66 protein-coding genes, 2 tRNA genes, 1 pseudogene and 1 riboswitch are annotated in these 86,303 nt (G+C 38.5%); of the genes and pseudogenes, 30 read left to right on the top strand and 39 right to left on the bottom strand.

Annotated elements, in window-relative coordinates; all coding sequences use genetic code 11:
- Positions 1-35 precede the first annotated feature (35 nt).
- From IQ215_RS07645 to IQ215_RS07630, 4 genes are all read right to left on the bottom strand, one after another.
- The gene (locus IQ215_RS07645) at positions 36-983 is read right to left on the bottom strand and encodes an ABC transporter substrate-binding protein (protein WP_193800721.1); all 948 of its coding nucleotides are present in this window, start codon (positions 981-983) and stop codon (positions 36-38) included.
- Between the two features lie 303 nt (positions 984-1,286).
- Positions 1,287-3,836 (bottom strand): TonB-dependent receptor domain-containing protein, encoded by a 2,550-nt coding sequence (locus IQ215_RS07640; RefSeq protein ID WP_193800720.1) that lies wholly within the window; start codon positions 3,834-3,836, stop codon positions 1,287-1,289.
- 256 nt (positions 3,837-4,092) lie between these two features.
- Positions 4,093-4,497: an ExbD/TolR family protein gene (locus IQ215_RS07635; protein ID WP_193800719.1), complete on the bottom strand. Its 405-nt coding sequence runs from the start codon at positions 4,495-4,497 to the stop codon at positions 4,093-4,095.
- Entirely contained in the window at positions 4,484-5,131 is a 648-nt protein-coding gene (locus IQ215_RS07630; RefSeq protein ID WP_193800718.1) for a MotA/TolQ/ExbB proton channel family protein, read from the bottom strand. Before IQ215_RS07630 ends, IQ215_RS07635 begins: the two co-directional genes overlap by 14 nt.
- Before the next feature lie 143 nt (positions 5,132-5,274).
- Positions 5,275-5,416: riboswitch (cobalamin riboswitch) on the top strand.
- Between the two features lie 26 nt (positions 5,417-5,442).
- On the opposite strand from IQ215_RS07630, the gene IQ215_RS14480 reads away from it, so the two are divergent.
- From IQ215_RS14480 to IQ215_RS07600, 6 genes are all read left to right on the top strand, one after another.
- Positions 5,443-7,533 (top strand): TonB-dependent receptor plug domain-containing protein, encoded by a 2,091-nt coding sequence (locus IQ215_RS14480; protein ID WP_277815526.1) that lies wholly within the window; start codon positions 5,443-5,445, stop codon positions 7,531-7,533.
- Between the two features lie 9 nt (positions 7,534-7,542).
- Complete coding sequence (locus IQ215_RS07620; protein ID WP_193800717.1) at positions 7,543-8,418, top strand: (2Fe-2S) ferredoxin domain-containing protein; 876 nt, start codon at positions 7,543-7,545, stop codon at positions 8,416-8,418.
- A 44-nt stretch (positions 8,419-8,462) separates the two neighbouring features.
- Positions 8,463-9,059, top strand: a complete 597-nt coding sequence (locus IQ215_RS07615) for a hypothetical protein (RefSeq protein WP_193800716.1) — start codon at positions 8,463-8,465, stop codon at positions 9,057-9,059.
- 504 nt (positions 9,060-9,563) lie between these two features.
- A complete protein-coding gene (locus IQ215_RS07610; protein WP_193800715.1) occupies positions 9,564-11,153 on the top strand; it encodes an energy transducer TonB family protein in 1,590 nt (529 codons plus the stop codon).
- 172 nt (positions 11,154-11,325) lie between these two features.
- Entirely contained in the window at positions 11,326-12,378 is a 1,053-nt protein-coding gene (locus IQ215_RS07605) for an MORN repeat-containing protein (RefSeq protein WP_193800714.1), read from the top strand.
- A 59-nt stretch (positions 12,379-12,437) separates the two neighbouring features.
- Complete coding sequence (locus IQ215_RS07600; protein ID WP_193800713.1) at positions 12,438-13,091, top strand: SDR family oxidoreductase; 654 nt, start codon at positions 12,438-12,440, stop codon at positions 13,089-13,091.
- On the opposite strand, the gene IQ215_RS07595 is transcribed toward IQ215_RS07600, so the two are convergent.
- Positions 13,057-14,517, bottom strand: a complete 1,461-nt coding sequence (locus IQ215_RS07595) for a GTP-binding protein (RefSeq protein ID WP_193800712.1) — start codon at positions 14,515-14,517, stop codon at positions 13,057-13,059. The genes IQ215_RS07600 and IQ215_RS07595 overlap by 35 nt on opposite strands.
- 219 nt (positions 14,518-14,736) lie before the next feature.
- Positions 14,737-17,106 (bottom strand): transglutaminase TgpA family protein, encoded by a 2,370-nt coding sequence (locus tag IQ215_RS07590; protein WP_193800711.1) that lies wholly within the window; start codon positions 17,104-17,106, stop codon positions 14,737-14,739.
- Positions 17,107-17,287: 181 nt separating this feature from the next.
- Here IQ215_RS07590 and IQ215_RS07585 point away from each other — a divergent pair, with 181 nt between their 5' ends.
- Positions 17,288-18,586, top strand: coding sequence for a tetratricopeptide repeat protein (locus tag IQ215_RS07585; protein ID WP_193800710.1), 1,299 nt, complete (start codon positions 17,288-17,290; stop codon positions 18,584-18,586).
- A 406-nt stretch (positions 18,587-18,992) separates the two neighbouring features.
- Entirely contained in the window at positions 18,993-21,692 is a 2,700-nt protein-coding gene (locus IQ215_RS07580) for a bifunctional acetate--CoA ligase family protein/GNAT family N-acetyltransferase (RefSeq protein ID WP_193800709.1), read from the top strand.
- 30 nt (positions 21,693-21,722) lie between these two features.
- Here IQ215_RS07580 and IQ215_RS07575 read toward each other — a convergent pair whose 3' ends face one another.
- The 3 genes from IQ215_RS07575 to IQ215_RS07565 form a co-directional block, all read right to left on the bottom strand.
- Complete coding sequence (locus IQ215_RS07575; protein ID WP_193800708.1) at positions 21,723-22,949, bottom strand: aminotransferase class I/II-fold pyridoxal phosphate-dependent enzyme; 1,227 nt, start codon at positions 22,947-22,949, stop codon at positions 21,723-21,725.
- Between the two features lie 136 nt (positions 22,950-23,085).
- A complete protein-coding gene (locus tag IQ215_RS07570; protein WP_193800707.1) occupies positions 23,086-25,173 on the bottom strand; it encodes a flotillin family protein in 2,088 nt (695 codons plus the stop codon).
- 97 nt (positions 25,174-25,270) lie between these two features.
- A complete protein-coding gene (locus IQ215_RS07565; RefSeq protein ID WP_431355525.1) occupies positions 25,271-26,026 on the bottom strand; it encodes a DUF1449 domain-containing protein in 756 nt (251 codons plus the stop codon).
- Positions 26,027-26,377: 351 nt separating this feature from the next.
- On the opposite strand from IQ215_RS07565, the gene IQ215_RS07560 reads away from it, so the two are divergent.
- Positions 26,378-27,928: a ferredoxin--nitrite reductase gene (locus IQ215_RS07560; protein ID WP_193800705.1), complete on the top strand. Its 1,551-nt coding sequence runs from the start codon at positions 26,378-26,380 to the stop codon at positions 27,926-27,928.
- A gap of 81 nt (positions 27,929-28,009) precedes the next feature.
- Here IQ215_RS07560 and IQ215_RS07555 read toward each other — a convergent pair whose 3' ends face one another.
- A complete protein-coding gene (locus tag IQ215_RS07555; RefSeq protein ID WP_193800704.1) occupies positions 28,010-28,348 on the bottom strand; it encodes a DUF1830 domain-containing protein in 339 nt (112 codons plus the stop codon).
- 433 nt (positions 28,349-28,781) lie between these two features.
- On the opposite strand from IQ215_RS07555, the gene IQ215_RS07550 reads away from it, so the two are divergent.
- Positions 28,782-29,009: a ferredoxin-thioredoxin reductase variable chain gene (locus tag IQ215_RS07550; protein WP_193800703.1), complete on the top strand. Its 228-nt coding sequence runs from the start codon at positions 28,782-28,784 to the stop codon at positions 29,007-29,009.
- A gap of 39 nt (positions 29,010-29,048) precedes the next feature.
- Here the strand turns inward: IQ215_RS07550 and IQ215_RS07545 are convergent, their stop codons facing one another.
- A complete protein-coding gene (locus tag IQ215_RS07545; protein ID WP_193800702.1) occupies positions 29,049-30,194 on the bottom strand; it encodes an aminotransferase class V-fold PLP-dependent enzyme in 1,146 nt (381 codons plus the stop codon).
- 81 nt (positions 30,195-30,275) lie between these two features.
- Positions 30,276-30,518 carry a DUF4327 family protein gene (locus tag IQ215_RS07540; protein ID WP_193800701.1) on the bottom strand — a complete coding sequence of 81 codons (243 nt, stop codon included), beginning with the start codon at positions 30,516-30,518 and terminating at the stop codon, positions 30,276-30,278.
- 172 nt (positions 30,519-30,690) lie between these two features.
- Here IQ215_RS07540 and IQ215_RS07535 point away from each other — a divergent pair, with 172 nt between their 5' ends.
- Together IQ215_RS07535 and IQ215_RS07530 are read left to right on the top strand one after the other, a co-directional pair.
- Positions 30,691-31,566 (top strand): energy-coupling factor transporter transmembrane component T family protein, encoded by an 876-nt coding sequence (locus tag IQ215_RS07535; protein WP_193800700.1) that lies wholly within the window; start codon positions 30,691-30,693, stop codon positions 31,564-31,566.
- 462 nt (positions 31,567-32,028) lie between these two features.
- On the top strand, positions 32,029-33,567 hold the full coding sequence (locus tag IQ215_RS07530) for a sensor domain-containing diguanylate cyclase (protein ID WP_347239022.1): 1,539 nt from the start codon (positions 32,029-32,031) through the stop codon (positions 33,565-33,567).
- 21 nt (positions 33,568-33,588) lie between these two features.
- Here IQ215_RS07530 and IQ215_RS07525 read toward each other — a convergent pair whose 3' ends face one another.
- A complete protein-coding gene (locus IQ215_RS07525) occupies positions 33,589-33,867 on the bottom strand; it encodes a DUF2470 domain-containing protein (protein WP_193800699.1) in 279 nt (92 codons plus the stop codon).
- A 114-nt stretch (positions 33,868-33,981) separates the two neighbouring features.
- Between IQ215_RS07525 and IQ215_RS07520 the strand changes: the two genes are divergently transcribed.
- The 3 genes from IQ215_RS07520 (at position 33,982) to IQ215_RS07510 (ending at position 35,671) form a co-directional block, all read left to right on the top strand.
- Positions 33,982-34,479 (top strand): HNH endonuclease, encoded by a 498-nt coding sequence (locus tag IQ215_RS07520; RefSeq protein WP_193800726.1) that lies wholly within the window; start codon positions 33,982-33,984, stop codon positions 34,477-34,479.
- Positions 34,480-34,982: 503 nt separating this feature from the next.
- The gene (locus tag IQ215_RS07515; protein ID WP_193800698.1) at positions 34,983-35,534 is read left to right on the top strand and encodes an NYN domain-containing protein; all 552 of its coding nucleotides are present in this window, start codon (positions 34,983-34,985) and stop codon (positions 35,532-35,534) included.
- 56 nt (positions 35,535-35,590) lie between these two features.
- Positions 35,591-35,671, top strand: a tRNA-Leu gene (locus tag IQ215_RS07510).
- 333 nt (positions 35,672-36,004) lie between these two features.
- On the opposite strand, the gene IQ215_RS07505 is transcribed toward IQ215_RS07510, so the two are convergent.
- The 6 genes from IQ215_RS07505 to IQ215_RS07480 all read right to left on the bottom strand — a co-directional run bounded on the left by IQ215_RS07505 (position 36,005) and on the right by IQ215_RS07480 (position 41,157).
- Positions 36,005-36,086 (bottom strand) — tRNA-Leu (locus tag IQ215_RS07505).
- The gene (locus IQ215_RS07500; RefSeq protein WP_193800697.1) at positions 36,065-36,931 is read right to left on the bottom strand and encodes a M48 family metallopeptidase; all 867 of its coding nucleotides are present in this window, start codon (positions 36,929-36,931) and stop codon (positions 36,065-36,067) included. Before IQ215_RS07500 ends, IQ215_RS07505 begins: the two co-directional genes overlap by 22 nt.
- A 60-nt stretch (positions 36,932-36,991) precedes the next feature.
- On the bottom strand, positions 36,992-38,530 hold the full coding sequence (locus IQ215_RS07495; protein ID WP_193800696.1) for a mercuric reductase: 1,539 nt from the start codon (positions 38,528-38,530) through the stop codon (positions 36,992-36,994).
- A 13-nt stretch (positions 38,531-38,543) separates the two neighbouring features.
- Positions 38,544-39,314 (bottom strand): TVP38/TMEM64 family protein, encoded by a 771-nt coding sequence (locus IQ215_RS07490; RefSeq protein ID WP_206688539.1) that lies wholly within the window; start codon positions 39,312-39,314, stop codon positions 38,544-38,546.
- Positions 39,289-40,071, bottom strand: a complete 783-nt coding sequence (locus tag IQ215_RS07485) for a TVP38/TMEM64 family protein (protein ID WP_241735278.1) — start codon at positions 40,069-40,071, stop codon at positions 39,289-39,291. Before IQ215_RS07485 ends, IQ215_RS07490 begins: the two co-directional genes overlap by 26 nt.
- Before the next feature lie 225 nt (positions 40,072-40,296).
- Positions 40,297-41,157 carry a sulfite exporter TauE/SafE family protein gene (locus tag IQ215_RS07480; protein ID WP_193800694.1) on the bottom strand — a complete coding sequence of 287 codons (861 nt, stop codon included), beginning with the start codon at positions 41,155-41,157 and terminating at the stop codon, positions 40,297-40,299.
- A 236-nt stretch (positions 41,158-41,393) separates the two neighbouring features.
- On the opposite strand from IQ215_RS07480, the gene IQ215_RS07475 reads away from it, so the two are divergent.
- Both IQ215_RS07475 and IQ215_RS07470 read left to right on the top strand, forming a co-directional pair.
- Entirely contained in the window at positions 41,394-41,948 is a 555-nt protein-coding gene (locus tag IQ215_RS07475) for a sigma-70 family RNA polymerase sigma factor (RefSeq protein ID WP_193800693.1), read from the top strand.
- Between the two features lie 2 nt (positions 41,949-41,950).
- Entirely contained in the window at positions 41,951-42,694 is a 744-nt protein-coding gene (locus IQ215_RS07470; RefSeq protein WP_193800692.1) for an anti-sigma factor, read from the top strand.
- 477 nt (positions 42,695-43,171) lie between these two features.
- Here IQ215_RS07470 and IQ215_RS07465 read toward each other — a convergent pair whose 3' ends face one another.
- The 8 genes from IQ215_RS07465 to arsM form a co-directional block, all read right to left on the bottom strand.
- Positions 43,172-43,990, bottom strand: coding sequence for a class I SAM-dependent methyltransferase (locus IQ215_RS07465; RefSeq protein ID WP_193800691.1), 819 nt, complete (start codon positions 43,988-43,990; stop codon positions 43,172-43,174).
- A gap of 63 nt (positions 43,991-44,053) precedes the next feature.
- Positions 44,054-44,440: a DUF4253 domain-containing protein gene (locus IQ215_RS07460; RefSeq protein ID WP_193800690.1), complete on the bottom strand. Its 387-nt coding sequence runs from the start codon at positions 44,438-44,440 to the stop codon at positions 44,054-44,056.
- A gap of 163 nt (positions 44,441-44,603) precedes the next feature.
- A complete protein-coding gene (locus IQ215_RS07455; RefSeq protein ID WP_193800689.1) occupies positions 44,604-45,398 on the bottom strand; it encodes a phosphate ABC transporter ATP-binding protein in 795 nt (264 codons plus the stop codon).
- Complete coding sequence (gene pstA / locus IQ215_RS07450) at positions 45,391-46,242, bottom strand: phosphate ABC transporter permease PstA (RefSeq protein WP_193800688.1); 852 nt, start codon at positions 46,240-46,242, stop codon at positions 45,391-45,393. Before pstA ends, IQ215_RS07455 begins: the two co-directional genes overlap by 8 nt.
- On the bottom strand, positions 46,229-47,083 hold the full coding sequence (gene pstC / locus IQ215_RS07445; RefSeq protein ID WP_241735277.1) for a phosphate ABC transporter permease subunit PstC: 855 nt from the start codon (positions 47,081-47,083) through the stop codon (positions 46,229-46,231). Before pstC ends, pstA begins: the two co-directional genes overlap by 14 nt.
- Positions 47,064-47,918: a phosphate ABC transporter substrate-binding protein gene (locus tag IQ215_RS07440; protein WP_193800686.1), complete on the bottom strand. Its 855-nt coding sequence runs from the start codon at positions 47,916-47,918 to the stop codon at positions 47,064-47,066. Before IQ215_RS07440 ends, pstC begins: the two co-directional genes overlap by 20 nt.
- Before the next feature lie 30 nt (positions 47,919-47,948).
- Positions 47,949-48,944: an arsenosugar biosynthesis radical SAM (seleno)protein ArsS gene (gene arsS, locus IQ215_RS07435; RefSeq protein WP_193800685.1), complete on the bottom strand. Its 996-nt coding sequence runs from the start codon at positions 48,942-48,944 to the stop codon at positions 47,949-47,951.
- Positions 48,945-49,165: 221 nt separating this feature from the next.
- The gene (arsM, locus tag IQ215_RS07430; protein WP_193800684.1) at positions 49,166-50,128 is read right to left on the bottom strand and encodes an arsenosugar biosynthesis arsenite methyltransferase ArsM; all 963 of its coding nucleotides are present in this window, start codon (positions 50,126-50,128) and stop codon (positions 49,166-49,168) included.
- A 209-nt stretch (positions 50,129-50,337) separates the two neighbouring features.
- On the opposite strand from arsM, the gene ctpB reads away from it, so the two are divergent.
- Positions 50,338-51,636 (top strand): carboxyl-terminal processing protease CtpB, encoded by a 1,299-nt coding sequence (ctpB, locus tag IQ215_RS07425; RefSeq protein WP_193800724.1) that lies wholly within the window; start codon positions 50,338-50,340, stop codon positions 51,634-51,636.
- On the opposite strand, the gene IQ215_RS07420 is transcribed toward ctpB, so the two are convergent.
- Positions 51,633-54,011 carry a glycosyltransferase family 2 protein gene (locus IQ215_RS07420; protein WP_193800683.1) on the bottom strand — a complete coding sequence of 793 codons (2,379 nt, stop codon included), beginning with the start codon at positions 54,009-54,011 and terminating at the stop codon, positions 51,633-51,635. The two genes, ctpB and IQ215_RS07420, sit on opposite strands and share 4 nt — an antisense overlap.
- A 220-nt stretch (positions 54,012-54,231) precedes the next feature.
- Positions 54,232-56,862 (bottom strand): DUF3131 domain-containing protein, encoded by a 2,631-nt coding sequence (locus IQ215_RS07415; protein WP_241735276.1) that lies wholly within the window; start codon positions 56,860-56,862, stop codon positions 54,232-54,234.
- A gap of 261 nt (positions 56,863-57,123) precedes the next feature.
- On the opposite strand from IQ215_RS07415, the gene IQ215_RS07410 reads away from it, so the two are divergent.
- On the top strand, positions 57,124-58,380 hold the full coding sequence (locus IQ215_RS07410) for a cellulose synthase subunit BcsC-related outer membrane protein (RefSeq protein ID WP_193800682.1): 1,257 nt from the start codon (positions 57,124-57,126) through the stop codon (positions 58,378-58,380).
- Positions 58,381-58,570: 190 nt separating this feature from the next.
- Here the strand turns inward: IQ215_RS07410 and purE are convergent, their stop codons facing one another.
- The 3 genes from purE to IQ215_RS07395 form a co-directional block, all read right to left on the bottom strand.
- On the bottom strand, positions 58,571-59,101 hold the full coding sequence (gene purE / locus IQ215_RS07405; protein WP_193800681.1) for a 5-(carboxyamino)imidazole ribonucleotide mutase: 531 nt from the start codon (positions 59,099-59,101) through the stop codon (positions 58,571-58,573).
- A 12-nt stretch (positions 59,102-59,113) separates the two neighbouring features.
- Positions 59,114-60,259 carry a CO2 hydration protein gene (locus IQ215_RS07400; RefSeq protein ID WP_193800680.1) on the bottom strand — a complete coding sequence of 382 codons (1,146 nt, stop codon included), beginning with the start codon at positions 60,257-60,259 and terminating at the stop codon, positions 59,114-59,116.
- Between the two features lie 78 nt (positions 60,260-60,337).
- Positions 60,338-60,814, bottom strand: a complete 477-nt coding sequence (locus IQ215_RS07395; RefSeq protein WP_193800679.1) for a peptidase S1 — start codon at positions 60,812-60,814, stop codon at positions 60,338-60,340.
- 757 nt (positions 60,815-61,571) lie between these two features.
- On the opposite strand from IQ215_RS07395, the gene IQ215_RS07390 reads away from it, so the two are divergent.
- The 7 genes from IQ215_RS07390 (at position 61,572) to IQ215_RS07360 (ending at position 69,911) form a co-directional block, all read left to right on the top strand.
- Positions 61,572-62,369 carry a hypothetical protein gene (locus IQ215_RS07390; RefSeq protein ID WP_193800678.1) on the top strand — a complete coding sequence of 266 codons (798 nt, stop codon included), beginning with the start codon at positions 61,572-61,574 and terminating at the stop codon, positions 62,367-62,369.
- A gap of 207 nt (positions 62,370-62,576) precedes the next feature.
- The gene (glcD, locus tag IQ215_RS07385; protein ID WP_193800677.1) at positions 62,577-64,043 is read left to right on the top strand and encodes a glycolate oxidase subunit GlcD; all 1,467 of its coding nucleotides are present in this window, start codon (positions 62,577-62,579) and stop codon (positions 64,041-64,043) included.
- 462 nt (positions 64,044-64,505) lie between these two features.
- Positions 64,506-64,967, top strand: coding sequence for a CBS domain-containing protein (locus tag IQ215_RS07380; RefSeq protein WP_193800676.1), 462 nt, complete (start codon positions 64,506-64,508; stop codon positions 64,965-64,967).
- A gap of 189 nt (positions 64,968-65,156) precedes the next feature.
- On the top strand, positions 65,157-65,825 hold the full coding sequence (nblB, locus tag IQ215_RS07375; RefSeq protein WP_193800675.1) for a phycobilisome degradation protein NblB: 669 nt from the start codon (positions 65,157-65,159) through the stop codon (positions 65,823-65,825).
- A 133-nt stretch (positions 65,826-65,958) separates the two neighbouring features.
- A complete protein-coding gene (locus IQ215_RS07370) occupies positions 65,959-67,053 on the top strand; it encodes a tetratricopeptide repeat protein (RefSeq protein ID WP_193800674.1) in 1,095 nt (364 codons plus the stop codon).
- Between the two features lie 96 nt (positions 67,054-67,149).
- A complete protein-coding gene (locus IQ215_RS07365; RefSeq protein WP_193800673.1) occupies positions 67,150-68,100 on the top strand; it encodes an undecaprenyl-diphosphate phosphatase in 951 nt (316 codons plus the stop codon).
- A gap of 614 nt (positions 68,101-68,714) precedes the next feature.
- Positions 68,715-69,911 (top strand): DNA double-strand break repair nuclease NurA, encoded by a 1,197-nt coding sequence (locus IQ215_RS07360; protein ID WP_193800672.1) that lies wholly within the window; start codon positions 68,715-68,717, stop codon positions 69,909-69,911.
- On the opposite strand, the gene trpC is transcribed toward IQ215_RS07360, so the two are convergent.
- Positions 69,908-70,789, bottom strand: coding sequence for an indole-3-glycerol phosphate synthase TrpC (trpC, locus tag IQ215_RS07355; RefSeq protein ID WP_193800671.1), 882 nt, complete (start codon positions 70,787-70,789; stop codon positions 69,908-69,910). The two genes, IQ215_RS07360 and trpC, sit on opposite strands and share 4 nt — an antisense overlap.
- An 86-nt stretch (positions 70,790-70,875) precedes the next feature.
- The gene (locus IQ215_RS07350; protein WP_193800670.1) at positions 70,876-72,072 is read right to left on the bottom strand and encodes a tetratricopeptide repeat protein; all 1,197 of its coding nucleotides are present in this window, start codon (positions 72,070-72,072) and stop codon (positions 70,876-70,878) included.
- A 173-nt stretch (positions 72,073-72,245) separates the two neighbouring features.
- Here IQ215_RS07350 and pstB point away from each other — a divergent pair, with 173 nt between their 5' ends.
- Entirely contained in the window at positions 72,246-73,055 is an 810-nt protein-coding gene (gene pstB, locus IQ215_RS07345) for a phosphate ABC transporter ATP-binding protein PstB (protein WP_193800669.1), read from the top strand.
- A gap of 317 nt (positions 73,056-73,372) precedes the next feature.
- Here the strand turns inward: pstB and IQ215_RS07340 are convergent, their stop codons facing one another.
- Both IQ215_RS07340 and IQ215_RS07335 read right to left on the bottom strand, forming a co-directional pair.
- Positions 73,373-74,815 carry a folate/biopterin family MFS transporter gene (locus IQ215_RS07340; protein WP_193800668.1) on the bottom strand — a complete coding sequence of 481 codons (1,443 nt, stop codon included), beginning with the start codon at positions 74,813-74,815 and terminating at the stop codon, positions 73,373-73,375.
- Between the two features lie 116 nt (positions 74,816-74,931).
- The gene (locus IQ215_RS07335; RefSeq protein WP_206688537.1) at positions 74,932-76,725 is read right to left on the bottom strand and encodes an N-acetylmuramoyl-L-alanine amidase; all 1,794 of its coding nucleotides are present in this window, start codon (positions 76,723-76,725) and stop codon (positions 74,932-74,934) included.
- 485 nt (positions 76,726-77,210) lie between these two features.
- Between IQ215_RS07335 and hpf the strand changes: the two genes are divergently transcribed.
- Positions 77,211-77,789, top strand: coding sequence for a ribosome hibernation-promoting factor, HPF/YfiA family (gene hpf / locus IQ215_RS07330; RefSeq protein ID WP_193800667.1), 579 nt, complete (start codon positions 77,211-77,213; stop codon positions 77,787-77,789).
- A gap of 124 nt (positions 77,790-77,913) precedes the next feature.
- Complete coding sequence (locus IQ215_RS07325; RefSeq protein WP_193800666.1) at positions 77,914-81,435, top strand: PAS domain S-box protein; 3,522 nt, start codon at positions 77,914-77,916, stop codon at positions 81,433-81,435.
- 345 nt (positions 81,436-81,780) lie between these two features.
- On the opposite strand, the gene crtB is transcribed toward IQ215_RS07325, so the two are convergent.
- Positions 81,781-82,710: a 15-cis-phytoene synthase CrtB gene (crtB, locus tag IQ215_RS07320; RefSeq protein ID WP_193800665.1), complete on the bottom strand. Its 930-nt coding sequence runs from the start codon at positions 82,708-82,710 to the stop codon at positions 81,781-81,783.
- A gap of 169 nt (positions 82,711-82,879) precedes the next feature.
- Complete coding sequence (gene pds, locus IQ215_RS07315; RefSeq protein ID WP_193800664.1) at positions 82,880-84,298, bottom strand: 15-cis-phytoene desaturase; 1,419 nt, start codon at positions 84,296-84,298, stop codon at positions 82,880-82,882.
- 224 nt (positions 84,299-84,522) lie between these two features.
- Here pds and IQ215_RS07310 point away from each other — a divergent pair, with 224 nt between their 5' ends.
- A complete protein-coding gene (locus tag IQ215_RS07310) occupies positions 84,523-85,824 on the top strand; it encodes a CapA family protein (protein ID WP_193800663.1) in 1,302 nt (433 codons plus the stop codon).
- Positions 85,825-85,863: 39 nt separating this feature from the next.
- Here IQ215_RS07310 and IQ215_RS07305 read toward each other — a convergent pair.
- Positions 85,864-86,303, bottom strand: a pseudogene (locus IQ215_RS07305) (vitamin K epoxide reductase family protein); the annotation flags it as partial.

Here is an 86,303-nt window from a genome sequence, read left to right as displayed (position 1 = left end):
CCCCTACTCCCCATATGATAAATCTAGGACTGAAGTTAATATAGGGTGCGCTCTAAGTCATCTAAAATTTTATGGGCGGCGAGAATACCACTAGAAGTTGTCCAATGAACATCACTCACTTGATAGGTGCGATCGTTTTTTGCCACATCCAATGTTTGCCAGAGGGGATGAGATAGCCACCGTTGTTTGACAGCTTCGCCATTTTCTCCCTCCACATCATAGGTAAAATAAAATAAATAATCTGCATCTAATAATTCGATGTTTTCAATGGCAATTTGATCTGCAAAATCATCCTTTTGTTGCTCAGGGGGACGTTTTAAACCCACTTCCTCCACTATCTGCCCAGGGAAAGAATTGCGATAATAAAGACGGGTATTATCTGCCAAAAAACGTACTAAGGAAACTGTAGGGGCATTGTCTCCCAATCTATTTTTAAATTCCGTTACCCTTTGATCCCAATCAGTTAGCAATTCCTCCGCTTTTTCCTGACGATTTAGGGCGATCGCATATAGTTCCAAATTTTCACGCCAAGAAACCCCGATAGTTTCTGAAAAAACCGTAGGGGCGATCGCACTTAATTGAGAATATAACTGCTCCTGTCGTACTTTACTACCAATAATCAAATCAGGTTGTAAAGAAACTATTAACTCCAAACTCGGCTGAAACTCATCCCCAATCACCTCAACCCCAGTCATTTCTCCCTCAATATAATCATAAAAAGGATCACCCTGCCACGACTTCACCGCCCCCACCGGTTGCACCCCCAAAGCCAATAAAATATCCGTACCCTCATTGGTCAAAATCACCACCCTTTCAGGAGTTCCATTTATTTGCGTTTCCCCCATGGCATGGCTAATTAATCGCCCATTTTCTCCATCAGTCAAAGAACTTTCCTGCCTTGACTCCGATACCGAAGGATTATCACAACCAACCACCCCCACCGAAAAAAACAAAACACTAAAAATGATCGACAAATATCGCATTTTCTCACCCTTAAAAATAAATTACGATTAAGAACTAATATCAAATTCGCTTAACTGCTTACAAATTAGCAATATCAATTAGTTCAATAAATTGAACGAACTACCGTTAGCCGTGGAATTCATTACACGGTGGGGCAACGGAGAAGATACAATCCATTTATAACTAATTTTCCGAACTTGACATAAGAAGTAGTTAAAAAGGTTTAGATGATCAACTTATAACCATGAACCATTGAAAACTATTGCCCATTCCCTGCCTTAACCAGAAAATTTTAAAATAGATCACCCCTGAGGATTTATTAACTACCAGTCGAAACTATAGCCAATCTTAAAACTGATACCCTTAGCAGCACTTCTGGAACGACCACCATAGATTTGAGAAATATTAGGATAATAAAAACTATTAAATAAATTCTCAATACCAATATTTAATTCCCCATCACCCAGTTTTACACTACTAATAAAATCCGCAGTCAGATAACTATCCACAGGGCCTAAATCAAATCCTGTACCTTGGGGATCTCTTCCGCCAGAGTACAATAATTGTAAGCGATTACGCCAATTAGGAGTTGTTTGATTTTCCACATAGGCAGTGAGCTTCACAGGGGCAATAATCGTATTGGGTAAATCTGCATCAAAATTGCCGTCATTATTAGGATCTCGAGAACCATCGGTCCAAGTGAAAGTTCCTCCCACAGCCCAATTATCGTCAATATCGTAGTTAATATCCCCTTCAATACCATAAATACGTTGAGGATCTCTTACAATACCAAAGTTAGAATCAAAAGTAGTACCTAAATCAGAAAAGCTGTAAAAATAGGCCAAAGAAGCCTGAACATTATCCCAATTTCCTCTAACGCCGATTTCGTAGGTATCAACTTTTTGAGCTTCGGGTTTTAAATCAGTCACCCTCGAACCATCAGGGGAGGTGCGTAAAGCCCTTGCCACGTCAGCGACGGAAAAACCTTGAGCAAAATTCGCATAAATACCCACATTATCGTTTAAGGAATAAATTCCCCCGATGTTGAATAAGGTTGCAGAATAATCCAATTTTCCGCCCTGTACTTGATTTCCCCCTAGGGTGGTAAAGTCACCGACATTTACGCCCACAAATTCTTGACGAATACCGCCATTAATAGTTAAAGATTCAAGGGGTTTCCAACGGGTTTGGGCAAATAAACCGAGGTTATTTTGGCTTGTGGGGGGGGAAAGGAAGCCTTCTCCAATTTTTTGGAAGATTAATCCATCACTGTTGGCAAAAATATCGTTATCAAAAATATCTGCAGGTTGGGAAGAGTCTTCATTGAAATAATCTAAACCCCAAGTAAGGTTCAATTTATCTTCGGGTAGTAAGGGGGTGTCAATATCTACCCTCGTACCGAATTTTTGCGATCGCACCTCAGATTGTAATACAGCATTACCAAAAGCGGGGCTAGTACGTAAATCAAAAGGGAAAAACCTTGTGGAATAATCTCGATAATAAATTTGGGAAGATAAACTACTATTACCCAAAGCGCTATTTTGATAACGAAGATTTAAAACTAAATTTTCTGTGTTGGGTTGATTAGGTAATTGTAATCCTCGTCTTGCCTCCGCCTTTTCACCCGAAGGGGTAGGATCTAAAGTAAAGTCGCTATTTTGTTGATCATCAAAATAATTGATACTAAATTCGATATTCTGATTTTCATTAATATCATAACCCACCTTACCCAATAAATTTAAGGTTTGTAAATCTGCTAAACCTCCTTGCCCTTGTGGATCAGGGGGAATGCGATCGCCCTCACTATCAAAAAATCCCCCCGTAGCACCATAGGAAGCATTAAAAAAGTAATTCCAACCCCGGGAAGTACCCCCAAAAGACTGTTCCAAATTATAACCAAAACTGTCTCCCACATCGGTCAAAATACTATTCAAACTCACATTAGTAGTAGCCTGAAAAGGAGTATCCCCAGCACCACGGGTGATAATATTAATCAAGCCCCCAGTAGCCCCATCCCCATAAATAGCACTAGGGCCGCGTAACACCTCAATTCTTTCAATGGAACTAGGATCAATATTTCTCAAATCTCTTTGAGCATTACGATTTGTACTTTGGGGTACTCCATCAATCAATACCCCAACATTTCTTCCCCGTAAGGGTTGCCCAAAAATACTACTGGTTTGGGTAGAAGGAGCAATCCCAGGCACCAATTTAGGCAAAATTTCCCCTAAATCTCGACTAATTCTGGTTTGTTCCTCAATTTGCTCCCGATTAATAACCGTTACAGACCGTGGCACTTCATTTATATCCTCCTGCGCCCGATTAGCTGTTACCACCAATTCAATGGTTTGTTCATCTTCCCTAGCCATCATCCCATCAGTATCAATACCCAATACCAAATTTTCTTGGGAAGGAATAATCTGGGCGGTGGGAGCTTGTTCTACCCCTGTAACGGTAATAGTTACACCACCATTATCATTGTTTACCGCTTCAATTCTACTGATGTCTTCATTAACATCGGTGGTGACGAAACTATCTCCAGAGGATAGATTTAACTCAGTATTCGTAAATTCAATAATTAGATTATTTTCTAAGGGAAAAATTAATGGTTGTAAGGGGGTATTATCATCATTTTCGATGATTAGATTTAGTCCAGATTCTCCTTCACTAATGGTGATATTGGTAATATTACTCACTGAACTGGTTTGATTTTGTACCAGCCATTGAGCCTTGGTTTTTACTTCTGCCAAATCATCAACTCTTGCCAAAGATGGGGCTTTTTCTGGGTTAACATTTTGGGCATTAGCGGAAAAAGTTGATAATAAAAGTGTTACAAATAAGAGCGAACTATTAGTTAATAATTGATTTTTCATTTTTATAAAAATATACTTCCACGAATAAAATTTGACTGTTTTGAAATTAGTATTTTTTGTTAATTAAAATAAACTTGAATTTTCTTACGCCTTTAAATATCGGCTTTTTTTTTGCTTTCTTAGGAAAAATATGCACGACAAATATAATAATTATTACTAAAATTTAAAGAGATTTTTAAAAATTAGTTAATAAAATATTGATGTTTTTTTATTGTTTAAAAACTTTTATTTTCCCAAGAAAATTTACTTTAACAAGCTATTCGGGAGACTCAGTGGCGATCGCCAGGGTTGCCCCTTCTACCTGTCTAAGTTGGTCCATAACTGATACGACAATGCCATGGGAGACACTTTCATCGGCATTGATAATGACCATCGCCTGTTGATTTTCAGGAATTAAACTCCTAACTTGGGTGGCAATGGTTTCTACTTGAATTGGTTGTTGATCCAGAAAAACACTACCATTATCTTGGATGGTGATATTGATTTCTTCCCGTTCGTTGGCTTGGGAAGTTTCGGCCGAAGGCAGATTGACGGGTAATCCTTGAGAACGAATCAGGGTTAAGCTAGAGATGATAAAAAACGCCAAAATGGAGAAAATAGCGTCAATCATCGGTACAATGTTAATTTCTCCTTGTACTTCGTTTTCTTCAGGTATTCGCATAGGGTTTTTCTCCTCTTTCGTATAAACGACGATATAAAAGCTCTAATTGTCCGCCATATTCTTGGATCAAGGCGATTTGACGTAGGTAAAATGAACGAAACACATTGGCAAAGATTAACGTTGCGATCGCCACTACCAACCCCATTACCGTGGACACTAGGGCTTCACTAATGCCCCCCGTTACCCCTGCGGTGTTTGTCCCCCCCGCATTACCCAAATCAAGGGATGCAAAGGATTCGATTAATCCCAAAATAGTACCTAATAAACCCAACAAAGGGGCAATGGTGATGACCGTTTGAAAGAAAGTATTAAACCTTTTCAATAAAGGTAATTCCGCTTGGGTTGCCGTTTCTAGGGCTAAACGAAATTCTGTGGCATTTGCGCCCTCTAATTCCAAAGCCTCCAAAAATATTCTCGCCATGGGCAAATCGATATTTTTACGTAAACGGGCGATCGCCGTTACACAATCAGAACGATAAATTTTTAAAACTTCCTGAATCAACGACCTTTCCCTTGACTTAATTCTAGTCCAAAACCAGAACCGCTCCACGATTAAAGCCACCGTTATCAAAGAAAAAACCAGTAGGGGTATGGTTACAACCCCCCCTATATTCAAAATATTATCAGGAAACATTTTATTACCGCTCTAATTGCAAATAGTTACTAATTAACTCCAAAAATATAATATAGCAAAAGAGTGAAATTATGTACAACATTTAGCAATAAACTTTTTAAAAAGGGAATTTGACAAAAACACCTCCATGGGATAGATTAATTAGTTGCTATATAAATTTTGGTTCTAATGGGGGTCAGCCATTAGAGGAAACGGGGAAAGACTGGTGAAAATCCAGCGCTGTCCCGCAACTGTAATAAGACAAAGTCTTTGAGTCAGGATGCCCGCCAAAAAAACGTAAATAACATAAAAATATCATCTGCGAGGTATGGATGAAGAATAAATATTGGTGGCTTTTGCCTAGCAAAAGTCTTGTTTGGGCATTGCCTTTATTATCGGTCAATGTCCCGTTTAGCTTTTTTGCGCCCCTGTCAGCTCAAACCCAACAAGAGTCCGACATGGAAAATAATTTCACAGAAGAAGAAAAACCAGAAACAGAAAATAATCTAACCCCCGAAGAAGAACAGGAAATTTTTATCATTATCACCGATAAAATTCTCAATCAACCCGTTTTTGCCCCTTTTAGAAGGGAAGCTACCGTCAGGGATTCTAGTCGCCCCGTATATGTTATTGACAGGCAACAGATAGAAGCTCAGGGAGCTAGAACAGTGCAAGAAGCCCTCAAATATCTGCCTGGGGTTCTCAGTGATGGCACCACAGGAGGACAATTAGGGGGGCAAAGTACCCAAATTATTAGGGGTGCTAGTACCTCCCAAGTTTTGATTTTACTGGATGGGCGACCCATAAATGATATTGGTGGGTTTGGGGGTTTTGATTTATCGAGCTTCACCACCGATAACATTGAAAGGATTGAACTTCTACCGGGGGGGGGTTCTACCCTTTATGGCTCTGATGCCCTTGGGGGGGTAATTAACATCGTTACCCGTAGCGGTGCGGGGGAAACTCCTCAAGTAACCGTCAGGGCAAATGTGGGTAGTTTTGGTTTAAATGAACAAGCCATCCAGAGTCGTGGAGAAACTAATGGTGTTAGTTGGGCGGTGGGATACACTAGAACCCAAGCTGATAATAACTTTCCCTTCCGTATCGATCGCATCGGGCTTGAATCCCAAAGAGAAAACGCTGATGTATTATATAATAACTTCAATTTGAAATTGGCAGGGGATCTGGGCGATCGCAACAAACTCACCTTCAGCGCTCTTTACCTCAACAAAGACTTTGGCATCGCAGGGGGCATCCCCATTCCCAATACCAGCGGTGCATTTAATAACCTCACTCCCCGAGCCAGACAAACAACCAACAAATTACTGATGGATTTAACCCTAGAGTCAAAACTAGGAGAAGGAGAAGACTCCCTCCTTACCACCAGAATTTATGGCGATTTTCTCAACTACGAATTTGAAAACCCCGATGGTTTTTCCGCGGGGAGAGATGACGTTAACCGCCGAGCATTAGGGTTACAGGTTCAACACAACTGGCAACTAACCCCAAACCAAAACATTACCTATGGGTATGATTTTCGTAACACCGAAGCCGATAACAACACCTTCAGCAGTAACAGTGGCACAACCACCCTCAACTATGACGGTAGCATTAGCCAACAAGCCCTCTTTGCCAGTTACAGTGTCGATTTTAGCCCCCAATTTAACCTTAATCTAGGACTCCGACAAGACTTTAATAGCCTTGTAAATGGCTCTTTTACCTCCCCTAGCATCGGGGCAAGATACCACATTACCCCCACCACCACCATCAGGGGAAACTATGGTAGAAGTTTTAGATCTCCCCAAATTGTTAACCTAGAAGGTTTAGGAGCATTTAATATTGTCGGTAATCCTGAACTAAAACCCGAAAGGGGCAACAGTTTTGATATTGGTATCGATCAACAATTGGGAGACATCGGGCTATTACGACTAACCTTTTTTAGTAATCGCATTGATAACCTAATTAACTTCGAGTTTGGCAACCCTAGCACCTACACCAACATCGGCGAAATCAAAAGCACAGGCATAGAAGCCGACTTAAATGTTCAAGTAGCCCCCAACTTTTTTGCCTTTGCCAACTACACTTTAAATGATCCTCGTATCATAGAAGATGTTAACTCCGCCATCGAAGGAAATGAGCTAGGCTTCAGGGGGGCAAATAGTTTTAACCTTGGTATTGCCTATGAAAAAGACATTTATCTGGCTCTGATTCTCAAAAGTTTGGGCGGTTACTTTGTTAATAACACCAATACTGATTCCCTACCAGGATACACCACCGTAGATTTTAAAACCCGCATTCCTTTCTCTGCTAATGTTACCTTAACAGGGGGAATAGATAATATATTTGATCAACAATATGAACAATTCCCCGGTTTTCCCGCCGTCGGTAGAAATTTCCGAGTCGGGGTAAGTGCAACATTTTAGGAGTCAATTATGGGCGAATTTAATCCTTGGGTTAAACCTCTGAATAAGTTAACTACAGAAAATCTCGTTACGGGGGGCTTGATGGAATATGAAGATATTCCCTGTGATGTGGATACCCTCGGTTGTTTACTACATACCTTGTTTCAAGAACATTGGCAAAAAACCCAAGTTGGTCATGTGGTTGAAGGTAGCGTTTTAGAATTAGAGTTAACTAAACCCCCCAAGGTATGTGTTATCTATGACGGTTATCTGACTGTGGTGACGGATACTTGGCATTTACATCTTTGTTTAGAGGAGCATGGGGGAGGCCCGGATGAGAAAACGCCTTTATCGTTACGACAACAAAGGGTTGTTAGTAGAGCTTCTTTTTATCGTCGTTTTAATGAAAAGAATCAGCCCCGCAGTTGGGGTATTCAGTTTTGGAATGGGGCGGGGGAAAAAATGATGAATATTTTTCTACCTAATCCTTTTGTGGATGAGGATAATAATTTGTTGCCTGAGCATAAGCCAGATTTGGCAAGACTTAGTTTATATGAGGAGTTGCGGAATATTTATGTTTTGGGAGAAAAACCTATCCCCTATGATCGTAATCCTTTGAAAACCCCTTATTTGTCGGTGTGTCGTTCGGGGCGCTGTTATCCTTGTCAGGATTGGCAACCTATTTTTGATGCGCTGCAAGAGGAGGTAGTAAAAACAGGACTTGATATTAAGGTAAAAACTTCGGGTTGTTTGGAGGTGTGCAAAATGGGGCCAGTGGTTTTTTATTCGGGGGACAAAACTTGGTACACAAGGGTTTCTCCTGAGGTGGCAAGGGATATTGTTAATAAGCACGTTATGGGAGGTGAAAAAATTGCTGATCATCTTTATCCCCCTATTCCACATTAGGGATTTTCGTTTTTTACACAAATTTTATTTATGAGGTATTGATTATGACTCTTTCAGTTTCAAGATTTCCCAATGATTCAGACAAAATTAATTGGGCTAGTTGTCAATGGACGGTGAATAATAGCCGTGGTTGGTTTTTTGCTCTCCTTGCGTTGGGGAGTTTTAGTAATGTGGTTTTTACCTGTGCTTTACCTTTGGTGGGCTTCGGTGCGATCGCCTCTACTAACCTTTCTAAATCTAAGGCTATCACCACCATATTATTAATGTGGTTAGTCAACCAAGTAATCGGTTTTACCATGAGAGATTATCCCCTCGATTTTAGTACCATTGCTTGGGGTGTTGTGATTCTCTTAGGTGGATTATTGGCCACTGTGTTTGGTTTATTTCAATTTGACAGACAAAGTAAAAATTTCCGTCAATATCTTTCCTCCATTGGCTTAACCCTTGTCATTGGTTTTATCGCCTATCAAGCCATGATTTGGCTCGGTGGGGTTGTGTTGGGAGATTTACACGGCTTTAACGTTTCTGTACTTTGGCAAGTATTCTATGTTAATGCTTTATGGACTTTAGGATTAATGGCATTACATAACCTTTTCATCGTTCAAAAACTCAAATTTAGCCCTAAGGGAAAAATTCAATAATCTTCTTTTAATATTGAGTCCGAGTCATCAGTTATAAAAAGGCTCGGCTTTTTTCCCCTAAATCCCCCATTATTGGGGGACTTTCTATTATCGTCATCTATCCGAACTTGCTATGACATAACAATTTTAGATGTAGTTTAGCTTGTTATTTAATTCGGAATAAAATTTTCTCTAAATCCGTGAATCAAAATATACCTTAGTTCAATTTATTGAACGATAAACTGTTAGCCTTGTAATTCATTGCAAGGGGAGTGATGATATATTTTTTAAATCAGATTTGGTATTAGTATCGAGATATTAGAATATTATCACCGTTCCTCACGGTTGATGAGGGTAGTAGAATCATTCCCTAATTCATAAGCAATCATATCTCCAATCAACAACGCCATTTATGACTTATCTTCTCAATAATTCTGTTGCAAAAGATTACTAATTAATTTAAGATCTTGAGTATGGCGAAAAATTCTTTCAACTGCAATTAATTTGCAAAAATATTCTACTACCATGACCTACTCATCTCCCTCCATAGAGCAAAGACAAAAAGAAGCAGAAAAAACAAAAAAAATAGTTACCTTTGGAATATTTAGCTCCATAGCCCTTCATGGAGTATTGTTGATTATGGTAGCGAATCAGCCCAATCCCATCACCAAGGAAGAACAAAAACCCATCGAATTAATTTTAGTTCAAGAAGATCCTCAACCCCAAACCCAACCAGAAGAACAACCCCAAGAATCTCCACAGCAGGTTACGCCAACTCCTCCTCAAACGGTTACTCCTCCAACCCCCCAAAACCCCCAGAGTAATGCTCCTACCCCACCGCCCCAGCCTGTGCAACCCGAAATTACCCCTAATCCTCCCACGGTAGTGGAAAATAATACGACTCCAGAAACTCCACCCCAAGAAACCAGTCAAGAAGTGGTGGAAACTCCTACCCCAGAGGTAACTAATCCTACTCCTGTGTCTCCTGAGTCTAGCAACGTTAGACCTAGATTTAATACCCCTAACCGTCAGATTAATTCTCAGAATAATAATTCTGTACCATCACGACCTAGCCAACCAACAGTTAATAATAATACCCTTGCGAGGAATAATTCTCCGAGCGCCCTTCAACCCCTAGAAAATTATAGTGATAATACCAGTAATTTAAGAAATTCTGTGCGCACTCCCTCAAGACAAATCAATAATAATAATAATAATGTTTCCAGATCCGTTGATCATAACCAAGAAATAAGCAGCGGTAGAATAAACCGTAACAATACCCGAACCCCAAGCACCGCCAACAATTCCCAAAATGGAGAAAATCTTAATAACCTCAGAAACAGCCTCAACAATAATCAAAACCGCAACAATAACGGCTCAAACTCCCCCACCGCATCTCGTCCCCAAGATATTACCCCCCCTAGCCAAAATAGACCACAAGCCCCCCAACCCAAGCCCAATCCAACCCCTGCCAGTATTCAATGTTTGAGTAACTGTCAACCCTCCTATCCATCAGCCTTAGAAGGGGTAGAAGGTCAAGCCACCGTGAGGGTTAATCTTAATAGTAATGGTGGTGTTAGGGGCGCTAGTATCGTTAGTGGACATAGTAACGGAGAAGTAAACAGACAAGCCCTATTGGCCGCCCAAAGAATGACCTTTACAGCCCCGGGGAATAACACCGCCTCCGTGCAGGTTAGAATTAATTTCACCGTAGCAGGTTCAGAATTTGATCGCCTTGCCCGTCAGAAAAAAGAAGAACAGGAAAGACAAGCTCGTATGGAAGAGCAACGAAGGAGGGAAGAACGTCAGGCTCAATTGGAACAAGAAAGGCTTGAAAGACAACAGCAGTTAGAAAGAGAGCGTCAGGAAAGAGAGGCTCAACTTCAGAGAGAACAAGAAAATCAACAACAATTGCAACAAGAACAACAGGAGGCGGAAGCCCAAGCCGAACGGGAAAGGCAACAACGGGAGGCTGAAGCCCAAGCCGAACGGGAAAGGCAACAACGGGAAGCCGAAGCCCAAGCCGAACGGGAAAGGCAACAACGGGAAGCTGAAGCCCAAGCCGAACGGGAAAGGCAACAACAACAGTCCACGGAAAATGAGAATTCAGAATAGATATATTTATTTGATTAGGATTTGATTATTTTTTTAGGTATTTATTGATTATGTTTTATCCTAAATAAAATATTGATTAAAAATATATCTTGTTCAAAATAAATGAAACTTTTATTAAAGTTTTATTGCCTTATTATTAAACTATTTCGTACTTTTAGAAAAAATAAAAATCATGAATAAACAATCTTCTAAATATTTATTAACCGCTTTTTTAGGCTTAACTTTAACCAATGGATTATTATTTATTAATCCTGTTTTAGCCAATACCATTAACCTAGCGGATGGGAGTAAATGTGAAGGACAATTGAAAGAAGGAAATCTTCATGGTCAAGGAAAATGTACCTTTAGTAATGGGGATATTTATGAAGGAAATTTTGTTGATGGAGAAAAGCAAGGACAGGGAAAATATACCTTTGCCAATGGTGATGTTTACGAAGGGGAATTTACCGATGATCAAATTGAGGGGGTAGGTAAAAGAATTTATCAAGAAGGAGATATTTACGAAGGGGAATTTAAACAAGGGCAACCCCACGGACAAGGGGTTTATACTTCCACCGACGGGAGTAAATATGAAGGGCAATTTGTTAATGGTGAACCCCAAGGGGAGGGTAAGTTTATTTATAGTAATGGGGATAGTTGCCAAGGTACTATCCGAGATGGTCAAATTCAGGGAGAAGGTGTCTGTGATTATGATAATGGCGATCGCTACCAGGGACAATTAGTCAATAATCAACCTGAAGGACAAGGATTTTATGTCTTTGCTGATGGTGGTAGTTATCGAGGTACTTTTACCGAAGGTGCAATTACGGGAAGGGGTGAAAGAAGATACCCCAGCGATGACACCTACCAAGGGGAAATGAAAAATGGTGTACCCCATGGGCAAGGAAAATTTACTTTCTCTGACGGAGGAGTTTACGAAGGAAACTTTGAAGACGGACAACAATCTGGCAATGGCTCTTATACATTTCCCAATGGTAATCGTTATCAAGGAGAGTTTGTCAATGGAAAATTTGCAGGGCAGGGGGTTTTTACTTTCGCCAATGGTGATGTCTGTCAGGGAGAATTCCAAAATAATCAACTTCATGGACAGGTAGTCTGTGATTATAGTAATGGTGATACTTATAAAGGGGAATTTGCCAACGGTAAGAAGAATGGTAGCGGGGTATATACTTTCAGTGATGGTACGGTGATTGATGGTAATTGGCGCGATGATCAACCTATTTAGTTTAAACAAATTGATACCATGGAATCATCGTAATTATCATCAAAAAAATAGTAAATTTTATGAAAATTTTAGTAGCAGGGGCAACGGGGCAAACAGGAAGAAGAATTGTTCAAGAGTTGGTAGAAAAAGGGATGGACGTTAGGGCTTTAGTGAGGGATGAAGCCAAGGCAAAGGAGATTTTACCCCCATCGGTGGAGGTTGTTATGGGGGATGTTTTAAAACCTACAACTTTAGACAATGCTTTAAAAGATTGTGAAGTGGTAATTTGTGCTACGGGGGCAGCCCCTAGTTGGGATATTACGGCGTTTTATAAGGTGGATTTTGAGGGGAGTAAAAATTTAATTAATTGTGCCAAAAAAGCAGATATAGATAAATTTATTTTTGTTACTTCCCTTTGTGTATCGAAGTTTTTCCATCCTCTTAATTTATTTGGCTTGGTGTTGTTTTGGAAAAAACAGGCAGAAAAGTATTTGATCAATAGTGGCTTAAATTATACTATCGTCAGGCCTGGGGGGTTAAAAAATGAGGACAATTTATATCCGTTGGTGGTAAAGGGCGCTGATACCCTAGAGGAAGGCTCTATTCCCCGTAGAAAGGTGGCTCAGGTATGTGTTGAGGTGATTTCTCGCCCCCAAACCGATGGCAAAATTTTGGAAATTGTCGCCCAGGAGGATGCCCCTAGCCAAGATTGGGATCAATTATTGGCGGTTTAGGGGCTTTGAGTTTGGCTTTTAATTCCCATTTGATGCGGTTTAAGATGGAGGTTTCATCAAGGGAATTGATGATGTTTTCCACCACTGCTAGGGGGCCATTTTCGCCCCATGAAGCGCCGTTAGCCAGATAAACTTTTGTTACTTGCCCAATGGTATAGGTGGAAACTCCTGCCACTCCTGCTTGGGTAATGGCGATGGAGAGATAGGGGGCAAGGCTTAATCCTCCTGTGATGGGGGTAGTTAAACCTAATACTCCTTTGAGGGAACTTAAACCAAATGTAACAAGGATGTCACTGGCGGTAATACCTCCCATGCTGAAGGCTATTTTTTTTAGTAATCCTAATGCCCCTTTTTGGGTCATGGGGATGTTATAAAGGTGGGAAAGGCTCAAAATCATCGCCACGTCAATGAGCGCCCCTGTGAACAAATCTAGGGCGGTTACGGGGTTAAGGGCGATCGCACTGGCTTTAGTCATCACGGCTTTTTGGATAATTTTTTCGGCGTTATCATCCCTAACTGATAATTTTCTTTGTACCAATCGTTCGTTAATATTACCTGTAAATAACATGGTATTGAGGGCAACGAGGGATTTTCCCTCTCGATGGAGAATTTCGAGAATTTTTAATTGTAAATCTTCAATGTCAGGTTTTCCCCGACGACGGGTAACTTTTAATTTACCTTCCTTATCCCTAATGGCTTCAGAAACTAGAGGAGAAGCAGCCACCATGACGATTTCATCGGGGGATAATAACTCTTTTACCCTCTTATCCCTAATTGTCTCATAAATTTCGGTGCGATCGGCATCAGGATACTGGTCAATTTTATTAAACACCAAAATCATCGGTTTACCCACTTCCCGCAACTGAGAAAGCGCTTGATACTCCACCCTTGTAATATCTCCCGACACCACAAATAAAATTAAATCCACCTGACTAGCCAAATCATGGGCTAAAGCCTCCCTCGTTTCCCCATCAATCTCATCAATGCCGGGAGTATCAATCAATTGAATTTGAGCATTAGCACTAGAATTAATCAACCGTTGCACATTACCCAATCCATTACCAATACTCTCTTGGTTAAGTTGCCAATTAGTTTGGCTTATATCCTGTGTAACCCCATGTAAAGGCCCTGTTATAAATATTTCTTCTCCTACCAAGGCATTTAAAACGCTAGATTTTCCCCTGCCTACCATGCCAAAGGCAGCAATTTGGATGACGGAGTTTTCTAGTTTTTCTAACATGGTTGTTAGTTGATTAATATCGGTTTCTAAACCTATTTTTTCTTCTTCTTTGAGGTCAAGATTATTGAGTAAATTTTGTAATGATTTTTGGGCTTGTTTATAGTTAATTTCTCCCTGTAAATTGGCAAAATCTAGGATAGTATTTTCCCATTCTTCTTGACTCCATTGGTTAAATTTTTCTACCATAACTATGTTTTATTTTTAATATAAATTTCTCTTAAATAGGACTATGGATTACCCATTTTTATTTATTTTTATAAATTTATAGATATTTTGATCATTATCTTTTATCTATTCCCTGTGATTGATAAGTCAAGGTTCATCATGGTTATCGAGGGAAGTCGAGATGACCTTTTTTCACCCTAATTAGTGGGTGGTAATAACAATAATCTATTTATTGAGAAATTAATCATGATTCATTGTTAATTGTTTACTGTTTTTTGATTTAAAACTACCTTTTAGTAAGTTAAATTGAGTTTGTAAATAATCAATATTATATTTTTGGTTTCCATAACGCCAAGCGACAAAGCTAGTGGAAATTAAATCGATAATTTCTAGTTGTTCAATGGTTAAAAATTCCCTTAATCTTTGGGCGTATTCTTTTGGTGTTTGGGCTTTATGTTTGGGATAACCTTTTTCACTCAAAAAGTCGATCATTTCCCGATATAGTTTTTCGATGGGATCTAGTTTAGCTAAACGACGACGATATAATTGTTTTTGTAGCCAGTTAAATGCTAACCAACTGATAAAGCCTAGGAAAATAAGTACCATTGCCCCTACTAAAATTCCCATAAAACTGCCTGTAAAAAATCGCCAAAGACGGAATAACCATGGTGAGGAAAGAAAATCGGAGATAGCATCGATAATGTCGTTAAAAAGAATGGTTACAAAATCGACAATGGGGGAAGGCAACCAACTAGCAACCCAATCCCATAGTTGTCCTAAAACTCCAAAGGTGTTGTCGTCATCCACGGATGGGGGGATGATTTCGTTACCCGGGAGGGGATCAAAATAAAACCAGCCGTAGTCGGGGAAATAGACTTCTGTGAGGGCGTAGGCGTCTGTATTACGTACTACATAATATCCTGTGAAGGGGTTGAAGTTACCTGGGGCAAAGCCTACCACTAAACGGGCGGGGATATTGAGCGATCGCAACATAAGGGTATATACGGTGGCAAAATGATCAGGATAACCCCCTTGATAGGTTTCCAAAAAGGCTTGGGTTAAGTCTTCCCCTTCTTCTAGGGGTGGAATATCGGGATCGATGCGGTAATTTTGTTTAATAGCCTGAGCTAGATATAAGGCTTTGGCGTAATTGGAGGTTAACTCATTGGGAGATTTTGCCAACAACTCCTCGGCTTTTTCCCTCACCAAATCCCGAATATTTTGGGGTACATCCAAATAATAATCAGAGATAGATTCAGGATAATTATTCCCCGCTTGGGATAACTGAGTTTGATTGCGGTTTCTTACTTTTGATACTGCCGTGTAGGTTAAACCCTCAATCAAGCCTGTGGGCGATCGCAAACTACCCTCTGTATCAATGGCTATTTGTTCGGTGGGAAAATAAAGGCGATCGGGAGAAGATAAAAGAGGAATAATATTAGGTAAATCAGAAACCACCGTAAAAGTCTGGATAACCCTTTCGGTTTCCCCCTGCACATTAGGCACGGCAAAATTAAATTGGAAATTCCAACGATTACGATCAACATCCATGGTTTGATCATCCCTTGAAATATCCCAACCTTGCCCAGTATAATGATCAAAAGCTAAAGCCCTCCAAAATCCGGGTGATTGCGATCGCACCCTTAAAACCACCTTCGGATTAGTAATATTACCCCGTAAATTTTGGTCAATGGTAGTGTTAAAACCATAATAAAAAGTATCATCCACCTGTCCACTACCTGCACCCTCTCCCCCATTAATGCCACCACCCCCAGCACCGCTACCATCAGGATTATAACCAGGACTAACAATGCCCCGATCAGTTTGAGAAAAATCAAGATCTTCCAACCCCTCAGGCGCACTCACAGGAAAAGTCTGTAACTGATACCCCGGATAACGAGGCATAATGGTAAAAATCAATAACCCCACCACAAGAGTGACAGTCAAAAAAGAGGTAATTTTTTTCGGAGAAAGGGGCGAATTTTTTAACCATTGGTTATTTTTTTCCGATTGTCTTCTATTTTTGTTGCCCCTATTTGCCTTCCACTCGCTCTCATAAGTTGCCAAACCCATGCGAGAGCGATAATCTAAAATCATGGTTGGAATAGCAATCATTAGAAATAACAATAACCAAGGGGCAAAAGCCACCGTTTGTGAAAGAGTACCAGCCACCCCAATTAAAATAAAACCAATTACCATGGAGTAACCCAAATCCTTACGGCGAGGTAAATCAAAACTATGTAAAACTTGCAGTTGTACCAAAAATTCCGCCAAAACCAAACGATTATCAAACAAACTGCGTATTAAATTACCCAAAAAAATAAACAACGTAGCCACCATAGCAATGGCAAGGATAAATTTTAAAGTAATATTCTTTTTCTTACGACGACGCCAACTAACCACCCCTCCCAAAATACTCAGAGGAATAGCCCAAACACTCATCGGAAACTGACTTACCGCCGCCACATCTGTCGCCACGATACCAACAATTACCATTAGTTGCACTAGGATTCTGAATAAAATCGACTCCTCAGTTTTGAGGGGAGGGAGGGATTCTATCTGTTGAATAATTTGTTTGAAGGTTGGAAAATGCTTTAGTTGCTCAATCATCGATTATTTTGGAATTTTGGCAGTAAATTTATTCTAACAATGAACTTTGAAAATGCCGTAGTATCTTAGATGAAATAAAATATTTATCATCAACACTAAAGATTTTAGAGCTTATTTACAGAATTATTGGAGAATTTAAACCATAGAATAGAATTTAAAAACAAACTATCTAATTAAATTCATGACTAATATAAACAAAGTTGATTTATTTCAAGCTAAAATAACGGGTAACTTTACACAACTAGAAAATCAATTAACACAATATTTAAGTAATTATAGTAATTTAGATTTTAGCAATTCCCATACTAAAAATAATCTTCACACTTTAACAAAAGTATATTTATATCAAAGAAAATATGATGAAGCAAAACAACTTATTAACTCAATAATAGAAACAAAAATACAGCATTCAGGAGAGGAAAATTATGAAGTAGTTTATATTTTAGAAAATTTAGCTTTCATCAGTTATTTAGAAACTTATTATCCTTTTTTTCAAGACACCACAGAAGCAAAAAATATATTTCTTAAATTACTAGCACTTCAAAGAGAATTATATGGTCAACATAGCTTTAAAATCATTCAAACTTTAATAGTGATAGGGGTTATTAGTAGTCAACAAGAAGCCCCTGAATATCTGAAACAAGCCCTTGATCTCTGTGATAGTAATTTCAACAATAATGAAATTGAATTAGCTTATTATTTATGGCAAATAGGATCAACTTTATTGGATAAATGCTATTTTTTTGGAGAGCAATCTTCCGAGTTAGAATATGTAGAAGTAGTTTTAACAGAATGTTTAGAAGTTTGTCAAAAAAAATTGCCTGAATCTCATCCTTTATGTCTTTCTTGTATGGTTAATTTAGCTCAAACAAAACACCATTTAACCCATTATCAATCTGCTGAAAAATTACTGAGAAAAAGTCTTTCTGAATATGAAAAAAGGTTTTATCCTTTTCATCCACAAGTATTTAACCTACGCCACCATTTAATCGTCAATTTACAAATGCAGAGTAAATATGAAGAATTGGCAGAATTTAAAAAAATACAGGATAGTTATCGAGAATATCATCAAAGAAGAGTAAAAGGAATTGTATTTAATGATCCCGATATTGATACTACTTTATATCCTGTTGACGAAATTTTAACAGGAGAAGATGAAACTGAGGAATTTGATTTTGCCACTGAATACCCAAAAATGATTGAAAAACAACGAGAATATTTATCTCAGGATAACTTTTACGTTGCTAATTCTTTAGAAAATTCAGCTTATGAATATTTAAGAAAATCTGAGTTATTTCTATTAACTGAAGTAGAAACTTTATTGTTAAGATCTTTGCAAATTAAGAGTAAAATTTTAGGTCAGAATCACGAAGAAATTTTAGATATATTGTCAACCTTAGCTTATGTTTATGAATTGCAACAAAAGCAAGATTATTGTAATTTGTGTATCCAAGAAATAACTAAACTAAAAAGTAATTAATTTTTATTGAAAAATAACCGATTTCTGTGTATTCAAATTTATATTTAAACTGAGTTTCTGTAAATTAACTTACTAAGTAACTATATATTGTTATTATGTTTTCAATGTATGACGATTCTTTAGTCTTTCTAATATAATAATACTGTTTTTTTATATTGTGGTTGATTAATATATGATCAAGTGTAATATTAATTTGTCTTTAATTATATATTTTATGGTAATTATTCTAAGATAATTAATTGTGTAATTTTAAATACTTTAGCTAGTAGAAACAATATTTCATATTTAAAAACAACGATAATGTATTAGTTTTTTAAAAAAAATTAAAAATATTTAAAGTTTAAGTTATTAGCAAAAAAAGTAAGATAAAATCAAGCTGTAAAACCAACGATGATTAAAGATTTTCATGAGAACCGATAAAGCCCATGACATCATGCGCACCTACCATAACCCCCTCAAATTCATGTTTGAACCCAAATCAGTGGCACTCATTGGGGCAACGGAAAAAGAAAATAGTGTCGGGCGCACCTTACTTTGGAATTTAATTAGTCATCCCTTTGGGGGGACGGTTTTTCCAGTCAACCCGAAGCGTAAAAGTATTTTGGGTATTAGGGCTTACCCCAGTCTTAAGGATTTACCCGAATCAGTAGATTTGGCAATCATTGCCACCCCTGCACCCACCATACCTGATTTGATTCGTCAATGTGTGGAAACAGGGGTAAAGGGAGCGATTATTATTTCCGCAGGTTTTAAGGAAATTGGGGCAGAGGGAGTTAAATTAGAGCAGGAAATCTTAAAAGAAGCCAAAAAAGGTAATTTACGAATTATTGGGCCTAATTGCTTGGGTTTGATTTGTCCTACTTCGGGATTAAATGCTAGTTTTGCTAGTACCAGCCCTCGCCTTGGTAATGTGGGTTTTATTAGTCAGAGTGGGGCTTTTTGTACTTCAATTTTAGATTGGAGTCTGCGAGAAAATCTTGGTTTTAGTGCTTTTATTTCCATAGGCTCAATGTTGGATGTGAATTGGGGAGATTTGATTTACTATTTGGGGGATGATCCTCAAACTCAAAGTATTGTTATTTATATGGAATCTATCGGTAATGCGAGGGATTTTATCTCAGCGGCGCGGGAAGTGGCTTTAACAAAACCGATAATCGTCATCAAAGGAGGACGCACGGAGGCAGCAGCCAAGGCGGCTGCTTCCCATACAGGGGCGCTAACGAGTAGTGATGAGGTGTTGGCTTCTGCTTTTAGGCGTTGCGGGGTGTTACAGGTGGATACCATCAGCGAAATTTTTAATATGGCGGAGTTGTTGGCGAAGCAACCACGGCCGAAGGGTAAGAGGTTGACTATTTTAACCAATGCAGGGGGGCCAGGGGTTTTGGCTACGGATGCCCTAACTTGGGGTAAAGGTAAGTTGGCGGATTTGAGTGAGGAAACCATGGAAAAATTAGATGAAATTTTACCCCCCCATTGGAGTCGTAGTAATCCCATTGATATTTTGGGAGATGCTACCCCCGAAAGATATGCTCAAGCCTTGGAAATTGCTTCTAGGGATAGTAATAGTGATGGTTTATTGGTTATTTTAACTCCGCAGGACATGACTGATCCAACTCCCACGGCGGAGGCGTTGTTACGGGTTGCCCAGAATATTAAGGATAAACCTATTATCGCTAGTTGGATGGGGGGAAGTACGGTGGCGACGGGGAGGGAAATTCTTAACCGTGCGGATATTTATACCCAGAGTTATCCTGATGATGGGGCGCGGTTGTTTAATCTTATGTGGCGTTATAGTAATAATTTGAATGCTCTTTATGAAACCCCTAGTTTTGCTGAATCTGAGCCGTTAATCGATCGCCCTTTAGCTTCTAAGATAATTAGTCATGCTCAGGCAACGGGGCGTAGTTTGTTAACCGAATATGAGTCGAAACAGTTACTCAAAGCCTATGGTATCCCTACGGTGGAAACTCGTATCGCCCTCAGTGCTGAGGAAGCAAGGGCGATCGCCCTTGACATAGGCTTTCCAGTGGTGCTTAAATTGCATTCTGAGACTCTTACCCATAAAACTGACGTGGGGGGTGTTCAGTTAAATTTGAGGGATAAGGAAGCTGTTATAAATGCCTTTGAGAGCATAAAAAATGGGGTCAGTGAAAATGACTTTTTGGGGGTAACGGTGCAACCCATGGTTGACCTCACGGGTTATGAATTAATCTTGGGTAGTAGTGATGATCCTCAATTTGGCTCGGTGTTATTATTTGGTGCGGGGGGCGAATTGGTGGAGGTATTTAAGGATCAAGCTCTTGGTTTACCACCGCTGAATACAACTCTGGCACGGCGTTTGATAGAACGCACTAAAATATTTAAGGCTTTACAGGGGGTAAGGGGAAGAAAACCCGTTGATATTGCCCAACTCGAGCAAATTTTGGTGTTATTTAGTCAATTAGTCATCGAACAACCTTTTATCAAGGAAATCGATATAAACCCCCTCCTTGCCACTGAAAATCAGTTAATCAGTTTAGATGCGAGGGTGTTGTTATATCCCCCTGACACAAAATTAGCTGATATTCCTCGTCCTGCCATTCGTCCTTATCCTATCCAATATATTAGTCATCATACCCTGAAAAATGGCGATCGCTTTACCATCCGCCCCATCCGCCCCGAAGATGAACCAAAGATAGTCAATTTTTGTACGGCATTATCAGAGCAATCTGTTTATTTTCGCTTCTTCCACTCCATCAGTCGTCAATCATTAATTTCCCATGAACGCTTAGCCCGTATTTGTTTCATCGATTATGATCAAGAAATTGCCCTCGTTGCCTGTGATGAGGAAGAAGGCATAAGGGCGATCGCACGGTTAAGCCGTATCCATGGGGATTTAGCATCCGCAGAAATAGGATTGTTAATCAAAGACAACTATCAACACCAAGGATTAGGCACATTATTAACCCAAAGCATGATCAACATAGCCCGTCAAGAAGGTATCAAATATCTCAGGGCAGATATGTTAATTGATAACCACGCCATGCAAAATCTCTGTCGTAAACTCGGTTTTGAATTGCATAGTCATGATCATCTCGTTCAAGCTATATTAACCATCAGTCAATAATTGACTACTCCTCATCACCTCTACCCCTCATCATCCCATAATTTCCCCTAGGGCATATTCAAGGGCGATCGCACTGTGAGTCCAATGGGTACCCCCCTGACAGAAAGCGATGTAAGGCTCTCGTAAAGGACCATCGGCAGATAATTCAGATGTACTACCATCAATAAAAGTACCCCCTGCCATAATCAAATTACTCTCATAGCCAGGCATGGGGGCAGGTACAGGATCAAGATACGAGCCCACGGGGGAATACTTCTGAATAGCACGACAAAAAGCGATGAGAGCCTCAGGATTACCAAACTTGATCGCTTGAATAATATCCCGTCGGGGGGTAAAAGGTAACGGATTCACCTCGTAACCCAACTCAGAAAACACCATGGCAATTAGATGGGTACTTTTAATGGCTTCCCCCACCATTTGCGGAGCTAAAAATAAGCCTTGGAAAAGGAGACGATTTTGGTCAAACGTTGCTCCCCCACTACTGCCAATCCCCGGAGCGGTGAGACGACAACAGGCCTTTTCCACCAAATCTTCACGGCCTGCAATATAACCCCCTGCGGTTACGATAGTACCCCCCGGATTTTTGATCAACGAACCTGCCATTAAATCTACCCCCACCGCCGTCGGTTCAAGGGTTTCGATAAATTCTCCATAACAGTTGTCCACAAAACAAACCGTATCAGGGTTTTGAGCCTTAACTATGGTTACAATCCTTTCAATGTCCGCCACCGAAAGACTTTTACGCCAAGAGTAACCACAGGAGCGCTGAATTAAGACTAATTTTGTTTCTGGTTTTACCGCCGTTTGTAAACCTTCCCAGTCAATTTCCCCAGAGGGAGTTAAATCCAATTCACGATATTTGATACCCAATTCCTTTAGGCTTCCTTGCCCTTCTCCCCGAATACCGATAACCTCCTCTAAGGTGTCGTAAGGATGTCCTGCCACCGCTAACATTTCATCTGCGGGGCGTAACACTCCATATAAGCAAGAGGCGATCGCATGGGTACCGGATACTATCTGCACTCGTACCGCACTACTACTCGCCCCCACAACCCTTGCAAAAACCTGATCTAACACCTCCCTTCCCAAGTCATCATGACCATAACCACTCACACTACTAAAATGATGTACCCCTACCTTATATTCCTGAAAAGCCTTTAATACCTTATGGAGATTATGCTTTATCTGTTGATCAACTTGGGCAAAAGTAGGGGCTAATTTTTCCGTGGCAGTGGCTATTAATTGAGATGGATTCATAGAAATAATAGATGAGTTGAAAATGGACAATGACAGTAAAGTTTACCATCACCGACTGTGTAATTGATTACATGGCTCATATTTTATCTCTATGAACATTGGTAGTGTTGAAAAGGTTTTTAGTTTTGACGTTGTTTTAGATGATGTTTTCTTCATCCTCTATCCAAGGAGAAAAGTTAATGTCTTCTTCTTCCATAGGAGACGGTTGAGCATCAACATTGTTATTTTCTTGGATTTCGGGGGCGGTGGTTTGGGCTTGTACGGATTTAGTTTCGGGGTTTAGATTGCTTGGAGTATATTCGTTGTTGTTATTTAATAAACCTTTGATTTGCCCTAGGATAGTGCCTAATTTTCCTTCATCCATGAGGGTATTAATTAAGGATAAACCACTGGTGGAAAATAGTAATTTATTGATGTCATTACCATTGCCTTGTCCATTACCATTACCATTAGCACCGGGAAAAGAATAGATTCGGGCATCTCCTAAAATACCAGGTTGAGGGGCGATCGCCCTTAACAATTCGGGCAATTGGGGGGCTATTTCAGGGAAAATGAATTTTATGATCTCCGCTGTGCGGTTTGCGTCACTGAGGCTATTTTCTGCATTAATAAGAGCCTTTTTACCTTCGGCTTCAGCTATTAATTTATACTTTTGAGCATCGGCTAGGGTACGAATGGATTCGGCTTCTAACTCGGCGGCCTGACGGGCAATTTCTGCTTGACGACGACGACGGAAAACATCAATTTCCACCACATTTTGATCGGTAATTCGTTTTTCTTCGGCTTCCCTTTCAGCGACAATGAGGGATAGTTGTTTTTCCCTTTCCGCATTTTCTACCTCCCGAGCGGTTTTAACTCCTTCTTCAGCCTCGGCGCGTTGGGCTTCGGCGGCAAATCTTTCTTTTTCCTTAGTAGCGATAGCAATGGAGGCTTGTTGCTGGGCGATTTGTGATTCTTGCTCGGCTTCGGCAATGGCAATTTGAGCCAGTAACCTTGTGGCTTCTACGGTGCGCTGACGTTCAATTTGAGCCACTTCCGCTTCTTGTTCTTGCAGAGTTTGAGCTACACGGAACTTTTTATTTTGCTCCTCTAGGGTAATATTAGCTTGGATTTGGCTTTGTTGCACTGCCAATTGTTGTTTAATTTTTTCCTCCTCAATGGCCTGTTGTTGTAATATTTTATTACGTTCAACTTTTGCTTGTTCTTGATCCCGTGATTCTTGAATTTCCCTTTCTCGCTGGGCTTTGAGAAACTCAATCTCCTTCATCTTGGTTAATTTGGCTTCCTCTTTCTCCTTGCCGATAGATAAACTTTGTTTTTCGGCCGCCAATTCCTGTTGCTCGATGGCTACCCTTGTATCTAATTCAATTTCGCTCTTTTCCCGACTCATTTCCAATTCCACATCCAATTTTTGCTTAATGGATTTTTGGATGGTTTCGGTACGTAACCTTACCCCTTGAGCATCAAAATAGTTATTTTCGTCGTAGGTGTCGCTTTCTTCTATTTCTGAGATGGCAATGTTATTGAGGGTTAAGCCCACCTTGCGTAAATCCTGCTGAATTAAGTTTAAAACCTCATCGGCAAAGCCTAATTTATCTGAGTCAATTTCGGCAATGCTTTTCTTTTTCGCAGCTGCTCGAATGGCATCATCTGCCCGTTTTTCGAGGGCATCTTTTATATCTACTTCGGAGATTTTGCCCTGTTTCGATAGTCGTTGGGCGGCTGTTAATACGGAATCTTTATCGGCGCTAATACAGACATAGAAAGTAACTCGCATATTTGCCCGTAAATAGTCTCGGGTGCGCACGGCTAAGTTACCTTGTCTTACCACATCAATGGAGATTTCTCGCAATGGCACTCGGGTTAATTCATGGAATCCTGGGATTACCATACAGCCACCGTTGAGGATTACTTTTTTATCCTTGGTGAAGATGCCCCCTGTGCGTACAAAGGCTTCGTTGTTGGGGGTGATGGTATAAACTTTGGTATAACCCCAAATTGCCAATAAACCTAAGATTACTAAAATGGCAATTAAACCACCAAAAAAGGTGATATTACTTACGTTTAATTGTCCCATTACGGGAGAACTATTGATGGGAATGGTGGCGCTGGTTTCGTTGAGGTTTCGCCTTGATATGGGTAGGGATTGGGTATTATCTAAGTTTAGTTGATCAACGTCAATGGTGGGCAGTTTTTGGATAAAGGTAAGCCAGAAGTTGTTCATCTTTTTTTCCTCTTTTTTTATTAAATAAAATTTTGTTAGTTAGGATAAATTTTTTGGGCTTTGTTGATTTTGTCTCTATTGCTTGTTACCTCACCCCCTAATTATTAGAATTAAGCCATTTATCTTCGTCGGAGGTGTCTTTGGCGATCGCAATGTAGCAATGTTGTTGACGATCAATTATTAAAATTTCTTGTCCTCGATGGGGAATCACTTTTGCCCAATCAGGGAGGGCTACTTCAATGGTGACAAGGTTTCGGGCATTATCTAAAACATCTGCTTGGGCTACCTTACCGTCAATGAGATAGGGTAGTTTACTAGAGGTTACATTGCCAATACAACCGACTAAACGTTCTCCATCTATTTCTTCTCCAAAATTGGCGAAAATTTTACCGATGGGGTTAGATAAAATGCGCCCTATCCAGAGGCTACAAGCTAAGGATACCAAAAAGATTATAAGGGCGATCGCCCCTTGAGGAATTTCCCCCATCACCCCACCAATCATCACATTAAGAAACCAACCAATCACCCCCCAACTGCAAAAATCAATGGCAAGAAGAATTAATAAAGGACTTTTGCCAACCCCAAACCAAGATAAAAATAATAAAAAATTTCCCTCCAAACCCTCATCAGCTTCCATATCCGCATCAAAATTACTTTCCGCATCCGCATCCATATCCGCATCCGCATCCATATCCGCATCCATATCAAAATCAGCGTCTGCATCCACATCGAAATCGGCATCGGTATCAAAATCTTGATCATCACCTCCCCCAGAAACAATGACCAATAAAAACAAAAATACGCCGATGCCCAAAAATATCCAATAGGTAAGATTATTGATGTCAAATAGCAACATTGAGCTAAATTCCTTGATATATAGCCAATCAAAAACTGATTTTTTTTGTCAGATATATAGAAAGACTATTCTTGATGAAAAGACTTCTATCATACTTATTAGCTTACCTATAATCCCCCAAAAGGTTATCAAGATTAACTTTTTTGTAATAAATGTAGCAAATAGCTTAATTTTCCTACAGAGATACTTAATCGCACCTTAAATTATTAATGCAATTAATACATCTTAATATTTTATAAACTACATATTATTCCGAAGTTTAGTAGTGAAACTGACAAAATAAAAAGAATGTGATTGATAGTCTATGGTCACAGCTAAAAAAAATATATATATTAACGGGGTTTAACCATGACGGTGACAACAGAAAAAAAAATTAAATTAAATAAAATAGAAAAAGTAAAAGCAGCTAAACATGGCTTAGATGTAAAAAAAGAAATAGAACATTTTGCCCAAATAGGTTGGGAAGCCCTTAACGAAGATGATTTAATCGTTAGATTAAAATGGTTAGGAATCTTTTTCCGCCCCGTCACCCCCGGCAAATTTATGTTACGACTAAGGATGCCTAATGGTATCTTAAATAGTCAACAATTAACCACCTTGGCACAAATTATTCAAAGATATGGGGATGATGGTAGTGCAGACATTACCACCCGTCAAAATATTCAATTAAGAGGGGTTTTACTCGAAGACATCCCCACTATTTTTAGTCAACTTGAGGCGGTGGGTTTAACCTCCATTCAATCAGGGATGGATAACGTACGCAACCTCACAGGCTCTCCCGTGGCTGGAATTGATCCCCATGAGTTGTATGATACTAGGGAGGTTAACTATAAGTTACAGGGGATGATTACCAACAATGGCGAGGGTAATTATGAATTGAGTAACCTACCTCGTAAGTTTAACATTGCGGTGGAGGGGGCAAAAGATAACTCCATTCATGCGGAAATCAATGATGTGGCTTTTATTCCTGCCTATAAAGATGAAGAATTAGGATTTAATGTTTTAATTGGGGGTTATTTGTCGGCGCAACGGTGCGCTGAAGCGATTCCCATGGATGTGTGGGTAAGGGCTGATGATGACGAGATTGTCGAACTTTGTCGGGCTATTTTAACGGTATATACCACCCATGGCTTAGAGGAAAGATTACGGGAAAATCGTGGTAAAGCCCGTTTGATGTGGTTGATTGATAAATGGACGATGAATCGTTTTCGCATTGAGGTGGAAAAAGAATTAGGTAAATCCTTGCAGTTTGCCGCCCCTGAAGATGAGATTACTATGGATAAACGGGATCATTTGGGTGTACATCCTCAAAAGCAAGAGGGGTATAGTTATATTGGAATTCATATTCCCGTAGGACGTTTGGATGCAGAAGGGATGTTTGAAATTGCCCGTTTGGCTGATGTTTATGGTAATGGGGAAATTCGGGCAACGGTGGAACAAAATTTCATTATCCCCTATGTGGCAGATGATAAAGTAGAAGCGTTTTTGAGTGAGCCTATTTTACAGCGTTATCCCCTAAATCCTACTACGTTGGTGCGCTCTTTAATTTCCTGTACGGGGGCAAGATACTGCAATTTTGCCTTGGTGGAAACAAAAGCAAGGGGCTTAAAATTGGCTCAAGAATTGGATGAGGAGTTAAATATCCCCCAAAGGGTGCGTATTCACTGGACAGGTTGCCCTAACTCCTGCGGACAAGCCCAGGCGGGAGATATTGGCTTAATGGGTACTAAGGCGAAAAAAGATGGCTCTGTGGTGGAGGGAGTTAATCTTTTCCTTGGTGGTAAGGTGGGTAAGGATGCAAAATTAGGGGAATTATCTCAAAAAAGCATTCCTTGTGATGATCTTAAACCTGTTTTAAAAGATATATTAATTAATCAGTTTGGGGCGACGATTAAATAACATTTGAGGTTTTAGGTATCGGGTGTTAGGTTTTTTATGGGAGGCTGGTTACCCAGCCTTTTTTTAATCTCTAAATTTTGTTTAAGCGGAAAGAAGTTCGAGATTTTCCGTGGGAGATTCGGAAGATGGATGGGTGTTGTTTTGATTTTCATTCCCCTCTATTTCTTCTTGAATGGATAAAGTGCCACAGGGTATGGTATCGGAAAGAATTGAACTTGCCATCATTCCTGAATGAATTTCTAGTAGGGCTTCTGGTAAGGCTTCAAATATTAATCGTTGTCCTGGAAATACTACTCTTTCAAAATACCAATTCGCTACGTTGGTAATTCTGGCTACCTGAATTTGGCTAGTGGCATTTACATAGCAACACATAATTTTATTATTATCATCGTTAGGAATTGCGTCTAATATCTGTGCCATAATAATTATGATATTTTTATATTTTGTTTATCTTTACATCATCTACGTTAACATTCCTTGATCCCGACTCGCTGTAAAGATAATTACCAATTTGATTGAATTTATGATTTTTCTTGGATATGTAAAAGATTAAAAAAACATTAACTTTTATTATTGTTAAAAAAAAGATTTTTAAAATTGAGAAAAACTAATTTATTTTCTTGCTAAATCGATAAATTCTTCATTGGAAAAAAAGATTAGTTAATTTTTGTCAATGAGATAATAAAGATGGTTTGCAGATCTCACGGATTGTGCAAAAATAATATGGTTGCCTCTTGAGAGATTGGATTTTCTTAGTCTGGTCTATGCTAGAGGTTTTTTTCTCTTAACCTGAGGCTTATTCAATCAAGGCAAACTAAAACAGTTAGTTTATTCAAATCATTATATCTAAATTATGAACGTAGGCGATCGCATTAAGGTAACAGAATCAGTAATTGTATATCATCACCCTGAGCATAAGAAGACTGCTTTTGATATTAAGGGCATGGAAGGAGAGTTAATAGAAATTGTAACAGAGTGGCAGGGAAGACCTGTAAGCGCTAATTTTCCTTATTTGGTTAAGTTTAGCAAAAAGTTTAAGGCTCATCTTCGGGAAGATGAGATTATGGCAATTGACAATTGATAATGGACAATTATGGGGTGAGCAATGCCCACCCTAATTTTAAACCATTGAGCGAATTTGTTTTATGAGACTTTCAATTTCTGATTCGAGGGTAAAATAATGGACACAAGCCCTGACGCAAGAGGGATAAGCAAGGGTGCGCAGATAGTAGCTTTTGTTTTCTAGGTTTGATACCAATTGGCTAGGGTTGTTGGTATAAAAGGAAACTAATCCCGATGGAGGAGGACTATTTTTTAGGCATTGGATACCCTCTATTTTGTTTAATTCTTCCCAGAGGTAGGCACTTAGTTGGCAGATGCGTTGATAGCGTTTCTCAGGGTTTCCCCATACTTGGTGAAGGGCGATCGCCCTTGCTAATCCTGCATATAATGGATATGCTGAAGTGGCTATTTCGTATCTACTGCCATCGGAAGCAAAAGGTAAATCAGATTTACTAAAATCAAGGCTACGCCAACCGATAAAGGTGGGATGGAGGGGAGTTGTTAAATTGTCTTTGACATACAAAAAACCGACTCCCGTGGGGCCACATAACCATTTATGCCCTGTACATCCATAAAAGTCAACTTCTGTTTCGGGCAGGTTGAGGGGTATTAATCCGGCAGATTGGGCGCCATCTACAAGAATTTGGATAGGTTTTTTACTGGGGTATTGATGACATACTTGGCTGATTTGTTTGAGGGGTAATACTTGCCCCGTATTCCACAATACATGGCTGATGACGACTAGGCGAGTGTTTGGGGTAAGGTGATTTTTAACTACTTCGACGGGGTTTCCTGGGTTGAGGGTGAGGGGAAAGGTGCAAACTTTGACACCAAATCTTCTACTAATTTCTTTGATACTAGCAATTACTCCAGGATGTTCGGCGTCACTGAGTAATATTTCATCATCGGGTTGCCATTCTATGCCCCAAAGGGCAATATTACAACTACCTGTGACATTTTCACTCAGGGTAATAGTTTCTATTTTACTGTTAGTTTCAAGGGCGATCGCACTTTTAACATTTTTGATATTGTCGTTAATCCAACTATTTATTTTTAAACCAAAAGGGCCTACTTTTTCAACATATTTATAAGTATTAATAATAGTCTCTAAGACTGAATCAGCAAGAATTCCTTGACCACCAAAATTAAAATAATGTTTATCTTCTAAACCTTTAAAACCTGTTCTTAATTCTTTAATATCCATAAAATGAGGGGTTGAAATATTTTCAACCCTTTTAAAGTTTAATTGTCAATTGTCCATTGTACATTGTCAATTTTAGAAGCCCTAGTCATTATCCCATTCTTCGGCCCCTAAAAGGTCGGAAATGCGATCGCGCAATAGAAAATCTTGCTCCTCGAGGTTTTTTTCTACCCCAACCCATTCCCGTGCAGGGATAAATTGAGCTACGCTATAAATGGGCTGATGACGACTTAGTACACCTTTTTCTACTAATGCCCTAATCTCGTCTCTAATAAACTCGAAGTTATATCCATAGGAGGATACAGCGGGAAAAATTTGAGTATTCATAATAATATGATTGCTTGTTTTCAGTTGCTACTAAAAAGTAATAACTTTTTGTTAAATTTTATACTTTTAATTTTAAAAGTCGCAACTTTTTGGCTGTTTTATTAAATTAATGGAAATACTTTAATCTGAATGTTATAATTGTCAACCATCATTTTTTTGATAATTCTTTTTTATGGATTTATTGCGATCGCTCCCCATTGGCTTATATATAGAAAAACCATTTTCTTGGCTTCATAGACTAGATCCGAGGGTAAAATTAGGATGGTTAATGAGTTTAATATTATCTCCTTTATTAGCCAATAGTTCATGGCGCATTTTTTTGGTAATCTTCTTATTATTAATTACTTGGTTATCTTTTATTCCTTGGCGAGTGCAAAAAAAACAAATAACTTGGTTGTTATTAGTAGGTATTTTGATATTTATTTTAACAGCTTTTGCTCCTGATGGATTAAGTATTAATTATCAACCTCGTTTGCCAGAAAGTGATATTAATATTAATCAACCCACTGACTATCAATATATCTTATATAGTTTTGGCAACTTTAATGTTACTAGAAGATCTTTTGATTTAGCCATTAGAGTAAGTACCTTATTTTTTACCTTAATTTATAGTAGTAATCTATTTTTATTAACCACCGCCCCCGAAGAAATTACCGCAGGAATTGAAGATTTATTATCTCCCTTAAATCGGTTTAAATTTCCCGTTACCGAAATGATTTTAACCCTCACTCTGTCCCTTCGTTTTATTCCTTTAGTATTAGAAGAAATCCAAAATTTAATTCGCTCTATTCGTACTCGGGCTATAAAATGGCGTAAATTAGGTATTAAAAAAAGTGTTCAAATATGGGTAATTGTCATGGAAAAATTGTTAGAAAATATTTTATTAAGGGCGGAACAAATTGCGATCGCTATGGAGTCTCGAGGATTTACAAACCCAAAAAACCACGAAGTTCAATGGCACGAATCCAGGATAAAAACTAATGATGTGGTCGCCCTATTTTTCTTAGTCATTTTTTGGTTATTTAGAGTGGCTATTGGACAAATGTAATAAAATAAATACTAAAGAAAATTATTAACAAAAATTATTTGTATCGAATATTTTTTAACTAATTTTAAAAATACTTATAATTAATAAATGTTGGAATAAAACGCTATCTGATGCAACAATATTCCTTTGATAATACTTTTAGAAAAGAAAATTATTTTAAACATCATTGAAGTAATTATACCGTATAAATTAATTATATTAAATACTCAGTTAAGGATATTTTAAGTATTTAAAAACATCTTATTCATGAAAAAAAAAATTTGATTATAAAAAATACAACTTACACTTATAAGAGAAATACATCATCCAGGAATAACCTTTATTAGCAATACTAAAAAAGCAGACGATAGATATTTTCTTGTAATATATAATCTTCCATAGATGATTATTAACAAATATTTTATTATTTTGATAGTATCTACTCTTTAACGTTAAGATAGACTCTCAAATAATATTTTACAGGTGGTCTTTATACAACTACACAGAGAAACAGAAAAATCAAACTTATTTTTAATCAGTATCAATGTGCTACTGGTACTACTTTATATTATTGGAATTAATGCTAGTCATCAATTTAGTACCCTTCAATCTGAAGTAGCTTCTGTGTGGTTTCCTTCCGCCATAACTTTACCCCTCGTATTAAAGTATGGTATTCAGGTTTTCCCCGGTATAAGTTTAGCGTCTATTATCGGGCTTACCCCTTCATTACAAAGAATTAGCCCTGACTTATCATTTTTTAGCTTTGCTTTTATCCAGATAAGTTGTGCTTTAGCTAACTGTTTTCAGCCCATAATTGCTACATGGATAATTAGAAGATTTGCGGTTAGTAAAGACGTTTTTATCAATACTCAGTCGGTTTGTGTCTTCATTGGGGCGGTAATTTTATCGCCGATTATTTCAGCTTTAATGGGGGTTTCTGCGTTATTGATTTTAAATATCATTACTTTGAATGAATACTCCTATTCTTTGGTTACTTGGTGGTTGGGTAGCGCATTAGCCCACTTAATTTTTTCCCCTACCATTATGTTATGGAATAAAAAAGATGTTATGTCTCCTGGCGCAACAAGGGGAGAAGTTTTAATTTTAATGGTGATTGTTTTTTGTACTTGCAGTTTAACTTTTATTTTGGGTTATCCTGTGGAATATTTAATTTTTCCGCCGATTATCTGGGCTGTTTTTAGGCTTAAAAGTTTTCATGCTAGTTTATTGGTGAGTATGATTGCTTTAATGGCGATTATTTCTACAAGTCGGGGATATGGTGCATTTGTCAAGGATTCTGTTAATTTATCTTTGATTTTATTGCAGTCATTTACTGGAGTAATTTCTATGGTAACTTTGATTTTATCGGCTATTTTGGCGGAGAAAAAAATAACTGAGAATAGGTTAAATGATACCTTAGAAAGTTTGGAAGAAAAGGTAAAAGAAAGGACGAAAGAATTAGAAATAATTCAGGCAAATTTACGTAATACTAATAGATTTTTAGAAAAAATAGCTTATGTTGATAGTCTTACTCAAATAGCTAATCGGGGATATTTTGAGGAGTTTTTACAACAACAATGGGATATGTTGATTAGGCACAAAAAGTGTTTATCTTTGCTATTGATAGATGTGGATTATTTTAAGCAATATAATGATTTTTACGGACATCTGCAGGGGGATGAGTGTTTAACGATGGTTGCTCAATGTTTACAGTCTGTGATTCGTAATTCTTCTGATATGGTGGCTCGATATGGGGGAGAAGAATTTATAATTGTGTTGCCTCATACTAATGTTGATGATGCGGTGGTGGTGGCCAAAAAAGTTCAAGGGGCGATCGCACTTTTAGAGATTCCCCACGAATCATCAGAGGTATCAAAATATCTTACCCTCAGTATAGGTATTGCCACTACCATTCCGAGTTATGAGGATAATCCCGATAATTTGATTCAAAAAGCCGATGAGGCTTTATATCTAGCGAAGCAAGAAGGTAGAAATCAATTTAAAACCTTTGTTTATCCCTAACACTTAACCGTGAATGGGAAATTATTGTTGTGCCTTAGCAGTTTTGATCATTTCCACGAGGGTTGTATGGGCATCCTTAGCATCGGCTAGGGTATGATCGAAATTAATCCTGACGGGGTTTTCAACTTCATTATTAACAGCAATATTCATGCCCTCATGGTCAATGGAAATCATGGTAGCACTTTGAACATCATTGATTTTAGCGAAGGCCTGAGCATATAACATTATAGCATCTTGATGATCATCATTCATATGTTTACAAATGCGATCGCTCACAGTTTGATCAATAATCTCACTCATTTTTAAAAAATTATTTATTGGTACAAATTAATTTTAATTGTCGTCCCCAATTCGTGCAATAAATTCGTTGTGTGTGCTAGTATCAGCAATAAATCCTTGGAAGAAAAGACGTTTATGGGTAAGGTTTTAGTCTTAAATGCCTCCTATGAACCGCTAAATATCACCAGTTGGAAAAGAGCGGTAATTCTGTTAATAAAAGGCAAGGCAGAACAATTAGAGCATCATAGCACATTTCTTTGTCACACATTCCCGTTACCCTCGGTGATTAGGTTACGGTATTATGTCAAAGTCCCTTATAAAGAAATTCCCCTAACTCGTAAAAATATTTTAGAGCGCGATCGCCACTCATGTCAATATTGTAATTATAGAGGGGAAAAACTAACACTAGATCACGTAATTCCTCGCTCTAGGGGCGGCCCCGATAGTTGGGAAAATCTAGTTACAGCCTGTGTAAGATGCAACATTAGGAAAGGAAATCGAACTCCTAAGGAAGCTCAAATGCCCTTACTGGTTCAACCCAGAAAGCCTTACAGTAGTTTACACTTTGAAATAGTTAAATGTACCAAGGATAACCTTAACCATGAATGGAGAAAATATGTCATTGGCATTTAATAAATCAGTGAATCAAAATATACCTTAGTTCAATTAATTGAACGATAAACTGTTAGCCTTGTAATTCATCGCAAGGCGAGTGATGATATATTTGCTGGGTATTGCTGATTTTAGCGATGATTTCTCATGGAGAAAGGGAACAAGCAATAGTGATACTATTGTAAAGTCTCAATCTCTGGTGTTATTTAATTATATTTCATACCATCATTAAGCAATGCCATTTTCTGAAGAGGATTTAGCATAACACCAATTCCACCCAGAGGAGTAAACATCAATCTGTATTTAGGCTTTAGTGTAATTTATTCCTCATTCATTAATCACTACCAAGGGTTTGTAGCAAAAATAGCCTTGGTTTAAATTGAGAATGGGGAATAGTTTTCCATAACTAACGGTTTTTCCTAAACTGTCAATATTCATACACCGACAATTATAAAATTTTGCTAAAATTTAACATTATGACATCAAGACAGATAAACCCATAAAATAAGGATATATGCAGGAAAATGGTTTCTACTACTTCTCAAATTATTTTGCTGGTAGATGGTTACAACATAATTGGGGCATGGAATTCCCTTAAACGCATAAGGGATAAAAACGGCTTAGAATATGCCCGACAATCTTTATTAGACACCCTCGTTAACTATACTGGTTATAAAGCGCTAGATACTAAAGTTGTTTTTGATGCCCACTATCAAAAAACCCCAGGATATAAAGAAAAATATAGCGATCGCCTTTGGATACACTACACATCATACAACGAAACAGCCGACAGCTATATCGAAAAATATTGTGCCTCCTTTAAACGCAAAAATCCCGACACTAGCACCAGAATTATAGTCGCCACCTCCGATCAAGCCCAACGTCATACCGTGGTAGGATATGGGGCAGAATGGATGTCAGCTCAACTCCTTGCCAAAGAAGTTGACACAACCCACAGAAAAGAAAAACGCAACCATCGCTCCCGTAACAAATCCCAGGGGCGTTTTTTATTCAATTCCCTTGATAGTAAAACCCAAAAAGCCCTTACCCAAATGCGCTTTGGTACTCATCAATAATTAAGACTTGATTTTTTATCTATATAATGTTAATATAGTATTCGGTCTTGTTTAAAGCGGACGTGGCGGAATTGGTAGACGCGCTAGATTTAGGTTCTAGTATCTCTGATGTGAGAGTTCGAGTCTCTCCGTCCGCATTCTAAAGGAATGTATCAAAGTTTGGTGCTATTGTACATTAACAAGTTAAATGACGTTGTAACAAATTATTTTCGTATTAATACCTTTTATGACGTGAAGAAAACAAGAGTTAATAAAAAATTTAACTTGCCATCATTAGTAGCGAAAAGCAAGAGCATTTTCCCATACTCAATTATCTTGGCTTGATATTAGTTTTCACCAAAGAAAATCTTCCTTCGGTTAAGCGATATTTTATCAACCTTCCGATTCCAAGACCCGTGTAGATTGTACCTTATGCTTTAAACAATCATTTATCTCTCACTATACAAATAGAAACTAGCAAAATGAATGTATGGGCAGAGCGAGACTCGAACTCGCATGACCGAAGTCGCCACATTTTGAGTGTGGTGCGTCTACCAATTTCGCCATCCGCCCTTGGTATGACCTTGACTATTATAACTAACTTTTTCCCTTTCTAGCAAGTCATAATATGTAGAAGAACGAGACCAACTTTCGATCGCCTTTGCCCGTAATATAGGAAGAGGATGGGTTAACTGAGCTGTTTGCATATCCTGAAGCATTTCACCGATGTCAGTATTGCTCATTTGTTGATAATCTTTCACCTGTTCCATAAAAGCATCTAAACTTAATTTAGAAGCCAAAGAAGGTGAGCCGCCCGTTAACTTCATCAGTACAGACATAACAATTTTAGGATCTTGAGCTACCAAGAGTGCCGCGCGATCGCAACTAAACTCAGCACAGCGTAACCATTGTAGCAACTGATTTTGCATCGACTGAGCCAAAAGACTACCCCAACTAGGTAACAAATTAGTAGCCAAAACAATTAAATTAGCAAGGGTAAGATATACCCCATGTTCACACTTCAAATGTCCTAACTCATGGGCTATTACCGCTTCAACCTCCTCATCCGTCAAAATTTCCAACAAAGAAGTATGAATCACCATAAAAGGTTTTTTCCCCCTAATAGCCAAAGTGTAAGCATTAGGAACAGGATTTTGTTTAAGATAAAGTTGAGGCGCATCTATATCAAGGATAGAAGAAGCATTTAACAAAAGTTGATGAAGATGGGGAAGTTGTCTTTCACTAATCAAAATACTAGAAGCAATATTATTTAAATAGAAAAAATCCTCTGCCACCGAACCCAAAATACCTCTCATGGCAATATCTAACCCCGGTAACTGTTTAAGATTAGTGGTTGCCTGTAAATCAAGAGGATGTCGAAAATCATCAGCCTTTAAACCTATTAATTGCGTTTTCATAATCTTTATCTTTCGGGGGACAAGTCATCTTATATTTTATCCTAGTCAAAATAACTTCCGTTATGACAACCTAGTCAAAATACCCAAAATCTTCTTAGAAGTAGGAGTTAACAAAGTACGCCGATAAGCATCCGCCGCCTTTTTAATCGCATCAGCTTGGGTAGGATAAGAATGAATCACCGACGATAAACCATTTAAACCCACCCCATTAACCATCGCCGCAGTTATTTCCGAAATCATTTCCCCTGCATGGGATGCCACAATGGTAGCCCCTAAAATTTTATCCGAACCCTTGGAGTGGATTATTTTTACAAAACCTTCCTCCTCCCCATCCACGATCGCCCTGTCAACCCCATTAAACAAAACTTTGATAACATTATATTCAATGCCCTTATGCTGTAAATCCCCCTCAGACATACCCACATGGGCAATTTCAGGATCAGTAAAAGTAACCCAAGGAATCACCAAATCACTAAACCTCGACTTACCCAACCCAAAAGGAGAAAACAGAGTATTCTTAATCACAATCCGTGCCATGGCATCCGCCGTATGGGTAAATTTGAACTTACTGCAAATATCCCCCGCCGCAAAAATTTTCGGGTTAGTAGTCTGTAAAAAATCATTCACCACAACCCCCCTACGGTTATCATATTCCACCCCCACCGCTTCCAGGTTCAAACCCTCCACATTAGGCGCTCTTCCTGCCCCCATCAAAATCTCATCCACTATTACCGAATCTTCCCCCCTATCCGAGCGATAATATATCTTTTTACCCTCCTCCGTATTTTCCACCCTGATGGGTTGAGCCGATAAAATTAAATTAACTTTCTCCCTAATCAAAGTATCTTCAATAATTTTCGCTGCTTCCTCATCCTCCTTATTCAAAAGATGGGGATACTTATGGATTAAGCTAACTTGTGAACCCAACCTATGAAAAGTTTGGGCTAATTCACAACCAATGGGCCCCCCTCCTATCACCGCCAACCGAGGGGGTAATGTTGTTAGAGAAAAGATGGTTTCATTGGTAAAAAAACCTACCTCCTCAATGCCTTCTATTTTGGGAGTAACCGCCCTTGCCCCTGTCGCAATCACCGCTTTTTTGTAGCTTAATGTTTGTCCATCCACTTCAATGGTACTACCACGTAAAAAACGAGCCTCCCCCAAAAAAACATCAATGCCCAAATTTTGAAACCGAGTTGCCGAGTCATGGTGACTAATTCCCGCTCTCAATTTACGCATCCTTGCCATTACTTGAGGAAAATCAACGGTAACACCATCCACATTTACCCCCAAATCAGGGGCTTTGAGCATCTCCCCAATCACCTTCGCCGAACGAATTACCGCCTTAGAAGGTACACAACCAAAGTTGAGACAGTCTCCCCCCATCAGATGCCTTTCCACGAGAGCAACCTTTAAGCCTAAATCTAATCCTGCTGCCCCTGCCGCCACCACTAACCCTGCCGTACCTGCACCGATGACCACCAGATCATACTTTTCTTGGGGGGTGGGATTTTGCCAATCTGGGGGGTGTACATGGGATATTAATTGTTGGTTATATTCATCCATGGGAGGGATGTTGATGGATTGCTGTGTATTCATGGTGAGTTTTTTTCTATTTGGTGGGTTCTAATACTTTATTGTCAAGGGCTTTTCTGGCTATTTTTGTGACATAAATAGTTACGGCCACGGTGGCAATGAAACCGATAATTCTGATTGCCCACTCTACAGTGGGGTTACTGGGGGTGTCGGTGCCGATGGTGGCGATATTTCCAGCTAATGAGCCGATATAGACATACATAATGGTGCCTGGTATCATGCCTACCGAACCGATAAAATAATCTTTGAGAGATACCCCTGTGACTCCGTAGGCGTAGTTAAGAAGATTGAAGGGGAAAACGGGTGATAAACGGGTTAACAGTACAATTTTTAAGCCTTCTCGCCCTACGGCTTCATCGATGGCTGCAAATTTTTGGTTGCCTTGTATTTTTCCAGCTACCCAGTCTCGGGCGATATATCTACCAACTAGAAAGGCAAGGGTAGCGCCGATGGTTGCCCCAACAAAGACGTATATTGAACCTAAAACCACTCCGAAGACGACTCCTCCCCCAAGGGTGAGAATGGAACCGGGTAGGAAGGCTACTGTAGCTATTATGTATAACAGGATAAAGGCGATCGCCCCTAACCCCCCTAAACTATCAATCCACTGTAAAGCATCGAGTAACCATTGTTGAGGATTAAAACCGCCCCCTGCTTCTTGGGCAAATAGAGGATTAACATGAAAAAATAGGGTCAAAATAAGGGTAGAAAAAGTTAACATAATTAACTGAGACAATTTAGATATTTTACTTGTTACTGTCTTAACACTTTTTGTTAATGGTGACATGATTTTTTTCTCCATTTTCAAGGTTATGTTTGAGGGCTTTTTTAGCTAATTTGTTAAGATATACAGTGAGTAACAGGGTAGCAATTAATCCGATTATTCTTAAAATTAAAAACATTATATGATGATCATTGTTATCTGAATAATAAGATTGATTAACACTGCTTAAATCAACTGCTAAAGAACCCAGATAAACATAGGCAAAAACTCCAGGAAATATTCCTAAAGAACCGATGAAATAGTCTCGGAATGAAATATCGGTTATTCCTAACAGGTAGTTAAGTAAATTAAAGGGAAATAGGGGAGATAAACGCATCAAAAGCACGATTTTCCAACCTTCTTGAGTTACTGCTTTCTTGATCGCCTTAATTTTTGGATATTGATCCAGCTTTCTTAGTACCCAATTACGACAAAAATAACGTCCTAATAAAAAAGCAAAAATAGCTCCTAAAATAGCGGCAATAGATACATAAATTGTTCCCCAAATTACCCCGTATAAACAACCTCCTTTCATGGTTAATAATGAACCTGGAATGAATAAAAGAGTCGCTATATTATAGATGGCAATAAAGAGGATAAAACCCCAAAAACCCATTTCCTTAATCCCCGTTAACATTTGATTCCATAGTGGGGTAGGATTAAGGTAGTGAATTGTTATCAAGGCAAGTAAACTTAATCCAAAAATTATCAGCCACTTAATTTTAGTAAACTTGTTGCTCTTAATAGAAGATTTAGAATCCATATCTTCGTGATATTCCATCAATTGATTTATCAAGAATACGAACTCAATAAGAAAATGGATTTAAAAGTTTTGAAAGTTTCAAATAAATAATGTTATGACGATGAAAGGAATTTTTATTAAAATAACCTTTAAATTATTTCCAAAAAGTATAATTCCACTTTCAATGATTTTGTAAAAGGATTTAGGGGTTATCAAATTGAAACTCAAAATGTTCTTATAAGAACATTTTTAACTTTGAAAAAACTAAGATATAACTAATTCTCCCATAATTAATAGGGTTACAAATATAAATAATATACCCATAGCCCTTTCTAGTTTTTCCTGAGATAATTTTGTGGCAACAATTGAACCAAACTGCGCACCTATTAACACTCCTGGAGCTGTAAATATAACGATATTAAACACCATTTGTAATTCCTCGCCCCCTGCTTGGGCAAATTGAATAACATGACCAATGGATGCAATTAGGGCAGTGATAGCGACGATAAATACGCTAGTGGCGATCGCAACGGGGCTTGGTACACGGCATCTTTGCAGGAGATAAAATCCGTTCAATTGACCTAAACCAGTAGATACCATCCCCAAAAATAAAGCCCCTATACTTGCCAATAAACTTCCTTCAATGCGGTTATAGATAGTATAACAGTATGTTTTGCCATTTTTGTCTGTAATACAGGTTTGAGGTTCTTTTTCTTCTTGGGTGGTTTTTATATCTTCATCCAATAATTCTAAGGTATGTTGATCGGGAGATTTCAAAAAACTGGTGGCAATGACAAATAAACCAATTGCTAAAATTCCTTTAAGGACATCGGCAGGAATAATATTACCAAACCATGTTCCCACTAAAGCCATGGGAATACTAACCAGTAAAAGCATTCTGCCCAATTTAAAGTCAATTAAGCCTTTGCGAATATAGGCAAATAAACCACTGGAAAAACCAAAAACCTCGGTAATTAAACCGATACCGATGGCTACTTCTGGGGGTAACTTTAAGGCAATGAGAAACAAAGGAGTAAAAAAAGTAGCCCCTTCTACCCCCGAAGCCATGGCAATGGTGGCGATGCCGATGGCAGTGGGAAACAAATACCAATATTCTAAATTCATTAATCGTAATACCAAGTTCGCTAACTTCGTTATAGATAGATTGTACCTTCCCCGTTGCCCCACCGTGTAATGAATTACACGGCTAACGGTAGTTCGTTCAATAAATTGAACTAAGATATTGATATTGCTAATTTGTAAGTGATCAAGCGGACTTGATATAAATCCTTTTTTGCTTGGGTTTCGTATTTTTATTAAATGAATGTATCCCTATTTTGTAAAATAATCGGTTAATTACCATGCTGTCAAATCGGACAGATGCAGAACTTTTTGAACAGTTGCGCTCAGGCAATATTTCCGTTTTGGGAATTTTCTATGAGCGTTATGGTGAAGTTGTCTATCGGGTAGCGTTGCGTATGTTGGGCAATACTCAAGAAGCGGAGGATTTAACCCAAGAGATTTTCCTTTATTTTTCTAAAAAGGGAAATTATGATGAAAGTCGAGGCTCAATGCTGGTGTTTTTGGTAACGATGACTCGCTCACGGGCGATTGATAGACACAGGCAAAAAAGTTCTTATCGTCAAAGGATTCTCAAATGGTTTAATAATTCTCCTTCTCAGGAATATAGTGGTTTGATGGATAAAGTTGCTCTAAAGGAAGTGTCACACAAGGTTAGAAAGGCGATCGCCCGTTTACCGATGCAACATCAACAGGTATTAGAAATGGCGTATTTTGACGGCTTGAGTCAATCGGAAATTGCCGAAAAATTAAATATGCCCCTCGGCACGGTGAAAACCTATAAACGCAAAGGATTATTGAAGTTGAGAGAGTTATTACAGGAGTTAGTAAATTAGTGATGAAAGATTTTAAAGAAGAAGAAATCAAGGAACTTTTGGCCAGTTATGTGTTGGGTGATTCTACCCCCGAAGAAACATCCACGGTGCATCAGTTATTGCAATCTAAACCTGAGTTACAAGAGGAAATTGAAAGCCTACAAAAAACCCTTGCCCTTTATCCCCTTGCCTTACCTGAGGTGGAGTTACCCAAGACACTGGGCGATCGCATCTTAGCCCAAGCAAAACAAGAAAATCAAATAATTCCAAAAACTACAACCATAGTTAAACATCGCCCTTTACCTCTAATTTTTAGCGCCATTAGCGCCATGTTGATAATAGTTTTAGGGGGTTATAGTTATGGTTTACAAAGACAAGTTGCCAGGATGGATAAGGAATTACAAGAATATCAAAGTGCGATCGCCCTTCTACGTCAAAAAAATAATAACCTAGTTTCTCTCCAAGGTACAGAATCCAATCCTCAATCATCAGGTAGTTTATTAGTTAATACCGACGCAGATACCATCATGGTAATAACTCAAAATTTATCCCCCATCGCTGAAAACAAAGTATATCGTCTTTGGGGTATTGTGGACGGTGAAAAAATATACTGCGGAGAATTTAAACCCGATTCCCAAGGTAATAGTTTGATAAAATTTCCCTTAGATCCAGATATGCTCAATCCTTCCCAAATAGTAATTACCCTCGAAAACTCAAAAAGTGATTTATCTCCCCAAGGACAACCTGTTATGGTTAGTAATTTGTAAAGTATATCAAATCTGACCTTCAGGATAAACATAAATAATATCAACTCCCCTTGATCACTTACAAATTAGCAATATCAATATCTTAGTTCAATTTATTGAACAATAAATTATATGAAATACTTAAATGTTTACGACAAATAAAATCTCTCAAATAAAATCCCAGCCTAATTAACCTCAATTTAGGTTAAAACCCTTTCCGATTCCTTGTATAGATTTATGGGTGCTGAATCCATTTATTTCCAAACATAAAAGTTCAATTCATTGAACGAAAAATCCGTAGCCTTGTAATTCATTACAAGGCGGGAAATACTGAAGTTAATTATATTTATAGCAATCTTTTTTATATTTCATATTATTAGCCGTATAATTCATTACACGGTGGGGCAACGGCGAAGGTACAATCTATCTATAACGAATTCCGTCAACTTGATATAACTTAACTTGAAGCCTTTGAGCTTTAGGTTATTTTTTAAATTATCAACTATCTTTTTTTTGTAAAAATGCAGTGAGATAAACTAGACTTCCATTAACAAAACCATTATAAATTTTACTATTTTTTACCCCCGCAAATTCAGAAAAAGTGTGACGCAAAATTTTAGGTACATTATTATTTATTTTTTCTTTTTTTAGTTGATCAATTAATTCTAAAGCCTTAATTACATTAGTTGTAATATCCTGTTTTTCTACTAAAACTAAACCAGACTTATTCAAACTATTTTCTAATTTTTCCAGATCATTTACAGGACGCAAATCAGCCCATGAGAATAAACCATCAGGCTTTAAAACTCTGTGAACTTCTGCTAAAAATTTATCCATAGAACCATAACAATGGGAAGATTCCACATTTAAAATTACATCAAAAGAATTATCTAAAAAAGGCAAATTCTCACTGTCACCCTCTTGATAAGATAAATTTGGTAATTTATATAGTTGTTTTGATAAAGCAATATTTTCTTGAGCAATATCAATCCCAATAATCTGCATTGGGGATAAATATTTGGCAATAAAAAAACTACCTCCACCCCTACCCGAACCAATCTCCAATACTTTTTTATGTTGTAGATTCGTAATACTAGCAACTTTTTGATAAAGTTGAATAAAATATTTATTTTGTGCTTCTTCTAAAGATAAATTGATTGGTTTTAATTGATGATCAATATCAGCAAAACCATAATTCATAAATTCCCAATCTTCTTTTTGATATGATTTAGCTAAAAAATCATACCATGAACGCCATAATCTTCTTTTTATTTTAGGAGAAATTACCGTTAAAAATATAAATAAGTTTTCCATCATATATTTCTAAACTTTCTTTATTAGCAACAGAAAACTTTATAATATCATCACTTAACCTTTAATTTAATCCCACCATAAACAAACTTTTTTCTTTACTTTTAAAACATTCTCTAAAATTTGCAAACCAAAATCTGGACTATTCATCTCAACCCCTTGTAATAAAGGCTTGAGTCGTTCATCTATTTTCTGCCCCATTGTTAATATTTCATCCATACAACCGTATCCTTGATCAATTATATCGGGGCAAAATTCATAAATTTCCTCAGCCATAATTCTTACATTATTTGGTAAATTGTGAAAATATACTGTTAATGTATCATAACTAACATTACTAATGGTTATTCCGAATTTCTGATCCCAATCCAGAAGTTTAACTATAATATCTTCGGTGGTAACATCATAATTTATACCATTAGTTTGATATATTTTTATGTTTTCTAAATTAACCATTTTAAATTTATTTTTTTAACCTAATTATTATTGGTTTTATTTGTATTCTAAGTATTAATGTAAAAACAATAATATAATAACTTTATTATATGATTAATTATATTTTTTAAGGTATTGATGTTTTTATTACAGTAAAATTATAATCTGAAAGTAGGGCATAAAATTAACCTCTAATTCCTTGAATATAAGCTCTGGTAATTTCTGATTGGGGATGGTTAAAAATTTGTTCGATAGTGCCAAATTCTGCCAAAGTGCCGATATTATTTTCAGTCCAAAATAAAGCCCCATAATCACCGATTCTCTTGGCTTGGGCGAGGTTATGGGTGACAATTACCACGGTATATTTATCTCTCAAACTGGCGATTAAATCTTCTACAACACCGCTGGAAATGGGATCAAGGGCGCTACAGGGTTCATCAAATAGTAACACTTCTGGCTCTAATATCAAGGCTCTGGCAATACATAATCTTTGTTTTTGTCCTCCTGATAAGGATAGGGCATTTTGATGCAGTCGATCTTTTATTTCTTGCCATAAACCAACATTTTTTAGGCTTTTTTCGATTAAATATTCAATTTTATTTTTATCTTTTATACCATGTTCTTTGAGGGGAAAGGCAAGGTTTTTATATATAGAAAAAGGAAAAGGATTAGGTTTTTGGAATATTGTACCTATATGACGACGAAGGTTAAGGGTATCTATTTTTTTACCTAAAATGGGTAAACCATCCAAACGAATATTACCTTCAATGTGAGTATTAGGAATCATATCCACCAAACGATTAATACAACTCAAAAAGCTACTTTTGCCACAACCAGAAGGCCCTATAAGAGCAGTTATTTTTCCTCCATGGATGGGTATATTAATTCCTTTAAAAGCAGGTTTTTTATGATAAAAAAGTGACAAATTATCTATATTTAAAGATGGTAAAACAATATTTTGTTTTGATGAATTAGACATTTTTATTATGAGCAATAGAAGTTACATTTAAAATTATTTTGGCAATAAAATTAATCAGGAAAAAAAGCATCAATAACACCAAAGCTGAACCATAAGCATTATCATCACCACCACTAACATTCATACTCAAATCAAAAATATGAATCGATAAACTGCGCCCCGAATCCATCAAAGATTCAGGCATTCTGTCCACATAACCGCTGGTAAAAATTAAGGCAGCGGTTTCGGCGATCGCCCTGCCAACCCCCAACACAAACCCGACGATGACACTCCCCACCGCAGAGGGTAAGACAATCCGCCATAAAGTTGCCCGTTGAGATATGCCCAACGCCGCCGCCCCCAAACGATAATCGAGGGGAACGTTTCTCAGTCCTTCCTCGGTGGTGCGAATGAGGATGGGTAATACCATACAAGCAAGGGTTAAACCTCCCGATAAAATGGAAAAACCTAAACCTAATTTAATAGTAAAAAAAGCATTGCCAAACAAACCAAAAACAATGGAAGGAACACCAGCCAAAATATCTAAGCTACGCCTAATTAAAACTCCTAAAAAATTATTTTGTTCTGTAAATTCTGTCAAAAAAATAGCCGTGCCAACTCCCAAAGGTAAAGCCGTTACCATGGTTACGAATAAAATCAAAAAAGTTGACACCAAAATAGGGGCAATACCGCCCTCCCTACCAGCATTTAATGGCTGAGAAAATAAAAATTGCCAAGATATTTTACCCCGACTATTGATAATAATATCTCCTAAAAACCAACTAAAAAATACCACAATAATCAGAGCCATTAACCATAATGAAATGCTAATTAATAACCCCTCCCTTTTCTTATAACTTAACATTTTGATCCCTCATAATTTCTGCTATTAATACCATAAGGGCGATCGCACCCATCAACCATAAACCACTGACAAACAAAGCCGAACGATGATTCCCAGTGGCATACGCCATTTCGAGGGCGATATTTGCCGTCAAAGTACGCACAGGGGCAAAAAAACTGTCAGGCACTTGTACCACATTGCCACATACCATCAACACCGCCATCGTCTCCCCCAATGCCCTTCCCGTCGCCAAAATAAACCCCGTCATCACCCCCGATTTTGCCACAGGTAATATTACCCCCCAAATCATCGCCCATTTTGACAAACCCAGTGCGATCGCACCCTGTCGATACTCCCAAGGTACTTCCTCAAAACTAGCCTCCGCCGTCAGGGCAACCGTTGGCAAAATCATCAAAGTAAGAATAACCATACCAGCCAATAAACTCGTACCAGGTGCCTGAAACCGATTAATCAATGGTACTAATACCACCAAACCCCAAAAACCATATACCACCGAAGGAATACCCGCCAACAACTCGATTAACTGACGATAAACATAAGCCACCCCACGAGGCGCATAATATTGAGTAAAAATAGCCGAAGCAACCCCCAAAGGAATCGCCAAAAAAACCGCCCCCACCGTCACCGACAAAGTCCCCAACAACATCGGTATCAAATTAAAAAACTGCTCTTGGGGATGCCAAGAAGGATCTAGAAAAAAAGCTCCCCATCCCACCTCCTGCAAAACCGTCGAGGCTTCAGAAAACAAAAATACCGTGATTACCACCACAATAATCCCCGTAATCATCGCAATGATAGTGAGTAACCAACGCCATAGCAAATCACCGTGAGAGGGTGACAAAATCCTGTTTTTTAATGAGATCATGAACTTCCGCCGATTGACTATAATTAATAAAAGTTTGAGTTAAAAAATCCTCCTCACCATTCGTTACCAAATTAAGAGGACGAGATAAAGGAAAGCTACCATTAGCAACATTATCCCTAGTTGCCCCAATTTCATCGAGAGGAAGCAATTTAATTGGTACATTATTATTAATACTAAATTCCGCCGTGCCGATAGATACATAACCAATAGCAAAAGAGTTTCCCTCAACGGTTTTAATACCCTGTTGATTATCCCCAATCACCACAGAAGGCTTTATCTGACTATTAGTAAGGACAAAATAATCTAAAAATAGCTCCAAAGTAGAGCGCCCCTCCGCCTTATTTACCACCGTAATGGGGGCATCCTTTCCTCCCACCTCCTGCCAGTTGCTAATTTCCCCCGTGAAAATTTGCTTAACTTGCTCATCGGATAAACTATCAATAGGGTTGTCTTGATGAATGATAATACCCACCCCATCTTGAGCGATACTATGAAACGATAAATCATCTTCCTCTGGGGTAATGCCACGGGAAACCATGCCAATATCTGCAATACCATTGCGCACATCACTAATGCCACGGGATGAGCCTCCCGTTTGTACATCGATACGCACATCAGGATTTTCCCCTTCAAACTTTTTCCCTATCTCCGACACCAAGGGAGCAACAGTGCTTGAACCTGTAATAATCAATCTCCCTGTTAGTATATCGGTATTCGCCGAATTAGTTACCGTATTTTGTTGGCATGATTGCAAAGTAAGAGGTGCAATTATCCCCAGAGAAAAAATTTGAATAGCTTTTTTTGAAATCATAATCACCTATCCTCGATTTGTTGAGATGTGCTAACTCAAAGCACCACCACAACTCGAACCACTCCCTGCCGTGCAACCATAACAATAGGGTGCAGTTTGTACCTTTTCTATGACATCCAAACTATCCATTGCCAGTAACTTAGCAACCGTCAAATCTTCACCATCATCGGTTTTAGCAGGTAAATTTTCCATCTGGTTAAAATCACAGTCATAAACATTACCTAAGTAGTCAATAGATAATTGATTACGACACATTAAATTATTAATCGTAGTGGGATTAAAATTAGACTCTAAAAAAGATAAATAATCATCAATGAAGCCCTGTTTTTCCAAGAAAACTTTAGTTCTGCCAATGGGCAAATTAGTAATGGTTAAAAGGTTATTAAAATTAATCTCAAAATGTTCTTGTAAGAACATTTTATAAGCTGTTTCCAATTTATATTGATCCGCCGTCAAAGAAAACTTTGTAGTAGTAGGTAAAGGAGGATTATAAACCAAATCTAAAATCAAATCTGGATCTGTTCCATAACCCAAATCATTGAGCCATTGAATAGCTTTAATAGATTGATCGTAAACTCCCTTACCTCGCACTTTATCTACATTATCTTCTAAATAGCAGGGTAAAGAAGCCACAATCCTAACCTTGTTTTCTCCACAATAGACAGGAATATCCTCAAAACCTTCCTCAAAATAGATAGTCAAATTTGAGCGCACAATAATCTCTTTGTTATATTGCCTTGCAGTGTCCACCAAGGGCTTAAAACCGTAATTTAATTCGGGTGCTCCTCCAGTCAAATCTACTGTTTGTATCTGAGGAAATTTAGCAATTAATTGTTGTAGTTGTTCACAAATTTTGGGGGTTAATTCCTCTGTACGTTTTGGACTTGCTTCCACATGACAATGACGACAAGCAAGGTTACATTTTTTCCCTAAATTAATTTGTAAAACGGTTATTTTATCTTTAAGTAAAGGCGTTTTTATTTTCTGATTAAAAGGAGTTATTGTAGTGATTGTATTTACAGTCATATTTATTGATTAATTTTTTATTAATTTGGTCACAGAGTATAGATAAAAGTAGGTTTTAAAGTGTATTACCATTAAATTAAAAACAAATAATACCAAATTTAATTAGTCAATTTTAGTATTATCCAACGTGTAACTATTTACGATAAATAATTATCATCTTTTGCCTGTTCCCCGTTCCCTGTTCCCTACTCTAATGATTACATCTTTTCATTAACCCCTAATTAACAACAACCTCCACCGTCATAATGCCATGTGGAATCAGTGATATAAATATCAGAAAATTCGTTTAATTTGGCGGCGGTTTTATCACATACAGAAGCCGGTACTCCTTTAGTTAAAATATGTCCTGCATTGTCATCAAAATGATCTAAATCACCATGATAAATGGCTGTTTTTCCTGTAAAAATACAAGCCCCATCATCGGCAATAGGTACTTTAAAAGATACGGTATCTAAACTTTCTAATAACAGGGGTTTTTCTAACTGATAATTATTAGTGTCTAATAAACGGTAAGGGCGACGGGTACGAATTTCTACCTGCCCAAAACCTGTATCAATTAAATGTTTGATATATTGGTTATAAGTCAGCGCCCCTGATAAGCACATGGCGCGTAAACGTTCATCCTGTCTAAGATGGGAGGGTATGGGTTGGGTGGCGATGGGATCACTCATTAACAATTTTCCCCCCGGTTTTAAGACTCGATAAACTTCCTTGAGGGCTGTGGCTAAGTCTTGGGGTTCAAAAATATTAAATAGACAATTTTGGGCTACCAAATCAACGGATTCATCTGCTACGGGTAAGTTAAAGGCATCTCCTTCTCGGATTTCTACAAATTCTTCTTGAAACCATTCATTAAGGTTGGTGGCTTGTTTTAAATTCTCCCTTGCCACATTTCTCATGGCTTCTACAGGCTCAACGGCAACAACTCCCCCTTGGTGACGGCTAAAATAGGCAAATTGCAGAGCTTCCAAACCGCCCCCTACTCCTACATATAAAACGGTGGGATTGTTGGCTAATTCGTTGGGGTGTACCGTTGTACCACAGCCGTAGTTCATTTCTTGCATTTTGCAGGGAATTTTTAATCCTGGTAGTTGTAATGAACTGCTTTGGACGCAACATAAACCCACTTCGGGGGTTTGAGCGACTTCAGAGTAAAATTGGGCTGTGGTTTCTAAATAGGTCATAGGGTTGTGTAATAAATTTCTAGCTATGGTAGATACGAACCTAATACAAAAAAGGTTTTAACTTAGATGATCATAACAATGATTTGATTATCAAAATCTTAAAAGAGTTGGGATGTTAAGAAGGTTGGCGGTGAACACCCCATCGCAAAATAAATTTGATACACTGAAAAAAGATGAGAGTTAAATATATATTCATCCACACTGATTTTATGAAAAAGCATATTACGACACAATCTCTGAATTTTAAAAAGTTTTTTCTTGCTTTTGCCACAGGTACTTTTTTGCCTTTGTTAAACCCCATCGCTACTCAGGCGGAAATGGTGGATAGTCCTAAATCGGTGGTGGATGAGGTGTGGCAAATTGTCCATCGAGAATATGTGGATGGAGATTTTAATCAGGTTGATTGGCAAAGGAAAAGAACGGAATTACTAAGTAGGGATTATCGTAATACTCGTCAAGCCTATGAGGCCATAGAAGGGGCGCTGAAGGATTTAGGTGATCCTTATACCCGTTTTTTAGCTCCCGATCAGTTTGAAACCCTTACGAATCAGACATCTGGTCGGGTATCGGGGGTTGGGATTCGTATGGCCATTGACCAAAGAACCCAAGATTTATATGTGGTGGAAGCTATTCGTAAATCTCCCGCAGCGGAAATGGGTTTGAGAAGGGGCGATCGCATCGTACGCATTGACGGTAAACCGACGGCTTTAATGGATTTAGAACAGGCATCGGAAGCGATGCAGGGAGACAATGGCACAGATGTGCGTTTACAAATAGCCCGGCAAGGGGAGTCTAGTTTTGAGGTAGTAATCACCCGTGCGGAAATTCAAATCCCTGCGGTGGACTTCGGCATGAGAGAAGAAGGAGATTTAAAAATTGGTTATATTAAATTAGAAGAATTTAGCTCCAACGCTTCTGCACAAATGGAAGAAGCGATCACCAGTTTACAGGAAAACAATGCCTCTGCTTTCGTCTTAGATTTACGAGGTAACCCCGGAGGGCTTTTATTTGCTAGTGTGGACATCGCCAGAATGTGGATGGAGGAAGGGGAAATAGTCGATGTGGTTGATCGCCGAGGGGGACATCGTCGTTTTCATGCTAACAATTCGGCCCTGACGGATCTTCCCCTGGTGGTTTTGGTGGATGGTAATTCTGCTAGCGCCAGTGAAATTTTAGCAGGGGCGCTCAAGGAAAATAATCGGGCGACGGTGGTGGGAACAAATACTTTTGGTAAAGGTACTGTACAATCAGTACACTCTTTATCTGATGGTTCTGGTTTGGCGGTGACTATTTCCCGTTATTTTCCCCCAAGCGGATTAAATATCAGTAAAAATGGCATCGCCCCCAATGTAGTCCAAAATATTAGCCGTCAACAACTATCCAATTTGAGGGATAATCCTTCTCTCATTGGCACATCTTCCGATCCTCAATATTACAGGGCTATTAGTGTTTTACGTAATCTGGCCACATCTTCCGTGGAACAAAATCCCCTCAGTAGAAATTATTAATCTTTTTCTGATGGTTGCCATGTGGCTGCCTTAATAACAATGGATAGTACACTTATATTATAAATAGACCAACCCGCATTCAATAAAAAAAGTGCGGGTTCTTTATATGTGCCGATCAAAAGTTGAATACCTGTCCAGAAGATACCTCCAACCGTCAGGACAACGATCGCAACTTGGGGAATAATTAAACGAAAATAGTTTCCCGATTGTCTTTCCTTTGGGGTTACTTTAAAGCTAAGGGGTTTACCACTAAAAACACTAATTACCGCCTGAATATATAAAGGAAAAAGGGCGATCGCATATTGCTCACTGCGCCAAAGTTCCCTTGCAGGAATACCCCAACTCGCCATCATAAAAGTAAGACGATTAAGCACAAAAGCGGGAACAAAATAAAAAGCAAAATCATTGTTAAAATCAACAACAGGCACTATCCCTGTATAAAAATAAACAATGGGACTTAACAAAAAAATAACAATCCCAAACCCAGAAAAATAACTATACATAGTTTGAAAATATTGTAACCTTTGCCCCAAGGTCAAACCCTCTTTCGTTAGGGGAGATTCCCTCAGTAACACCTGAATAGTACCCTGCGCCCATCTCAACCGTTGTTGCAAGGTAGAAATCAAATCATCAGGCGCAAGTCCGGCCGACAAAGGCTCATTGTGATAAACTGACCTCCACCCTGCACTATGTAACCTCATGGCGGTATTCATATCTTCAGTAATACTATTACTCGATACCCCCCCCACCAAATCAAATTCCTCCAAGCGAGATTGATCTTTCTGAAAATCGGCGGCAAAATTTTTTAAACCCACCATAATTAATGCTTCTCTTCTTAATACTGCGTTAGTACCCGTATAAAAAGCCGAATTCATACCATCTTTACTTTGTTGAATTAATCCATAGAAAAGATGAGCCTGATGACCGAAAGGATCTCCAGAAGGTAAATTATAAAAGGCTTGGGGGGTTTGCACAAAGGCAATCATATTTTCATAATATCGACCTGTCATCAAATTGTAGGAGAAAAAATAAGGAATTACCCTTTGTAAAAATTGAGCTTGAGGAATATGATCAGCATCTAAAGTTAAAATAAAGTCTCCTTTTGTGCTTCCAGAAAAAATAGCGTAGTTAATATTCCCTGCTTTGGCGTGGTGCGGTTTCCCTGGAGGTTTAGGACGAGCAATATAGTGACATCTTAATAGGCTACTTAGTTTTAATTCTTCTTTTTCTATGGTGTCTAATAATTCTGCTCTTTTTTTTACTAAGTACTGGTTTATGTGACTTAAACTAGGATTAAATTGTAAAACTAACTCCGTTAATCCTTTTAAATATCCTGCCATTATAGATTTTGTGGCGATTTCCTCCATGTTAGGAATGGCAGTATAGGATTTATAAAGGGTAAGACAGTTTCCTTGGTTACCCATAGAAATATAACTATAACTATCCATCACCTCAGCAATGGTTTTTAAGTGTTGTCCTTCTTCTTCATTAACGGCAGGTAGATTCGGACTTGTAAATAATTTATTGGTTTGGTAATGACGATTATTATCCCAAATTTTGATTTCAATACCATAGCTTAAAATAGTTAAATCTATTAAGGTTAAATATTTTTTCTCTATTTGTAAACTATTTTTGATAATTTGATGTTCAAATCCTTCTAATACTGCTAAATGACAGTCTTGCCACACTTCAGCTGGTACATATAAGGGCTTTTGTTTCTCAAACCAGCGTAATACTTTTTTGGTGTATTCTTTAGTAGGTTTAACTTTGATCCGAAATTTGTTGAGGATTTGTTGGGCGTTATCTAGCTCTGGGGTTAAGGTTTCTACTTGTTCTAGGTTGGCTAGTAATTGCGATCGCCTCTGGGAAATGGACTTAACCTCCTGTCTTAAACGGGGAGTTTGTAAATCTTCAATATTAAGTCTTTGACTCATGGCCCTCATTTCGGGAGAATTACCATCATCAAGGATATAAACTTTTAACTTTGATACGGGATAATCCATATTCAATGCCGCTCTTGCCGTCTTTTCGACCATTTCCACAGGTTCGTTATAACAGGTAATAAATACATCAACATTCGGAATTTGCTCCTCTGGCAAGGTTGGTTGAAGATATTTTAATGAACGTATGCGGCGCTCGAGGGGATTCCACAACCCAATAAAAAACATCACTCCCCCCACATAACAATAAATTTCCGCTAACAATAGAGGGATAGATAACCACAAGGCAGATACATTAATAGAATTAAAAATACGCCACTGTAAATACCAAGCCCCACAGATAAGGTTAATAATAATCAGAAAACGTAAAGGTCGTGTGCCTTTTTTTAAACGGGTTTCTAAGTTTCCTGAAAAACAATAATTATCTTCAACCATAATTTTTTTTTGATAATTTGATACTCTCTACCAATCAATTCAGGGGATTTGAACTTCAACCATCTAACTTACCCCCTAAAGGATTTTCTAACTAAAGGAGGTTGATATGTCCTCAATATCTCAACCAACAAACAAAATAATCAATACTCTAAGGATGCAAGAAAACTAATGTTATTTTGACTGATATTCAAAGGTACTTTATAACCTCGTCATAGCTTGACTAGATTTGGGGATTGGCAATGGTAGGTAACCCATTTCCCTGTTTTTGTTCCCTTATGGCTCTCCACCAAGGAGAATTAAGGTTAAAATTTTTAAGCAAAGTGGGTTGTTGCTCGGTAACATGATAAAGCAAGGATTGTAATATCAAACTATTAGTTTTAGCACTAAAACCTTGAACGGTTTCCCCATTCACTTCTCTGATGCCTTCCCTATAACCAAGGTTGTTATCATAGGCGTTTTTAACGGATTCCTTTAGCTGACGAGCATAATTATTGTCAGGAAAAAGGGCATTGTAGGCAAAAGCTGAACCTGTGTTGATAATTCTTTGCTCTGGGGAAAGGGATTCTTGGTTACTAAATGTGGCCCAGGGTTGATTATCTTTGCCGATAATGGTGCTATGGATAATATAAGGGGAAGTAGAAATCAGGCTCGTACCACTGGCGCTGAGTCTTCCTGTGCCTTGGTAACGTTTATTTTCTGCCTCTAGTATTCCTTCTAGGTAAGGTTTGAGGGGGGATTCTATTCCGAAGTATAAGCCGTATTGTAGTAAGGGGCTACTGAGTAGAGGATTATTTTCAGGAAGGGTTTGATTGACTAGGCTTTGAGTAGTGATGGGCAGAGAAATGCCTTCTATGGTTTGTGTCTGATATTGTCGATTTAAGTTGTTAATCTCAAAGCCCCACAGTTGAAAACCTTTTTCTGCTATTTCTTGATAGCCAATGTAGCTATTGGGATATACCCTAGTTAGATTTTGATTGTCTGTTTCAAGGGCGATCGCACTGTGAATCCTTTGATTTTGAATTACCCTTAAATAAGACCAATTAAGGACAATAGAATCAATAGACTCACCATAGCGAGGATAGCAAGATTTGAGATCATGGAGGGCTAAAAGTAATCTACCAACATCCAATCCAGACCAACCATTACCCATATCTGATAAGTTATTATTACCATAGTCCACTGGTTGCAAAGTTCGCACATTGTAACCCCGATGGGGCAATTCCCCCGCAAATAAAGGTAATTTTCCGAGCGCCCCTAAAAACATTCTCATTCTTTCTTCAAATACTTCATTGCTGATAATATCTAAAGATTCTGCGGCCTGTAATGCCATAAGATAATCCCCCATGCCCCATAAACTTGTGGCTCTTACATCGGTGCGATCGCGCACTAACCCCGTACTAGGTTCATAATGGGATTCAAAATATTTCCACGCCCTTTGGGCAATTATCCTAGTTTCCTCATCCCAACGGTTACCATTAATGCCATAGCAATTTCCCCCGAAAACTCCCCCAATGGAGGGAATAGGTTCAACCTCTATAACGCCCCTATTTTCACCAGCACAAGCCAAAGGAGAAGGATAGTTACTCATTACCTTAATCCCTTCAGGATTGCCAACCGAGCTACTCACCACAGGATTACGGATTAAAGGGCGATCGCCCCTAGCCTTATAATAAAGCATCTCCAAAATTAAACCATTAGTATTAGCCGTCAAAATAATATTCTTACTACCATCTTCCTCAAACTCCCCAGCATAAAAACCACCACCATTAGGACTAATCATCCCCGATGCAAAAGCCCTTAACCTATTGCCATACTCACTCTGAGGAAAAAGATAATGTAAACCCAAAGCCGCCTTAGTGCTAATAGTGCTCCACTGAGGATACTGCATATTATCCTCCGTAATAGTAGTCCAAGCATTACCATTAGCATAAATGGAATTATATAAAAAAGAAGGTACATTAGGATCTTTATCTTCCCTTAAAATATTATCTTCCGTCACCGCCGTTAACTGCCCCATAGCTAAATAACGTCTTTCTTGCACCTCCAAAATATTTCTCGCATACTGTTGCATCTGAGTACCCAAAAAACCAAACTCCACACCATCAAGAATATAAGACTCACTCACCACATAATTATTACCATTGGTACTCTGAAAATCACGACTATCCGCAGGAATTTCCACCCCATATATTTCTACCAAATTAAATGGCTCAAAAGAAAGAGCCAAAGGCGCTTCATAACCCCACAACTGAAACCCCCTAGCAGCATATTGTTCATAGCCCAATCGCCCCTCCTGTACTAACCTAGTCTGTCCATTTCTTGAAACCGTAGCACCATATAACTGCCCATTTTGAACAATTCGATCTAAATCCCATCCCCCCACAATAGATTGTATCCAATCCCCATACTGAGGATGACAAGTGCGCAAACTATGTAAAGAAACCAAAAGCCTACCTATATCAAGGGCAGACCAACCAATACCATTAATTACAGGATTATTTCCATAATCCACAAACTCCCTAGAAACCGTACTATAAACCTTATGGGGCAAAGAATCCTCAAATAACTTAATACTAACCAAACTTTCTAAAAACCTATTCAACCGAGCATCAAAATCCCCTTGATCAATAATATTTAACCAACGAGCCGCATTTAATGCCGTTAGATAATTCCCCATATCCCAAGCAGTAGTCGAAGTAAAATCATTAGCTGAATTAACAAAACCTGTTTCCCATTGATAATTATTCACAAAATATGACCATGCCACTCGCGCCCACTGATTTTCTTCTTCCGTTAAAGGCTTACTAATATTGGCACAGAAACTGATTTGCCCCGATTGTGCAAAGGCCATAGATGCTGTTTTGCTAAAAAAAAGTGATCGTTCCACAGTATTCAAACTAATATAATGACTAATTAAAAAACTCATTAGACACAAACTAATTATTTTTAGCCATCGGTTAATAATACTTCTTTTACGTTTTATACCCATTATTTTTATCCATTCCTAGCTCAAAATTAAAACAAAGTTTTGTAAAGGTTAATTTTTGTTATTTTTACTTTGGTACGTAATCATAGTATATGTTAATAGAAAAAAAATAATTAATCTACTAATATGCATAAAAAAAAATATAATACAAAGTTATTTATACTATTTTTATCTTTCCTTTTAGGAGACTTTTTCTTAGTAACAAGAATAATCACAGCTAATGATAACAATTACAATAATACCTCTGAAAACCTTAATCAAGACTATTTATCATCTAATAAAAAACTTAATAAACAATATTTTATTAGTCATTCTAGTTTTAAAATACCAACTAAAAGTAGTGTTATTGTTAACAACAAAATAAAATTATATAACCAAATATTTGATAAAAAAGAATATCTAATTGCTTCCCCAGAAAACTTTAACCCTTCCCTCAACGACACATTTATAAATCCTGAGTCTAGGGATTTACAAACCAATGAAATCAACAGATTTAAAATAGAAAGTATTACCCCCAGCTTCTATTTAGACAGTGACAACTTTGGGCAAGAAAATATTTATAGAGAAATACTATTAAACTTTCAAAGCCCCAATCAAAATAACTTTAATCTTCGTACAGGAATTAATAGTTTTAGAAAAACAGACATCGAAGACATTAACCATATTCCCTTAATCTTTGGTTGGCAAAAACAGCTTAATAATACTAATCTAAATCTTAATGTAGGGGTAGATTTTTTTGACCGTATCAGAAATAGCCCTAACTTGAGTGTAAGTGTAGAGCAACCACTATCCATTAACATAGAAGAAGATGGGGCATTACAATCATTGTTTGTGGCGGGGGCAACCGTTGAACATCAAGCCTATAAATTTAATGCAACAACCATTGAAAATGAAGTGACATTATGGAGATTTAGACCTCAATTTTACTGGTTAATCGCCCCTGATATAAGTTTATTTAGTTTTGCCCAATATGGTAGTTTTTCCGATGGTAACCACGAGTTTCAATCTTTCAGTCGCCTAGAAAAAACTCTGGGTGAATTTAGCTTATCTGGCAACTTATTTATCTGGAGTTTTGCCCAAAATCTTGAAAATTCCAGTGGTTATTTTTCTCCCCCAGATTTTTTGGTTTATAACCTAGAGTTGGCTTGGAAAAAACAGTTTACCGATTCTTTAATCTGTCGTTTAGCCGCAAGTTTTGGGCAACAAAGGTTAGAGGGGGAATTTTCCGACGCTTTTGTTTATGAGGGTTTATGTCAGGCTACTTTATTTCCCCGTACAGTATTAGATTTAAGTTATCGAGTTTCCAATATCTTAACGGTGGAAGGAGATGCAACTTCCTATCGTAATGAACAGTTAAAAGCACAAGTTAAGTATAGCTTTTAATGGGGAGGTGACGGATTATTGATAACCTGAGTTCGAGATAAAATTTATAGTCTTGTAAAGGCGTGAATAATTGACAATTGACAATGAATAATTGAACTATTTTACTCTTACTCCCCATCCCCCGTGCTCCTCATCTCCCATACTCCCCATCACCTTAATACTAACCATACTGAGAAATCCCGAACTAAAGTTATTGATAATATTTTTCTAAGTATTTTTGATAACCTATTTTGCTTAATTCCTCTTGTTTATGGTCAACCATTGTTTTTAAATCTTGGCTATATGCCAAAACTTTTTCTAGTAATTGGGGTTGTTGAGCGCCTAAAATTCTGATGGCTAATAAACCAGCATTTTGAGCATTGCCAATGGCAACGGTGGCTACGGGAATTCCCCTGGGCATTTGCACGATGGAATAAAGGGAGTCTAAACCGTTTAATTGTCTGGTTTGCACTGGTACGCCAATGACGGGTAAGGGGGTTAGGGAGGCTACCATGCCTGGTAAATGGGCAGCGCCCCCCGCCCCTGCTATGATTACTTTTATTCCCCTTTTGTGAGCATTTTGGGCATACTCTACCATCTTCATGGGGGTACGGTGGGCAGAAACGATTTCCACTTCACAGGCCACATTAAATTGTTCACAAAGGGCGATCGCACTTACCATGGTAGGTAAATCGGAATCGCTACCCATGATAATTCCTACTTCGGCTTTTGTTTGTTCCATATCTAAATTTAATTACAGTTTTAAAACATCATTATTAACATCTACCATACGAGCTGAAAGAAAACGACTCATCCAACCCTCTAAAAATTGACGATTAGCCATGATTTCCTCTGGGTTTTGGGTGTCCAAACCATGGGGGGCTAAACCCCTTAAGGCTGCCGTTGTCACACAATACATAGACTTTTGAAAACTAATACATATTTTTACCAGTAAATCGTCTTCTCCTCGCAGGGAATTTTGATATAAATGATGGAGATATTCAGGGATATAATGGCGCATATCGTGCATTAAGAGGGTAGGGGGTACTCCTGCACTGCCCACGGGCAAAGGATCGGCATATAAAGCCCCGTAGTTAAAATCTCCCTGCTCATGGGGTACTTGACTAGCTTGAGCGTTGTAGGATACCGTACCGAGGAAAGGAAATCCACGGAAAAACACTGCTTCTACGTAAGGGACAGCGGTTTCCATTAAAAAGGTTAACCCTGCTTCTTGGGGAATGATAGTATATATTTCCCCTTTTATGTCCACTTCAAAGGTGATGGGGCGAGAGGCATCAGCCACCAAGCCATCTAAAATATGTTGGACTACGTCGGGAATGGAGTTGATTTCCCCTGCATCGTAGCGATCTGATAAACTTAAGAACATATCGCTCATGACTCGCCAAAATTGTCCGAGTGCTGCATAATAGGCTGACATTTTAGCTTGTTCGAGGAGGAAATTAGGAAAAATTTTGTTTAATCCTAGGATGAAAGGATTATTTTTTAATTTTGCTTGTATGGCGCGATCGCAGTTAGCTTTAAATGCTTGACTATCGATATAATCATCTAATTTTCCTCCCCCATGCCAGAGCATTCCTCGCATACAATATTCTGCATATTCGTAGTTAATGCGATCGTGCCACCAATGTTTAAGTAACTTGGAAAAGGAAACATCCCCATTAAAATATTTAAAGAAAGGAAATAATACTAAAAATTGATGTTTACCAATATAATTCAGGTTATTAGAGTATTTGTCTAATACTACTCCGTAGGATTTGAGTATCCCCACCACCTCCAAAAGATTATCAGGGGTATCTTTTAAAAGGGCATCTCCCCGTTCTAGTCTATAGATATATTCTGCTAAGGGATGTTGTGATGGTTGAATAGGAGTAGTGACCATAAAGCTATTGTACGCAACTATAAACAGACTTTATTTTAACATTGGAGGTTACTGCGCGCCGATTAACTTTAAGGGAGGTTATTGACTATCTAATTCAGAAATGTAGAGGGTTGCTTCCCGAATTTCTCCTGGGTTAAAAGTTCCTACCCAAACGTCATATTGCCCTGATTTTGGGGAATTAAAGCGAATGGATGGATTATGGGCGCGAGAAGTTCCACTGTCATCATCGCAAAACCATTGACCGTCAGGGTCGTTAATGATTAAGGTTGTGTCATAGGCAGAATCAACGGATATAATTAAGGGTCTGCTACCGCCCCCTGTAAAGCGAATACGATAGTCAGGAGCGTCGCTAATAGTACCCGTACAGGAATAGCCCAGGTTACTTGCTTCAATGGATCCTCCGGCTTGGACACTGACTGTGTGGGGGTCTGGGTAAAAGTCAGCGGATAGTCTTGTTTCTCCATAGTTGGGGGAAAGTTGATGGTTTTGGGCTGATGCTCCAAAGGCGATCGCACTCAGGATTGTGGCACTAAAATATACTAATTTACGAATCATCGTTCTAGTCCTCTAAATATAAATGTGGTGGTTGTACCTCAAATTAATAAAAAAGAAAAATTTATACAATTATTGAAAATCTTTTTAGACAAAAATCTTTAAATCTTTAATATAAATTCAAGGGGATACTACTATAGTATTATTTCTGAGGATTTTTTCAGTAAAAATAAACATTTTTTTACATTCATCTATATTATGAATAAAGGGGAGTTTATTAATGATAGTAAAAATTATTACACCGCACACAAAATGAACATCCAATTAACCAACTAAATCTTTTTTCCTGTAGCTTTTATTTGTCCATAAACATTAACTTTCTTACTTACCGTGGTAGTAGTGAGGGATTTAATATTTTTTATTTTCTTGATATATCCCACTACCTTAAATTTAAAGAGTGTATGATTATATCGGTTAAGGGCGATCGTTTTTGTAACCAATTTTCTGCAATAAGTATATAATGATTCTAGGTTAAAGATAATGTGTTTAAAACAAGACATTTGACATTAGCTAGGTTGACGAAAAATGCTTTGTCCTCCCACTTATGTATCTTAATTTAATCTTAAACTATAAATTCAACGGAACACTGAAAATTTACGTAGTTATTAATAGTAAATTTAAATAATAACTCCAAACAACTAAATAGAAATTTTGTTTGCATAGAACTTTATTATTTAGTAAGTTAAGTTATATACTATATATATCAATAGCAATATTATAAATAACTACAATTAAATCTATAAATTAAAAATATAATGAGATGAACAAGCAATTCATATTAATATCAGCCCTCATAGCCCCAACTCTGATTCTCTTACCCATCCAGAAAAGCTCCGCCTCCGTATTGACCTTTGACATTAACGGTTTAGGTTCAGGAAATGCGATCCCACAAGGATATGGTGAAAGGATTACCAGCGAAACCATGGGTAATTTTAATTACCTACAAGGAAACGGTTTCACCCCCAATGTTGTTGTTGATTATCAAAGGTTCGAATACAACGTTGATAATCCTAACTTCAACTCCAATGGTGGACTAGATCAAGGATTTGTTGATAGTTCAAAAACGCTTAGAGTCTTAGATGATTTGAATATTGTTCAGACAACAATCGATTTCGATAGCCAGTTTTCCGCAGGACTACCTTCTTCAGGAGCTCCACAACGAGAAGTAGCGGAAATATCCTTAACGCCAGATACAGGTTTTGGAGTGAGGTTTAATAGTTTTGACTTGCTCAATGGTTCAAATAGTGCTGTATCAGGCTGGTTAGCCATTTTTGATGAGAACTATAATCTTTTATGGGATCCCGGAACTAATAGTACCGGTTTCACAATAAATCCAAACTCTATTGTCACCTATTCAGGACTAAATATTTTTAATAATGATTCCTTAAAAATACAGTTATTTTTAGAAAATAACCAGCTATCAATAGGACTTGACAACATCAATTTTGATCAAGTAGATGCACCTGCAGAAATTCCAGAACCATCCCTCGTGTTAGGAATCTTATCTTTAGCAGCATTGGGCTTTGGCTCTGGGGTAAAAAAAGAACTTCATGATTAGATTTTTAAGTGTTACGGAATTATTTACCATTAAAATACTGTTGTATAAAAGACTAAATATAAGATAGATAAAGTGACTTTTAATAGGTAACTTGAGTAATTATTTACTACTAACATTTGTTTTGTGAATGTTGAAAACAATTTGAGTTTATCTTTAATCTTCAGTTCAATATATAATAGTTCTAGTAGCTACTAGGTTCTTAAATCAATGGTTTTCAGTGTTAAACGCAATAAATGGCAATCGATAATTAAACAGTTAGAAGCCGTTTTAGGAAAAAAAGGAGTCATCAAGCGTAAAGAAGAATTACTTACCTATGAATGTGATGGGTTACCCCAATATCGGCAACGGCCTGCCTTGGTTACTTTACCGAAAACCACTGAGGAAGTAAGTACGATCGCCCGTATTTGTCATGAAAACGACATCCCATGGATTGCAAGGGGTGCAGGTACAGGATTATCAGGGGGTGCATTACCCGTAGAAGACTGCGTTTTAATCGTCACCGCCAGAATGCGCGAAGTCTTAGAAGTAGATTACGAAAACCAAAGAATTGTCGTACAACCAGGAATCATCAATAACTGGGTAACCCAAACCGTCAGCGGTGCAGGATTTTACTATGCCCCCGATCCCTCCAGCCAGATCATTTGTTCTATTGGGGGCAACATAGCCGAAAATTCAGGGGGTGTCCACTGTCTCAAATATGGCACCACCACCAACCATGTATTGGGTTTAACCATCGTCACCCCAGAAGGAGATATAGTAAAACTAGGCGGTAAAGTACCAGAAACCCCAGGATATGACCTCACAGGATTATTTGTTGGCTCAGAAGGCACTTTAGGCATTGCCACAGAAATCACCCTCAAAATCCTCAAAACCCCCGATTCTATTTCCGTAGTTTTAGCCGACTTTAATAGCATAGAAGAAGCAGGAAACGCCGTAGGTGAAATTATTCAAGCAGGAATTATCCCGGCAGGAATGGAAATGATGGATAACTTTAGCATCAACGCCGTAGAAAACATTGTCGCCACCCAATGCTACCCCCGAGATGCCCAAGCCATTCTTTTAGTAGAATTAGACGGCTTAGAAGTGGAAGTCAAAAATTACAAGGAAAAAGTCGGAGAAATTTGTTTAAAATGTGGGGCAAGAAGCATTACCTCCGCCGAAGATGCCCCCACCCGTCTAAAACTATGGAAAGGCAGAAAAGCAGCCTTCGCCGCCATGGGCAAAATTAGCCCTAATTACTTCGTACAGGATGGGGTTGTGCCGCGATCGCAATTAGCCTCCGTATTAAGCGAAATAAACGCCTTAGGAGAACAATATGGCTACCGCATCGCCAATGTTTTCCACGCAGGAGACGGAAATTTGCATCCTCTCATTTTATACAACCAAGCCGAAGAAGGAAGTTTTGAAAAAGTAGAAGAATTAGGAGGAGAAATTCTCAAACTTTGTGTCAAAGTAGGTGGTAGCATATCAGGGGAGCATGGCATCGGTAGCGATAAAAAATGTTACATGGCAGATATGTTCACCGAAGCAGACTTAGAAACCATGCAATATGTTAGAAGTGCTTTCAACCCCAAAGGATTAGCTAACCCCGAAAAAATCTTTCCTACCCCTCGCACCTGCGGAGAATCTGCCAACGCTCAAAAAGCCGAATTTCAAGGCGCTCAAGCATTTTAATCATTAGTAAAATGTGCCAGAATTCTTAATCCACAAGGATATATATAGCGTTTTACTAACTTTGAAATTTAAAAATGGTAAAAGTACCTGAGTTAGAGAGCAAATTTATAGGCGTTGGTGAATTAAGGTATGATTTTTAGTTTAGTTTGGCAATAGGCAATAGTAATAATAGTTTTAATGCTATACATTTACTGTAATTCAATAATGCTTCATACCCAAAATCAACAATGCCAATTGATAGTCTTGTCAAAGTGAAAACTATGGACAATTAATAAACTATGATATGTCACCTAAACCCTAATCATACTCCTCATCACCCATACTCCCCATCACCCCTACTCCCTCACTCCTCATCACTCCATCTCCCCTATGATTTTGTTAATTATTTAACCGTTTTGACGTATGAAGCCTTTGATTTTGATAAAATTAAGGGAGCATAAGATATTTTATATACAAAAAATAATGAATAAAACCGTTGCAGATATAATGACACCCTCACCCATCACGGTGAATCCTGATACCCCCCTTAAAGATGCCATTACTATTTTGGCCCAAAAGAAATTGAGCGGCTTACCCGTAGTGGATAAGGATAATAAATTAGTGGGGGTAATCTCTGAAACAGATTTAATGTGGCAAGAAACAGGAGTTGAGCCACCCCCCTATATTATGATTTTAGATAGTGTTATTTATTTACAAAATCCCAATCGTTATGAGAAGGATATTCATAAAGCCCTAGGGCAAACCGTAGGGGAGGTTATGACAAATAAGCCAATTACCATAAAATCCGATGATTCTGTGAAAAGGGCGGCTCAAATTCTCCACGAGAAAAAAATTAGTCGTTTACCCGTAGTGGATGCTGATGGTAATGTGGTTGGTATTGTTACCCAAGGGGATATTATTCAAGCTATGGCTTTAGATAGCTAGTCATTAATTAAATACTTTGATGGTGGTAATGGAAAATTAGTTATAGAATATGACGCAACAGATACTATAATTTATCATTTCCACTTTATTTGTTGTTAATTTTCGATTTCTTTAACTCTTTTTTAATCAATAATTAATCGGACTCTTACTAAGGGTGCTGATTACAAACCATAATAAAACAATATACATATGAGTAGTACACCAGAATCAGTTAAAAAACTTCTCTATTCTGAGGACTTTGGCGATCGCATCAGGGGCATCAATGAACTTAGAAATCTATCCCCCCAAGACGCTTTTGCCTTGATTATCCCTGTGATTCAAGATGATAATGTCAGGGTGAGATATGCAGCCGTGTCACAACTAGACACCCTCGGAGGGGCAGATTTAGCTAAAAGTAAAGAAGTATTGCTAGATAGATTATATAACGATCCAGAGTCCGATGTTCGGGCAGCAGCCGCCGATGCCATTGCGGGGCTGAAAATGAAGGATGCTTATCCCGATTTAGAAAAAGTGTATAACAGCACCGATGATTGGTTAATCCAATTTAGTATAGTGGCCGCTTTAGGGGAATTGGGGGATAGCCGTGGATTTGATTTACTAGAAAAAGCTCTTAATTCCGATAATACTTTACTACAAACAGCTTCCATCAGCGCCTTAGGGGAATTAGGCGATAACCGAGCCATCGATTTACTTCTAAATTTTGTGGATAACGATGATTGGCAAATTCGCCACCGTCTAGCCCAAGCCCTCGGGCGACTCGGAGGGGAAAAAGCTCAAGGTGCTTTACAAAAATTAACACAAGACAAGTCCGATGCCGTGGCAGAGGAAGCCAAAAACTATGTTGATGCAGGAAGTTAGGTAGTAGGTATTACAAAGTGTTAGGGATATGAGTGCATAGGAAGAATGTTTTGAACTAAAAAAATCTCCCCCATTTGACTTTTGGGTTTGCTAATATTAAGATTCATTAAGTCAAAATGGAGATTTACGAACAGTGAACAGAAAATTTCTGAGTCAGTTAACCCTCTCACTGGTAATTGGTGGTATGGGATTACTAAACGTAATGTCTTCTGCCGAGGCACAGCAGAAGGTTAGTAAACAGCTTACTTTTCAGCAAAAAGAGCAACTTTATGAGTTACTAACCCAAGGAAAGGAATATATTGATAACGGAGATTTGAATAACGCTCTTAATGCCTATCGTCAAGCCTCTAGTATTGATGATACCAATGCTCGTATTTTTTCAGGGATGGGCTTTTTGTATGCTAGTAATGGTGATTTTTCTGCATCAGCTAGGGCTTATCGTCGGGCGGTTTCCCTAGAGCCTGATAATGCTAGTTTTTACGGGGCTTTGGGTTATACTTTAGCCAAAAATGGTGAGGAAGCCGAGGCCATACAGGCTTATGGTAGGGCGTTGGAATTACAGCCTAGAAATGTGGAATATCACTTAGCTTTGGGGGTTTTATCCCTCAGAAATGGACAACATGAGGCGGTAGAAAGACATTATCAAGAAATCGTTTCCCTCAATGCAACCAATGAAACCGCTTATGATATGATGGCTACTTCCTTATATCAACAGGGTAAGTATGAAGGTGCGATCGCCCTTTTAACCGAAGCCATCAATAAATTTCCCACCAATACAGATTTACAAGTAAAATTAGCCACTGCTTATTTTCAACAGGGCGATGCCGCCGAGGGATTAAAAAAATTAGAAAGTTTACACGTTAATCACCTCAGTGATGCCAATGTCATCTTGAAAATGGCAATGTTATATGAGCAAAACGAAGACTGGGAAATGGCTCTAAGTGCTTATCGGAGGGCTTCTAGTTTAGATCCTAACTCTGTGGTTGCCCATGGTAGTATCGCAAGGGTGTTAGAAAGACAGGGAAATAATATCATGGCCATTGTGGCTTATCGCCAATTTATCGAAGTAGCACCTCAAAACCCCTATGGCTATCATCGTTTAGGAATGCTTCTCAAGGAAAGAAGTAGAAATGAAGAAGCCGCCACCATGCTCAAAAAAGCAGAAGAAATTTATCAACAAAGGGGGGATGTAGCCTCTGCTCAAGAAATAAAAGAAATTTTAAAATAAACTCATTGACAATACACCATGGATAATGCACAATGACAGTCCAATTGGCTGTTTTCTCTTTGTCTATCCATCTTTTAATTATTCATTACTTATTAAATGTCTATAAAGTCTCAATCATCGATTTTTACTTGGGTGTCTGGTGTTTTAGGTGGCTTAATGCTTGTGGTATTGAGTCAGGGGGTAACCGTTGCCCAAAATTTGGTGGTTGAGACAAATTACCAGCCATTAAACTTTTTTCAGGCCGTTTTTTTGGGTTTTGTACAAGGCATGACGGAGTTTTTACCCATCAGTAGCTCTGCTCATTTGAAGGTTGTACCCATGGCGCTCGGATGGGGCGATCCTGGGGTTGCTTTTACTGCTATTATTCAGTTAGGTAGTATTCTGGCAGTTATTTCTTATTTTTGGCAAGATTTAAAAACTCTGACTTTAGGAATGGTTAAGGCATGGCACACCAAAAATTATGATACCCATGAATTTAAAATCGGTTTGGGTATTATTGTAGGTACTATTCCTATATGTGTGGTGGGTTTAAGTATTAAAGCATTTGTGGCTGATTATGATAGCTCTGTGGTTAGGGGATTGAGTGCGATCGCCCTTACGTCCATAATTATGTCCATACTCCTTGCCATGGCGGAAAAATTTTCTCACCCGAAAAGAAATTTTGATGACCTCTCCATTAGAGATGGTATCCTGATGGGATTAGCCCAAACCCTAGCCCTAATTCCGGGGGTGTCTCGCTCAGGCTCAACTATTACCGCAGGATTATTTATTAATTTAGAACGTTCCACGGCCGCCAGATTTTCTTTTTTATTGGGTATCCCGGCCATTACCATCGCCGGATTGGTGGAGTTAAGGGATGTGTTAACGGTTAATGTTAATGCCGAGTCCATTATGCCCCTTGTGGTTGGTACTATATCTTCAGCAATTTTTTCCTATCTAGCCATTGCTTGGTTAATTCGTTTTTTACAGAAAAAGAAAACTTGGATTTTTGTCTGGTATCGCCTTCTTTTTGGTTTAATAATTTTAGGGGTGATCTTTTTTAACTAGCAAACATCAAAAATTGGCGTTGGTGAATTAAGGTATGATTTTTAGTTTAGTGTGGCAATAGGGAATGGGCAATGGCTTGGAAATGAGGAGTAAGGGGGATAGGGAGTAAAGGTACAATAAGTTCAATTTATTGAACGAACTATCATTAGCCGTGTAATTTATTACAGGGTGGGGATACGAAGATAAAATCTATTGATAACGAATTATCCGAACTTGATATAATAGCCAGAAATGGTCGAAAATATTTAACTTATATGAAATACTTAAATGTTTACGACAAATAAAACCTCTCAAATAAAATCCCAGCCTAATTAACCTCAATTTAGGTTAAAACCCTTGACCATTCCTTGTATAGATTTATGGGTGCTGAATCCATTTATTTCCAAACATAAAAGTTCAATTTATTGAACGAAAAATCCGTAGCCTTGTAATTCATTACAAGGCGGGAAATACTGAAGTTAATTATATTTATAGCAATATTTTTTCTATTTCATATTACTATTGCCCGTTACCCATTCCCTGTTCCCTGTCTTAATTAGTACATTATTAAAACAGAATTTAGTATAATACCGAGATATTAAAACCTGATAATTGTCCATTGTCCATTAAATGAAATGCTTGACATAGCCAAATTAGCTCGACAAATGCCAGAAATCGGGCAACAGATGCAAAAAGACGCCCAAGCTAGTGTAAAAAGATTGGAAATGGCTCAACAACTTTTTTTCCAAGCCAACGAGCATCAAGATAATTTAATTAAAGCACAGGAATTATGGTGCGATCGCCTCATATTCTCCCCTGGCACACCCGTAGAATCATTAGATACAGCCATAGACATACCAGAAGCCCCCCCCAGCCATAGTGTTTTTTCCAGTGATGGCTCACAAATTGCCCCCTCCCACCATGAAATTATCTATTGTTATCTGATTAACATCGGCAGAATAATGCTTCACTATGGACAAAATCTCCATCCCCTACTAGATAGCATTCCCGAAATATACTATAAAACAGAAGATCTTTACGGCTCAAGGAAATGGGGCATCCGCACCGAAGAATGGATGGGCTACCAGCGCACCTTAAAAGAAATCCAAATATTAACAGAAATGGCTTGTACATGGGTAAACCCTCCAGGGGCGCATTTTAATGTCCCGAATTTAGCCATGACAGATGGTTCGTTGGCTTTTTGGTTTTTAGATACCCTGCCCACCGAAGCCAGAGAGGAGATATTAAACCCTGTCATTGAATCATGGGAACAATTAAGGGAAAGTAAAATCCCCATCGTGGGCTATATCAGCGCTTCCCGTAGTACCGAAGCAATCAGCTTTTTGCGCCTCATGGCTTGTCCCTACGATGTACCTAATTGTAATAATTACTGCTCATTGGACAATGAAAAAAATCCTTGTCAAAAAGTAGAACCCCTCAGGGATAGTAGTTTATGGCAAAAAATTTTACAACCTCGCCAAAGAAGTGCTATTTTTCGCAGTAACAGCCGTATTCTGGATTTTTACCCTGAAAGTCAAAAAACCCATTTTTGTTACCTCCATGGGGGTGCAGAGGTGGCTAGAATAGAGTTTCCACAGTGGATAGCAGAGGATTCAGAATTGTTAAATCAAGCCCTTAGTATTACCCTGACTCAAATTGATAAAGGTTTTGGTTATCCCGTAGCCTTAGCCGAAGCCCATAATTTGGCGGTGGTGAAAGGGGGCGATCGCACCCAATTTTTTTCCCTCATCGAAGATCAAATGTTAAGATATGGGGTGCGAAATGTGGGCGTTTCTTATAAAGAAGCCCGAAAACGGGGAAGTATAGCTTAATAAAGATTTTGCACTGCCGCAGTGATGTTGTCTTGTTTTACCAAAGATTCACCGATTAATACGGCGTTTGCCCCGGCTTGTTGTACAAACTGTAAATCCTCTTTGGTATATAAACCCGATTCACTGACAATGGTTATATCTTTTTCCTTAATAATATCTGCCCTTTGGGCGAGAATATCTTTGGTGGTATCGAGGGTAACGGTAAAATCTTCAAGGTTGCGATTATTAATACCAATTAACTTCACTCCCTCAATGGCTAATACTCGATCTAATTCTGAGAGAGTATGAACTTCAATTAAGGCTGTCATGCCTAATCCTTCGATAATTTTCAGAAAATATTTAATGTCACTATCTTTGAGAATGGCGGTAATGAGTAAGACAGCGTCAGCTCCGTTGAGCCTAGCGAGGTATATTTGATAGGGGTAGATGACAAATTCTTTACACAGTAGGGGTAAATTGACGGTGTTTCTAACCATGGCAAGGTTTTCAAAACTACCCTGAAAAAATTTTTTGTCAGTTAATACAGATAGACAAGCCGCGCCCCCTTGTTGGTAAGCAGAGGCGATCGCACCGGGGTCAAAATCAGCACGAATAACCCCTTTACTGGGGGATGCCTTTTTCACCTCAGCAATGAGGGCGGGTTGATTAGGGCTATGACGTAGCGCCCCTAAAAAGTCCTTGGGTTGGTTGGTTAGGTTGTTTACCTTTACCCTCAAATCTAACAGAGAAAGGCGATCGCGCATTTTCTCCACCTCTTGCTCTTTGTACCAAACAATCTCCTCAAGGATGTTTTGTGGCTCGGCTTCTGGTACTTTTACTTGATAGCGCAAACTTTCAACGGCAACGGCGGGGGAAGGCTCTTGACGACGGATTCTCATCTTCTAATCACTATTACGGACGATTTATACTTTATCTTAGCAAGGGGTTAAAAGGCAAGAGAGGGAATGTGGGTGATGATAAACTTCTATTCAAAAGAAAAACCGATCGCCCTTAACTCCTGTTCTAATTGTATGGCAAAGTTAGGATTTTGTTGACGGTGCAACATAACAGCCTGTTGTAAGGCTTTCTGACTATCTTCGTATTGAGCCTGTCGATATAACAATAACCCCAGATTTTGATAGGCATAGGCATCGTTAGGATTAAGTTTAATGGCGTTTTGATAGGCCGTAATAGCTTTGAAATTACGCCCCAAAGCCTTGTAACATAAACCCAGATTATAGTAAACCAAAGCAAAATTAGGCTGAATTTTTAGACATTCTTGGTATAACTCGATCGCCTTTAAATATTCCTTTTGTTGGTAAGATAAACTAGCATAATTATGATAAGCCCCTAATTTTATCATAGGTAAAAGGGGAAGGGCGATCGCCTTGTCATAATGTTTAATCGCCGAATCAATCTGACTATCCCTTACCAAAGCATTAGCTAGATGATAGTGTAACTCAAACGTAGTCGCAGGACTACTACCATGTAACTTTAAGCCCTTAGTTAACAACTTTAAACCCTTTTTTTTCTCCCCTAACTGTAGATAAAGCGCCCCCAACTTACTGCATACATAACTATCATTGGGATTCTCCTTAAGATAAGACTCCATGGCAACCCTTCCCCTCTGTGCCTTATCCTGTGCCTCAATAATAGCAGGTTGATAACCATAATGGGCGATCGCCACTTGAGCCAAATCCACCACCTGCCAATGGCCTTCTTCCTCCCGTAAACCCTCCACCGCATCATCAATCAAAGCATGATAAGGACGAGAAAAATTAATTTGAGGATGACGACGAAACAAACGAGACAACAACGAATAAGGAGAAGAATTCGCCCCCACCTCATGACGAATCAAATTCACCACCAAATTATCATCCTTCCCCACCGCCTTTTCTATGGCAGGAAAAACCTCCCCATTAAAAACCTCATCCGCATCCAAAACCAAAACCCAATCCGACTCCACAAAACCCAAACCAAAATTACGAGCATCCGCAAAATTATTATTCCACTCATAATCCACCACCTTCGCCCCAAAACCCTGCGCCACTTCCCTAGTATCATCCGTCGAACCCGTATCGACAATCACCATTTCCGAAACAAAATCTTTTACACTATTAAGACAATTAGGCAAAGACTTCGCCTCATCTTTAACAATCATACATAGGGAAATACTACTCATTAGATTCTCAATTTTGTTAATTTCGTCTTAACTTGATAATTGGCACACTCAGACTATAATTACTGTAAATTTGCTTTTTATTTTTCAATTCAGCCAGAGCTTTACAGTAGTTTAGTTTAACTCTACCCAGACAAAAAAGCCCAAATAAAATATTTTAATTACTAAAAATAACCATGAGTCCAGAATTAGATAAAAATATAGCACAAGAACCCCTAGTCCAGATCGAAAACGTAGATGTCTATTATGGCACTCATAAAGCCGTGGCAGGAGTCAACCTAGACATCCCCAAAAATAACGCCGTAGCCTTCATCGGGCCTTCTGGATGCGGAAAAAGCACCATCCTCAGATGTATCAACCGCATGAATGACTTAGTCGCCAGCGCCAGAGTTAAAGGCAGAATTACCTTCAAAGGTAAAGATATTTATGCCAAATCCGTTGATCCTGTGGGTTTAAGATCTAGAATTGGTATGGTATTCCAAAAACCCAACCCCTTCCCCAAATCCATCTACGAAAACATCGCCTGGGGTGCAAGACTCAATGGCTATCAAGGCAATATGGATGACTTAGTAGAAGATTCCCTACGCAAAGCGGCCGTCTGGGATGAAGTGAAAGACAAACTCAAACAGAGTGGTTTAGCCCTTTCAGGGGGGCAACAACAGCGCTTGTGTATCGCCCGTACCATCGCCATTCAACCTGATGTTATTTTAATGGATGAACCTTGCTCGGCGCTAGATCCTATTTCCACCCTTAAGGTAGAAGAATCCATCCACGAATTAAAGCGTAACTACACCATCATCATCGTTACCCACAATATGCAACAGGCTTCAAGGGTATCCGATTTAACTGCCTTTTTTAATGCCCGTAGTGTTGAGGGAGGAGGGGGCAAATTAGGTTATTTGGTGGAATATGATAAAACTGAAAATATTTTCCAAAATCCAGCCGAGGAAGCTACCCAACAATATGTCAGTGGCCGTTTTGGTTAAAGTTGTTATGGTGGGCGATGCCCACTAGCATCCTTAATTTAATGTTAAGTTCGCTCAATTACCTGTTTTACCAACCGTGTAATAAATTACACGGCTAATGATACTTCGTTTAATAAATTAAACTTTCATTATTTTGAATTAATCTGTAAGTGTTCAAGCGGACTTGATATACTGTGAAGATGTGGCATTGCACGGGTTATAGTATGAAATATCGTTGAATTACACTAAAAACTAATACTTTTAGATATTATAACCGTTCCCCGTTCCCTTCCTCAACGAGAAATCATACCTAAAGTCAGCAACGCCGAAAATGTTTTTTAGTTTTCCTTAATTTGCTGTGGGCGTCTATTACTAGAAGAATAAACCACCTCGGGCATTATATCACTAGAGGCGATCGCCCCAGGACTATGATGCTCGTAAACCTCAGATATAGGAAGATTAACAGAAGCCACCTCCTGCGGATCATGGTTAGGTAAAAAATTAATCAAAAATAAAGGCAACAAACTAGATAAATTAGTAATCAGCAATAATAAAGCTAAATTAGAAAAATCCGTTTCCGTTACCCCTAACCAATCAGTCAATAAAGCCCCCAATTCATGGGAAATTAACCCCGCAAAATTCCAGATAGACATCAATAAGGCAAAAAAACTTGCCTCAATCCCCTCGGGGCAAAGACGGGCAGATAACACCAACACAGGCATAAAAGCAATTTGCCCCATTACCGTCAATATCAGACTATCACCCAAACTAAACCAATGATCATCAATACCTAAAGTACGATTAAAATGGGTAACCAAAATTAAACTCGTCATCCCCAACAAAGAAGATAAAACCACACTCCAACCCAACATCACCCGAAAAGAAATTTGTTTCAACCATTTCTGATAACAAAACACCCCAATTAAAGAAGCCACACTCGTCACCAATCGCACCCGCCCCAAAAATTCCGCCTGAAATCCTAACTCATTAGTCGTAAAAAAGAAAAAAGCAGAATCGGCGCTAGGAGTGCCTTGCCAGAGGGCAATGAAAATTACAGGGGCTAAAATAGTTTTTTGTTTGAGGGTATTCCATAACTGCTTTGTTTGATTCCATGCGCTCGGCGTTTCTTCCTCCTCCATGACAGGTTTTTCGATAATTAACCACGCTACCCCCACCACAATCAGAGGAAAACAAGCCGTTACCATAAACACCTGGGAGGCGCTGAAATATTCCAACAATAAACCACTGAAATAGGCGGTAATAATTCCCCCCAATGCCGAACAACCCCAAGTTACCGATTGCAGTGAACCAGCGGTTTCTAGGGATTCATTCCTTGCCCTTTCTACCACCACAGAATCAACGATAACATCACTCATGGCCACCGATAAAGAAGTCATTAAAATGGCCACCGTAGCGCCCCAAGCATTACTAACAATGGTAGCTAAACTAAGCCATGCGATCGCCCCTAAAAAACCTGATAAAATAAGATAACTACGACGACGATAAGAAAATAAAGGCTTACTATCACTAAAAAAACCAATAATCGGTTTAGTAACCCAAGGAATGGCCGCCACCCCCATCAAAGCAGACACCTGCGCCGGGGATAACATTAACTCATCCTTAAGGAAAAAGCTCACCGCCAACCTCGCCAAACCCAAAATACCTTGAACAAAATATACCGTTAAAATAGCTGCCAATTCAGGGGTAAGCTCATTACCGAATAAGATTTTATCTTCAATGAACTTTTTCACCTTATCTGGTTGATAAATATTAATAAACATAAATAAATTTTAAGTTTTATTACTCCATACTATCTTAGGCTTAAAGAAAACAATTCACCCCTGAAAGTAAACCATAAACAATTACTCTCCCTCCATGGAAATTTATTCAGCGCACCCTACCTAGTTTTTGATAACCATTGGGCAACCCCATCAGCAACCCCACCAGCCAATTTTTCTTGGGCTTGGGGGTTAATAATCCACTCAAATTCTTCGGGATTAATCATAAAACCTAACTCTAACAACAAACTAGGGGCTGTATGGGGGCGAGTAAGCGCCAGATTATTCCAAAAAACCCCATAAGACGGACGATTTAAATTAGTAGTTAAATAATCCTGCAAAAAAATCGCTAAATCATGGGCTTGGGGATGATACCAAAACATTCCGATGCCTTTTGTATTAATCGCATCTCCCCCATCGGGTAAAGCATTGTAATGGATAGATAGGGCAAGGGTAGGCTTTATTCTATCAATCATCGCCATACGATCGCCCAGAGAAACAAACCTATCATCCTCCCTGGTTAAAATCACCTCCGCCCCCTTTTCCCTTAACCTTTTAGCGACTAACTTAGAAATCACAAGATTAATATCCTTTTCCGGATAACCATTGGGCCCCACTGCGCCCAATTCATCACCCCCATGACCAGGATCGAGTAAAATGGTAACACCCTGTAAATTATCCACCGATAAAACCCTAGGACCATGGTTAAGGGTTAAAATTAAATTATTACCCTCATAACGGACATCATAACCCCACTGAGTGGATGATTTAAGCCTAAATACATAATCAATCTGGGTAGGTTTTACTTGATACCAGTCGAGACGACGAATTAAGGGATTATCATCTAAGCGAATAGTATCGGTTTGGGCAATGGTGTTATGGAGAGAAAGGGTAAAGGTATCATCGGCTTGTTTGATGGTGATGGGTACGGGATTTTCTAAGGGGAAAATAATTTGTGTGGCATCATCACCGAAACGAGAATTAACACTGCGGATGTTACTGATGGGGGGGGCTTGAATGGATAAGAGGCGGGTTTCATTTTCCCTAATCCATGCTCCATAATCAAGGCGTAACCATTCTCCTTCTTTACCTGTTACTTGAGCTTGAGTGCCTTGGGGTAAGGGTGTAAGGCGAGAATGATTGGTACTAGGCCCGCTTCTAGCAACCCCTTGGGAGGCGGTAACTTCTATTACTGGCAAGTTTTGGGGGGAAAGGGTTTCAATTTGCCCCACCTGATTTTGGCTAATGGTTTGCCCTTGATATTCCATCACAAAGACGGGTTTTTCGATTGGGTTATTATCCTGGAGGGTTTGACATCCTTTCATGGTTGTCCATGATTTATTGATGATGGTTTCTGGTTTATTATTAGCGTTTAAAACTGCTGAATTGGGAGGAAGGTTAACAATACTGGGGTTAGGCTCTAGTTTTACGGTATTTTGGCTTAGTTTTACCGATATTTGAGCATCTTTAGGGGCGATCGCCTCGAAGCACACCAATTCATCGGCTAATCGGGCAATGTCAACCCTAGGGTAAACTAAATTAGGGGCTAAACTGTTCAAATCCTCCTCACTGGGTTGATCGGCATTTCTGGTAATTACCTTTCTGATTTCTTGATTTTGAGAACGAATAATAAAGGTGTTTTCCCCCATTTGTAATGGGAAACTTGGGGCAAAAAATCCTTGGGTTGATGTGTCTATGTTTTCTCCATTTACCGACACTGTAGCACCCTGGGGCGCTGAGCCAATGAAAAATATTGACCTGGCAACGGTTTGATGGTTATGGGGCGGATAAACAATTTTTAGGGGTTGGCTTTGAGCCTGAACGGGTTTTATTATATTGTCAACATAATTAGGAATTGTTATACCTAAAACCATTAGCCCTAAAAAACTAAATAATTTATTACTTTTAATCATAATTAATGTAAATAAATATTAATAATATTTCTTAAAAATATCAGGTAATCCTTTTTTTTTCAATTCTTTTAACACCCTAAGCACCTTTTGTACAAATTCTAAAATAGAGACAATTTGTTACAATTTACCGACTTTGTAACTAAAGGTTACAGAAAAAGACTAAACCTAAAAATAAGTTAAAAAAGAGTGTTTTTTAGATCACAAAAGTGTTATGGTATTAGTATAAGGAAAAGAAAAGGAGAATAAATTAACTAAAAGGATTCAAAATTTATTTTAACCTTAAAACAGGCGTTTTTTCTTTAAAAGAAATAAAAAAAGAAAAATTCTAATATATGTGGTTTATGGCTAAAATAATCAATATCAAGTAAAATGGAAAGCAAACTGGCTAAATTCTCTTAATCATTACCAAGAGAAAAAACAAAAAATATCCAACAAGATAATAAGTTGAGATATTAAAATATTGCGAGTAAAATGGAGTATAAATTATGAAACTATTAATTCAAGGAAACAATATCGAAGTCACAGATTCTATCCATAATTATGTAGAGGAAAAACTAGAAAAAGCAGTTAAGCATTTCCAAAATTTAGCTAGTAAAGTGGATGTTCATCTATCCGTTGCCCGTAATGCTCGTATCAGTAATAAACATAAAGCAGAAGTAACAGTTTATGCTAACGGAACAGTAATTAGGGCGCAGGAAAATAGTGAAAGTTTGTACGCCAGTATTGATTTAGTTTCCGATAAAATTACTCGTCAATTACGCAAATATAAAGAAAGAAATCTCGACAAGAAAATTCATCCCGTCGAAAAAACCGTAGAAGCCATCGAAGATAAACCCGTGGAAGATAGTTTAATAGGCGATCGCCACGCCGAACTACCCGAAGAAGTGGTAAGAATGAAATACTTTGCCATGGAATCCATGACCATTGATGAAGCCAAAGAACAACTACAATTAGTAGATCATGACTTCTATATGTTCCGCAATAAAGAAACCAATGAGATTAACGTTATCTACATCAGAAACCATGGCGGTTTTGGAGTCATTCAACCCCGAGCCAGTAAATAAACTACAAGTCTAATTAGCTTTAACTTTGAAGCCCCTACGGGGGCTTTTTTGATCGAATTGATCAACTATCTTTGTAACTATAATTAAAGAGTTAAGGGAAAAGCACATCAGCAATAGATAAACTATGAATTCGTCATCGGCTTTACCACCATACATTGAACATAACTTTGTCACTGTAAATCCTCAAACACCGATTCTGAAAGTCATTGAACAGATGAATCAGGGAAAAAAAATGCTTGATGATGCCCCATCTCAACCACTAACATATGCCTTTGTGGAAGATAATTTCCGTTTGGTTGGATTAGTTACCCCAAGGGATATTGTGTCATGGTTAGGGGATAAATTGCCCTTAGAATCCCTTACCGTTGTGCGGGTAATGAGAAAAAAATTCTTCACCCATAGCCAAGATGAATTAAACAATATCAATGATTTAATTAATTTATTTTCTCAACAAAGTATTGATGTTTTAACCATTGTAGATAGTCAGGGTAAAGGAATTGGTATCATTACCCCCCAAAGTTTACTAAAAGAGATAAATATATCCGTCAACTCTTCTTGTGAAAATCATAAAAAAATTGAGCAACAAAACCATCGTTTAGCTTATTTTTTAGAATCAAGTCTCAATGAAATCTTAGTTTTTTCCCCTGATACCTTACAAATTTTATACGCCAATAAAAGGGCGATCGATAACTTAGGTTTTCCATGGCAAATCTTAAGCAAAATGATTGCCGTTGATATTAAACCAGAATTTAACGAAAAACAATTTCAGACAAAAATTGAACCCCTACGCACACAAGAAAAAGAATTATTAATTTATCAAACTATCCACCAAAGGGCTGATAAGAGTCAGTATCCCGTAGAAGTTCATTTACAACTAATTAGGGAGGAAAATCAAGATGTATTTTTAGCCATGATTATTGACATTACCGAACGCAAAAAAAATGAACTGGCTTTAATTGAAAGTGAAGCTAGGTGGCAATTAGCCGTGGAAGGTTCGGGGGATGGCACTTGGGATTGGAATCCTCAAACCGATGAGGTGCATTTTTCTAGGCAGTGGAAACGAATGTTAGGATATGAAGATTGGGAAATAAGCGATCGCCTCCAGGAATGGAGTGACAGGGTGCATCCTGACGACCTCAAATCCTGTTACCGAGACATTGAAAGGTATTTGAAGGGAGAAACCCCCATTTATCAAAATGAACATCGATTAAAGTGTAAAAATGGGCAATATAAGTGGATATTAGATCGAGGCCAAGTAATCGAAAGGGATTCCCATGGCCGCCCCAGCAGATTTATCGGCACCCATAGCGACATTGATTATCGCAAAATTATTGAAGTGGCCCTCAAAGAAAGTGAAAAAAAATTCCGAATTTTAGTCAATAATGCCCCCGTGGGTATTTTTCAAACCGATGAACAGGGATTATGTCATTATGTTAATCCTCAATGGTTAAAGATGACTGGTATGACATATAACGAAGCTATGGAGGTTGGTTGGGCAAAGGCACTACACCCAGAGGATAAAGAGCGAGTTTTTGAGGAGTGGCATAATTCTATTATTAATAATATTCCTTTTGTTTCCACCTACCGTTTTATTAATCAAAAAAATCACAAAGTTTGTTGGGTATCTGGGAATGGAGTAACCATCAAAAATGAAGAAGGAAAGGTAACGGGGTATTTTGGCACAATCCTTGATATTACTGCCCTAAAAAACAGTGAAGAAAAATATCGTCGTATCGTTGAAACCACCACCGAAGGAATTTGGATGATTGACAAAAATGGTAACACTAACTTTGTTAACGCTCAAATGGGAGAGATGTTAGGTTATAGCGCAGAAGAAATGTTGGGTAAACCTTTATTTTATTTTATGGATCAAGAGGCTAAAAATTTAGCTAAAAAATATCTCAAAAGACTGGTGCAGGGAATTAAAGAGCAACATGATTTTCGTTTTACCCGTAAAGATGGTTCTGATTTATGGGCGATCGTTTCTACTACTCCCAATATTAACGAAAAGGGTGAATATCTTGGTAGTTTAGCCATGATAACGGATATAAGCGATCGCCGCCAAACCGAACTCGCCTTAATTGAATTTAAACACACATTACAACAACTAGCCCTACACATCCCTGGCATGATTTTTCAATATCGTCTTCGCCCCGACGGTAGTTCCCATTTTCCCTACGCCAGTGACGGTATCAAACAAATATTTCAACTCACCCCAGAAGAAGTAAAAGACGATGCTACCCCCGTATTTAACATTATTCATCCCGAAGATATGGAAAAGGTTCGCCAATTACTCCAAGAATCAACTCAAGATCTAAGGTTATGTTATTGTGAATACCGTATCTGTCGTCAAGATGGAAGCATAATTTGGGTTTCGGGACATTCTACCCCCACCACACAAGCCGATGGAAGCATTATCTGGCATGGTTATATTTGTGATATAAGCGATCGCATTAAAACCCAACAGGAGTTAATCAAAGCCAAAGAAACCGCCGAAAAAGCCACCAAATCAAAAAGTGCATTTTTAGCCATGATGAGCCATGAAATTCGTACTCCCATGAATGGAGTAATCGGCATGACAGGCTTATTATTAGACACTAAATTAACCCCCCAACAAAAAGAATTTGTTGAAATTATCCGTAGTAGTGGAGAAAGTTTATTAACCATCATTAACGATATTCTCGACTTTTCCAAAATTGAATCAGGAAACCTAGAGTTAGAAAAACAAACCTTTAACTTAGTCAAATGTATTGAAAGTATCTTTGATTTATTACAATTTCAAGCTAAAAAGAAAAACTTACAATTTAGCTATTATTATTCTTCCGAGCTTCCCCAAATATTTATCGGTGATGTAACCCGCATCCGTCAAATTTTAGTTAATCTTTTGGGAAATGCCCTCAAATTTACAGAAAAAGGAAAAGTCACCCTCACGGTGACAGGTTTTAAAATTGATGATTATCAAACCAATAATAAAAATCAGCCATATCAGATTAAATTTGCCATTAAGGATACTGGTATCGGTATTCCTAAACAAAGACAAAATCGACTATTTAAATCTTTCACTCAAATAGATTCTTCCATTAACCGTAAATATGGAGGAACAGGATTAGGCCTAGTTATCAGTAAATTATTAACCGAAAAGATGGGCGGAAAAATCTGGGTAAACAGTGACATCGGCATGGGGGCAACCTTTTATTTCACCGTCAAAGTTACTACTATGGAAGAAAAACAACCCATAAAAAATAATACATTAATTCATCAACCTAAATCATCCACCCATAAAAAAACCCTCAAAATTCTTTTAGCCGAAGATAATAACGTCAATCAAAAAGTAGCCCTACTTAGTCTCAAAAAAATAGGCCATCTAGCCGATGTGGTATCCAATGGTTTAGAAGTTATTGAAGCCCTAAAACGTCAGCATTATGATGTTATTTTGATGGATATACAAATGCCCGAAATGGACGGTTTAGAAGCTACCCGTTGGATTAGAAATAATTATCCTTCATCTCAACAACCCCATATTATTGCCATGACAGCAGGGGCTATGGAGGGCGATCGCACTTTATGTCTTGATGCAGGAATGAATGGTTATATCTCTAAACCCATTGATTTAGAAAGTTTAAAACAGATTTTAGTCAAAAATTAGGAGGTAATGGGCAATGGGTAATAGGCAATGGGCAATGGGTAATCATTAACCTGAGTTTAGGATAAAATTTGTAGTCTTGTAAAAAAGGTGTCAGGTATCGGGTATCAGGTTAAGAAGTTGACAAAAACTATATGTTAACTAAAGTTAGGAATAACATTTTTAGCTTTTTAAAGCTGTGAAGAATTCACCATGGACAATGAATAATTAACCAACTATGGCCTACCTACCACCTGCAACCTGCAACCAAAAGCCTGTACGGACGTACCATGGTACGTCCCCTACCACATAACACAACTCTTATCCCGAACTGAGGTTATTTATCACTAATTCCGAACTCAGGTTATTTTAAAGAGCTTGAGCCCTCAACCATGCCACAGGAAGATAAAGCATTTTGTTGGGAGTTGGTACAAAAGCACGACGGTTAAAAACATCGTAATCATTTTTTTCAATGACATCGAGAATACCTTGATACAACATTAAAGCAGTCCACACAGGCCAACGACCATCGGGGTTTAAAGCCCTGATACCCCTCTCTGCATCCACATAATACTTTCTGGCTCGTTTGATCTCAAACCTCATTAAATTACGCCAACGATCATCAATTACTTTGTTAAATAAATCTTCCTCAGTGTAGTCAAATTTGGCTAAATCCTCTAGGGGTAAGTAAATACGATTACGATCAATATCCTCTCCCACATCCCTTAAAATGTTGGTGAGTTGATTGGCAATACCAAGGGCGATCGCCTCTTGTTCAGGTACAATGATAGATTGACGATTCCAAGGGACGCTGACATTGCGATCGTCAACCCCCAACACCGCCGAAGACATCAAGCCCACCGTACCTGCCACACGATAACAATATAAATCTAACTCCTCAAAAGTATCATAGCGGTTACGATACAAATCCATTCTCTGACCAGCTATCATATCCCTAAAGGGTTGAATATCCATAGGAAAATGGCTAAGGGTATCTACCAGAGCCACATCAGGATCATCAATGGGTTGACCATCAAATACCGACTCCAATTGAGTTTCCCACAAATCAAGGGTTTCAGGGGTGGTAAATTTAGCCTGAGGGCCATCCACTAATTCATCAGTACGACGACACCAGACATAGATAGCCCAGATTGCCTTTCTTTTTTGTTTGGGCATCAACAAAGTACCAAGATAAAAGGTCTTGGAATACTTAGCCGTTACTTGACGACAATATTCATAGGACTCCTCGACGGAAGCTAGGGGGTGTTTTGGTTTTAATTTTTTAGGCAGTTGCAGCATTCATCCCTGCTGAAATAATTACTAGATTAAGTTTAAAAATAAAAATAATGACAATTTTCTAGTATTGTCTCACTATCTGGCAAGTTTTAACTATTTATTTCCCATAGAGTCTAACAAAATTCCTGAACCTCAACAACCGTTAAACCCCTTGAGAAATAAATCATTGTGATTATCCTACAAAGGTAGGTTCACCTTTTGCCATACTTGGTTTTCTGACAGGTACTTTTTTATTGGCGATCGCCTGAGCGGTCAATTTACCAGATAAAACAGCCCCTTCCATACTTCCTAAATATTCCTGCATGGTATAACTACCCGAAAGGAAGAAATTAGAAATAGGAGTAGCTTGACTAGGGCGATAAGCCTGACGGCCTGGAATGGCTTTATATACCGAACGGGGGGTTTTTAATACCTTCGCTTTACGTACCTTGGCCACGTGGGGAATTTGTTCGGGGAAAAGTTTGGCTAACTCCTCCATGGTAGCCTCGATAATCGCCTCATCGGATTTACCAATCCAATCTTGGGCAGGGGCAAGAACTAACTCCAACATGGAGCGATCGGGGTCATAATATTCTTTAGTAGTAACACTCATGTCCGCATAAACACTGAGCAAAGGAGAGCGGGAGAATAAAAGTTGATCTACATCGGTTAATTTGCGATCGAACCAAATTTGCACATTAATCACAGGTACACCCTCAAGCCCTTCTAGTTGTTGGAAAAAAGGTTCTTCCTTCCAAGGCTCAGGCATCAATAATTTCATGGCATCCACCGACATAGCTGATACATAAGCATCCGCTTCTATGATTTCATCCTCAGCACCATTTAACCCTCTAATCAGGAAATGTTTAACCGAGCCATCTTCATTTAAGACAATTCTTTTTAAGGGTGAGCTAGTGCGCACTTGTCCACCCTTTTCGGTAACATAATCCACAATGGGAGCGCATAAACGCTCTGGGGGCGCACCATCCAAGAAAGCAATTTTTGAGCCATAACGCTCTTGCAAAAACTTGTTTAACGCCGTGAGAATAATGGTGGCGGATACCTCATCAGGGTTAATAAAAGTAAGAGCCTTAGAAGCAGCAATAAAAATGTCAGTATTCACCCTTTCATCAATGCCTTGAATCCTTAACCATTCAATGAGGCTATATTTATCCATGTCTTCTACATATTTTTGACCACGGATAATGGCAGGAAACAAACCAATGGCAAAGCGAATCTTCTGACTCCAAGTCAACATATCATTGTTGCGCAGAATAGAAGTAATTACATTAAATGGAGAGGGAATATCAGGCACATCAAAGCGGGAAAGGGTGCCTGGTTTTTCGGGTTGGTTAAAGATGAGGGTGTGTTGTTTCCACTGTAAGCGGTCTAAAATCCCCAATTCTCCCATGAGTTGTAACATATTGGGATAAGCCCCAAAAAAGGCGTGTAAACCAGTTTCTAACCAGTCTCCGTCTTCATCTTTCCAAGCGGCTACTAAACCCCCTAATACATCTCTACTTTCTAACAAAATAGGTTGATGTCCTAAATCGGTTAAATATTTGGCGCAGGATAAACCTGCTAACCCTCCTCCTGCAATTGCTACTCGCATCTGTTTTTTTGTTACTACTACTATTTCTCTATCCTATTTTAGTAGCATTTCTTGACATTTCGTAATATTTTTTTAACATTTTGTTCATATTTCCTGAAAAAAGGGCTGATAAATTTTCAGGTTAGGGCTAAAATTCGAGGTGTAATGACGCTTTGTCAGAGTTTTTCGAGTATTGCGGGTTTTTTAATTTTTGCTGTAAAGATTTTTTATTTATTAACAAAGTTATGGTTAATAGGGTTTTACTAGGATTGTTTATGGCTTTTTCCATGGTTGGTTGTGATGGCAATAACAATAACGATTATGTTGTGGGGGAGATTTCTCAGACTATGGCCATAGATGATGAAGTTGTAACTGATGCTATGGAAGAAACTTTTATGCCCCTTCCTGAGCCAAAAAACCCTGTAATAGCCAGAAGAATAAAGCATAAGCCCAATCAAACTAATTTTTATGATACTTTAGGGGCGATCGCCCTTGACCATGAAAAAGCAACGGATTTTATTGACATTCGAGGGGTGGGGGATGCAGGGATGGCCCATAGCCATAGACAACCCATGGCTTTAACCGATGCCGTATTTCCGAGGGTAAGGGCTAACTTTGGACAATTATTAGACGCTTTTGATGGTACGGGAAAATCCTATCGGGGGGATTTATCTTTTCTCAATTGGGAAAGCACTTTGGGCTTATCTTGTCATCAATTTTGGGAGCCCCCGGCCCCTCGCTCCTTTGCTTTTGTGTCTCACCCTGAGAATATGAGGGGTATTTATGAGAGGGGGTTTAATTTGATTGGTTTGGCGAATAATCATACCCGTGATTGCGATCGCACCGAAGAAGGGGTTGACGGGGTTTATGCTACCGCTAGGCACATGGAAAGGTTAACCAGGGAATTAAATGCTAGTTGGTTATGGCATGGGGCGGGGGAAAACAAGGGAGCGGTAGTTAAAACCATGATGATCAAAGATAAATCCGTTAAGATTGCCTTTGCAAGTCTTTATCTTGCTTACGGGGATTGTACTTACACCGCCTGTTTAAAAGATAAACTAACTATATTACGATCGCTCCGTGACTCTGAAGCCGATATTCGTATCCTTTCCATCCACAGTTGGACAAGGGAAACCCAAAAACAATTGGTGGACATAGGGGTTAATTTTATCCGTTATTTTGAAGGGGATATAGTTTTTGGACATGGCCCCCACCGTCTCGAACCCATCAGGGTTGTAGAGTCTCCTAGGGGCAAAAGAGGAGTTATTTTTGAGAGTCTGGGGAATTTTATTCACCCTGTATTATTGCCCGTTCCTGAAAACGTCATTGGACGAGTTTTATTTGACAAGGAAACCCTAACATTACGACAAGTGCAGGTGATTCCCATTACCACCGATAAGGTTTATGTTTCTTTCAATAATAATTTTGACCCCAAAAGCATAGTTAGTAATCTTTCTTGGCAACCCGTTGATGATGAGGCCTGGCGCGCTGGGGTTCATTCTAATGCCCGTGGTGCTTATGTTAACATTCTACAATCTCAAGAGTGATGGGCGAAAAAAAACCTCCCTACAGGGGAGGAAACAAAATTAACGACCGGGTAAAGTATATTTAAAGTCTGTGTTGCCCGTGTATCCCGTTAATTGGGCTAAACGCTCAAGGGTTTGAGTACCTTCATAAACTTGTCCATCAATTAACCAAGTGGGAAAAGCCCTGACAACCCCTTCACATTTTTGAGGTTCACCATTTAAACCATCGGGGGTACATTCCACATGGGGGACAATATTATAGGCTTCTTCCCCAAATAGTTGTTTTTGATCGTAACAGTGGGGACACCAGTAGGCAGTATATTTAGTAGCACCCACCGAAGCTAGATGTTGGGCTAGTTCAATTTCTGCTGGTCCTGAAGTGGTGGTAATTTCCCATCCTGTGGGGGGTTGAGGGGCGCTGTTAGGTCTGGTGATGGGAATTTTTTCCCCGGGGGCTAGGGGGGTTTCTTGATTGGCAATGGGGGCATTAACGTTGGAAT

The organism is Cyanobacterium stanieri LEGE 03274 (assembly GCF_015207825.1).
In the GTDB taxonomy this organism is placed as follows: domain Bacteria; phylum Cyanobacteriota; class Cyanobacteriia; order Cyanobacteriales; family Cyanobacteriaceae; genus Cyanobacterium; species Cyanobacterium stanieri_B.
The sequence above is the reverse complement of the archived record's forward strand: the minus strand, read 5'-3'. Positions and strand labels throughout refer to the sequence as shown.

Excerpts from the sequence above, each read along its gene's own strand:
- IQ215_RS07645 (WP_193800721.1), bottom strand. The coding sequence starts at position 983 with ATGCGATATTTGTCGATCATTTTTAGTGTTTTGTTTTTTTCGGTGGGG.
- IQ215_RS07640 (WP_193800720.1), bottom strand. The coding sequence starts at position 3,836 with ATGAAAAATCAATTATTAACTAATAGTTCGCTCTTATTTGTAACACTT.
- IQ215_RS07635 (WP_193800719.1), bottom strand. The coding sequence starts at position 4,497 with ATGCGAATACCTGAAGAAAACGAAGTACAAGGAGAAATTAACATTGTA.
- IQ215_RS07630 (WP_193800718.1), bottom strand. The coding sequence starts at position 5,131 with ATGTTTCCTGATAATATTTTGAATATAGGGGGGGTTGTAACCATACCC.
- IQ215_RS14480 (WP_277815526.1), top strand. The coding sequence starts at position 5,443 with ATGAAGAATAAATATTGGTGGCTTTTGCCTAGCAAAAGTCTTGTTTGG.
- IQ215_RS07620 (WP_193800717.1), top strand. The coding sequence starts at position 7,543 with ATGGGCGAATTTAATCCTTGGGTTAAACCTCTGAATAAGTTAACTACA.
- IQ215_RS07615 (WP_193800716.1), top strand. The coding sequence starts at position 8,463 with ATGACTCTTTCAGTTTCAAGATTTCCCAATGATTCAGACAAAATTAAT.
- IQ215_RS07610 (WP_193800715.1), top strand. The coding sequence starts at position 9,564 with ATGACCTACTCATCTCCCTCCATAGAGCAAAGACAAAAAGAAGCAGAA.
- IQ215_RS07605 (WP_193800714.1), top strand. The coding sequence starts at position 11,326 with ATGAATAAACAATCTTCTAAATATTTATTAACCGCTTTTTTAGGCTTA.
- IQ215_RS07600 (WP_193800713.1), top strand. The coding sequence starts at position 12,438 with ATGAAAATTTTAGTAGCAGGGGCAACGGGGCAAACAGGAAGAAGAATT.
- IQ215_RS07595 (WP_193800712.1), bottom strand. The coding sequence starts at position 14,517 with ATGGTAGAAAAATTTAACCAATGGAGTCAAGAAGAATGGGAAAATACT.
- IQ215_RS07590 (WP_193800711.1), bottom strand. The coding sequence starts at position 17,106 with ATGATTGAGCAACTAAAGCATTTTCCAACCTTCAAACAAATTATTCAA.
- IQ215_RS07585 (WP_193800710.1), top strand. The coding sequence starts at position 17,288 with ATGACTAATATAAACAAAGTTGATTTATTTCAAGCTAAAATAACGGGT.
- IQ215_RS07580 (WP_193800709.1), top strand. The coding sequence starts at position 18,993 with ATGAGAACCGATAAAGCCCATGACATCATGCGCACCTACCATAACCCC.
- IQ215_RS07575 (WP_193800708.1), bottom strand. The coding sequence starts at position 22,949 with ATGAATCCATCTCAATTAATAGCCACTGCCACGGAAAAATTAGCCCCT.
- IQ215_RS07570 (WP_193800707.1), bottom strand. The coding sequence starts at position 25,173 with ATGAACAACTTCTGGCTTACCTTTATCCAAAAACTGCCCACCATTGAC.
- IQ215_RS07560 (WP_193800705.1), top strand. The coding sequence starts at position 26,378 with ATGACGGTGACAACAGAAAAAAAAATTAAATTAAATAAAATAGAAAAA.
- IQ215_RS07555 (WP_193800704.1), bottom strand. The coding sequence starts at position 28,348 with ATGGCACAGATATTAGACGCAATTCCTAACGATGATAATAATAAAATT.
- IQ215_RS07550 (WP_193800703.1), top strand. The coding sequence starts at position 28,782 with ATGAACGTAGGCGATCGCATTAAGGTAACAGAATCAGTAATTGTATAT.
- IQ215_RS07545 (WP_193800702.1), bottom strand. The coding sequence starts at position 30,194 with ATGGATATTAAAGAATTAAGAACAGGTTTTAAAGGTTTAGAAGATAAA.
- IQ215_RS07540 (WP_193800701.1), bottom strand. The coding sequence starts at position 30,518 with ATGAATACTCAAATTTTTCCCGCTGTATCCTCCTATGGATATAACTTC.
- IQ215_RS07535 (WP_193800700.1), top strand. The coding sequence starts at position 30,691 with ATGGATTTATTGCGATCGCTCCCCATTGGCTTATATATAGAAAAACCA.
- IQ215_RS07525 (WP_193800699.1), bottom strand. The coding sequence starts at position 33,867 with ATGAGTGAGATTATTGATCAAACTGTGAGCGATCGCATTTGTAAACAT.
- IQ215_RS07520 (WP_193800726.1), top strand. The coding sequence starts at position 33,982 with ATGGGTAAGGTTTTAGTCTTAAATGCCTCCTATGAACCGCTAAATATC.
- IQ215_RS07515 (WP_193800698.1), top strand. The coding sequence starts at position 34,983 with ATGGTTTCTACTACTTCTCAAATTATTTTGCTGGTAGATGGTTACAAC.
- IQ215_RS07500 (WP_193800697.1), bottom strand. The coding sequence starts at position 36,931 with ATGAAAACGCAATTAATAGGTTTAAAGGCTGATGATTTTCGACATCCT.
- IQ215_RS07495 (WP_193800696.1), bottom strand. The coding sequence starts at position 38,530 with ATGAATACACAGCAATCCATCAACATCCCTCCCATGGATGAATATAAC.
- IQ215_RS07490 (WP_206688539.1), bottom strand. The coding sequence starts at position 39,314 with ATGTCACCATTAACAAAAAGTGTTAAGACAGTAACAAGTAAAATATCT.
- IQ215_RS07485 (WP_241735278.1), bottom strand. The coding sequence starts at position 40,071 with ATGGAATATCACGAAGATATGGATTCTAAATCTTCTATTAAGAGCAAC.
- IQ215_RS07480 (WP_193800694.1), bottom strand. The coding sequence starts at position 41,157 with ATGAATTTAGAATATTGGTATTTGTTTCCCACTGCCATCGGCATCGCC.
- IQ215_RS07475 (WP_193800693.1), top strand. The coding sequence starts at position 41,394 with ATGCTGTCAAATCGGACAGATGCAGAACTTTTTGAACAGTTGCGCTCA.
- IQ215_RS07470 (WP_193800692.1), top strand. The coding sequence starts at position 41,951 with ATGAAAGATTTTAAAGAAGAAGAAATCAAGGAACTTTTGGCCAGTTAT.
- IQ215_RS07465 (WP_193800691.1), bottom strand. The coding sequence starts at position 43,990 with ATGATGGAAAACTTATTTATATTTTTAACGGTAATTTCTCCTAAAATA.
- IQ215_RS07460 (WP_193800690.1), bottom strand. The coding sequence starts at position 44,440 with ATGGTTAATTTAGAAAACATAAAAATATATCAAACTAATGGTATAAAT.
- IQ215_RS07455 (WP_193800689.1), bottom strand. The coding sequence starts at position 45,398 with ATGTCTAATTCATCAAAACAAAATATTGTTTTACCATCTTTAAATATA.
- pstA (WP_193800688.1), bottom strand. The coding sequence starts at position 46,242 with ATGTTAAGTTATAAGAAAAGGGAGGGGTTATTAATTAGCATTTCATTA.
- IQ215_RS07440 (WP_193800686.1), bottom strand. The coding sequence starts at position 47,918 with ATGATTTCAAAAAAAGCTATTCAAATTTTTTCTCTGGGGATAATTGCA.
- arsS (WP_193800685.1), bottom strand. The coding sequence starts at position 48,944 with ATGACTGTAAATACAATCACTACAATAACTCCTTTTAATCAGAAAATA.
- arsM (WP_193800684.1), bottom strand. The coding sequence starts at position 50,128 with ATGACCTATTTAGAAACCACAGCCCAATTTTACTCTGAAGTCGCTCAA.
- ctpB (WP_193800724.1), top strand. The coding sequence starts at position 50,338 with ATGAAAAAGCATATTACGACACAATCTCTGAATTTTAAAAAGTTTTTT.
- IQ215_RS07420 (WP_193800683.1), bottom strand. The coding sequence starts at position 54,011 with ATGGTTGAAGATAATTATTGTTTTTCAGGAAACTTAGAAACCCGTTTA.
- IQ215_RS07415 (WP_241735276.1), bottom strand. The coding sequence starts at position 56,862 with ATGGCCTTTGCACAATCGGGGCAAATCAGTTTCTGTGCCAATATTAGT.
- IQ215_RS07410 (WP_193800682.1), top strand. The coding sequence starts at position 57,124 with ATGCATAAAAAAAAATATAATACAAAGTTATTTATACTATTTTTATCT.
- purE (WP_193800681.1), bottom strand. The coding sequence starts at position 59,101 with ATGGAACAAACAAAAGCCGAAGTAGGAATTATCATGGGTAGCGATTCC.
- IQ215_RS07400 (WP_193800680.1), bottom strand. The coding sequence starts at position 60,259 with ATGGTCACTACTCCTATTCAACCATCACAACATCCCTTAGCAGAATAT.
- IQ215_RS07395 (WP_193800679.1), bottom strand. The coding sequence starts at position 60,814 with ATGATTCGTAAATTAGTATATTTTAGTGCCACAATCCTGAGTGCGATC.
- IQ215_RS07390 (WP_193800678.1), top strand. The coding sequence starts at position 61,572 with ATGAACAAGCAATTCATATTAATATCAGCCCTCATAGCCCCAACTCTG.
- glcD (WP_193800677.1), top strand. The coding sequence starts at position 62,577 with ATGGTTTTCAGTGTTAAACGCAATAAATGGCAATCGATAATTAAACAG.
- IQ215_RS07380 (WP_193800676.1), top strand. The coding sequence starts at position 64,506 with ATGAATAAAACCGTTGCAGATATAATGACACCCTCACCCATCACGGTG.
- nblB (WP_193800675.1), top strand. The coding sequence starts at position 65,157 with ATGAGTAGTACACCAGAATCAGTTAAAAAACTTCTCTATTCTGAGGAC.
- IQ215_RS07365 (WP_193800673.1), top strand. The coding sequence starts at position 67,150 with ATGTCTATAAAGTCTCAATCATCGATTTTTACTTGGGTGTCTGGTGTT.
- IQ215_RS07360 (WP_193800672.1), top strand. The coding sequence starts at position 68,715 with ATGCTTGACATAGCCAAATTAGCTCGACAAATGCCAGAAATCGGGCAA.
- trpC (WP_193800671.1), bottom strand. The coding sequence starts at position 70,789 with ATGAGAATCCGTCGTCAAGAGCCTTCCCCCGCCGTTGCCGTTGAAAGT.
- IQ215_RS07350 (WP_193800670.1), bottom strand. The coding sequence starts at position 72,072 with ATGAGTAGTATTTCCCTATGTATGATTGTTAAAGATGAGGCGAAGTCT.
- pstB (WP_193800669.1), top strand. The coding sequence starts at position 72,246 with ATGAGTCCAGAATTAGATAAAAATATAGCACAAGAACCCCTAGTCCAG.
- IQ215_RS07340 (WP_193800668.1), bottom strand. The coding sequence starts at position 74,815 with ATGTTTATTAATATTTATCAACCAGATAAGGTGAAAAAGTTCATTGAA.
- IQ215_RS07335 (WP_206688537.1), bottom strand. The coding sequence starts at position 76,725 with ATGATTAAAAGTAATAAATTATTTAGTTTTTTAGGGCTAATGGTTTTA.
- hpf (WP_193800667.1), top strand. The coding sequence starts at position 77,211 with ATGAAACTATTAATTCAAGGAAACAATATCGAAGTCACAGATTCTATC.
- IQ215_RS07325 (WP_193800666.1), top strand. The coding sequence starts at position 77,914 with ATGAATTCGTCATCGGCTTTACCACCATACATTGAACATAACTTTGTC.
- crtB (WP_193800665.1), bottom strand. The coding sequence starts at position 82,710 with ATGCTGCAACTGCCTAAAAAATTAAAACCAAAACACCCCCTAGCTTCC.
- pds (WP_193800664.1), bottom strand. The coding sequence starts at position 84,298 with ATGCGAGTAGCAATTGCAGGAGGAGGGTTAGCAGGTTTATCCTGCGCC.
- IQ215_RS07310 (WP_193800663.1), top strand. The coding sequence starts at position 84,523 with ATGGTTAATAGGGTTTTACTAGGATTGTTTATGGCTTTTTCCATGGTT.